Raw genomic sequence first — 112,765 nt, 5'->3', positions numbered from 1 at the left:
TGCACGCCGCGCCTGGGCCGACGCCCACGAGCACGCCGGCGGCCCCGGTGCGCATCAGATGCAGGCCGGTGGAGTACGAGGCGCAGCCGCCGAGGACGACCGGGATCGAGAGCTCGCGCACGAACTCCTTGAGGTTGAGCACATGACCCGAGGAGGAGACGTGCTCGGCCGAGATGACCGTGCCCTGGATGACCAGGATGTCCAGTCCCGCGTCCAGCACGAGATCCGTGTAGCGCTCGACGCGCTGCGGCGTCAGCGAGGCGGCGGCGACGACGCCGTGCGCCTTGATCTCCTGGATGCGCTGCGTGATCAGGTGCTCCTTGACGGGCTCCTGATAGATCTCCTGCATCTCGCGCGTGGCCTCGTCCTTCGGGAGGCCGGCGATGCGCTCGAGGATCTCGTCCGCGTCCTCGTACCGCGTCCAGATGCCCTCGAGATTGAGCACGGCGAGGCCGCCGAGCTTGCCGACGATGCCGGCCGTCTCCGGGGATACCACGCCGTCCATCGCCGAAGCCAGCAGCGGCAGCTCGAACCGGTACGGACCCAGCGTCCACGTGATGTCCACGTCATCGGGGTCGCGCGTGCGACGTGAAGGGACGATGGCCACATCATCGAAGCCGTAGGCGCGGCGCGCCTTCTTGCCTCGGCCGATCTCAATCTCCATGACGGAATCCTAGGGTTCGGTGCGGACGGGACGAGCGGGCAGAACCCACTACGTTAGCCGTCGCCCGGTTGCTTATGGATACCGCGTTCGCAGCAAACTGCGGGGGGTGGTTCCTACGTTTGTGGTGCCAGCGTGGGCCGCTCGACCTCGACGTCGGCCAGCAGGCGCTCGACGCGGTCAGGATCGACGAGCCCGGCGCCCAGATGCTGGGTGGACTCGGCGCCGCAGGCGACGCCGAACGCAAGCGAATCGGCGTGATCGCGGCCCTGATAGCGGGCGGCGACGAAGCCGGCCAGGAACGCGTCGCCCGAGCCGACGGTCGCGCGCGGCTCGATCGACCCGGCCCGCACGCGCACGCGGAACAGCACGGGCTCCGGGCGGTCGGGCGGCGTCATCTGGGCGAAGCAGCCGTCGGGCATCGTCATGACCGCGTCGCGGGCGCCGAGCTCGCACATCTCGCGCACGGCGATCATGCGGTCCTCGTCGTCGTTGAACTCGTGCCCGACGAGCTCCTCGGACTCGAGCACGTTGGGCGAGATCACGTCCGGCTCGGCGCGAACGGCGCGGCGCAGCGGCTCGCCGTCCGTGTCGACCACGGTCAGGACGTTGAGCCGGCGCAGCTCGCGGATCAGGTGCGCGTAGATGTCGGCGTCGACCTCGCGCGGGAGCGACCCCGCGAACACGCACACGCTCGCGCCCTTGGCGAGGTACAGCAGCTTGTCGATGAACAGCTCGGTCTCGCGCTCTGAGACCTTCGGGCCGCGCTCGTTGATCTCGGTCTGCTCGCCGTTGGTCGGGTCGATCACCGCGGTGTTGGTGCGCGACTCCTCGCCGATGCGGACGAAGTCCGACAGCACCGAGAGCTGCGTCAGCTGGTCCACGATCCGCGTGCCGGTCGCGCCGCCAGCGAGGCCGGTGGCGATCACGGGCGCGCCGAGCGTCTTGAGCACGCGCGCGACGTTGACGCCCTTGCCTCCCGGCATCGTCGTCTGCTCCACGGTGCGGTGGCGGCGGCCGAGCCGGAAGTTCGGGACCGACAGCGTCTTGTCGATGGCCGTGTTGAGCGTGACGGTGACGATCATGCGGCGCGCGCCTCTCGTTGGGGCCGCCGCGCCGACTGCAGCCGGCGCCGGCGGGCAACCAGGAACGTACCGACTATGGCGGCGAGCACGCCAACCAGCACCCAGGGGCGCCCCGCCCACGACTTGGTGCGCTGCGTGATGCCGGCGGCGGGCAGCGCGGACTGGGCGATCAGCGGCACCGTCGCGACGAGCTTCCCGCTCTGGCGCACCTCGACGCGCCCCAGCTGCTGGCCGCTGTGGATGGGCCCCGCCACCTCGGCCGGCGCGCTCACGCGCGTGGCGACGGCGGCGCGATGTCCGCGAAGGACGATCCGGCGGATCGTCCGCGCGGCCACGAGCTTGAGCTTCGCGCCTTGGCCGAAGCGGATCGGGACGCTGGCCATCGCGATGCCCTTGATCACCGGGCGGATCCGCTGGAAGCGCGGGAACGTCCACTTGTACAGCGCGGCCGTGTCGTCGTCGCGCGCGGATTCGCTCGGGGTGTCCAGCACGGCGCTGATCAGCTGGATGCCGTTGCGGCTCGCGGAGCCGACGAGCGCGTAGCCGGCCTGGTTGGTGTGACCGGTCTTGACGCCGTTGACGTACGGCAGCTTGAGCACCAGCGTGTTGCGGTTCGTGAACGTGCGCAGGTGGTTGCCGCTCTTGAGCGTCACCGACTTGGAGTTCACGACCTTCTTGAAGAAGGCGTTGGTGCGCAGGACGGTGGCGAGCGTCACGAGGTCGCGCGCCGACGAGTAGTTGCCGGCCGCGTCGAGGCCGATCGGGTTCTCGTAGTGCGTGTTGTGCAGCCCGAGCTGGCGCGCGCGCCGGTTCATCAGCCGCACGAACCCCTTCTCCGAGCCGCCGACGCCCTTGGCGAGCGCCGCCGCGGCGTCGTTGCCCGACTCGACCAGCAGCCCGCGCAGGAGGTCGGAGACCTTCATCCGCTCGCCGGGCTGGAGCCCGATCTGGGACTCGATCGGCGCCGGGCGGTAGTTGGAGGCGGTGAACGTGTCCGAGAGCTTGGCTCGCTCGAGCGTGAGCAGCGCGGTCATCAGCTTCGTCGTGGAGCCGACGAGCAGCCGCTTGTCGGGCTGCCGCGCGCAGGCGACGGTACCGGTCGAGACCTCGATCACGATCGCGCTCGGCGCGCCGACGGCGGCCGGGCAGTCGGGCGGCTTGACGGCGGCGGCGGCGCGGCCGGGCGCGGCGAGCACGAGCAGCAGCACGACCGCCGCGAGGACGGCCCTCCTCACTCGCTCAGCCTGATCCGCTGCCCGGGTGCGAGCGTCTGCGGGTCGAAGTTCTTGTTGAGCTTCTCCATCGTCGTGATGGAGACGCCGGTCTTGTCGGCGATCCCGGACGCCGTGTCGCCCGGCTTGACCGTGTACGTGCGGCGCGTGCGCGTCGAGGACTTCTTCTTCTTCGCGGAGGACTTCGACGGCGTGCCCGAGGCCCGCGCGGGCGCGTCGGAGCTGCTTCTGCCGGCGGGCGCTCGCGCGTCCTTGACGACCGTGTAGAGCGCGACGGCGAACACCAGCAGCGCGATCGGCGCCAGGAACCGCGCGGGGCTGCGACGGGCCATCGGTGCCGATCATAGCGGCGGGCATGACGGCTTCAGCCCAGGTCCCATGCCTGCTGGCGCAGGCGCTCGGCCTGCGCCCGGGCCGCCTCGGGAGGCGGGCCGCCGATCTGCTCGTGGGCATTGGCGATCGAGCGCGACGCGGTGACCAGGCCGCCCGCGCGCCCCGGGGCGAACGCCGGAGCCAGCGCGCCCACCTCGCCGCCCTGCGCTCCGATGCCGGGGAGCAGGAACGGGGTCCGCGGCATCAGCTCGCGCAGGCGCGCGAGATGCTCGGGCTCGGTCGCTCCGGTGACGGCGCCGACGTCGGCGAGCTCGCCGCCGCCCTTCCCGAGCTCGTGCACCAGGGTCGCCAACCGCTCCCACAGGCGCTCGCCGGTCTCGAGGCGTGCGTCCAGGAGGTCCGCCGCGCCCGGGTTGGACGTGCGCACGAGCACGTAGACGCCGGCGCTGCGGGCGCGGGCGGCCTTGACGAGCGGCTCGAGCGCGTCGCGGCCGAGCAGCGGATTGGCCGTGAAGGCGTCGGCCTCGAGGCCCGGGACGGAGCCGAACGGCGACGGCGTATCCCCCACGAGCGCCTGGCCGTAGGCGGCGGCGGTGACCGGGACGTCGCCGCGCTTGCCGTCGGCGAGGACCAGCAGGCCGTTCGCCCGCGCGTGGGCGCAGACGTGCTCGAGCGCGAGCCAGCCGGGCGCGCCGAGCCGCTCGAAGCACGCGAGCTGCGGCTTGACCGCGACGCAGGCGGGGCCCGCGGCGTCGATCAGCGCGAGGCAGTGCGCGAGCACCGCGGCGGCGGACTCGAGCCGCGCGATCACGCCCGGGGCGGCCGGGGCCGACCCGGCGGCGCCGCCGACGTCGCCTGCGGCGCCCTCGGCGTCCGACAGCGTCCACGCGAGCCGCGCCCGCGCCTCGCTCGTGCTCTCCACCGCGGCCGGCCACAAGCGCGCCGGGTCCGGGTCGATGCCGAGGACGATCTGGGAGTTGCGGTCCGCGACGGCGCGCACGAGGCGGTCGCCGAAGCCCGGGACCGACGGGCCGGCGCCGTTGCCGTTGCCGACGGTCATGGCCGCACCCTCTGGCGTCGCCCGGCGCTCGAGCCGTGCCGTCGCGCGGTCGGCGGGTGCTGATCGCCGCGTCCTCGCGCGCTCACTGAGCGCTGATCGCCGCGCGCTTGCGCGGTCTCTGGGCGCTGATCGCCCCACCCGTGTGCGGTCACTCGGCGCTGATCTCCGCGCCCTTGCGCGGACCCCGTGACGGCTCGCCGCGGCTCGGCGGCGGGGATGCGTGGACCAGGAGCGATGAGGCCGGCAACGTCGCCGGCCGTCACGCTGGAAGCCGAAGAGCCGGCGCCATCGCCGGCATCAACTCTTGGCGTCCTCGCACGGCCGGGCGCCGGCGAGGCTCCGCCGGCGCCCGACAAGAGCCTCTTCCCGCCTACTTGACGGCCTTCTTGAGGCCCGAGCCGGCCGTGAAGCGCGGCACCCGGCTGGCGGCGATGGTCATCGTCTCGCCGGTGCGCGGGTTGCGGCCCTCGCGGGCGCCGCGCTCGGCGACGTGGAACTTGCCGAAGCCGGTGAAGTTGACTTCCTCGCCCGACTGCAGGGCTCCCTCGATCGAGCCGAGGACGGCATCCACGGCTGCTCCGGCGTCCTTCTTGCTAAGACCGCTCGCTGAAGCGACCCGGTCGACGAATTCACTCTTCGTCACTGACACTGCGTCCTCCTGTGATCCCTCGGGGGATGGGTGGAAGGCCGAAGCTAACAGCGGCTTCGGACGCGCTTGGTGGTGCGCGCGGGGAAAATACCGCAATTTGCGAGGATTCGGCGGCAGGAATGTTGCCGACATTCCGCGCTGTGGCGCGAAAAAGTGACGAACGGGGTCCAAAAGGGCCGCGTTACAGCGCATTCAAGAGTGTCTCAGCGGCCGCGCTCGCGGCGGGCGTGGAGACGGGCTCCGGAGCGCCGTCGAGCGTCGCGTCCGGAACGCCGGCGCCGGACGGCGCGGAGCCGTCGCCGGGCTCGTCCGGGGCGGGCGCGAGGGCGGCGAGGACGCGGGCGAGGTCGTGCCGGACGACCCGTGGCAGCGCGAACGGACCCGTCACCGCGACGACGCCGTGCCGCTCGTCGCGCGCTCCGAACGCCCCGCCGCGGTCGCCGATCGAGCCGACGAGCGGTCCCTCGGCGAGCAGCGCGCGCGCCGGAGCGGCGAGCGGCTCTGGCCCGGCGAGCCGGTTTCCGGCCGCGTCGAGCACGATCGCGGCGCGGATGTCGGCCGACAGCTCGTGCAGATACGCGAGCGCGAGAGCAGGCGTGAGGGCGGCTGTCATCGGCGTCCGCGACAATACCCCGCCGGATGCAGCTCTCCCGAATCGCCTGGCTCGTCACCGTGGGCATCTGCCTGGTGGCCGCCCTGATCCTCCTGCTGTCCGGTTACGACGGCTACGCCGGCGTGTCCCTGGCCGTCGCGATCGCCGCTGCGATCAACCTGTTCTGAGCCTCGGTACGTCCTCGCGCGCGCGGTCGAGCGCGAGCCGGCTTCAGCGCGTCCGCGTCCGCGGGCCGCGCGGGAGCCCGCCTCGGCTCGTCCTCCCCCGCGGTCGAGCGGGAGCCGGCCTCGGCGTGTCCTCCCCCCGCGGTCGAGCGGGAGCCGGCCTCGGCGTGTCCTCCCCCGCGGTCGAGCGGGAGCCGGCCTCGGCTCGTCCTCCCCGTGGCTCGGGCAGGACTCGTGCTCGGGGACGCTGACGCGCGTGAGCATGGGCGCGTCGTGCGCGACTTCCGCCGCAGGAAGAACGTGGTCGTGCGCGCCGGCCAGTCATACCTTGCGCGCGCCGAAGCGCTGAGGCGGCGCCGCGAGAAGCCGCCGCACGAGACGACGCGGCGCACGGCGACCGTGGTGGTGGCGCCGCGGATGCCCGCGGACGCGCGGAAGGATCGGCGAACTGCGCTGGTAAGGGATGCGGATCCATCTGGCTCGGCGGCGTCACGGACACGCTCGATCACCGGCGCGGCCAGTTCGCGCACGAGCGATCATCGCCGCGCACGAGTCAAGGGGGTGCTCTACGAACCTTCGAACTATTCGAAGTTCGTCGCACACCCCCTCCCTCGCCCGCCCGGATCGATCACGCGGCCTCGCGAACCGCGCAGCCACCGTGACCCGCTCCTTACCAGCGCAGTTCGCCGGGCCCGAGAAGCACAGAGCTCGCCGGGGCGCATGCGCAGCGCTGCCGGTCGCCTGACCCCGGTAGTTGAGCGGGAGCCGGCCTCATCGTGTCCTCGCCCGCGGGTCGAGCGGGAGCTCCTCCCCGGGGCGCACGCGGTCGGCCGGCTCGAGGTGGATCAGCACGTCGGCGCCGTCGAGCCGCTCGCGGATCGCGTCCTGCAGCGCGTGCGCCGTGTGGTGCGCCTCTTCGAGCGTCGTGCCGTGGCGGAACTGCACGTGCAGGTCGACGTAGCGGCGCGCACCGGCACGGCGGGTGCGCAGCTGGTGGTAGCCGACGACGCCCTCGCCCGCGAACGCCTCGATCGACTCGCGGATCGCGTCGAGCTCCTCGTCGGGCAGTGCCTCGTCGACGAGCACGCGCAGGCTGCCGATCGTGAGCCGCATGCCCGTCACGACGATGCCGACGGAGATCACGAGCGCGACGACCGGGTCGAGCCAGTGGGCGCCGGTGACGCTGACGAGCGCCAGACCGACGAGCACGCCGATCGACGTGTAGGCGTCCGTACGCAGGTGGGCTGCATCGCCCTCCAGCGCGGCGCTCGACAGCTCGCGGCCCTTGCGGAACAGCCAGCTCGAGACCGCGACGTTGACGGCGGCGGCGAAGCCGACGACGACGATGCCGATGCCGAGGTGATCGAGCTGCGGCCCGCTGATCAGCGAGCGGATCGCGGCGAAGGCGATCACCGCGGAGCCCGCGAGGATCAGCATGCCTTCGGCCGCCGCGGCGGCGTTCTCGAACTTCTCGTGCCCGTAGCGGTGCTCCGCGTCCGCCGGCGCCTCGGCGCGGCGGACGGAGAAGAACGCGATCAGGCTGGCGAGCAGGTCGATCCCCGAGTGCAGCGCCTCGGTGAGGATGGCGACGGAGCCCGTCAGGACGCCCGCGACGACCTTGAGGGCGATCAGCACCGTGTTGGAGGCGATCGAGACTGCGGCCGCGCGGCTGCGTCCGCGCGGGTGATCGCCGTCGCGGCTCAACGCGGCGGTCATGCCGGACCGCCGAGTGTCCACGGGCGCCCGCGGCCGCCCAGGGGACGACCGCGTGTCAGCGCCGGAGCCATGCCAGCAGCGCGCGCGCCGCTTGGCCGCGGTGCGAGATCGCGTCCTTCTCTGCGTCCGTCAGCTCGGCCATCGTCCGTCCAGGCGCCTCGTCGGGGATGAACAGCGGGTCGTAGCCGAACCCGCCCTTCCCGCTGAGGGTGGCCGCGAGGGTACCCGTGCAGCGGCCCTCGAACATGTGCTCGGCACCGTCGGGCGTGACGTGGGCGATCACGCAGACGTACCGCAGCGCGGAGCCCGCCGGCGCCTCGGCGTGGAGCTTCTCGAGGTTCTCCTGGTCGGTCGCGCGCTCGCCGGCGTAGCGGGCGGTGCGCACCCCGGGACGCCAGCCGAGCGCCTCGGCCTCGATGCCGGAGTCGTCGGCGAACGCGGCGCGGCCGGTCGCGGCCGCGGCAGAGCGGGCCTTGATCAGCGCGTTCTCCGCATAGGTCTCCCCCGTCTCCTCAGGCGTGCCGGCCTCGTCCGGGAGCGGGTCCAGCGTCACGCCCGGCAGAAGCCTCTCGAACTCGCGGAGCTTGTGCGCGTTGCGGGTGGCGAGCATGAGCCGCACGGCAGGCTCAGCGCAGCGCGGCTTCCTGCGCGGCACGCAGACCGTCGATCCCGTGCTGGGCGAGCTGCAGCAGGTCGTCCAGATGCGCGCGCGACAGCGGCGTCCGCTCGGCCGTCGCCTGCACCTCGACGAGGCCGCCTTCGCCGGTCATGACCACGTTCGCGTCGACCTCCGCGCTCGAGTCCTCGGGGTAGTCGAGGTCCAGCAGCGGCACGCCGTCGACCACGCCGCAGCTGACCGCCGCCACGCTGCCGGTGAGCGGCGAGCGCTCGAGCTTGCCGTCCTCGAGCAGCCGCCGGCAGGCGAGCGCCAGCGCCACGTAGCCGCCGGTGATCGAGGCGCAGCGGGTGCCGCCGTCGGCTTCGAGCACGTCGCAGTCGACATAGACCGTCCGCTCGCCGAGCGCGTCGAGGTCGGCCACGCCGCGGAGCGAGCGTCCGATCAGGCGCTGGATCTCGACCGTGCGGCCGTCCGGCCGGCCCTTCGAGACGTCGCGCTGCTTGCGGTCGCCCGTGGACGCGGGCAGCATCCCGTACTCGGCGGTCATCCACCCGCGGCCCTGGCCGGCCATCCAGCGCGGCACGGACTCCTGCACCGAGGCGGTGCAGATGACGCGCGTGCCGCCGCAGGCGATCAGCGCCGAGCCGGTGGCGGTGCGCACGAAGCCGGGCTCGATGGTCACCGGCCGGAGCTCGTCAGGCGCCCGGCCGCCGGAGCGCGTGGGAGTGACGGTCACGCGCGCGTCCTCGCGAAGTCGCGGTGGAGGCGCCGGGCGGACGTCGCGCCGGGACGGCGGGACGTCGTGCCGAGGAGGGCGGACGTCGCGCGGGAGCGACGCTTCGCCACCGGCGCAGACTGTATGAGAGACAGGGCGACCACGCCGCCAGTCTGGCATGGCGGGTACGCGGAAGCCCGGCGGCCGCGGCGCTGTGCCGGCCGCACTCACTTCGCCTCCAAGCCCGTGATCGTGTCCTTGAGCTTCTTGACGACGGTCTCGGCGATCCCGCCGCCCTTGAGCGTGTCCCCGATCGCGATCACGCCCGCGAGGATCGCCGCGATCAGCAGCACGAGCCCCACGTACTCGACCGTCCCCTGCCCGCGCTGGGCCAGTGCCGCGGCGTGCGCGCGTCCCATCAGCTCGTACATCTCGTCTCCCGCTCGGTCCTCGTCCCGGCGGCCCCGGGACCCGGCGTCCCGCGGGCTTGCGGAACGGGATCGAGTCTCCGGGCGGACCCATGCGCGGATCTACGCGCAGCTGTGCCGGATCAGTGACAAATGTGCAAGGAAAGTGCGACGTGCAGCACTTTCACGGCGGGCATGCGATGGTCTTGTGCCCTGTGCGCGTCCTCGTCGTCACCAACATGTACCCCACGCCGGAGCGGCCCGCCCTCGGCCCGTTCGTGCGCGACCAGGTGGAGGCGCTGCGCCGGCGCCCAGGCCTCGACGTCGAGCTGTTCGCGTTCGGCCCTGGGCCGAAGGCGCTGCTGCGTGCGGCCGGGCGCCTGCGGCGCCGCTTCCGTGGGCAGCGATTCGACATCGTGCACGCGCACTTCGGCTTGACGGCGTGGCCGGCCCTGCTCGCCCGCCTGGGACCCGTGGCGGTCACCCTGCACGGCAACGACCTGCTGGTGCGGCGGTCCTACGCCGCCACGCGTGCCGCGTTGCCGTTCTGCGCGCTGACGGCGGGGGTCTCGCGCGAGTTCAGCGGCAACCTCCCGGGCGCCGGCACGAAGCGGCGCGTCGCGGTGCTGCCCGTCGGCATCGACCTGCAGCGCTTCCGCCCGATTCCACGCGCGCAGGCGCGCGCCCGGCTGGGGCTGGACCCCGGTGGCCGCTACCTCCTGTTCCCGCATGATCCGGCGCGCGCGTTGAAGCGCTACGACCGCGCGCTCGAGGTGGCGGGGGACGTGCCGCTGCTCACGCTCGGCGGCGTCGCGCCCGACGAGGTCCCGTACTGGATCAACGCGGCCAACGCCGTGCTGGTGCCGAGCGAGAAGGAGGCGTTCGGGCTGTCGGTGATCGAGGCGCTCGCGTGTGGCGTCCCGGCGCTCGGCACGCCGGTCGGGATCCATCCGGTGGTGCTCGAAGGCGTCGAGGGCGCGTATTGCGCGCCGTTCGACCGCGACGAATGGCGAGCGGCGCTGCGCCCGCACCTGGAGTCAGAAGACCCGCGCGTGGACGGGCGCGCTCGCGCCGCCCTGTTCTCCGCCGACGCTATGGCCGCGCGCGTCGTCGAGGCGTGGCGCGATCTGCTCGAAGTTCGAACCTCTGGGCGGGGACTTGCGTTGTGAGCGTCGTGGGAACGCGACCCGACCCTATACTCGACCGCTCAGGGGCCGAGAGAAGACCGCGGACCCTGCTTGACCTATGAGCGGCCTGATGCGACGCCTGTCCCGCCGACGCTCCGGGGGTCCCGAAGGCACCGAGCCGCCTACCGCGGCGGCCCAGGGGACCGACGGCGCGCCGAACCAGACCCCCGCAGAGGCGGAGGGCCATACCTCCCTGCTCGCCGACCCGGCGGCGCCGACGCGCGTCCTGCGGCCCGGCGATCCACAGACGGTTCAGGGCGGCGAAGATGCCCATTCGGGCGATCGCGAGCCTGGCCCCGCGCCAGGCGCGGCGTATGCCCCGGTGCAACCCGGCTCCGCGACGCCAGACCCGGGAGCGCCTCATGGCGCGGGGCGGCCGGGCGCGACGACGGGAGAGCCCGCCCCGGGCACGCCCTACGCCGGGCCGCAGCCGGCCTACGTGCCCTTCTCGACCGGCCAGGCGGTGCCCGGAGCGCCGTATTCGGTGCAGGGTCCGGCCGATCCCGAGCAGGGCCCGGTGGCCGATCTGCCGCCCGGACTTGATCCGGACGAGCTCGCCGCGGCTCCGCCCTCGAGCGCGCGCCGCGGCCGCCTGCGCAAGCGCGTCGCGTTCCTGCGCGCTGCTCGCGAGCTGCTGCTGCGCGATCTCGGCGGCTTCATCTACGAGTTGCACCGGACCGCCGGCGACGTCGAGCACGACGCGCACCGCCGTCTGCGCGCGGCCAAGCTCGACCGGCTGACGACGATCGACGCCGAGTTGCACGTGCTCGAGCAGCGGCTCGACGACGTGCGCCGCAACGTCGTCGTGCGCGAGCCCGGCGTCGGCGGCGAATGCCCCGAGTGCGGCGAACTGTTCGGCAGCGACGCGCACTACTGCTCGCACTGCGGCCTCCCGCTCACGGAGAGCGCCCGCCGAGCGCTCGCGCGCGCGGCATCCGCCGCGCCCGAGCCGGTCGTCGCGGCGCCGGAGCCCGTCGCCCCGACGCCGGTCGACCAGCAGACGCGGGAGATGCCGCCCGCGGCGCAGGGCACCGAGTTCGAGTGGCCGCAGCGGACGCCCGCGACGAGCGGGGAGGCGGCGACCGGCGATCAGGGCGAGCCGGCGGCCGGAGACGCGCCGCGAGGTGATGCCGAGACAGGCGGGGCCGCAGACGCGCCACGCGAAGATGCCGCGGCCGGTGGCGCCGCGGACGCGGCGCGCGAAGATGCCGCGGCCGGTGGGGCCGCCGACGCGCCGCGCGAAGATGCCACGGCCGGCGGGGCCGCGGACGCGCCGCGCGGAGATGCCACGCCCGGCGGGGCCGATGATGCGACGGGCGGGGACGCCGCGGGGTCGCGACGCGACGCCACGAGCGGCGGGGCCGGCGACCCGGCGCATGGCGACGCCGCGGCCGACGAGGCCGGAGACTCGCCGCGTGCCGACGCCGACGACGACGCGCCCGGGACTGCCCCGGCACCGGAGCCCGGCGGCGAAGGCACGGCCGGAGATGTGCCTGCGAGCGGCGGTGAGGCGCCGCGGGCGGCCGAGGAGCGGCCGAACGGCCGCGCGTCCGGCAGCACTGGCTACTTCTCGCGCGCGGAGCGTGGCGAATGAGCGCGATGCAGACCCCTCCCCCACCCGACGCGCCGGCGGCTGCCGAGGAGCGGCGCTGCCCGCGCTGCGGCAGCGCGATGGCCCGCGATCAGGAGTGGTGCCTGGCGTGCGGCGCGGCCGCGACGACGGAGATCGCCGAGCCCCGCGGCTGGCGCGTGCCGATCATGCTCACAGGGGCGCTCGCGCTGCTCGGCGTGATCGGGATCGTGCTGGCGATCGCCGCGCTGTCGGGCGGTGGCGAGAAGCTCGGGCAGGCCACGCCGACGCCGTCAGCCGCCGTGCCGCCGCCGGCGACGACGACCCCGTCCCCGACCGCCACGCCGACCGTCTCCCCGCTGCCGACCGAGACGACCACGCCGGACCCGAACGCGACCACCACGCCGGACCCGAACGCCACCACGACGCCGGATCCGAACGCCACCGCGACGCCTGACGACAGCGGCACCGGCACCGGCTCGTCGTTCGCCGACTGGCCCGGCGGCAGCGGCTGGACCGTGATCATCGAGTCCGCCACGTCGCGGTCCAAGGCCGAGAGCGTCGCGACCGCCGCGCAGGGCAAGGGCCACACCGTCGGCATCCTGCACTCCGACGACTACTCGTCGCTGAACCCCGGCTACTACGTCGTCTTCACGGAGAAGTACAGCTCCGAGAGCGCGGCCGAGGACGGCCAGAAGGCGATCAAGTCCGACTACCCCGACGCCTACGTGCGCCGGGTCAAGCCCTGACCGAGGCGCCCAGCCCCGGCCAGTAGGGCTCGAGCCGCTCCAGCGCACGCACCGCCAGCGGATGCAGCTCCGGCGGCGCCGCCGCGCGCGGCGTGCCGACGTCCACGAGCGCCGGCATCAGGGCCGCCATCGAGTGCGCCAGCGCGCCCAGGTCGTACCCGCCCTCGAGCACGAGACCCAGCGGCGCGCCCAGCCGGTCGGCCGCCCGCCGCAATGACGCGGCCATCGCCGCGAACCCCGCTTCACTCACCCGGCAGGACGCCAGCGGGTCGTCGCGGTGCGCGTCGAAGCCCGCCGAGATCAGCACGAGCTGCGGCTCCCACGCCGCCGCCAGGGCGCCCGCGACGTGCTCGACCAGCGAGGTGTAGGCGAGGTCGCCCGTCCCGCCGGGGACCGGCACGTTGACGGTGAAGCCCTCGCCCTCCCCCGACCCCACGTCGGACGCCGGGCCGGTGCCGGGATACAGCGGCCACTCGTGGATCGACATGAACAGCACGCCCGCGTCGGCGTGGAAGATGTCGTTCGTCCCGTTGCCGTGGTGGACGTCCCAGTCGACGATCATGACGCGCTCGAGCCCGTGGGCCGACCGAGCGTGCCGCGCCGCGGCGGCGACGTTGTTGAAGAAGCAGAACCCCATCGCGCGATCGGTCTCCGCGTGATGGCCCGGCGGCCGCAGCGCGCTCACGCCGAAGTCCGCGTCGCCGCCGAGCAGCGCGTCGACCAGCGCCACCGCGCCCCCCGCCGCCCGCAGCGCCGCCTCCCATGTCGCGGGCACCGCGAACGTATCGGCGTCGATCGCGCCGCCGCCGCTCGCGCACAGCTCCTCGATCGCGGTCACGTGGGTCTCGGGATGGACGCCGAGCAGCGCCTCCCGCGACGCCGCCGGCGCCTCGACGCGCGTGCACCCGAACCAGTCCGCCGCGCTCATCTCGGCCTCCAGCGCGCGGATCCGCGCCGGCCGCTCCGGATGCCCGGGGACGTCGTGCGCGAGCACTGCGTCGTGACGCAGCCAGATCGAGCGTCGAGTCTCCCCCATGCCCACACCGTACCCTTGACGACCGATGGCGGACATCATCGTGGTGGGCGCCGGCGCCGCGGGTCTGTTCGCCGCGTTGACCGCTGCAGAGAAGGGGGCGAGCGTCACGCTCGTCTCTGCGCGTCCGCTCGCCGAGACCGCCTCCTACTGGGCGCAGGGTGGGGCGGCGGCGGCGCTCGCGGTCGACGACTCGCCCGCGATCCACCTGCAGGACACGCTCGCGGCGGGCCGCGGGCTCACGCGTCCCTCGGCCGCCGAGGTGCTCACCGAGGAGGCCGCCGCGCGCGTCCGCGAGCTGCAGGCGCTCGGCGTGATCTTCGACGCCGACCGCCACGGCGAGCTCGCGCTCGGCCTCGAGGGCGGCCACTCCCGGCGCCGCATCATCCACGCCGGTGGGAGCGCGACCGGACGCCGGATCCTGCGCCAGCTCTCGGCGGACGTCGCCGCCGACCCGCGGATCGAGGTCCTCGAGGGACGGCGCGCCGCGGGCATCCTGCGCGACGGCGAGGGCCGCGCGGTCGGCCTCACGCTCGAGGGGGGCGGCACGCTGACCGCGCGCGCGACGATCCTCGCCACCGGCGGCGCGGCCGCGCTGTGGTCGCGCACGACCAATCCGCCGGGCTCGTTCGGCTCGGGGCTGCTGCTCGCCCGCCACGCCGGCGCCGCGCTCGCCGACCTCGAGTTCACCCAGTTCCACCCGACGGCGGTCGTCGGCATCCAGGGCCGCGAGGGCTTCTTGATCTCCGAGGCGGTCCGCGGCGAGGGCGCGACGCTGCACGGCCCCGACGGCGAGCGCTTCGTCGACGAGCTCTCCCCGCGCGACGCCGTCGCCCGCGCCATCTTCCGCCTCCTGCGGCAGACGGGCGCGCCGGCCGCGTACCTCGACATGAGGATGGTCGATCCGGGCCGCTTCCCGAACGTCGTCAGCGCGCTGCGCGAGGCGGGCCTGGATCCGATGACGCAGCGGGTGCCCGTGGCGCCCGCGTCGCACTACGTGATGGGCGGCATCGTCACGGACCTGGACGGCCGCGCCGACGGCGTCGAGGGCCTCTACGCCGTCGGCGAATGCGCCTGCACCGGCCTGCACGGCGCCAACCGCCTCGCGTCGAACTCGCTCTCGGAGTGCTTCGTCTTCGGCCGCCGCGCCGCGCTCGCCGGGCTCGACGAGCCGGAGCCGCCGTCCGTGACGGCCGTCCCGCCGCCCGAGACCGTCGCTCCACCGCCGACCCGCGACACCCGCAAGGCGGTCTGGCGGCTGGCCGGCCTCGAACGCAGTGCGGAGGGCCTGAACGAGTTGCGTGACGACCCGCACCCCCTCGCCCGGCTCGTGGCGGCGTCGGCCCTGGCCCGGGAGGAGACGCGCGGTGCGCATGCGCGCGCGGAGTTCCCGGAGACCGATCCTTCCCTCGATGGGCGCCACACCGTGTTTCCCGCGGGTTCGGAGACACCCGCGTTCGTGCCTTGGCTTTAGTCGACCTCCCTTCTTAACGCGAAGTCAACAAAGCCGACGTTTCGAGCATCGGCACACCCGGTGAACACACCTGCACCGGGCCACGGATGGGACTCGCCGCCGTACGGGCAGTCCCGGGGAGACACCGATGTACCACTTCAGTCGTTCCATCTATAGGGAGCTCGCGCCGGAGATCATCGAGGACCGCGCGGAGAGAGAGGGTCCTACCAACCACGAGCGCGTCCTCCGCTCCTGCGAGACCTGCGTAGAACGGCTCGCCACGGACTGGCACTACTTCGCCAAGCCGACGAAGACGCTGTTCAACGACATCCGGGTCTACTTCCCGATGTCGTCCCAGCTGCGCGTCTACAAGGTCGTCGATCGCTACATGACGTTCGCGCGCGACTACTTCGCCGCCAACCCGGCGACGGAGCAGCTCGAGTGTCGTGCAACCACTCGCCGCGGCACGCCGTGCCAGCGCACGCCGCTGCCGCACAACGGCTACTGCCCTTCGCACCAGCACCTGGCTGAGACCGAGGGCGTGCCGATCGCCGCCTGATCGCCCGCCCAGGAGTACGGTGCGCGCGTGCTCCTGGGCGTAGATGTCGGTGGGACGTTCACGGACGCCGTCCTCGCGGTCGGCGACCGGCTGTTCACCGCCAAGGCGCCGACGACGCCTGAGGACCAGTCCGAGGGCGTGCTCGCGGCGGTCGAGGCGGTGCTCGAGCGCGCGCGGGCCGAGGCGGGCGACGTGACGGAGTTCGCCCACGGCACGACCGCCGCGACCAACGCCCTGCTCGAGGGCGAAGGCGCGCGGACGGTGCTCGTGGCCACCAAGGGCTTCGAGGACGTCGTCGAGCTCGGCCGCCAGGCGCGCGCCGACCTCTACCGGCTGTGCGTCGCGCGGCCGGCGCCGCTCGTGCCCCCGGAGCTGCGCGTCGGCGCCGACGAGCGGATGACGCCCGACGGCCCCCTGCAAGCACTCGACGCCCGGAGGACCGCTGACGCGATCGCCGAGCTGGACCCCGAGTCGATCGCCGTATGCCTGCTGCACGCCTACCGGCATCCGGAGCACGAGCGCGCGCTCGGCCAGGCGCTCGCGGAGCGGCTGCCCGGCGTGCACGTCTCCTTGTCGCACCAGGTCGTCGGCACGTTCCGCGAGTACGAGCGCGCGGCGACGACCGAGCTCGACGCCGCGCTCTCCCCGCTGCTGGCGGCCTACCTGCGGCGGCTGACCGAGCGTGCCGAGGAGGCCGGGCTGCCGCACCCGAGCGTGATGCAGTCCTCCGGCGGCCTCGCGGCGCTCGAGGAGGCGGCCGACCACGCGGTGCTCACCGTGCTCTCCGGTCCCGCGGGCGGCGCGGCCGGCGCGGCGTGGGCGGCGACGGCGGCGGGTGAGCCCGACACGCTCTGCTTCGACATGGGCGGCACGAGCTGCGACGTCTGCGTCGTGCTCGGCGGCGAGGTGCGCGAGGCGTCGGGGCGCGAGGTCGGCGGCCGCCCGGTTGCGCTGCCGATGCTCGACATCCACACGGTCGGCGCGGGTGGGGGCTCGATCGCGTGGCGGGACGCCGGCGGAGCGCTCCGCGTCGGTCCGCGAAGCGCCGGCGCGCGCCCCGGCCCGGCCGCCTACGGCCACGGCGGCACCGAGCCGACGGTCACCGACGCCAACCTGATCCTCGGCCTGCTCGGTGACGAGGCGCCGCTGGCGGGCGGGATCGCGCTCGACCGCGAGGCGGCGTCGAAGGCGATCCGCGAGCTCGGCGACGCGCTGGGGCTCGGCGAGCGCGAGACCGCGGAGGGGATCGTCCGCGTCGCCAACGCCGAGATGGTGCGGGCGCTGCGGGTGATGACCGTCGAGCGCGGCGTCGACCCGCGCGAGCTCGCGCTGATGGCGTTCGGCGGCGCCGGGGGCCTGCACGCCGCGGCGATCGCGCGCGAGCTCGGGATCACGAAGATCCTCGCGCCGCGGGCCTCGGGCGTGCTTGCCGCGCTCGGCCTCGTCGTGTCCGAGCGCCGCCGCGACGCCCAGCGCAGCGTCCTGCTCGCCGGCGACGCGCTCACCACCGACGCGATCCGCGAGGAGGCGGAGAGGCTCGCCGGCACCGCCCGCGAGACGCTCGAGGATGCGGACATCCGGCTCGTCGCCGAGCTGCGCTACCGCGGCCAGGCGTTCGAGCTCTCGGTCGAGCTCGGGGACCTTGACGCGGACTCGCTCGAGCAGGCCTTCCACGACGCCCACGAGCAGGCATACGGCTATTCTGACCCTGAGGTGGAGGTTGAGCTCGTGACCTTGCGCGCGACCGCCACGGTGGCCGGCCCGGCGATCGACGCCGACGCGCGAGGCGAGGCGCGGCGCGGGAGACGGCGCGCGATCCTCGACGGCGAGGAGCACGAGGCGGAGGTCATCCGCGGCGAGCCCGCGCCCGGCGAGGAGATCACCGGTCCGGCGATCGTCGAGCTGCCCGAGGCGACGCTCGCGGTCCCGCCCGGCTGGCGCGGCGAGGTCCTCGGCAACGGCACGATCAGGATCGAATGGACCCCGTAACCCTTCGTGTCGCCTCCGGCGCGCTGCGCGCGACCTGCGAGGAGATGGGCGCGGTCCTGATCAAGGCCAGCCACTCGGCGAACATCAAGGAGCGCCGCGACGCGTCGTGCGCGCTCTTCGATCCCGACGGCCGGATGGTGATGCAGGCCGAGCACATCCCGGTGCACCTCGGCGCGATGCCGGCGGCGGTCGCCGCCGTCGCCCGCGAGCGGCACGAGCCCGGCGTCGCCTGGGTCCTCAACGACCCCTACGCCGGCGGCACACATCTCCCCGACATCACCGTGATCACGCCGGTGTTCGCGGGTGAGGAGCTGATCGGCTTCGCCGCCAACCGCGCCCACCATGCCGACGTCGGCGGGCCCACGCCAGGCTCGATGCCGGCCGACTCCAGGACGCTCGACGACGAAGGCGTCGTGATCGCGCCGCGGCGCCTCACCGCCGCGGCGATCGACGAGATCGTCGCCCGGATGCGCCAGCCCGAGCAGCGCCGCGCCGACCTGCGCGCCCAGCTCGCGGCCAACCGCACCGGCGCCGCGCGGCTCGCCGAGCTGCACGAGCGGATGCCGCTCAAGGAGGCGATGGACGCCACGATCGAGTACGCCGAGCGGCGCACCCGGGCGGCGCTGGAGGCGCTCGAGGACGGGACGTATCGCGCGCAGGACGTGCTCGAGGCGGTCGAGGGCGACCTCGCTGTCAAGCTGGCCGCGACGGTGGACGGCGACACGCTCCACCTCGACTTCACCGGCACCGACCCCCAGCACGACGGCAACCTCAACTGCCCGCTGGCCGTGACCGTCTCCGCCTGCTGGTTCGCCGTGCGCGTGCTGACCGACCCGGACATCCCGCCCAGCTCGGGCGCCATGGCACCCGTCACCGTGACCGCGCCGGAGGGCTGCCTGCTCAACGCGACCGCTCCCCACGCGGTGGTGGCCGGCAACGTCGAGACGTCCTCGCGCGTCGCCGACCTCGTCCTGCGCGCATTCGGCCGCGCGCTCGGCCAGGGCACGATGAACAACCTCACGCTCGGCAACGACCGCTTCACGTACTACGAGACGCTGGGCGGCGGGCAGGGCGCGTGCGCGGATGCCGACGGCCCGAGCGCCGTCCACGTGGCGATGTCGAACACGCTCAATACGCCGGTCGAGGCGCTCGAGCTCGAGTTCCCCCTGCGCGTGAGGACCTACGCGGTGCGCCGCGGCTCAGGCGGCGGCGGCCGCCACAAGGGCGGCGACGGCGTCATCCGCGAGCTCGAGGCGCTCGCCCCGATGGACTACTCGCTGCTCACCGAGCGCCGCCGCCACGCTCCGCCGGGCGCGGACGGCGGCGAGCCCGGCGCCAAGGGCCGCAACCTGGTGGACGGCCAACCGCTGCCGCCCAAGGCGCGCGGTAGCCTGGCGCCCGGTCAGACGTTGAGGATCGAGACGCCGGGAGGTGGTGGGCATGGCTGACCGTGCCGTCGGGTTCATCGGGCTGGGCATCATGGGGTCGCTGCAGGCGGCGAACCTTGCCAAGGCCGGGTATGAGCTGACCGTCTACAACCGCACGCGGGAGAAGGCCGACGCGTGGGCCGCCGAGCACGGCGGCACCGTGGTCGACTCGCCGCGCGAGGTCGCCGAGCGCTCGGACGTCGTGATCACGATGGTCGTCGACGGACCGCAGGTCGAGGCGATGGTCGACGCGGCGCTCGAAGGCGCGCGCGATCACACGCTGTTCATCGACATGTCGACGATCGCGCCCGGTACCGCACGCGGGCTCGCGGAGAAGCTGAGCGAGCGCGGCCACGCGTTCCTCGACGCGCCGGTCACCGGCTCCTCGCCCAAGGCGAAGGCCGGGACACTCGTGATCATGGTCGGCGGCGCCGGCGAGGACCTCGAGCGTGCGCGCCCGCTGTTGGAGGTGATGGGCGAGAAGATCGTCCACTGCGGCGAGGCCGGCCAGGGCCAGGCCGTGAAGGTCATCTCGAACACGATCACCGCGATCAACGCCGCGACGCTCGCGCAGGGCCTGACGGTCGCGCGCCAGGCCGGCGTGGACCTCGACGCACTGCTGGAGGCGATGGAGGGCGGCTCGGCCGACTCGACGATGCGCTCGCTCAAAGGCCGTCCGATGATCGAGCATGACTTCACGCCATTGTTCAAGCTTGCCCATATGCTCAAGGACATACGGCTCTGCCTTGCCGAAACGCGCACGGCAGGCAGCGCATTTCCGTTTGCTGGTCTTGCTCAGGAGCTCTACGGCGCCGGTATCGGGCGAGGACTCGGCGACGAGGACTTCTCAGCCGTGATCCGCGTCGTAGAGGGTCTCAACGGCGTTTAGATGGCGCGTTGGCGCTCCGTGCAGAAATTCGTGCATATCGCCAAGAACAGTGTTTTTTGCAGGGATATTTTGAGTTCTCGCGACTTTGTGCATAGTATGTGACGTCCCGCCGGGTGGTTTCCGGGTCGCAGTCTCGGGCAGGGTCGTTGCGGCAGGTCCCCCTTTGTGGGATTCCGCTGGTCTTTAACTCCATCTCCCCCCACCTCTATGCCGATCGCTTTCAAGGAATGGGCCGTCACCGTGCGCGCGCTTGCAGAGGGTGAGCAGCTGCTCACGCTCCGTAAAGGCGGTATTCGCGAGCCGAACAAGCACTTCGAGCTCGAGCACGACCGCTTCTTCCTTTACCCCACCTTCGATCACCAGCGCAACGACCTCGTGCGCGAGTCGCATCACCCCGAGCTGCGCCGTGCGCTCGAAGAGGGCGTCTGGCCCGACGGCGAGCCGCCCAGCCGCGCCCTGACGACGGACGGCGGCATCCCGCAGCCCGACCGCGTGCGCATCCGCGCGTGGGCCGAGGTGGCCGGCACGTGGACGATCACCGATCGCCGCGCCCTCGACGCGCTGTCGCCGTTCCACGTCTGGACGACCGACTACGCCGAGAAGCGGCTGGCGTGGAAGCGCCGGCACCCGCTCAACGTCCTGCTCCTCCGTACTTATCGCATCCCGCGCCCGGTCACCGTGCGAGTACGCGACGACTACGGCGGCTGCCGCTCGTGGCTGGAGATCACGCGCGACCTGCCGTTCGAGGGCACGCCGGTGCTGTCGGACGAGGAGTTCGACCGCGCGTCCGAGGAGATCGGCGCGATCGCCGACTCCAACGGCGTCGCCGCCTACGTGTAACGCCCGGCGTTTGGGGGTATCGGCGCGGGCGGTGCCCGCGCTCCGCGTCGCCGTGGCGTTCTCGCTGCTCACAGCGGCGCCCGCGTCTGCGCAGCTCCCGCCGCTGCCGATCCCCACGCCCGCGCCGACGGTCGCGCCCGGCAACTACCAGGCCGACGACGGCGGCGGCTTCCGCTCGATCCTGCCCTCCGGCACGCGCGGCCGCTACTCGCTGACCGAGCTGGCCGCGTTCCTCACCACCGGCGCGACGGTCCCGCACTGCTGCGACCAGCTGCCGACGTACGACGGCCTCAACCGCGCCGTCCCAGGCTTGACGGCGGCGGCCGTCCCCAGCTACTTCAAGGACGCGAGCTTCGGCGTCCCCGCCGGCCAGGCCGAGCGGACGTACTCGCCGCGCGCCGACGTCACGATCGTCCGCGACCGGGCGTTCGGCGTCCCGCACGTGTACGGCCGCACGCGCTCCGGCGCGATGTTCGGGCTCGGCTACGCCGGGGCCGAGGACCGGCTGTTCTTCATGGACGTGCTGCGCCACGCCGGCCGCGGCGAGCTGTCGAGCTTCGCGGGCGGAGCCAACCAGGCGCAGGACGCCGAGCAGTGGGCGGTCGCGCCCTACACCGAGGCCGACCTCGAGCGCCAGGCGCGCGACCTGCCGAGGTACCTCGGCGCCCAGGGCGCGCAGATCGTCGCCGACGTCGACCAGTACGTCGCCGGGATCAACCAGTACATCCTCGAGGCCAAGCTCGATCCGGCGAAGCTGCCGGGCGAGTACGCCGCGATCGGCCGCCCGCTCGGGCCCGACCCGTTCAAGCCCGCGGACCTGATCGCGACAGCCGCGATGGTCGGCGGCATCTTCGGCAAGGGCGGCGGCGGCGAGCTCGAGTTCTCGCGGCTGGCCGATGCGCTGGAGGCGCGCTTCGGGCGAATGCTCGGCGACCGCGTGTTCCGCGACTTCCGCTCGGCCGAGGACCCGGAGGCGCCGGTCACCGTACGCTCGGAGCGCTTCCCGTACCAGGTTCCGCCGCGCCGGCCGCGCGGGGTCGCACGGCCTGATCCCGGCTCGTTCAAGGCGTCTCAGCCGGCGACCGGCGGCTCGATCCTCGGGTTCCCGGCGCGCGCCTCGAACGCGCTGCTCGTCGCGGGCGCGCACTCCAAGAGCGGGCATCCGCTGATGGTCGCGGGCCCGCAGGTCGGCTACTTCAACCCGCAGATCCTGATGGAGGAGGACGTCCACGCGCCGGCGAGCGCGGACGGTCCGGGGATCGACGCGCAGGGCGCGTCGTTCGTCGGCATCAACCTCTACGTCCAGCTCGGCCGCGGGCGCGACTACGCGTGGAGCGCGACCTCGGCGGGCCAGGACATCATCGACACCTTCGCGGTGCCGCTGTGCGACGCGACCCACTACCGGTTCCGCGGCGCCTGCGAGCCGATCGAGGTGCTGGAGAAGACCAACGCGTGGGTCCCGACGGCGGCGGACCAGACGCCTCCGGGAACGCAGCGGTTGCGGGCGGAGCGGACCAAGCTCGGGATCGTCGCCGGGCGCGGGACCGTGCACGGCCGGCCGGTGCTCTTCACCAAGCTGCGCTCGACCTACTTCCACGAGGTCGACTCGGCCGCGGGCTTCATGGACTTCAACACGCCGGCGGCGGTGCGCGATCCGGCGAGCTTCCAGCGCGCGGCGGCAAAGATCGGCTACACGTTCAACTGGTTCTACGCCGACGACCGGCACATCGCGTACTTCAACTCAGGCGACAACCCCGTCCGCGCCGCGCGCGTCGACCACGACTTCCCGGTCAGCGCGACGTACGAGTGGCGCGACTGGGACCCCGGCACCTGGCGCGCGCGGTTCACCCCCGCGAGCGAGCACCCGCAGGTCGTCGACCAGGACTACCTGGTGAACTGGAACAACAAGCAGGCGCGCGGCTACCGCTCGGCGGACGAGAACGCCTACTCGTCGACCTACCGGTCGGTGCTGCTCGAGGATCGCGTGAAGGCGGGCATCGCCGGCGGTCGCAAGATGGACCTGGCGCAGCTGATCGGCGTGATGGAGCTGGCGGGGACCGAGGACCTGCGGGCCCACGCGGACCTGCCGCTCGCGCTGCGCGTGATCGGGTCCTCGCGCGAGCCGGCCGTCGCGAAGCTGCGCGCCTGGCTGCGCGACGGCGCGCTGCGCAAGGACGCCGACGGCGACGGCGTCTACGAGCACGCGGACGCGATCCGGATCATGGACGCGTGGTGGCCGCGCTGGCTACGCGCGCAGTTCGAGCCGGTGCTCGGCAGGACCGCGTTCGACACGCTGACGGCCACGATCGCGACCGACAACCCGCCCAACAACCACGGCCAGCACCTCGGGTCGGCGTTCCAGGGCTCCTGGTACGGGTTCGCGAGCAAGGACCTCCGGACCGTGCTCGGGGACAAGGTCCGCGGCAGGTACGCGCGCACCTACTGCGGGCGCGGCTCCTTGGCACGCTGCCGGCGCGCGCTCCTGAAGTCGCTGAAGGCGGCGGCGGCGGTGCCGGCGTCCGAGGTCTACGGCGGCGACAAGGTGTGCGCGGACGCCGGCAAGGCGGGCGACCAGTGGTGCTTCGACGCCGTCCGCCAGCGTCCCATCGGCGGCGCGACGCAGCCGCTGATCGCCTGGATCAACCGGCCGACGTTCCAGCAGGCCGTCGAGGTGCAGACGCACGTGGCGCGCTGAGCGCGGCGGCGACACAGGCGACGCCGGCCAGCAGGGTTCCGAGGCGGGCGCCGGGACCGGCGAGGACGGGTCCCGCGAGCGCGGCGCCGGCGGCGTAGACGCCGGTCCGCAGGCCCGCCGCGCTCGTGAAGACCTGCGCGCGCAGGTGCGGCGGCGACCAGCGTGAGCGGGCGGTCATCAGCGCCGCGATCGCGACGCCCTGCGGCGCGCCCGTGAGCGCGGCGGCGGCGAGCGCCGATGGGGGGCTCGGGGCGGCGGCGAGCAGAGCGAGGCCGAGGCCCTGGGCGAACGTGCCGGCGGCGACGAGGCCGAGCAGGCCGCGGCGCGCCTGCAGCGCGGGTGCGAGGGCTGCGCCGGCCAGTGCGCCCGCGGCGACCGCGGCGAGCAGCAGGCCGCCCGCCTCCTCCCCCGCCCCGAGCGCGGCCGCCAGCGCGGGCGCGCCGACGCCCATGAAGCCCCAGGGGAGCTGCGCGAGCATGGTGATCAGCGTCACGGCGCGCAGGTCGGGGGTGCGCAGGAGGTGCGACGCGCCCGCCCGCAGGACCGGCCACGGCGCCTCGGCCGCGCGCTCGCCGTCGACCGCGCGCGGCAGGCTCAGGACCGCGGCGAGGCCGGCGAGCGCCAGCGCGACCTGGAGCCCGACGGCGGCGTGCGCGCCGGCGGCCGCGGCGGCGCCTCCCGCAAGCGCCGGCCCGGCGACGTTGACGACGTTGTAGGTCATCGAGTCCAGCGCCGCCGCGCGCGGCAGGCGCTCCGGCGCGACGAGCGAGGCGACCATGCTGGAGAAGCCGCCGGTGACGAGCGGCTGGGTCAGGCCCGCCAGCGCGGCGCACGGCACCATCAGCGGCGCCGGGACGGCGAGCATGGCGGTGAGCGCCGCGGCGAGGAGCACCTGGTTGCCCGCGATCGCGTAGCGGCGGCGGCCGGCGACGTCCAGCCAGGCGCCGAGCAGCGGCGCGGTGACGAGCGTCGGCAGCAGCGCGGCGGAAGCGGTCAGACCCCCGAGCGAGGCGCTGCCCGTGCGGTCGAGGACGAGCAGGATGGGCGCCAGCCACATCGCGTCGGCGAGGCGGCAGGCTGCCGCGGCGAGGAGGTAGCGTCGCACGTAAGCGGCACGCTACCCGTTATCGCTTACAGGAAACGGGCGGACGGAGAACGCGCGCGTCAGCCGCTGCGGTGACGCCGGACGTTCATCCGCGTCGAGCAGGTGCGCGAGCAGTAGCGGCGGTCGCCGCGCGGGGAGGTGTCGGCGAAGACGCGCTGGCAGTCGTGCGCGGCGCAGAACCGGAGCCGGTCGAGCCCGCGCTCGGCGGCCAGCGCGGCGAGCTCGGTCGCGGCCGTGACCGCGATGCGGTCGGCCGGGGAGAGCTCCTCGGTGGGCGCGCGCAGCGACCAGCGCGTGGACGCGGAGGAACCGCCGGGGGTGGCCTCGCCGCCGGGGATGGCCTCGCCGCCGGGGGCGGAACCGCCGGCGGCGGTGGCCCAGCCGGCGGGCAGCAGCCGCAGCGTCGCCCCGCGCGCCAGCAGCGGGTTCAGGGCGGCCGCGAGCTCGCCCATGTCGCGCGCCTCGAACGCCGTGAGCAATCGCCCGCGAACCTCGCGCAGCTCCTCGACGGGCGCCGGCTCGAGCCCGTACGGCTCGAGCAGCGCCGCGACCGCGTCCGGCCCCGTGAGCTTCTCCGGGGGGTCGGCCGGACGCGGCCGGGTGTTCACGAGGTCGGCGGCGAGCGAGCTCACAGCGTCGTCGCGAGCCACTCCTGGGCCGCCGGCACGTGGGCCGGGTCGATGTGATGCGCCGCGCCGGACTCGTGATAGGAGACGTCGAGCCCCGCCAGCGTCTCGCGCGCCGTCCGCGCGAACGCGACGTCCATCACCGGGTCGTTGCGGCCGTGCGCGATGAACACGCGCGGGCGGCGGGTCAGCTCGGGGGTCCAGCCGTCGACCGTCGGGATGAAGCCCGAGAAGGCGAGGATCCCCGCCGGCGCCGGGCGGTCGCCGCCCAGGCCGAGCGAGTAGCTCATGACCGAGCCCATCGAGAAGCCGCCGAACACGGTCTGCGCGGGCGTGAGCCCGGTGCGCTCCCACAGCTCGTCGTGCAGCGCGCCCAGCGCGCGGTAGGCGGCCTGGAAGCTGTCATGGTCCGGGTAGCCGACGCGCGGCACGAGGTACCAGTGGTAGCCCGGCCAGCCCGGGATCTGCAGCGGCGCTCGGGGGGTGACCACGTGCAGCCGGCGCTCCGGGTCCAGCACGTCGCCCAGGCCGAGCAGGTCCTGCTCGTCGGCCCCGCGCCCGTGGTGCAGCACCAGCAGGCCCTCAGCCGTGCCGGCGGCCGGACGCTCCTGATAGACCAGCTCGCTCAATGTCCTCACGATAAGCCTCCCCCTACGCGACGCGCGCGGTGCGCGGGTTCTCGACGGGACGCAGCGTGGACTCCAGATGCTCGCGCAGGTGCTCGTGCTGCTTGGGCAGCTTCAGCCCCTCGCCGAGGTGCGCGGGGTCCTCGTCGACGGCGAAGCCCGGGCTCAGCGTGGCGATCTCGAACAGCACGCCGCGCGGCTCGCCGAAGTAGATCGACTGGAAGTAGTCGCGATCGCGGACGTCGCTCACGTAGCCGCCGGCGGAGGCGATCCGCTCCTGCCACGCGAGATGGTCCTCGTCGCGCGAGCCCCAAGCGATGTGGTGGACCGTGCCCGCGCCCTGCGCGCCGCGCGCGGCCGGCGCCGGGTCGTAGGCCCAGTTGAAGCGGCGTTCGGAGCCCTCGAGCACGTACTCGCCCGCACCCTGGTAGGTGAAGCCGAGCGTGTGGGTGAGGACGCGCTCCTCGACGTTGGCGTACACGCTGTAGGCGCGCGCACCCTCCAGGCCCGTGATCGCGTGCTCGGCCGGGATCTCCGGATGCGCGGCGGCCAGCGGCGGGTTGCCGAGCGAGCTGACCACCAGCTCCAGCTGCAGGCCGTCGGAGTCGGTGAAGCGCAGTGAGCCCTCGCCGCGGGTGCCGCCGACGCGCGCCTGCCAGAAGTCCAGCGCCGCCTCGCTCGCGACGCCGAGCTGCAGCGTGTGGATCATGCCGATGCCCGCGCGCCCGCGCGCCGCGCCGGGGAACTCGAACCAGGTCAGGATCGAGCCGGGGGCGCCGGTCTCGTCGCCGAAGTAGAGGTGGTACGCGTCGGGCTGATCGAAGTTCACCGTCTTCTTCACCAGCCGCAGGCCGAGGACGTCGCCGTAGAAGCGCGCGTTCTCCTGCGCGTCGCCCGTGATCATCGTGATGTGGTGGAGCCCGACCAGGTTCATGGTTTCGCCCTTCAAGTAGTTGTGCGTGCAACTATAGCGAGGCGTGCGTCATCCTCAAGGGGTGCCGTGGGTCGAGAGCGCGTCGGAGACGTTCGTGGCGCGCCATGACGAGCGCGACGCCGAGGACGCCGCGCGCGTGCTCGCCCAGCTCGAGCACGCGCGGGCGCGCTTGGAGGAGCGCTTCGAGGCGCGGCCGGGCGAGCTCGCCGTCGTCCTGCACCCTTCGGCCGCGCAGCTGGACGCGGCGCAGCCGTGGCTGCCGATCGCCCGCCGGCTGACCGCACCGGCGGCGCGGCGCTATGTCGTCGGCTGGGCGGGCGAGCGCGAGCTGCACGTGCTCGCCCCGCGACTGCTCGCGCACCGCGCGTCGAACGTCGAGGGCTCGCTGGAGATGCTGATGCTCACGCCGTCGGCGCTGCTCGCCCGCCGTTACGTGGCGGCCGGACACCCGCCGCTCCCGCCGCCGTTCCGGCCCGGCCGGATCGCGCGCTGGGGACGCTGGGCGTGGCTCGTGGAAGGCGCCGCGCAGTGGCTGTCGGGCCAGACGCGGCACGTGCACCCCGCGGTGGCGCGGCGGCTGCGCGAGGGCGGCGAGCCGGAGTTCCCGCCCAATCGCGCGGATGCGCTGCTGTTGGGCGGCACGGTGTTCGACCTGCTCGCGCGCGAAGAGGGCGAGCGCGCGTGCATCACGCTCGCGCGCGGTCCGCATCCGGACGGCCCCGTGCGCGCGCTGGAGATCGCGTTCCCGCGGGCGTTGCGGCACACCGAGCGCGCGTGGCGCTCGCACCTCGCGCGGCTGTAGACGCGCGCCGCCCTACAGCGTCGCGCCGGCGACCGGCGACGGCCGGCGCTGCGCGCCCTGCGCGAGCGCGGCGCCCACGACGAACGTCGCGATCACGAGGATCGAGACGAGCGCGAGCACGACGGCGAGGACGCGGACCCATGCGGGACGCGCCGCGGGCGGGCGCAACGGCATGCGCGCCGGCACGCCGAGGATCTCGCGCGCGGCGTCGGCCCCGGACGCCGCGACGACGATGTCGCGCGGCCCCGCGGCCAGGAAGTCGGGCACGTCGAAGCCGCCGGAGCGCCGCACCAGCGATGGGATCCCCTCCTCGAGCAGCAACCCCTGCAGCAGCTCGGCCTCCGCCTGGTGGCGCGCCGTCGCGACCCGCGTCAGCGGTCCTTCGGCATAGCCCGGCCGCACCTTGCGCGCCTTCTCGCGCAACTCGGTCTCCGGCGGGAGCACCGCGTCGTGGTGCACCAGGGGCACGCCGCAGGCATCGCAGAAGCGCTCGTCCGCCGCGTGATGCCTCCCGCACCCCGGGCAGACCAGGGTCATCCGTCGACCTGGAGCTCGACCTGCGTGACCTCGTCGCCGACGATCGACCACGTCCGGAGGTCCGGCTGCGCGTTCTTGACGCCCACGATCAAGTAGAGCGTGCCGGGGAACGCCGGCATGTCGGTGCCGCCGAGCTTGGCGAGGTTGATGTCGGTCTGCGACGGGACCGGGTCCGACCGCGTGTGCGAGTGATAGATGATGCCGAGGTCCTGCCCGGCGTCCTCGATCGTCTCCATGATCCGGTACTGCTCGGCCGGATCGATGATGTAGCGCAGCGGGCTCGCCGCGGCGTTGCGCGCGCGGTGCACCGCGACCGCCTCGCCGTTGCGCGAGGCGATCATTCCACAGCACTCGTTCGGCGCCTCCTCGCGCGCGTGGGCGACGACGTCGTCGAGGAGCTGTCGCGGGATGCGCAGAGCTACTTGGCCCTCGGGAGCGGGGTGGCGTCCTCTTCGTCCTCGCGGCGCTCGCCGCTGAGGGAGTCCTTGAACTCTCTCATGCCCTTCCCGAGGGATTTGCCGACCTCGGGCAGGCGCTTGGGCCCGATCACGATCAGCGCGATGACGAGGACGATGATGAGCTCGGTGGGACCGATGTTGTTGAACGGCATGGACGTTCCCCTTGTTGGCCGGTTACCGGAGGTTAGCCCTCAGCCTGTCCGGCCGCCAGGCGCAGGATGAGGCGGTGTTGTGAATGCGAGGCGAGGATCGTGGCCGCGGTCATCGCGATCTTGGCGTCCGGCAGGCCCGCGAGCGCCTTCCCGTACGCGCCGACGAGCTCGTCCTCGAACCTGACCGCGGCGGCCAGGACTCCCGCCCGGTCGCGCGCGCCGGCGAGCTCCGCGGCTGCGCCGGTGAGCTCCGGTCGCAGCGGCCGGGGAAGCCCGACCGCGGCGAGCTCGGTCGCGAGCGCGTCGGCGTGGTCGGCCTCGTGGCCGCGGATCTTCACGAGCTCCAGCGGCCCGCCGGAGCCGAGCGTCTCCATCGCGGCGCCGTAGGCGAGCTTGGCCTGCTGCTCGCGGCGGATCAGGTCCAGCAGGATGGCGCCCTCGGTCGGGGCGGCGCTCGCGGTCGCCGGCGCGGCGAGCAGCGCGGCGGCGCCGAGCAGCAGCTCGCGGCGCCTCATGACGGCTGCCCCGGGAACGCGCTCGCGAGCGGGTCGCGATCGAGCCGGCGCGCGAGCGAGGCGTGGCTCTCCGCCGCGTCCGCGATCAGCCCGGCGAGAAGCGCGCGGGAGGCGGGATCGCGCAGCCGGCCCACGGCCGCGACGTAGCCCGCCAGCGCGCGCCCTTCGGCGTCGTAGGCCGCCCGCGTGCCCGACGGACCGCTCGCGGCCTTCGCGACCGCCCCCGCCTGCTCCAGCTTCCTCGCGCGCGCACGCGCGCGGGTCACGCCGGCGGCGACGGAGAGCCGCGTCAGCCGGAGCTGCTCGTCGAGCACGTCCTGGCGGCTGACCGCCGGAGCTTCGGACGGCCCGCAGCCCGCCAGGAGCGCTCCCGCACCGGCGCCCAGCAGCGCTCGGCGGGTGCCTACCACCAAACCGTGGTGTCCAGGTTCTCCAGCTCGTCGACCGGCGTCGTGTAGAGGCCGGACGAGAGGTACTTCCAGCCGTCGTCGCACACGATGAAGACGACGTTGCCCTCGTCGAGCTCGTTCGCGATCCGGACGGCGATCGAGGCGATCGCGCCGGTCGAGACCCCGGCGAAGATGCCTTCCTCGTCGAGCAGCCGCTTCGTCCACACCACCGCGTCGCGGTTGGTGACGAAGATCTTCCGGTCCAGCAGCGAGAGGTCGATGATCGGCGGGATGAAGCCGTCCTCGAGGGAGCGCAACCCCTGCACGGGCTCGCCCTGCATCGGCTCGGCGGCCACGATCTTGACGCTGTCGCCGAGCTCCTCGCGCAGCCGGCGCCCGACGCCCATCAGCGTCCCGCCGGTGCCGAGGCCCGCGACGAACGCCGCGATCTCGTCGAGCTCCTCGAGGATCTCCGGCGCGGTGCCGTTGTAGTGCGCGGCGGGGTTCGCCTGGTTGCCGTACTGGTAGGGCATGTAGTACGACGCGTCGGCCTGCGCCATCTCCAGCGCCAGCGACACGGCGCCGTTGGACCCCTGGTCGCCGGGCGAGTAGACGATCTCGGCGCCGTACATCTTCAGCAGCTGGGTCCGCTCCGGCGTGACGTTGGCGGGCATCACGACCTTGAGCTTGTAGCCCTTGCGACTGCAGATCATCGCGAGCGAGATGCCGGTGTTGCCGGACGTCGGCTCGAGGATCGTCTGGCCCGGGCGGATCGCGCCCTTCTCCTCGGCGTCCTCGATCAGCGCGCGCGCGACGCGGTCCTTGACCGAGCCCGTGGGGTTCGCCGACTCCAGCTTGGCCCACAACCGCACGCCCGGCTTGGGCGAGAGGCGCTTGAGCTCGACCAGGGGCGTGTTGCCGATCGCCTGGACGATGTCGCCGTAGCGACCGCCGCAGGGACGGTTCTGCAGGTGCTGGACCATCGCTTTACGAAGTGTAGTGGGCGGTGCGCGTCCGCAGCGCCCAGCGCGTCGCCGGTGCGGCGGGCGCCGTGGCGGCCAGGAAGAGCGTGCCGAGGACGAGCCAGCCGGGCCGGCCCCAGCCGGCGACGAGCGTCGTCATCAGTGCGGGCGCGAGCATCTGCGCGGTGGCCTGGCCGGTGGCGAACATGCCCTGATATTGCCCCGGCGCGTCCGGCGGCATGAGCGGGATCGAGAGGCCCCACGACGCGGCGACGAACAGCAGCTCACCGGCCAGGTGGACGAGTCCCGCCGCGATCAGCAGGACCGCGGCGCCCACGCCGCCCATCCCGGCGGTGAGCGCGAACAGGATGCAGGAGCCGGCGAGCAGGGCGCCCGAGCGGACTGCGCCCCGGGCGGCGAGCAGCGGCGTCTTCAGGCCGCGCGTGGCGCGCACCTGAAATGCCGCCACGCCGACCGAGTTGATGACGACGATCGCCGCCGCGAGGGCCGGGCTCGCGCCGGTGTGGCGGGCGATCCAGAGCGGGACGCCGCTCGACAGCATCCCCCAGCACAGGCTGAGGACGCCGACCATCGCCGCGAGCGTGACGTACGGCGCGTCCTTGAGGACGGTGAGCGCGCGCGGCGGGAGCGGCGCGACGCGCGGGACGCTCGCCACGAGCGCCGCATAGGCCGCGAACGTGAGCGCGTTGAAGCCGACCAGCGCGGCGTAGCCGGCGTCGAGGCCGATCACCACGCCGCCGAGCGCCGCGCCCGCGGCCGCGCCGATGTGGTTGAAGACGCGCAGGCGCGCGAGGGCGTCCAGCCGCCGCTCGGGAGCGGTGAGCCCGACGACGAGCGCGGCCCGCACGCCGCCGGCGCCCTGCGAGGCCGCCGTCGTGACGCACGCCGCGGCCTGGAAGGCCGCGAATCCGTGCGCCAGGTAGAGGCACATGCCGGCGCCCTGGACGAGCAGCAGCACGATCAGCGTCTCGCGCGGGCCGAAGCGGTCGCCGTGGTGGCCGAGCGGCGTCGCGACGAGCATCCCGAGCGCGCCGGCGATCGCCATCCCGAGCCCGACCTGGGCCGGCGTCAGGTGCTTGGTGAGAAACAGCGCCCAGCTCGTGTACCAGGCGCCGTTGCCGAGGTTGCTGAGCAGGATGCCCCAATACAGACGCGTCATGACGATTCACGCTACCCTGAAGTGTGTGGACGCTACCCTGAAGTGTGTGGACGCACGCGTCGCGCTGTTGAAGGAGCTCGCCGATCCGGTGCGGTTGCGCGTGGTGGACCGGCTCGGGCACGGCGGCCCCGCGACCGTGAGCGAGCTGGCCGCCGCGCTGGACGCATCGATGCCGCTGCTGTCCAACCACCTCCGGCGGCTTCGCGAAGCAGGGCTGGTGACGGTCTCGCGCTCCGGCCGGAGCGTGATCTACGCGATCGCCGACGAGGGTCTGTTCGCGCTGCTGCCGTTGCTCGACCGCCTGACGGGCGTGGTGACGAAGGCGCCCGCACAGGCCGACGCGGCGGACGGCCGCACTTGCTACTCGCACCTCGCCGGCAGGCTCGGGGTCGCCCTCTACCGGGCGCTGCTCGAGCGGGGCGCGCTGCGCGACCGGCCGGACGGGATGGTCGAGCCGGGCGCCGAGCCCCTGCCGCTGGGGATCGAGGCGCCGCCCGAGCGCCGCCGCTTCGCGTTCGAGTGCTTCGACGCCACCCAGCACGCGCCGCACCTCGCGGGCGCGCTCGGCGACGAGCTCGCCGCGGCGCTGTTCGAGCGCGGGTGGATCGAGCGCGGCGAAGGCCGCGACGTGCGCGTGACAGCGAAGGGCGCGCGGGGGCTGCGGCGGACCTTCGGCGTCGCGCTCTAGCCCCGGCCGCCGCCGGCGTGCGCCACCATCGTCGCGTGCCGCCCGACCCGCTCGCCGCCCTCCGCGCCTCGCTCGCCGAGCAGCTCGCCGCCCTGCGCGGCGTCGCCGCGGAGGAGCTGCCGGCGCCGCTGCTCGACGTCGTCGTGCGCGACCACGGCGGCATCTACCTGATCCAGCCGGCCGACTGGGAGGCGCTGCGCCATGAGGAGGGCGGCGCCGGCCGAGGCGTCCCCTATTGGGCGCGGCCGTGGCCGGCCGGGCTCGCGCTGGCGGCCATGGAGCCGCCGCGCGGGCGGGTGCTGGAGCTCGGGTGCGGGCTCGGGGCGCCGAGCATCGCGGCGGCGAAGGCCGGCGCCGAGGTGCTGGCGACCGACGGCTCCAGCGACGCGGTCGCGTTCACCGCGCATGCGCTCGCGCTCAACGAGGCGGTCGCGACGGTCGCCGTCGCGGACTGGGCCGACCACGGCGCGACGCTCGTGGACGGCGGCCCATGGGACGTCGTGCTTGCGGCCGACGTCTTCTACACCGCCGCCAACGTGCAGACGGCGCTGCGGCTCCTCCCCCGCCTGCTCGAGCCCGGCGGCGAGCTGCGCATCGCCGACCCCGGCCGCGCCGGCGCGCGCGACTTCCTCGCCGCCGCCCGGCACACGTTCACCCTTGACTCCATCCCCGGCGAGGACGTGACGCTGCACACCCTGCGGCGCCGCTAGTCAGCGTGCCGGCGCAAGCCTCGCCGGCCGGAGGATGTCCGCGTGGCGCATGTGCCTGGGCTCGTTGCCTGCTGCTCATTCCACGCCTGGCGGCGGTCCGTCATGGGTCCAGACGAAGCGGCGGCTGTACCAGCGCCCGCCCGGCGCGACGGGCCTCCAGCCCTGCTCCTCGAGCGCGACCACGAGCTTGCGCACCGCCTTCGCGAGCTCCGGCCGCGGGATGTCGGCCGGGTCCTTCATGAGGTTCTTGAACTCGCATGAGGTCAGCACGACCGTCTTGCGGCGGGAGTCCGGCGGACTGGCCTGCGCCCGGAACTCCGAGCGCAGATACCCGGACCGCCACGTGATCTCGCAGCGCCACTTGTCCATGGAGGCCGCCGGCCACGGGGCACGCGGCGCCAACGGCGGCGGCGGGGGCGCAGGGAGCCGCGACCGGGCCGCGGGAGGCGTAGGCGCGGCCGGTCGCGGCCGGGTGGACGAAGGCGGAGGCGGCAAGGCCGCGCGACGCGGCTGCGCGGCGGGCGGCCCGGCCGGCGCGCCGTTGGCGGGCGGCGCGGCCAACGCGGTGGCGGTGGTGCGCTCCGCGGGGCGCACGCCGTTGGCCGCCCTCGAGGCTTGCATGCCGTGCGCGGGCCCCGCGGCCATGCCGGCCGGCGGGAGCTCGTCGCGCCGCGGCGCGAAGCGGCCGCTCGCCAGAGGAGCCGGTACCGGCGCCGCGTCCGGCGCCGGCTCCGGCGGTCCCCCATCAGTCTCGCGGCGGCGGCGCAGCATCCCCAACAGCAGGCCCGCGGAGAACGCGAGCACGGCCGCGCCGGCGATCAGCGGTGCCGAAGTCCCCCCGCCGTCGCCACGGCTCGCGCTCGGAGGCGAGGCCGTCCGCGACGCGGCCCGTGGCAACGCCGCTGTGTCATCGGACTTGTGCGGATATGCCTCCCACAGCTCCTTCGGCGCCGGCGTCGGCGCTGCCGCCAACACCGTCCCGATCAACAGCGCGGATGTTCGCGCGCCTCCAAGCAGGCCGCCATCCTACCGACAACCGGTGAGTCAGTACGCGTCAATCAGGAGTTACGCAAGCGCGTGTCAGGAAACGCTCCTGATCGCGGGATACAGGGCCCGATAGCGCGCCATCAGCTCCCGGTAGGGCTCGACCCATTCGGCGACCGGCTCGATCTCCCCGTGGGTCCGCACGCACGCGCCGACCGCCTCCTGCACATCGCTCCAGACCCCCCCCGCGACCCCGCCGAGCAGCGCCGCGCCGTACGCCGCGCCCTCCTCGACCGCGACCCGCTCGAGTGGCAGCTCGAGCACCGAGGCGACGATCTTCAGCCACAGCTCGCTGCGCGCCCCGCCGCCTGAAGCGCGTCCGAGCGAGCCGCCGCCGACGAGGTCGAACGAGTCCCGCAGCCCGCACGCCACGCCCTCGAGGACCGCGCGCACCAGCGCGCCGCGGTCGTGGCGCACCGACAGGCCGGTGAACGATCCGCGCGCGTCCGGGTCGGCGTGCGGCGTCCGCTCGCCGGTGAGGTACGGCAGGAACGTGAGCCCCTCGGCGCCGGGCTCCCAGCGCTCCGCTTCCGAGATCAACTCGCCGAACTCGCCGCCGGCGACGCCGCGCAGCCAAGCGAGCGACCCCGCCGCCGAGAGCATCACGCCCATCTGGTGCCACGTGTCCGGCACCGCGTGGCAGAACGCGTGCACGCGCGCCTGCGGATCGGCCTCATAGGACGGGAGCGCGGCGAACACCACGCCCGAGGTCCCGAGCACGACCGACAACGGTCCCGGCCGGTCCACGCCGACGCCGAGCGCGCCCGCCGCCTGATCGCCGGCGCCGGCCGCGACCGGGATCCCCGCCGCCGTCCGGCCGGACACGACGGGGGACTCGAGCACCTCCGGCAGCCACGCCTCGTCGAGCTCCAGCGCCGACAGCACGTCGGGGCTCCAGCGCCGGCCCGCGACGTCGAGCAGCAGCGTCCCCGACGCGTCGGCGACGTCGATCGCGCGCTCGCCCGTGAGCCGCAGCCGCACGTAGTCCTTCGGCAGCAGCACGTGCGCGATGCGCGCGTAGGCGTCCGGCTCGTGCTTGCGCAGCCACAGCAGCTTCGGAGCGGTGAAGCCGGTCAGCGCGCGGTTGCCGGTGAGCGAGATCAGCCGCTCGAGCCCCACCCGCGACTCGATCTCCTCGCACTCCGCCTGCGTGCGCTGGTCGTTCCACAGGATCGCCGGCCGGATCACCTCGTCGGAGGCGTCGAGCGTCACGAGCCCGTGCATCTGCCCGGAGAGACCGATGCCGGCGATCTCGTCGTCGGCGAGCCCGTCGAGCGCCTGCTCGGTCGCGCGCCACCAGTCCTCGGGGCTCTGTTCCGACCAGCCCGGCCTCGGCGTGGCGAGCGGATACCCGACCTCCCGCCGCGCCACCACCTCTCCATCCTCGGCGACTGCGATCGCCTTCACCGCCGACGTCCCGACATCGATCCCGACCACCACGCTCATGCCGGCGGACGATATCCGCCGGGGTTTGGCAGATGACCTGCCGTGGCATACATAACGTGGCGAGGTTGATAGGCGCGTTGGCGCCGTCACCGCTGTGCTCCCCCTCCACCGGCCCCCGCCGCATCGACATCCCGTGCTCTCCTCCGTCCTCCACGGGCGGCTGGGCTCCGCCGTGCTCCGGCGCCGCCAGGCGCTGCTGCTGGCCGGTGCCGTGCTGCTCACGCTGCCCCTCGTCCGCCTCGTGCCCGCCCTCGCCGGCGCCCGCTCGCCGATCTGGCCGCACGGCGTCGTGCGCGTGTACGACGAGAGCGGGATGTCGCAGACCGTCGCGACCGCCGCGGCGCGCTGGAACGGCTCCGGCGCGCAGGTCCGCCTCGAGCTCGTCCGCAGCGAGCGCAAGGCCGACGTGGTCGTGCGCGTCGACGACCGCGCGCTGCGCCACCTGTGCGGGCGCGACTGCCTGGGCTTCAGCACCTCGATCGGCCGCGCGGCGCACGGGCGCAACGCCGTCATCCTGCGCTCGAGCCTCGGCGGAAACCCGCGGCCGCTTTCCGTCTGGGTCGCGGCGCACGAGCTCGGGCACGTGCTCGGCCTGCACCATCGCAACGGGCACGACTGCTCCGTGATGTCGCCGCACGCGTTCGACACCCGCTGCGCACCTTCGCTGGCGGCGACGCAGCCGACCGCCGACGAGCTGGCGTGCGTGCCCGCGCCGGCGGACGTCGACGTCGCGGCCGGTCTGTACGGCGGCAGCGCCGCGTCGCGCGACCCGCGCTGCCGCTAGCGTTCGGACGGCGATGACCGCCACCCGCCTCGCCGCCTTCGGGACGACGATCTTCACCGAGATGTCCGCGCTCGCGCAGCGCACGGGCGCGATCAACCTCGGCCAGGGGTTCCCCGACTACGACGCGCCCGCCGAGGTGCTCGAGTCCGCGATCGCGGCGATGCGCACCGGCCACAACCAGTACGCGCCGCTGCCCGGCGTGCCGCCGCTGCGGCAGGCGATCGCCGAGCACCAGCGGCGCTTCTACGGGATCGAGCTCGATCCCGACACGCAGGTGCAGGTCACGATGGGCGCGACGGAGGCGCTGACCGCCGCGATCATCGGCATCTGCGAGCCGGGCGACGAGGTGCTCGCGTTCGATCCGTACTACGACTCCTACGCGCCCGCCGCCGCGATGGCCGGCGCGGCGTTCTCCACCGTGCCGCTGCATCCGCCGGATTGGCGCTTCGACCCGGACGAGCTGGCCGCCGCCGTGACGCCGCGCACGCGCATGCTGCTGCTCAACACGCCTCACAACCCGACCGGGCGGGTGTTCGGCCGCGCCGAGCTGGAGGCGGTCGCCGCCGTGTGCCGCGAGCGCGACCTGATCGCGGTCACCGACGAGGTCTACGAGCACCTCGTGTTCGACGGCGAGCACGTCCCGCTCGCGACGCTGCCTGGGATGGCCGAGCGCACGGTCACGATCTCCTCGATCGGCAAGACGTTCTCCGTCACCGGCTGGAAGACGGGCTGGGCGACCGGGCCGGCGGAGCTCGTCGCCGCGGTGCGCGCGGCCAAGCAGTTCCTGACCTTCGCCGGCGGGACGCCGTTCCAGTACGCGAGCGCGGCGGCACTGCGGCTGGGCGACGACTGGTACGCGGCGTTCTCGGCCGACCTCGCGCGCAAGCGCGACCACCTGTGCGCCGCGCTCGAGAAGGCGGGGCTGAACGTGCTCGTGCCGCAGGGCACCTACTTCGCGAACGTCGAGGTCGAGGGCGACGGCGCGGACTGGTGCCGCGCGCTCGTGCCGCGGGCCGGCGTCGTGGCGATCCCGACGTCGGTGTTCTCCACCGAGCCCGAGCGGCTGCGGCCGTACGTCCGCTTCGCGTTCTGCAAGCGGCTCGGCGTGATCGACGCGGCCGCGGCGAGGCTCACCGCAGCCGCCGCAGCACCCAGTGGCTGAGCGCGATGATCCGCTCGGCCGGGAAGCGGGCGGTGAGCACGAGCCGCGCCGCCTCGTCGGCGTAGGCCGACAGCAGGTGCGCCGCGAGCTCCGGATCCGGCAGCCCGGCTCCGGGCTCGAGCCCGTGCGCGAGCCGCGCGACGATCGCCTCGCGCCCGCGCGCGATCCGGTCGTGGAGGAGCCGCGGCGCGCCCTCCTGCGGCATCAGGACGAGCCGCCACGTGTCGGGGTCGGCCTGGACCGCCTCGAGATAGGCGCGCAGGGACTGCAGCAGGTCTGGCCGCGGGAGCACGGTCTCCAGCTGGGCGAGCGCCCGCCGCGACTCGCGATCCACGAGCGCCTCGAGCAGACCGGCGAGATCGTCGAAGTGCCCGTAGACGATCGGCCGCGTGATGCCCGCATCGCGGGCGACCGCCTCGATCGAGACCGCGTGGAACCCCGCGTCGAGCACCATCCGCTTGGTGACGTCGAGCAACTGCTCGCGCCGCTGCTCCGCGCTCATGCGCACCGAACTGATGTTACAGAGGCGTAGCTTACGGTAACGTAACCGGACATGGACACGACCGTCGCGATCATCGGCAGCGGGTTCTCCGGCATCGGGCTCGCGATCCGCCTGCGCCAGGAGGGCGTCGAGGACTTCGTGATCCTCGACCGCAACGAGGGCGTCGGCGGGACGTGGTGGGCGAACACGTATCCCGGCTGCGCCTGCGACGTCCCTTCGCACCTGTACTCGTTCTCGTTCGCGCCCAACCCCGACTGGTCGCGGACCTACTCGCGCCAGCCCGAGATCCGCGACTACCTCGCGCGCGTCGCGGACGAGTTCGGCGTGACGCCGCACCTGCGGCTCGGGTGCGAGGTCAAGGCGGCCGAATGGCGGGGCGATCGCTGGCGGCTCGAGACGTCGCAGGGCCCGGTGAGCGCGCACGTGCTGGTGAGCGGCGCGGGCCCGCTGGTCGAGCCGCGCATCCCCGACTTCCCCGGGCTCGCGCGCTTCGAGGGCCCGGCGTTCCACTCCGCCCGCTGGGACCACTCCGTCGACCTGCGCGGCAAGCGCGTCGCCGCGATCGGCACCGGCGCGTCGGCGATCCAGTTCGTGCCCTCGATCGCGCCGGACGTGGCGCAGCTGCATGTCTTCCAGCGCACGCCGCCGTGGGTGATGCCGCACTCCAGCCGGCCGATCACGCCGTGGGAGAAGCGCGTCTACCGCCGCTTCCCGGCGCTGCAGCGGCTCGTGCGCGGCGGGATCTACGCGGGCCGCGAGCTGCTCGTGCTCGGCTTCGTCAAGCACCCGCGCGCGATGCCGCTGCTCGAGCGCGTCTCGCGCCGGCACATGGAGCGCCACCTGCCGCCCGAGCTGCAGCGGAAGGCGCGGCCGGACTACACGATCGGCTGCAAGCGCATCCTGCCGTCCAACGGCTGGTATCCGGCGCTGGCCCGCGACAACGTCGAGCTCGTCACCGACGTGATCGCCGAGGTCCGCGAGCGCTCGATCGTCACGGCCGACGGCGCCGAGCGCGAGGTCGACGCGATCGTCTTCGGCACCGGGTTCCACGTCGTCGACATGCCGATCGGCAGGCTCGTGCGCGGGCGCGGCGGCAAGACGCTGGAGGAGGCGTGGAACGGCAGCCCGCGCGCGCACCTCGGCTGCACGGTCCCCGGCTTCCCCAACCTGTTCATCCTGCTCGGCCCCAACACCGGGCTCGGGCACAGCTCGATGGTCTACATGATCGAGTCGCAGCTCGCCTACGTGGTCGGCGCGCTGCGCGAGCTGCGCTCGCGCGGCGCGCGCACCGTGGAGGTGCGGCCGGAAGCCGCCGAGCGCTTCAACGCGGAGGTGCAGCGCCGGTTGCAGGGCACGGTCTGGAACACCGGCTGCCAGAGCTGGTACCTCGACGGCGAGGGGCGCAACCCGACGCTGTGGCCCGACTGGACGTGGCGCTTCCGGCAGCGGACGGCGCGCTTCGACCCGGCCGAGTACGTCGTCGCATGAGGGTCGTGATCACGGGCGCCGCGGTCAGCCTGCTGGGCGTGTGGCGCGTGACGGCGGCCGCGCTGCCGGCGCTGCTCGAGAGCCGCGGGCGCGTGGTCAACGTCGCGCGGATGCGCGCCGGATGAGGCTCTGGGCGCCGCGCGAGCACGAGGCCGGGCTGCGCGCGGCGCTCCCGCAGGACGTGGAGCTGGGGCGCTTCGCGGACGCCGAGGTCATGGTCCCGTCCTACGACACGCCCGAGGCGCTCGAGTTCATCGCCGGCGCGCCTTCGCTGCGCATGATCCAGACGCTCGAGGCGGGCGTCGACTGGCTGCAGGGCCGCGTGCCCGCGCACGTGACGCTGTGCAACGCGCGCGGCGTGCGCGACACGCCGGTGGCCGAGTGGGTGCTGGGGATGCTGCTCGCCCACGGCAAGGGCCTCTTCGAGGCCGCGGAGCGGCGCCGGTGGGAGTACTGGCAACCGCGCGAGCTGGCCGGGTCCACCGTCCTGATCGTCGGTCACGGCTCGATCGGCGCCGCGCTGGCCCGGCGGCTGCGCGCGCTCGACGCGAACGTGATCGGCGTGGCGCGCACGGCGCGCGACGGCCTGCACGCGGCCGCCGAGCTTCCCGCGCTGCTGCCCGAGGCCGACGCCGTGGTCCTGCTCGCCCCGCTCACGCCCGAGACCCGCGGCCTTGCCGGCCGCGAGTTCTTCGCGCGCATGCGCGCGGGCGCGCTGTTCGTCAACGCCGCCCGCGGCGCCATGGCCGACACGGACGCGCTGCTCGAGGCCGTTCCCCGGATCCGGGCGGCGCTGGACGTGACCGACCCCGAGCCGCTGCCCGAGGGCCACCCGCTGTGGACGGCGCCGGGCGTCGTCATCAGTCCGCACATGGCGGGGGACTCGCCCGAGTCCTTCGTGCGCGCCTATGAGCTGGTGGCCGCGCAGGTGGCGCGGCTGCGAGCCGGCGAGCCGCTGGTCAACGTCGTCACAGCGTGACCGCGCGCCCTTCGTCGGCTGCCCGGTAGAGCGCCGCGATCACCCGCGCCTGCGCGAGCGACTCCGCGCGGTCGAGCCGTGGCGGGCGTCCCTCGGAGACCGCCGCCTCGACCTCGAGCAGCTCCTGCCCGTAGGGGTCGACCGCCTCGACCTCGATGCGCTCCTCCCCCAGGTCGCGCTGCATGACGATCCCGGGCGTGACGCCATGCCATGGATCGGCGATCCAGAGCGTCGCGTCGTCGCCCACGACCTCGAGGCCGGAGCGCGGATAGACGTCCATGCCGCAGTCGAACGTCCCGGTCACGTCGCCCTCGAACCGCAGGACCGCGGCCAGCCGGCCGTCGACGCGCTCCCCCACGCGCTCGGCACTCACGCGTACGGGCTCGCCGGCGAGCAACCGCATCCCGGACACGCAGTAGCAACCGACGTCCATCAGCGCGCCGCCCTCGAGCGACTCGTCCCAGCGCACGTTCCCCGACCCCGGATCGAGGTTGAACCCGAAGCGCGCGTTGATGTGGCGCAACCGACCGATCCCTCCATCGCGCACGAGCTCGACCACGCGCGCGGTCTGCACGTGGAAGCGCCACATGAACGCCTCCATCAGCACACGCCCCGCGGCGTCGGCGGCGTCGAACGCCCGCTCCACCTGCTCGACGTCGCGCGACATCGGCTTCTCGCACAGGACGTGCTTGCCGGCCTCGAGCGCCTTGATCGACCACGGCACGTGAAGCGAGTTGGGCAGCGGGTTGTAGATCGCGTCGACCTCGCCGTCGGCGAGCAGCGCCTCATAGGACGCGTGCACGCGCGGGATGCCGTGCTCGTCCGCGAACGCGCGCCCGCGGGCCTCGTCGCGCGATCCGACGGCGGCGATCTCGACGCCCGCGACGCGCGCGCCGGCGATCAGCTTGCGGCCGATGTTGGCCGTCGAAAGGATTCCCCAGCGCATGTGCCTCTTCCGTCCCCCCGGTACTACGCTCGTTGTGTAGGCAATCAGCGGACCCTGTCGGATCGCGCCGTCCGGCCCGGCCCGCCGAATGATGAAAGGAGCGCAGCCTTGCGCATGCACTTCATCTCGCGGCTGGCCCTCCTGCTCCTCGCGGGCTTCCTCGTCATCGCCAGTCGGGTGTGGACCGGCGCCACGATCGAGTGGCTGTTCATCGCCGCCGGCATCGTGATGATCTTCGTCGCCGCGATCGACGCCGAGGCCGAGGGCAGCGCCCAGCGCACGCTCGACGCCGCATTGGCCGCGCTTGCAACGCTCGGCCTCGTGGTCCACGAGAACAGCACCGAGCGCATCGTGCACGAGCTGAGCGTCACCAGGTCGGAGCGCCGCGCCGCGCCGGCGCCCATGCCGTTCCCGCGCTAGCGGGGGAGAGAGAGACGGCCCCGCCCGGCCCCGCGCAGGCGGGGCGGGCGGGGCCGATGTTCATGCTCGTCCTGAGCTGGCCCGCCCGCGGGTGGCGAGCGAGTCGACCGTCACGGCGAGCAGCAGCACGCCGGCGGTGACGACGAACTTGGTCCCCGACGACAGGCCGAGCAGGCCGAGGCCGTTGTCGATCGAGCCGATCACGAGCGCGCCGAGGATGGCGCTCTTCATGTGCCCGCGGCCGCCGAACAGCGACGTGCCGCCGATGACCGCCGCGGCGATCGAGTACAGCAGGATCGAGCCGCCGCCCGAGTTGGTGTCCACCGACCGCAGGCGCGAGGCGAGCACGAGGCCGCCGACGGCCGCCATCAGCGAGCACAGCGCGAAGCAGGCGATCTTGATCCGGTCGACGTTGATGCCGGCGCGGCGCGCCGCCTCGGCGTTGCCGCCGACGGCGTAGATGTGGCGGCCGAACTTCGTCCGCTGCAGCACGAAGGTCCAGAAGACGAACAGCGCGGCCACGATCACGCCGACCCACGGCACGCCCCGGTCCTGGTTGGCGACGGCCACCACGATCGCCAGCACGACGAGCAGGAACGCGACGCGGATGATGATCAGCAGCATCGGCTCCGTCGGCAGGTTCGCCTTCGCCCTGGTGCGGATCTTCATCGCGTGCAGGCCCGCATAGAGCGCCGTGACCGCGATCACGAGGATCCAGGCCAGCCCGTCCGACATGAAGTTGTTCGCCAGACCGACCAGGAAGTCGTTCTGGAGGATGACGGTGCCGCGGCTGCCGATCAGCAGCAGCACCACGCCGTTCCAGCCCAGCAGGCCGGCCAGCGTCACGACGAACGACGGAATCCCGATCTTGCTGATGATCAGGCCGTGCAGCGTGCCGATCGCGAGACCGGCCAGCAGCGCGAGGATCACCGCCACGAACGTCGGCGGGACGCTCTTGTCGGGGTTCAGCAGCAGCGCGACGAGCACGCCCGCGACGCCGGACACGTAGCCGACCGAGAGGTCGATCTCGCCGAGCAGCAGGATGAACACGATGCCCATCGCCACCAGCGCGTACGCCGCCGACTGGACGATCAGGTTGACGAAGTTGCCGGCGGTGAGGAAGTTCGAGTTCGCGGTCTGGAAGACGATCGCGATGATGACCAGGCCGAGGATGATCGGCAGCGAGCCGAGGTCGCCCGCCTTGACACCCGTCCACCAGCGGGACGCGTAGGCGCCGAGGGTGTCCTTGGTCGGCGCGTCGGGCGGGATGACCGGCTGGTCGGCGACGGCGCTCATGCCACCGCCTCCGCCTGACCGGGAACTTCAGAAAGGGCGCCGGCGGTGATCGCCTCGACGACCTTCTGCTGCGTCGTCTCGGTGCGCTTCATCTCGCCGACGTTCTGGCCGAGGCGCAGCACGGTGATGTTGTCCGCGACCTCGAAGATGTCGTGCAGGTTGTGCGAGATGAGGATCACCGCGAGGCCCTGCTCGCCGAGCCGCTTCACGAGCTCGAGCACCTGCCGCGTCTGGGCGACGCCGAGCGCGGCGGTCGGCTCGTCGAGGATCACCACGCGCGAGTTCCACATCACGGCCTTGGCGACCGCGACCGACTGGCGCTGGCCGCCGGAGAGCCCCGCGACCGTCTGGCGGACGCTGCGGATGGTCGTCACGGAGAGGCTCTTGAGCGTCTCGGCCGCGCGCGCCTCCATCTTGGTCTCGTCGAGGCGCAGCAGGCCCTGCGTCTCCTCGCGGCCGAGGAACATGTTCTGGACCACGTCGAGGTTGTCCGCCAGCGCGAGGTCCTGATAGACGATCTCGATGCCGAGCGCGGCGGCGTCCTTGGGCCCGTGGATGTGCACGGGCTTGCCATCGAAGAGGATCTGCCCAGAGTCGATCGGGTAGATCCCGGCGATGCACTTGATCAGCGTCGACTTCCCGGCGCCGTTGTCTCCGACGAGGGCCATGACCTCGCCGGCGGATACATGGAAGTCCACCTGGTAGAGGGCTTGGACCGCGCCGAAGCTCTTCGACACGCCCCTCAGCTCCAGGACCGGGGTTCCCGTCGTCACGTCAGTTCTTCCTCCTCTACGCGGAACGGGGGCCCGCCGCCAACGATCCTGGCGGGCCCCCGCATCCTACGCAATGGTTCCGATGTCTCCTACTGGACGCCGTTGGCGGCGCACGCTTCGGCGACCTTGCCGGCGCAGATGTCCTCGGCCTTCGGGAAGTCGACCTCCTTGAGGTAGTCCTTCACCGTGTCCTTGGTGACGCCGACCGGGGTCAGCAGCACGGACGGGACGTCCTTCTTCTGGTTGTTCGTCTTGTCGGCCGGCGCGGGGGGCGTCTGGCCCTTCGCCAGCGCGATCGCGAGCTTGGCGGCCGCGTCCGCCTCCCCCGCGATCGGCTTGTAGACGGTCATGCACTGATCGCCGGTGAGCACGTTCTGGACGCCCTGCAGCGTCGCGTCCTGGCCGGTGACCGGGATCTGCTTGAGCTTGCGCGCCTTCAGCGCCGACACGGCCGCGTTGCCGAGGCCGTCGTTGGCGGCGAGGACGCCGTCGATCTTGTTGCCCTGCTTCTGCAGCATCTGCTCGAAGATGGTCAGTGCCTTCTGGTTGTCCCAGTCCGGCACGTCCTGCTCGGCGACCTTCTTGTAGGTGCCGGAGTCGATCTTCGGGTCCAGCACGGAGTGGGCGCCCTGCTTGAACAGCGTGGCGTTGTTGTCCGTCGGGGAGCCGTTGAGGAAGACGATGTTCTTCCCGCCCGACTTCTGCATGCAGGAGTCAAGGCCCTGACCCTGCAGCTCGCCCACCTTCACGTTGTTGAAGGAGACGTAGTAGTCGGCGCTGCCGCCGAGCGTCAGGCGGTCGTAGTCGATGACCTTCACGCCGCGCGACTCCGCGTTGGCCTCGATCGCCGCGCCCGAGCCCGAGTCGAGGTTGACCAGCAGCAGCACCTTGGCGCCGTTGGTGATCATCTGCTCGGCCTGCTGCTGCTGCGTGGACTTGTCGCCCTCGGCGTTCTGGATGTCCGCCTCGACGCCCGCGTCGCCGAAGGCCTTCTTCAGGAACGGACGATCGACGGTCTCCCAGCGGACGGACGACTTGGAGTCGGGAAGCAGCACGCCGACCTTGCCGGCCTTCGCTTCCGTCTTCGAGCCGCCGGAGCTACTACTGCTCGAGCTCGAGCTCGAGTTGTTGTCGCTGCCACATGCCGCGACGAAGAGCGCGGCTGCGGCAGCGAACAGAGGGATGAGCCGTGCGGCTCGGTTCATAGGGTCCTCCTCCTCCAGGTGGACGCTTTGGGACAGGGACGGGGTGTCCAGGCAAAGGCTCGGACGACCGCTGATGGATTCGACAGCAAGACGGGGACTTTGTCAAGAACCTGGACGAACTTCGGGGAAATCGCTGAGCGTTGCTTCTGGTTCCGAACGAAGACTAGGACGCGACCAACCGCGTGGGGAACGTCCGGTCGGCCTCCGAGACGACGAGCGCGAGGGCGCCGAGCACCTGCGCGCGGTCGCCCAGGACGCCGCCCACGACGTCGGCCCGGCGGGCCGCCTCGGGCAGCGCCGCGCGGCCGACCGACTCGCGCATGCCGTCGAGCAGCAGGTCGCCGGCGCCGGCCAGGTCGCCGCCCACCACCAGCAACTCGGGATTGAGCACGTTCAAGAGCGTCGCCACGACCTGCCCCAGCGCGCGGCCCGCGTCGTGGATCACGCGCCGGCAGCCGAGGTCTCCGCCGCGGGCGGCCTCGAGCATCGCGTCGACGGTCAGCTCGTCGCCGTGCGAGCGGCGCAGCAGGTCCACCAGGGCGCCGGTCGCCGCGACCGTCTCCAGGCAGCCGCGGTTGCCGCAGCGGCAGACGATGCCGTCGGGGTCCACGAGCACGTGGCCGAGCTCTCCCGCGAGCCCCGAGCTGCCACGGTACAGACGGCCGTTGAGGATCAGGCCCGCACCGATACCAGACGAGACCTTCAGGTAGATGAGGTCGCCGGCGTCCTGTCCGGCGCCGAACGCGGCCTCGGCGAGCGCGCCGAGGTTCGCGTCGTTGTCGACCATCACCGGGATGTCGAGCCGCCGGCGCATCTCCGACGCCGCCATCATGCCGATCCAGCCGGGGAGTATCGCGCTCGACCCCACGGTGCCCGCGCTCTGCTCGATCGGCCCCGGGAGCCCCATGCCCGCCCCGATCACCTGGGTGCGCTGCACACCGGCGTCCGACAGCGCGTCCGCGACCATCTCGGCCGCGAGCTCGAGTCCCTGCTGGGCGTCGTGGTCGGTGTCGAGCGGGAGCTTGCGCTCGGCGAGGATCGTGCTCGCAAGGTCCGACACGGCGACGCGCAGGTGCGAGTGGCCGAAGTCGATCCCGACCGCGGCGCCCGCCGACGCGTCGAAGGAGAGCAGGATCGGCGGCCTGCCGCCCTGGGCACCGTGCGCGGAGCCGGGCTCCGGGCGCTCGACGACGAGCCCGTCCGCCTGGAGGTCGGCGACCAGGCTCGAGACCGTCGAGCGCGACAGCCCGGTGCGGCGCGCGATCTCGGCGCGCGAGATCTGGCCTTCATCGCGGAGCGCGTGGATGACGCGCAGACGATTAAGCCTCCTCAGCGACTCGAGTGAACCGGCACGACCCTGGGGCATGGACGCGGGGCATTGGACCTGATGTCGAGCGGTTTGTCAATTCTTCGAACGAACTGGGGGTGCGGAGTCGGACCGTTCGGCGGGCGTCAGGGACCGGCCGAGACGGGCGCGACGACGTCGTTGGCGGCCGCCGGGGCCTTTCGAGTACGCGCCTGCGGGCGGCGGCGGCGCCGACTCATCACAGCCCGCCGGGCCCCCGCGGAGCCTCGGGGGGAAGCCAGTCCGCCCGCCTGCGATCGCGACGGGCCGTGCCCGCGGGCGGCGATTCAGAGCTGGGCGGAGATTCGGGGGGCGGAGACGTCTCCGGCGGCTGCGGTCGCGCGAACCCGCCCCCGTACGTCGCGGACTCGCCGGGCGGCAGGGCGGGCTCCGCGTCCTGCCACCACCGCCGCTCCTCGGCCGGAGGCGGCGCGTCGGGCGGGACCCACCCGGGCGGCGGCGTACCGAGACCGTCGGCAAGCCGCTGCAGGTCGAAGCCCTCCTTGCGCACGCGCTGGTCGAAGTAGAGCAGCGTCAGGATCGCCGCCGTGTACGGCGTCGCGATCATCGCGCTGACCGTCCCGCCGACGACCGCCGCGATCGCATCGGCGACCACGCTGTCGCTCGCCACGGCGCTCGCGATCCCCTCGGGCACCAACTGCACGATCCCCGCGACGATGCTCGCGAGCAGGTACCCGACGAGCAGCGCTCCGAACGTCGGCCACCAGCGCCCGCGCACGAGCGCGAACGAGCGCCGGATCGCCGTGAACGCGCCGACGCGCTCGAACAGCAGCGCCGGCACGGCCAGCGACCACGAGACGAACAGCCAGATCGACGGGAGGACGAGCGCGAAGAACGCGAGCACGAGGCCGGCGCCCATCACGATCGAGAGCCAGATCAGCGCCGGCAGCCGGCGCGCGCCGAAGCGCAGCGACCGGCCCGCCTCAGGTCGTGCGCCGAGCCACGCGTCCGAGACCGCCTTGAAGCACGCGGCCGTCGCGAGCAACGTGCCCAGCCCCGTGGCGATCGCGATGCCGATGAACGCGGCCGCCTCCGCCCAGTTGAGCTGGTCGCCGCTGCTCGGCGCCGCTCCCGACCGGAACGTGTCGAGCGAGCTCGAGTCGATCGAGGCCATCACCAGCACCGCGAGGATCTGCACCGGCAGGGCGATGCCGGCCACGCAGAGCATCAGCGGCTTCCAGTGGCGCACATAGAGCTTGATCCCCGCGTCGAGGATCTCGCCTACGCCGAGCGGCCGCAGCGTCGGAGTCGTCGCCACGGCCGCGACGGTACCGGTCAGGCCCCGCCTATGCGCTGCCGCCGGCCATGGCCGGCAGGATCACGAGCGTGTCGGATTCCGCCACCGACGTGTCGAGGCCGTCGAGCACGCGCACGTCCTCGTCGTTGAGGTATACGTTCACGTAGCGGTTGAGCGACCCGTCGGCGCCGAACAGCTGCTCCTGGGTCGCGGGATGCTGCTCGGCGAGCGCGCGCAGGACCGCACCGACGTCACCGCCGCCGGCCTGCACCTCCTTCTCGCCGCCGACCGAGGGGCGCAGCACGGGTGGGATCTTGATCGTCGCCATTGCGGTCGGGAACCCTAGCGCTAGCCGGCCGCGGCGCAGAACGCCTCGTAGTCGGGGAACACGCCCATCTCCTCGTCGGAGATCTCGGACGGGTCCTTCGAGCAGACCGGGCACTGCGGATCGCGGCGCACCTTCAGCTCCGTGAACGTCGCGCCGAGCGCCTCGTACAGGAGCAGGCGCCCGATCAGCGGCTCGCCCGCGCCCACGATCAGCTTGACGACCTCGGTCGCCTGCAGCAGGCCCATCGTCCCGGGCAGCACGCCGAGCACGCCGTTGGCGCCGCAGGACGGGGCCAGCTCGGCGGGCGGCGGCACCGGGTAGAGGCAGCGGTAGCAGGGGCCGTCGTGCGGCTTGAAGACCGAGAGCTGGCCGTCGAACCCGAGGATCGAGGCGCTCACGACCGGGATGCCCAGCCGCACCGTCGCGTCGTTGAGCAGGTAGCGCGTCGGGAAGTTGTCGACGCCGTCGACGATCACGTCGTAGCCGTCGATGATCTCCATGATGTTGGAGGCGTCCAGGCGCGTCTGGTACTTGACGACGTCGACGTCCGGGTTGATCGCCTTGACGGAGATCTCGGCGGAGTCGACCTTCGGCGTCCCGATCCGGTCGGTCGTGTGGATCACCTGGCGCTGCAGGTTGGAGAGGTCCACGTCGTCGTCGTCGACGATCCCCAGCGTGCCGACGCCGGCCGCGGCGAGGTAGAGCGCCGTCGGCGAGCCGAGCCCGCCGGCGCCGAGCAGCAGCACCTTGGCGTTGAGCAGCTTCGTCTGGCCCTCGAGCCCGATCTCCGGCACGAGCAGGTGGCGCGAGTAGCGCTCGCGCTGCTCCTTGCTGAGCGATACCGGCACCTCGACGTCGTAGCCCCGGTCCTTCCACAGCGTGATGCCGCCGTTCATGGACGCGACGTTCTCGTAGCCGAGCAGCTCCTTGAGCGTGTTCGCGGCGAGCGCGGAGCGCTGGCCGGAGGCGCAGTAGATCACGACGCGCTGGTCGCGATCGCTCCCGATCACGCCCTCGACGCGTGACTCCAAGTAGCCGCGTGGAACGTGCTTGGCGCCGGGGATATGACCGGCGTCCCACTCCTCGCTCTCGCGCACGTCGAGGAGCACGGCCTCGCCGTTGAGGGCCTTGACCTCGGAGGGGTCCAGCTCGTCGATCTGGCTTCTGATGCGGCGGATGACCTCCGCCCCGGACGGGCTCATGCGATCAGTGTCCTTCGGAAAGCGGATCGGGTTTCCAATACTTCAGGAAGGATAGCGCCGTCCAGGTTGGGGTCTCGGCCGGGGTCAAACAGGCGTCCGCTTCTGCCGATGAACGTCGCGGAATGCGCACGCGCACGCTCCTCACGCAGGTCCTCGCGGTCAATACGGCGCTCGTCGCCGGCACGGCGATCGTCGCCGCGCTGATCGCCCGCGGGCGCTTCCAGGACGTGTTCGAGCTCCAGCGCATGCTGCTGCTCGGCCTCGCGATCGCGAGCGCCGTGCTGCTGAACTCCCTGCTCCTGCGCCGCCGCCTGCGCCCGCTCGAGCGCCTCCTGCACACGATGGAGCGCGTCGACCTCAGCCGCCCCGGCCAGCGCGCCGCCGCCCCCGCCGGCGCCGCCACCGAGGTCGAGCGCCTGACCGCCGACTTCAACCGCATGATGGCCCGCCTGGAGGAGGAGCGGCGCGAGTCCGGCCGCGCCGTCATCCGCGCCCAGGAGGAGGAGCGCGCGCGCATCGCGCAGGACCTCCACGACGAGGTCAACCAGGCGCTCACCGCGATCCTGCTGCGCCTGCAGGCCGCCGCGCTCGACGTCCCGCCCGGGCTGCGGTCCGAGCTCAAGGAGATCCAGACGCTCGCGACCCAGGCGATGGAGGAGCTGCTGATGCTCGCCCGCCAGCTGCGGCCGACCGCGCTCGACGACCACGGCCTCGTCCCCGCGCTCGCGAGCCAGGTCGCCGACTTCGGCGAGCGCACCGGAATCCGCTCGACCTTCCACCGCCACGGCGCGCCGCCCGAGCTGTCCGACGAGGAGCAGCTCGTGCTCTACCGCGTCACGCAGGAGAGCCTGAGCAACGTCGTGCAGCACTCGGGGGCGAGCACCGTGCGCGTCGAGCTCTCGAGCGTCGGCCGCACCGTGCTGCGCGTCCGCGACGACGGCTGCGGCTTCAAGGTCTCCGGCAGCAACGGGAGATCGCGCCTCGGCGTCTCCGGCATGCGCGAGCGCGCGCTGCTGGTCGGCGGCCGCCTGAACGTCTTCAGCGCCCCTGGAGAGGGGACGACCATCGAACTCACCATGGGAGCTACATGAGGATCCTGATCGCCGACGACCACGGCATCGTGCGCGGCGGAATGAAGCTGCTGATCGAGCGGCAACCCGACATGGAGGTCGTGGCGGAGGCCGGCGACGGCGTCGAGGCCTTCGAGCAGGCGCTCCAGACGCGTCCGGACCTGTGCGTCATGGACGTCTCGATGCCGCGCATGACCGGCCTGCAGGCGGCGCGCCAGATCCGCGCGCACCTGCCCGACACGCAGGTGCTCGCGCTGTCGATGCACGACGACGAGCGCTACGTCTTCGACGCCTTGAAGGCGGGCGCATCCGGCTACGTGCTCAAGCGCGAGGTCGACCAGGCGCTGCTGAACGCGATCCGCGCCGTGCACCGCGGCGAGACGTTCCTCACCAACGCGGTCGAGCGCACGGTCGTGCGCGAGTGGATGCGCGACGACGCGTCCGGCCCCGACGAGCCCCTTTCCCCGCGCGAGCAGGAGGTGCTGAAGCTGATCGCCGAGGCGCACACCAACAAGCAGATCGCCGAGACGCTGCACCTGGCCGAGAAGACCGTCGAGTCGCACCGCGCGAACCTGCTGCGCAAGCTCGGCATGCGCGACCGCGTGGAGCTTGTGCGATACGCCATCCGGCGCGGGCTGACGGAGGCCTAGCATTGACCAGGTGCCCGCGCGCCTGCGACTCGCGATCACCGCGCTGACCGTGTGCGCGATCGCCGCGGTGATCGGGGCGTCGCTCGGGATGAGCGGTGGCGGCGACGGCGTCGACGTCACCAACGGCTGGGCCGGCGCGATCCGGCCCCCCGGCCTCTCCGTGCCGCAGTTCAGCCTGCGCGACCAGGACGGCGAGACGGTCAGCTCGGCTTCGCTGAGCGGGAAGCCGACCGTGTACGCGTTCGTCTACTCGACGTGCCGCGACACGTGTCCGGCGCAGGTGCAGACGATCCGCCAGGCGATCGACGACACGCACGCCGACGTCAACGTCGTCGGCGTGTCCGTCGACCCCAAGACCGACACCCCCAAGCTCGCCAAGACCTTCCTGCTTGCGCAGAGCATGACCGGGCGGATGCACTTCCTGCTCGGCACCCGCGCCGAGCTGCAGCCGGTCTGGAAGGCGTTCGGCATCCAGCCGCAGAGCAACGCGCTCGAGCATTCAGCCCATGTCGTCCTGGCCGATGACAAGGGCATGCAGCGCATCGGCTTTCCCTTCGATCACCTGACGCCGGAAGGGCTCGGCCACGACGTGGCGAAGCTCGCCGACCGGTGAGCTTCGACGACCTGCAGTTCTCGGGCGAGTGGCGCCCCTACCAGCGCGCCGCGCTGGCCGCGTTCGAGCGCGACCTCAAGCACGGGAGCACGAGCACCCACATCGTCGCGCCGCCCGGCTCGGGCAAGACGCTGCTCGGCGTCGAGCTGATCCGCCGCGTCGGCAAGCGGGCGCTCGTGCTGGCGCCCAACCAGGCGATCCAGCAGCAGTGGCCGCGCGCGGTCTCGCAGTTCACCAGGACGCGGCGCGACGCCGCCGACATCGCCGGCGCCGAGGTCACCAAGCGGATCGCCTGCCTCTCCTACCAGGCGCTCTGCCAGCTCGAGGACCCGGAGATCCTGCTCGGCCGGCTCGCGCAGTCGCGCTGGGCCGACCAGCGCGCGGCCGCCACCGGCATGACGCCGCAGGAGGCGCTGCTCGAAGGCGAGGCCTTCGAGGGCGCCGCCGCCGACCGCCGCGCGCGCGAGCTCAAGCGCATCTCCGCGGCGCTCAAGCGCGAGGTGGCGCGCGGCGAGCACGCCGGCGTGGAGCTGCGCGAGCTGCTCTCGGAGACCGCGCGCGGGCGGGTGAGCACGCTCGCGAGCCTCGGCGTCGGCGTCGTGCTGCTCGACGAGTGCCACCACCTCGCCTCGCTGTGGGGCTACGTCGTGCGCGCCGTGCTCGACGAGCTGCCCGACGGCGTGCACGTGATCGGGCTCACCGCGACGCCGCCCGTGAGCCTGTCCGAGGACGACCGCGAGCTCTACGACTCGCTGCTCGGCCCCGTCGACTTCACCGTCCCCACGCCCGCGGTCGTGCGCGACGGGCACCTCGCGCCGTTCCAGGAGCTCGCCTGGCTGACCGAGCCGCTGCCCGCCGAGCGCGCGTGGCTGGCCGAGCACGACCAGCGCTTCCGCGAGCTGATCACGGCGCTGCACGAGGACGCCGAGAGTGACGTCGCGTTCCCGGCGTGGGTGCTCCAGCGCCTGCGCGACCGCAAGCGCGCCGCCGGCGACGAGGCCGAGGTGCCCTGGGAGGCGTTCCAGCGCGACCACCCGGCGCTCGCGCGCGCCGGCGTGCGGTTCCTGGCGAGCGCCGGTCTGGGGCTGCCGGCCGGCGCGCCTCGGGGCGAGTCCTACCGGCGGGCGCCCGATCTCGAGGACTGGCTCGTGCTGCTCGAGGACTACGCGCTGCGGTGCCTGGCGCCCAACGGCGCGCGGCACGCCGGCGCCCGCTACGAGGCGGTGGCGGCGGCGCTGCGCGAGCTCGGCTTCCAGCTGACGCGCCAGGGGATCCGGCGCGGCGCGTCGGAGGTCGACCGGCTGATGACCGGCTCGCAGGCCAAGGCGCTCGGGCTCGTCGAGGTCCTCTCCGCCGAGGCGGACGCCCGCGGCGACGCGCTGCGCGCGCTCGTGCTCACCGACGCCGAACTGGCATCGCAGCGGCCCGACGACGCGCTGACCGGCGTTCTCGATCCCGCCGCGGGCAGCGCGCGCCATGCGCTGCTCGCAATCGCCGCCGACCCGCGCAGCGCGGCCATGCGCCCGCTGCTGGTGTCCGGCCGCGGGCTTCGCTGCGCGCCGGCCGACGCCGAGGTGCTGTTGGAGGCGCTGAAGGCCGACGCCGAGGATCGCTTCACGCTGCCGGAGTGGGAGGCCGAGACCGACGGGCTGCTCGTCTCGCTGCGCTCCTCCGGCGCCGAATGGGTCCCGCGCGCGTGGGTGGAGCTCGCGACGCGGCTGCTCGCCGAGGGCACCACGTCGGTGCTCGTCGGCACGCGCGCGATGCTCGGCGAGGGGTGGGACTGCCCGCCGCTGAACGTGCTCGTGGACCTCTCGGTCGCGACCACCGGCGTGTCGGTGCAGCAGATGCGCGGCCGCTCGCTGCGGCTCGATCCTGACGACGGCGAGAAGGTCGCCTCCAACTGGGACGTGGTCTGCATCGCGCCCGACCTCGTGCGCGGGAGCGCCGACTACGAGCGCTTCGTGCGCAAGCACCTGCATCTCTTCGCGCCGGCCGAGGACGGCGAGATCGAGGCCGGCCCCTCGCACGTGCACCCGGAGCTGGGGCCGTTCGCGCCGCCGGCGGTGGAGCGCTTCGCCGCGCTCAATCGCGAGCAGGTGGCGCGCGCCGCCGACCGCGCCGGCGCGCGCGAGCGCTGGAAGGTCGGCACGCCCTACCGCGGGGTCGAGCTCTCCAGCCTGCTGCTCCGGCGCGCCGGGACGAGGGCCGGCGAGGCGGCGGACGGGCACACCGCGCCGTCCCTGCCGCTCTCCCAGCGCGTGCCGCTGGCCGCCGGCCTCGGCGGGGCGCTGGCGTTCGGCGTCGCCGGCGTCGCGGCCGCCCCGGCGCTGCTGGCCGGCCTCGTGCTGGCTCCCGCCGGGCTCGGCTGGGCCGGCTTGCGGCTCGGCCGTACGAAGCGGCGCATCCCGCTCGTGCTCCCGCTCGACGCGGCGGCGCGGGCGGTCGCCGGCGCCTACCGTGACCTCGGCGAGCTGACGCCCGAGGCCGCCGGCTCGCTGCGCATCGAGCCGCGCGCCGCCGGCTTCCTGCGCTGCGAGCTGACGGCCGCGGCGCCGGACGAGGCGCGGCGCTTCGCCGCCGCCCTGGAGGAGCTGGTGGGGGTCTCAGACGCCCCGCGCTACCTGATCGGGCGGCCGCTGGCCGATCCCTCCGTGGGCGGCGCCGCGCTGCTCGGACGGGTGCTCGCGCGCAAGCCGCCGTTCGACGAGCGCCTGCACCCGGTCCCCGCGGATCTCGCGCGCGACAAGGAGCGCGCCGAGGCCTTCGCGCGCGCCTGGCGCAAGCAGGTCGGGCCGGGCAGGCTGGTCTTCACGCAGCGCTCGGAGGAAGGGCGCGAGGCCCGCGCGGAGGCGGCCGCCGAGGACGGCGGCTACGAGACGCTGCTGCGCGACGTGTGGGTGTGACACAGCGCGTCCTGGGCCGCGTCCTCGCGGTCCTGGGCGGCGCGGTACACGGCGTAGGCCGAGCGGTCCCCGGGCTTGGCGCACCAGTCGGCGAACGCGTGCAGGGCCTCGTCGCCCGCGTCCCGCCAGGCCTCGATCTCCAGCGGCCGGCGGGGCTCCCGCCGCAGCACCATCTCGAGTGTGTCGGGCACGTCGTCGAGAAGGGTCTTGAGCTCGTGGCTGCTCATCGTGGCCGGAGGGTTTCCCGATCCCCCGGCTCCAACACCTCTTCGAGTGTGCCGATTCGGACCTACGGCTTCTTCCGGCGCTCGCGCAGCTTTCCCCAGCCAACCGCCCCCAGCATCACCAGGACGGGCGCGAGGTAGAGCAGCTGCGGGAGCCAGTGGCCCGCGTGGGCGAAGACGATCACGTGTTCAGCGCGGCCGAGAGGAGCCAGAGTCCGAGACAGGTGAACGCCACCATCAGCATCAGCATCACGACCTGGGAGCGGGTCGCGGCGCTCGCCGAACCGTAGCGCTCGAGCGCCCGGTCGTGGGCCAGGATCAGCGCGGCGACGTGGCCGATGACGAGCGCGCCGACCTGCACGTACCAGATGCCGGTCGCGGTGATCACGCTGTAGTCGATCGAGCGGCCGGCGCCGCCGAACAGGTCGCTGCCGCGGCCGAGCGGGTCGTTGATCAGCCGCCACAGGTCCTGGCCGTTGTAGGCGAGCAGCGAGAAGTAGTGCGCCACCAGATAGCCCGCCGCGATCGGGACGAGCGTGTGGGCGAAGGCGCGTGCGCTGGCGAGGCTGCCGGTGCCGAGCATGCCGAGCGTCCAGATCACCGAGACGATCGCGATCGCCGCGGCGAGGCCGATGATGAACCCCAGCTCGAGCGAGGTGGAGAGCGGCAGGCCGATCGAGTGGAACGCGTCCTGGAGGTCGATCGCGAGGTTGTTGAACAGCGCGCCCTCCTTCGCGCCGTCGAACGCGGTCGAGCCGACCGAGACCAGCAGCACGCCGGCCGCACCGATCACCGGCGCCAGCCTGGCGGTCCCGGTGCCGGGCACGCGCAGCACGAGCCGCCCGTCCTCGCGGCGCCCGAGCGGGGCGAGCGAGCCGATCAGCCCGAACAGCACGCCGAAGCCGTCGGCGTAGCGCACCCACGGCTCGACGCCGTAGATGCTCATCCCGACGAGCATCGCGGCGAAGTAGGCGAGCATCAGGATCCCGAGCGTCCCCGGCTCGGTCGCGGACGCCCAGCACAGCTCGCAGACCGCGAAGCCGAAGATCACGGCGGCGGCGGGCCAGCGACCGGCGCGCGCGGGATACGGCAGCGCCTCGGGCGGCTCGCCGAAGCGCGCGCCGACCCAGCCGACGGCGCGGCCGACCGCCCGCCAGGGGCTGATCGCGCGCCACACGTCGCCGAACAGCAGCGACGCGAACGGGACGGCGACCCAGAAGCCGACGTAGACGGCCGTCGGCGCGAGGTTCTCGCTCTGCGCGTCGGTCCCCGCCAGGCCCGCGTACGCGGTCAGGGCGAAGAGGAAGACGCCGAGGCCGCCGAGGAAGACCTCCAGGACGCGCGGGAGCGCGAAGAGCGCGCGCCCGCGCAGGCGCCGGAGCCTCGGTTGCGACCAGCCCGCGGCCAGCGCGGCGAACGAGACCACGAGCACCGCCGCGGCGGCGGCCGCGAACAGCGACACGGGGATGGGGAGGTCGGCGCGCCCGACGATCCCATGCGCAAAGAGGATCACCGGCGCGAGTCTAGGAGCGGCGAAGGCCCCGCCGACGCGGGGGTGGGCGGGGCCTTCTCCTGAATCGCTACTTGCAGGCGACGGTCGCCGACGCGGTCGACGTCGCGCTCGCCGGCGCGTTCGGATTCGGCACGAACCCGATGGTGTTCTTGAAGGTCAGCTTCTTGGACGACGGGCAGCCGGTGAGCTTGGCGACGCTCTTGCCGCTCTTGACCCACAGGTTGGCCGTGAGGTCGACCAGGCCGTTGAACACGCCCTTCGGGTACTGCTGGGCGGGGGTCTCGGGGATCTTCACCGTCAGGCCGTGGCCCGAGATCGTGCCGACCGCGAGGCCGGTGATGTCGCCGCCCTGGAGCTTGAGGTAGAAGCCGATCGTCTTCGAGCCGGTGGCGAACGGGGTCACCTCGAAGGCGACCTGCGGCGGGGCCGCGGCGTTGACGTTCGCCAGGGCGTGCGCGATCGCCTTCGGGCCGACCTGCGAGCCGCTCGGGCACGCGGACGGGCCGTCGGCCTGGAGCTTGCCGGCCGAGCACTTCTTGAAGTCCTTGGTCGACAGCGTCAGCTGGCTCGGACCGGTGATCTTCAGGGAGGCCGCCGTCTGCTTGGTGAGCGTGTTGGTCACCGTGAGCTTGAGCGTGCTCGCCTTCGGCTTGGACTTCGAGCCCGCCTTGTTGGGCGACAACGAGACCTTCACGGTCGACGTCGACGTCTGGGCTTGAGCGATGCCGGCGGCACCGAGGGCGAGCGCCGCGGCACCCGCGGCGATGTACGACTTGCGCAAGGACAACTCCTCCGAGATGACGTTCAGGTCCCTGGACAGGGCCGCGACACGGTCTCCGACCGCGCGCCACGTCAACAACACGTCAACAGCCCAAAGGTTTCGCTTCTACCATCGCGGCTTCATGCGTGCAGACACGCCGAGCATCTCCGCGCCGCCCTTCCCGCGCGACGTCCCGTGGGTCAACGTCTCCATGCTGCGGATGGACCAGCAGCGCGGCAAGGTCGTCCTGGTCGAGTTCTGGGACTTCTGCCGGGTCAACTCCCTCCGCACGCTGCCGTACCTGCGCGCGTGGCACTCGCGCTACGAGGACGACGGCCTGCGCGTGATCGGCGTCCACACCGGCGCGTTCCCGCCGTCGCGCGACGACGCGCTCGTGCGCGACGCCGTCGCGCGGCTGGAGATCCCCTGGGCGGTGGCGATCGACACGCAGCTGCAGATCTGGGACCTGTACGGCAACGAGGGATGGCCGGCGCGGTACCTCTGGGACCCGGACTTGTCGCTGCACTCGCTGCATTACGGCGAAGGCGCGTACGCGGAGACCGAGCGCGAGATCCAGGCGCTGCTCGGCGTCAGCGGCGACGTGGTCGCGCCGGTGCGCCCGGAGGACGAGCCGGACGCGCTGCTGGTCGCGCAGACCGCGGATCAGCCGGGCGCGTACTCGGGCCCGTACGAGGCCGGGGCGGTGTGGGCGGTCGTCTCGGGCGCGGGGACGCTGGTCGCGAACGGGCGCGAGATCGAGGTGCGCGAGCCCGGCTGCGTCGCGCTGGTGGAGCACGAGCGCAGCGTCTCGGGCGAGCTGGAGCTGGCCGCCGGCGAGGGCGTCACGGTGCACGCCACGTGCTTCACCCCCGGCCTGGCGTGAGTCACGGCCGCAGGTCCTCATGGCGCCGCTCGGCGAGCAGTCGCAGCAGCCGCGGCGGCCCGGTGTCCTCGACCAGGACGGCGGAGCCCGGCCAGTAGGGCGAGGCGCCGGCCGCGCCCTTGAGGAAATGCGGCTGGTAGACCCACGAGCCGGTGTTCCAGATCCTCGCGCCGCCGCCGGCCCGCCATTCGGACGCGTCGTCGCCCGGGAACGGGCCGGCGCGATGCGAGTGGCCCCAGATCACATGCGCGGCGCGCACGTCAAGGCGCCGCACCACCTCGCGGATGCCGCGCAGGTACCCGCGCCGCAGCGCCGCCGGTGAGAGGTCGCGGTCCAGCGGCCCGAGGCCGAGGGCGTTCAACCCCGCGACCGCCGCCACGTAGCCGGTTCCGAGCGCGGCCATGCGCAGCGGGTGGCGGTGGCGCTCGGCGGACGTCAGCGCCGTCCAGGTCCGCGCCGAGGCGCCCGCCCCCGCGCTGATGCGCGCGTGGTCGGCGCGCTGGGTCAGCGCGTGCATCCAGGCGTACAGCGGCGAGAGCGCGGCCTCGTAGTCGTCCGGCGTGGCGCCCGACTCGGGCAGCGAGACCACCCAGCGCGCCATCGCCCCCGCGAAGACGCGCTCGAACGTCGGGACCGTCGCGTGCAGGTCGCTGTAGTGGCCGTGGATGGCGTAGACGTCGTCGCGCAGCCAGACGCCGGGGTAGGCCAGCTCCAGCCGCGCCGGCCGCGCCGCCTCGGCGAGCCGCTCCGCCAAGGGCGCCGGCGGCGCGAAGCGCTGCTCGAGCCCGAGGAAGCCGGCCGGCTCGACCGTGAGCCGGGACTCGATCCAGCCGGCCACGAGCCCGTGATCGTGGTTGCCGCCCACCACGAGGATCTCGCCGTCGGGGCCGAGCGCGTGGCCCGCCTCCTGGAACAGCGGCGCCGCGACGGCGGCCGCGTCGCGGTGCGGCGCCTCGCGCAGCTCGAGCCCGTCGCCGAGCACGACCAGCCGGTCGACCCCATCGAGCGCCTCGATCAGCGGCGCGCGCAGCTTGCGCCGCCGCAACAGGTCCGTTCCCGCCGCCTTCCCGAGGTGCAGGTCCGAGATGACGAGGGTCCGCACGCGGCGCACGCTAGCGTGCGCCACCGTGCCGGATGCCGAAGGACCGCTCGCAGGGCTGCTCGTCGCCGACTTCTCGCGCGTTCTCGCCGGGCCGCTCGCCGCGATGCTGCTCGGCGACCTCGGCGCGGACGTGATCAAGGTCGAGCGGCCGGACGGCGGCGACGACACGCGCGCCTGGGGCCCGCCGTGGCGCGACGAGGTCAGCACCTACTACCTCGCGCTCAACCGCAACAAGCGCTCGGTCGCGCTGGACCTGACCGACGAGGGCGACCGCCGGCTCGCCCGCACGCTCGCCACGCGCGCCGACGTCCTGGTGGAGTCCTTCCGCCCCGGCCTGATGGCGTCCTGGGGCCTCGACGGCGACACGCTCCGGAAGGCCAACCCGGGCCTCGTCTCGTGCTCGGTGACCGCATTCGGCACCGCCCCGGAGGCCAAGGGGCTGCCCGGCTACGACTTCCTGCTGCAGGCGATGGGCGGGCTGATGGCGGTCACCGGCGAGCCCGACCGCCCGCCGCTGAAGGCCGGCACCGCCGTCGTCGACCTCGTCTGCGGGCTGCTCGCCGCCAACGGCATCCAGGCGGCCCTGGTCGAGCGCGCGCGGACCGCCCGCGGCCGCCACGTCGAGGTCTCGCTGATGGACAGCGCGCTGACCACGCTGCTCAACCAGGCGACCGCGTGGGTCGCCGGCGGCGTGCGCCCGCAGCGGGGCGGCAACCGCCATCCGAGCATCGTCCCCTACGAGCTCTACGAGGCCGCCGACCGCCCGATCGTGATCGCCGCCGCCAACGACCGCCTCTTCGCCCGCGTGTGCGAGGCGGTCGGCCTGCCCGAGCTGGCTGCCGACCCCCGCTTCGCGAGCAACGAGGCGCGCGTCGCCAACGTCGACGCGCTCGCCGAGGCGCTCAACGCCGTCCTGCGCGAGCGCCCCGCCGAGCACTGGATCGAGACGCTCCAGGCGGCGAGCGTCCCCGCCGGCTTCGTCAACGAGGTCGACGAGGCGTTCGCGCTGGCCGAGCGCCTCGGGATGGAGCCGACCGAGGAGCACGGCGGCCTGCCGCTGATCCGCCCGCCGCTGCGGCTCGACGGCGAGCGCCCGCCGATCCGTCGCGCGCCCCCCGCGCTCGACGAGCACGGCGACGACCTGCGCGCCTGGCTCGCTCGCGGCGCTTGACGCCGGCGGTCGCGCGCGGCGGCCTACGCCTCGGCGGCGGTGAGCGCCTGGCGGATCTGCTTCGGGAGCATGAAGCGGACGTCCTCGCGCATGACCTCGAACTCCGAGACGTCCTGCACGCCGCGCAGGCGGAAGAAGGCGACCAGGCGGCCGACGAGCTCCTCAGGGGCCGACGCGCCCGAGGAGATGCCGACGACGCGCACGCCCTCGAGCCACTCGTCCTGGACCTGCTCCTCGTTGTCGATCAGGTAGGCCGCGGCGCCGGCGTCGCGGGCGACGTCGACCAGGCGGTTGGAGTTCGACGAGTTGCGCGAGCCGATCACGAGCACGAGGTCGCACTCGGCGGCCATCTGCTTGACCGCCGACTGGCGGTTGGTGGTCGCGTAGCAGATGTCGTCGGTGCGCGGGCCGACGATGCTCGGGAAGCGGGCGCGCAGGCGCGCGATGATCGTGCGCGTCTCATCGACCGACAGCGTCGTCTGCGAGATGTAGGCCAGCTTGGACGGGTCCTCCACCTCGAGCGCGTCGACGTCCTCCTCGGACTCGACGAGCACGATGTGCTCGGGCGCCTCGCCCATCGTGCCCTCGACCTCCTCGTGGCCGGCGTGGCCGATCAGGACGATCGTGTAGCCCTCGGACGCGAACTTCAGCGCCTCGCGGTGCACCTTGGTGACCAGCGGGCACGTGGCGTCGATCGTGCGCAGGTTGCGCTGCCGCGCCTCGGCGTGGACGGCTGGCGAGACGCCGTGGGCGGAGAAGACGGTGATCGCGCCCTCGGGGATCGCATCGTCGAGCTCCTCGACGAAGACCGCGCCGCGATCGCGCAGCTGCGCCACGACGTGCTTGTTGTGGACGATCTCCTTGCGGACGTAGACCGGCGCGCCGTAGAGCTCGAGCGCGCGCTCGACGGTCTGGACCGCCCGGTCGACGCCGGCGCAGTACCCGCGCGGCGCGGCCAGCAGGAGCTTCTCGGGAGCCATCGACTCCGAGTGTAGGAGACCGGGTAGGTACGCGCGATGGCCTCGGAGAGCCACAAGACCGTCTACGTCGCGCTGGCCGCCAACGCCGGCATCGGCATCGCCAAGCTCGCGGGCGGCCTGATCAGCGGGTCCAGCGCGATGCTCGCGGAGGCCGCGCACTCGGTCGCCGACACCACCAACCAGCTGCTGCTCCTGGCGTCCCTGAACCGGGCCGACCGCGAGCCCGACAGCTCGCACCCGTTCGGCTACGGCAAGGAGCGCTTCTTCTGGTCCTTCCTCGCGGCCGTGTTCATCTTCGTCTCCGGAGCGGTGTTCTCGGTCTACGAGGGCGTGCACCGGATCGTCGCGGGCGGCTCGGAGGAGGGCGGGGCCGGGATCGCCTTCGCGGTGCTGGCGCTGGCGCTCGTGCTCGAGGGCTCCTCGCTGATCCGCGCCGCGCGCCAGACGCGCGGCGAGGCCCAGGCCAAGCAGCGCAGCTTCGGGCATCACATCCGCGTGAGCCGGGACCCGACCACCAAGACCGTCGTGTTCGAGGACAGCGCCGCGGTCGCCGGCGTCGTGCTCGCGGCGGCTGGGCTCGGGCTCGCGCAGATCACCGGCGACGTCGTCTACGACGGCATGGCGTCTATCGCGATCGGCGTCCTGCTCGCGATCGTCGCCTTCACCCTCGGGCGCGACACCCGGCGGCTGCTGATCGGCGAGGGGGCGCTGCCGGAGGAGCGCGAGGCGCTCGCGCGCGTGTTCGATGAGGATCCGCGGGTCGACTCGCTCGAGGAGCTGCTGACGATGGTCATGGGCCCCGGCTCCCTGCTCGTGGCGGCGCGCTTCGACGTCGCCGACGGCCTCGACTCCGGCGAGGTCGAGGCGCTCGCCGAGGAGCTCGACGACAAGCTGCACGAGGCGGTGGCCGAGGTCGGCGAGGTGTTCCTCGATCCGACCCCGCGTAGAGTCCGCCGATGATCCTGGACGCAGACCTGCTCGCGCGCGCGAGCGAGCATGCGGTGGCCTTCCTCGAGGGGCTGCCGGAGCGACACGCGGGCGCCGTCGCCGACCCCGAGGCCCTGCGGATCGCGCTGAGCGCCGAAGGCGTGGACGCCGCGACGGTGATCGACGACCTCGTCGCGGCGGTGGAGCCGGGGTTGGTCGCGTCTCCCGGTCCGCGCTACTTCGGCTTCGTGACCGGCGGCGTACTGCCCGCGGCGCTCGCGGCCGACTGGCTGACCGCGGCGTGGGACCAGAACGCCGGCCTGTATGCGACGTCCCCGGCCGCCGCCGTGGCCGAGGAGGTCGCCGCGGGCTGGCTGCTCGACGTGCTGGGGCTGCCCGCCGGCGCGGGCGTCGGGATGGTCACCGGCGCGCAGATGGCGAACTTCACCTGCCTCGCCGTCGCGCGCGACGAGGTGCTGCGGCGCGCCGGCTGGGACGTCGCGCGCGACGGGCTCAACGGGGCGCCGCGGATCGACGTCGTGGTCGGCGAGGAGGCGCACACGACGATCTTCCGCGCGTTGCGGATGCTCGGCCTCGGGGAGCCGCGGCGGGTTCCGGTCGACGGGCAGGGCGCGATCGACGCTCGCCCGCTGGCACGCGTCGACGGCCCGGCGATCGTGTGCGCGCAGGCGGGCAACGTGAACTCCGGCGCGTTCGACCCGTTCGGCGCGATCGCCGACGCGTGCGGGGAGAACGTGTGGCTGCACGTCGACGGCGCCTTCGGCCTGTGGGCGGCGGCGAGCCCGGCGCGTCGCGGGCTCGTACGCGACGCCGAGCGCGCCGACTCGTGGGCGGTCGACGCGCACAAGTGGCTCAACGTCCCGTACGACAGCGGCCTGGCGATCGTCGCCGACCGCGAGGCGCACGCGCGCACGTTCGCGCTCACCGCCGCGTATCTGATCGCATCCGGGCGGCGCGAGCCCGCCTCCCTGGTGCCGGAGTCGTCGCGCCGCGCGCGCGGCTTCGCGGTCTACGCCGCGCTGCGCGCGCTCGGCCGGGACGGGCTCGGCGAGCTCGTCGACCGCTGCTGCGAGCACGCGGCGCACATGGCCGCGCTGCTCGCGCACGGCGGCCTGGAGATCCGCAACGAGGTCGTGCTCAACCAGGTCGTCGTCGACCTGCCCGAGGACCGGATCGCGGCGATCCAGGACGAAGGGACGCTGTGGGCGAGCGGGACGGTCTGGCGCGGGCGGCCGTCGCTGCGGATCTCGGTCTCGGGCTGGCCGACGACGAGCGAGGACATCGAGCGCGCCGCGGAGGCGATCCTCGCGGCGTAGGGCGCCGCGCTCGGGGCGCGCACTTCGCGGGGGCCGCTGGGCGATCATCGCGCGCGCGGCATCGCGGAGGACGCGGCGAGCGAGTCGCGGCGGCGGCGAGTCTCTCGGGCCCGGAGGCCGACGAAGACGCTCGATCACCGACGCGATCGTCCAGGCCGCGAGACCGAGCCGCGCGCGTACCTCACCGCGCGTGGCGGGATCGGCGAACTGCGCTGGTAAGGAGTGCGGGTCGATCCGGCTCCTCGGCCCGACGGACACGCTCGATCACCGACGCGCCCGCTTCCGCGCACGTCCGACCATCATCGACCACGAGCCTCGGGGGTGCCACCCCCTCGCCACGCCCGCCCGAGCCGACCACGCGGCCTCGCGAACCGCCCAGGCACGCTGACCCATCCGCTTACCAGCGCAGTTCGCCGACCCCGACAAGCCGCCGCGCGGAGACCCCGGGCGGCGCACAGCCCGCGGCGCCGAGAAGCCGCGGCGCGGAGAACCGCGGCGGCGCAGCCCGCGGCGCCGAGAAGCCGCGGCGCGGAGACCCCCGGGCGGCGCACAGCACGGCGCCGCCGGCGCCTCGCCGGACGCGCACGCCCGAAGCGAGACCGCTCACTGGTGATTCTCACGAAATGATCACAGGCGCGGACGCGCAATCAGGAAGAAGTCCGTGCTTATGCTCCCCACTCCAGTGCGGCGCCTCGTCGCCGCCTTACTCGTCGCGGGCGCGGCCCTCCCCCCGGCCGCGCACGCCGCGGACACGCTCACGCTGTCCGACAGGACCGAGCGCATCGGCCCCGACATCACGCTGCGCCACTTCGTCGAGCTCCAGCAGATCGGCTGGACCGACGCGCAGGTGCTGACCGTCGACCTCCAGGGCGACGGCGTGAAGGCCGACCTGCTGACGGCGGGCAAGGTCGCCGCCGGCGGCCCGCTGTCGGCGTCCGCAAAGGCGGCGGGCGCCGTCGCCGGGGTCAACGGCGACTTCTTCGACATCAACAACTCCAATGCCGCGATCGGCCCTGAGATCGGCGCAGGGCAGATCATCAAGTCCGGCGCCGGCTCGGCCCAGGTCGCCGGCGTCACGCCCGACGGCCTCGGCCGGCTCGCGAACCTGACGCTCGACGCCACCGCGGACCTGCCGAGCGGGACGAAGGCCGTGAAGGGCCTGAACGACCCGACCAGTCCGGGAGCGGGGACGATCGTCGCCTACACGCCCGCGTGGGGCATCTACAGCCGCCGGCGCGGGCTCGACACCGCGACCGACGTCGCCGAGGCGATCGTGGTCGGCGGCAAGGTCGCGTCGGTCGGCCAGCCCGGCTCCGGGCAGCTCCCGGACGACGCGTTCGCGCTCGACGGCCGCGAGGCCGGCGCCGCCGCGCTGCGCGCGCTGCAGCCGGGCGATCCGGTCGCGCTGCACTACGCGCTCAAGAGCGACATCGCCGACCAGCTCGCGTTCGCCGTCGGCGGGCGCCAGATCCTGGTCAAGAACGGCGTCCCGCAGCCCGAGTCGGTCGTGGGCAGCGACGGCAACGCGCCGCGCACGGCGATCGGCTTCAAGGACGGCGGCAGGACGATGCTGCTGGCGATCGCCGACGGGCGCCAGTCGCTCGTGCCCGGCCCGACGCGCGCGCAGATGGGCGACCTGATGGCGGCGCTCGGCGCCGACACCGCGCTCAACCTCGACGGCGGCGGCTCCACGACGCTCGTCGCACGCCCGCTCGGCGGGCTCGGCGCGACCGTGCGCAACGTGCCGTCCGACGGCAGCGAGCGTGCCGACCCGAACGGCGTCGGGCTCTTCCTGCGCCCCGGCGACGGCACGCTGCACCGCCTCGTCGTGAGCGCCCAGGACCGCGTCTTCGGAGGCCTGCACCGCGCGCTCGGCGCCAAGGGCCTCGATGACCGCGACGCGCCGGTCGCAGCGGGCGCGGTGACGTGGAGCGCGTCGGCGGGCACGATCGACGGCGCGGCGCTGGAGGCGCCGGAGTCCGGCACCGTGACGGTGACCGCGCGCAACGGCGCCGCCACCGGGACGGCCGACGTGCGCGTGCTCGGCGCCCCGCGCGCGCTCGAGCCCTCGGCCGCGCGGCTCTCATTCGCCGAAACCAGCTCCCCCGCGTCGATCCTGCGCCTCAACGGCCGCGACGACGACGGCTACACCGCCCCGATCGACCCGTCGGACATCGTGCTCGACTACGACCACGCGGTCCTCTCGATCCTGCCGGCGGCCGACGGTGGCCTGCGCATCGTCCCGACCGCCAACGGCGCGACGATCGTCACGCTGCGCGCCGCCGGGCTCACCGCACGCGTGCCCGTCACCGTCGGCTTCCAGACGAAGCTCGTCAGCGGCTTCGACGACGGCAGCCCGTGGAGCTTCCGCAACGACCGCTCCCCCACCGGCGCGATCTCGATCGTCGACGGCGGCCACACCGGCAAGGCGATGAAGGTCGACTACGACTTCACGGCGTCGACCGCCACCCGCAGCGCCGGCGCGGTCCTCAAGCAGCAGATCATGCTGCCCGGCCAGCCGCTGCGCGCCAGCGTGTGGGTCAAGGGCGACGGCCAGGGCCAGTGGGTCACGATCTCGCTGCGCGACGCGGCCAACAGGACGATCGACCTGCGCCCGGGCTATGCGACCGGCGCCGGCTGGCAGAAGTTCTCCGCCGATCTGCCCACGAGCGGCGTCCAGTACCCGGTGCGCGTGGACAACGTGCGCCTGATCGAGACGTCGGCGACGAAGCTGTACAAGGGCTCGTTCCTGCTCGACGACCTCGAGGTCGACGTCCCGAGTGAGATCGAGGCGCCTGCGCCTGACCCGCTGCTCGCCGACCGGCTGATCAGCCCCGACGGCAAGCTCTCCGGCGCCTGGAGCTTCGCCGCCCTGTCCGACGTGCAGTTCACCGCCGCGCAGCCCGAGCTGACCAAGGTCGCGATCGCGGCGCTCAAGCGGATCCGCACCACCCGTCCGGACTTCGTCGTGCTCAACGGCGACATCGTCGACACCGGCTACCCGCAGGACATCGCGCTGGCCAGGACGACGCTCGAGACCGGCGGCTGCGATCTCGTCAAGGCGGGCGAGCAGCCCGATCCCGGTCCGGGTCAGGTCCCGTGCTACTACGTGCCGGGCAACCACGAGTCCTACGGCACCGGCAACCTGGACGCGTGGAAGGCGCAGTTCGGTACGCCGTATCGCACCTTCGACCACGCCGGCGTGCGCTTCGTACTGCTCAACAGCACGCGCGGGACGCTGCGCGGCTCCGACTGGGACCAGCTCCCGCTGCTCCAGGACGCGCTGGACACGGCGGCGACCGACCCGGCGGTGAAGGACGTCGTCGTGTTCGCGCATCACCCGACGCACGACCCCGATCCCACCGAGGCCAGCCAGCTCGGCGACCGCAACGAGGCGGCGCTGCTCGAGCGCCTGCTGACCCGCTTCACCGAGACCAGCGGCAAGGGCGCGGCGATGGCCGGCTCGCACGCGCAGATCGTCGACGTGCGGCGCGTCGACGGCGTCCCGTACATGGTCCTCCCGTCCTCGGGCAAGTCGCCCTACGGCACGCCGGATCGCGGCGGCTTCACCGGCTGGGTGCGCTTCGGCGTCGACCCGGGCGCGAGCGACGCGTGGCTGCGCGCCGACGTGCGCGCGTTCGCGCAGAGCGCCACGATCGACGCGCCCGACACGCTGGTGACCGGAGCGACAGGCGCGATCTCCGGCTCGATCGTGCAGCCGAGCGGCGTCCAGCCCGGCACGCGCGTCGTGCCGCTGCGCTACCCGATGTCGGTCCACTGGGGCGGCTCGGACAACCTCGCGATCGGCACGGACGCGGACACGACCGGCAAGGTCGCCGTGCTCGACCCGGTCGCCGGGACGATCACCGGCCTGCGCTCCGGCCAGGTCACCGTCACGGTCGCCAACGAGTCGATGCGCGACGGCGACGACCTCGCGCCGGTCACGGCCTCCAAGACGATCGTCGTCGGCGTGCCGGGGACGGCCGGGGGCACCGTGCCGCCGACGCTCGCGCTGAGGCTCGGCGGCGCGGCGAGCTTCGGCGCGTTCACGCCGGGGATCGACAAGCAGTACAGCGCCTCGACGACGGCGACGGTGACGTCCACGGCCGCCGACGCGGCGCTCAGCGCGTCGGGCGCCACGCTCGCCAACGGCGCGTTCAAGCTCGCCGAGCCGGTCGCGGTCGACCTCGGCAGGGCCGCGTGGACCGGCCCGGTCTCCAACGACACGTTCGGGATCGGGTTCCGCCAGCACGTCGGCGCCGACGACCCGCTGCGGACCGGCGCCTACTCGGCAACGCTGACGTTCACGCTGTCGACGACAGCTCCCTGAGCAGCTCCAGCACGGCCTCGCCGCTCGTGTCCAGCGACTGCTCGGACACGGCGGTGAGGTCGTCGCAGGTCTTGTGCCAGCAGGCGAACACGAAGTCGATCAGGTCGATCGACGGCACGCCGCGGCGGATGAACGGCGTGTGGTCGTCCTCGACCGTGCCCTGATCGAGGGCCGGGAACGCGTCCCCCGAGCCCACCTTCTGGGCGGCCGCGCGCAGCTTCGCCCACAGGCCCGGGTCCGAGCTCGCGTCGCGCGGGATCCCGAGATCCTTGTCGGCCACGAAGTCGAGCAGGATCATCGCCTGCAGCTGCTTGGCATGCTTGCGGGCGTACGGCTTGGAGCCGCGCAGTCCCGTGCCGTAGAAGTCGGCGTCGTCGGTCGCCTCCTCGCCGTCGAAGGCGACGAAGCGGATCGGCGGCGCGCCCGCGGGCCGTTTCATCCGCCGCAGGTCGGCGGCCACCTGGAGCATCTGCGCCGTGCCGCCCGCGCCGTCGTTGGCGCCGACGAAGCCGGGGATGTCCTTGGTGTCGTAGTGCGCGCCGACGAGGATCGCCTTGCCCTTGCCGGGGATCTCGCCCACGACGTTGCGCAGGCCGCCGGGCAGCTTCTCGTAGCGCCCGCGGGGCAGCCGCGCGCGGATGTAGGCGGCGAGCCTGCGCGACTCGGACGAGCCGGCCGGGCGCGGGCCGAGCTCGACCTGGTACTCGAGCATCGCCCACGCGCGCGCGCCGTCGAAGCGGTTGCCGCGGTCGGGGGCGACGAGGCTCGCGGTCGCCGTGGAGGATGCCGCGAGCGCGGGCTCCTGCGGGTCGGACCGGCCCGGCTTGAGCACCACCACGACCGCGGCGATCGCGATGCCGGCCGCGAGGATCGTCGCCGGCGTGCGCCTAGTCGTTGGAGGTCACCGCCTCCAGCAGCTCCGCGAACTGCCGGCGTGCCGCCTCGCGGCGCGTCGGGACGTGCTCGCTCGGGACCTCGTGCGGCTCGTAGCCGCGCAGCACCTGCCGCGCGACGGACTGGCGGTGGACCTCGTCGGCGCCGTCGTACAGCCGGGCGGCCCGCGCGTAGCGGTACATCTGCTCCAGCGGCAGGTCGGTCGAGTAGCCGAGCGCGCCGTGGATCTGCAGCGCGCGGTCGACGACGTCGAACAGCACGCCGGCGCCGTAGAACTTGATCAGCGAGATCTCGGTGCGCGCGGCCGCCGCGCCCTCGGTGTCCATCTTCCACGCCGCGTGCAGCGTCATCAGCCGCGCCGCCTGCATCTGCGCGAGCGAGTCCGCGATCCAGTTCTGCACGGTCTGCTTGTCGCCCAGGTTGGAGCCGAACGCGTAGCGCGAGACGGCGCGCTCGCACAGCATGTCGAACGCGCGCCGCGAGACGCCGAGCCAGCGCATGCAGTGATGGATGCGCCCGGGGCCGAGCCGCTGCTGGGCGATCAGGAAGCCGGCGCCGCGCGCGCCGAGCAGCGCGTCGCCCGGGACGCGCACGTCCTCGTAGTAGATCTCCGAGTGGCCGCCGTAGCGGCCGAAGTGCTCCTGCGGGTGCTCCATCGTCGGGATGTCGCGGACGATCCGCACGCCGGGCGTGTCGGCCGCGAGCACGAACATCGACGCGCGCTGGTGCGGCTTGGCCTCGGGGTCGGTGACCGCCATCACGATCAGGAAGTCGGCCACGGAGCCGTTGGTGGAGAACCACTTGTGACCGTTGATCACCCAGTCGTCGCCGTCCTGCACCGCGCGCGTCTGCAGCAGCGTGGGATCGGACCCGGCGGTCTCCGGCTCGGTCATCGAGAAGGCGCTGCGCAGATCCCCGGCGAGCAGCGGGTAGAGGTAGCGCTCCTTCTGATCGGGCGAGCCGGCCAGCGCCAGCACCTCGGAGTTGCCCGAGTCCGGCGCGGCGTTGCCGAACACCGCGGGCGCGAACGGCGAGCTGCCGAGGATCTCGTGCATCAGCCCGAGCTTGACCTGGCCGAAGCCCTGGCCGCCGAGATCAGGCGGCAGGTGCGCCGCCCACAGCCCGCGCGCCTTGACCTGCTCCTGCAGAGGCGCGATCGCGCGGCGGAACCCGGCGTCCCCGAGCTCGTCGAAGACCGTCTCGATCGGCCAGACCTGCTCGCGCACGAACGTGCGCATCCACTCCAGCTGCGCCTCGAACTCGGGTTCGGTTGAGAAGTCCCACGCCATGGCACGGATGATCGCAGCCGGCGCCCCGAATACCGGGTCTGGACCCCAGTCAAGCCGCGCCCGTCCCGAGCCGATGCGTAGAGCACCATGACCTCTCGCGCGCTCGCTCTTCTCGCGGCCTTCGCCAGCCCGCTGTTCATGGCCGCGGCGATCGCCGGCTGGCTCAGCGGTACCTGGCCGGCCACCCCCCTGACGCTCGCGCTCTCCGCCTTCGCGGTGATCGGCGGCCCGCTGCTCGGGATCCTGCACATCGCGACGTCGCGCGAGCACGAAGAGGAGCCGATGCTCGCGTTCGTCCACGTCGCAGGCCGCAACCGCCGGATCCCGCTCGACGCCGTCTCCGAGACGCCGCGCCTGGCCGCCGCGCGCCGCTTCCAGAACTGGCGCGACCGCCCCAACGACGTGCTGTCGCGCCGCGAGCACGAGGAGCATCTGCGCCGCCTTCAGGTCCGCGCGCGGGAGATCCGGCGGAGTGGGCGCGCGGCCGGTCGCGCAAGCTGACGTTCTAGCCTTCACGCGCGATGAGCGCGCTGGTGGTCGCCGCCGGTGCCGGCGTTGCCGCCGGCGCCCTGATGCAGTCGGCGACCGGCTTCGGGTTCTCGCTGGTCGCAGCGCCGCTGCTGTTCGCGGCGATCGAGCCCGAGCACGCGGTCGGGCTGTTGATCGTGCTCGGGACCGAGGTCAACGTGCTGACGCTCGCGTCTGAGCGGCGCCGGCCGCAACCGCTGTGGCGGCGCTGCGCGCTGATGCTCGCGTGGGCGGCGCCCGGCGCGCTGGCCGGCGTCGTCGTGCTGCGCACGCTGTCGCCGCTCGCGCTGCAGCTCGCGGTGACGGCGGGCGTGCTCGGCACGCTGCTGACGCGGCACGTCGCCGGCCGGCACTTGCGAGTCCCGGCGTGGACGGCGGGATTGGCGGCGGGCGCGCTGACGACGTCGACCACGACGTCGGGCCCGCCGCTGCTGCTGCATCTGCTGGGCCGCGGCGCCGAGCCGGAGCGCGTGCGCGACAGCTTGACGACGTGCTTCCTCGGGCTCAGCGCACTCGGCGCGGCGGCGCTGCTCGCCACCGGGACGCCGGCGTCGCCGGACCTCGTGCTCGTCGCCGCGCTGCTTCCCGCCGCGGCGATCGGGCATCTCGCGGGCCGGCGCGTGTTCGCGCGTCTCGCCGGCGGAGGGCGCTACGAGCCGGTGCTGAATGCCACTCTTGTGTTAGCGGTGCTCGTGGGGCTGGTGAGCGTCCTCGTCTGACTGGGTACGCTTGCCGCCGCACCGACCGGCGAGAGGAGACGACCATGGCGCAGACGCACGGAGACCGGCTCTCGGCCATCGACGCGTCGTTCCTCGCCCAGGAGCGCGCGAACAGCCACATGCATGTCGGCGCCGTGCTGATCTTCGACGGTCCGTCGCCGGACTACGACCAGTTCTTGACGCATATCCGCTCGCGCCTGCATCTGGTCCCGCGCTATCGCCAGAAGCTCGCGTTCCCGCCGCTCGAGACCGGGCGGCCGGTGTGGGTCGACGACCCGACGTTCAATCTCTCCTACCACGTCCGGCACACGGCACTTCCGCACCCCGGCTCTGAGGAGCAGCTGCGCGCGCTCGCCGCGCGGATTCACTCGCAGCGGCTCGATCGGGCGAAGCCGCTGTGGGAGACGTGGCTCGTCCAAGGGCTCGAGGGCGGGCGCTTCGCGCTGATCTCAAAGAGCCATCACGCGCTTGTCGACGGCATCTCGGGCGTGGACATGATGACGGTGCTGTTCGACCCGTCGCCCGAGACGCTGCGCCCGCAGCACCCCGGCGAGCCGTGGGTCGCGCGGCCGGAGCCGAGCCCGGTGGCGCTGGCCGCGCGGGGCGTGCGCGGGCTCGCGCGGCTGCCGTTCGACCTCGCGGGGCGGGCGCTGTCGGCCTCGGCGCATCCCGGGCGCGCGCTGGACGACGCGCGCGAGGCGCTCGAGGGCATCGGCGAGGTCGCCTGGGCGGCGCTGAACCCTGCGCCGTCGACGCCGCTCAACGTGCCGATCGGCCCGCACCGCCGGCTCGCGTTCGTGCGCAACGAGCTGGCCGACTTCAAGCTCGTCAAGAACACGTTCGGCGGCACCGTCAACGACGTGATGCTGACCGTCGTCGCCGGCGGGCTGCGGCGCTGGCTGCGCTCGCGGGGCGTGCGAACCGAAGGGCTCGAGCTGCGCGCGCTCGTCCCGGTCTCGATCCGAGCGAAGGACGAGCATCACCAGCTCGGCAACCGCATCGTCGCGATGCGCGCGCCGCTGCCCGTCTACGTCGAGGATCCGGTCGCGCGGCTGCGCGTCGTGCGCGCGGCGATGGAGGGGCTCAAGGAGTCCAAGCAGGCGGTCGGCGCCGAGACGATCACGGCACTCGAGGCGCTCGCGCCGCCGACGATCCTCGCGCAGGCGTCGCGGCTGCAGTTCTCGACGCGGCTGTTCAATCTGCTCGTCACCAACGTGCCCGGTCCGCAGTTGCCGCTCTACGTGCTCGGCCGCGAGCTGCGCGACCTGTTCCCGATCGCGTTCCTGCCGGAGAACCAATCGCTCGCCGTGGCGATCATCTCCTACAACGGGGGCATCGACTTCGGGCTGCTCGGCGACTACGACGCGATGCCCGACATCGCGGAGTTCGCAGAAGCGCTCGACGTCTCGCTCACCGAGCTCGTCGACGCGGCGCGCGCCGAAGCGGCGCCGAAGCGCCGCCGGGCGAACGTCAAGGCGATCTCGTGAGGCGATGCCCGAGCGCGACGTCCACAGCCTGCACGGCACCCGCGGCGACGTCCTGACCGCGATCTCCGACGGCATGGTCGCGCTGCTGAAGGAGTACTACGGCCGCGGGCCGACGCAGGCCAAGACGTACTACCAGGACGACCTCGTCGTCTGCCTGCTGCGCGGCGGGTTCACGCGCGTGGAGCAGACGCTGCTGGACGGCGGCCGCGGCGATGCCGTCATCCAGCAGCGGATGGAGTTCCAGGACGTCATGCGCGAGCGCTTCGAGGCCGTCGTCGAGCACGCGACCGGCCGGCGCGTGATCGGCTTCATGAGCGGCAACCAGCAGTCGCCCGACATGATCTGCGAGGTGTTCGTGCTCGCCCCGAGCGACCTCGTCGACGATCACGAGGTCCCGGCCGGCCGCGGATAGCGGCGCTCCTGCCGCTCGCGCGAGATGCGCTGGACGTCCCAGGCGAGCCCCGTCGCCTGGAGCGCGCCGATGACGAGCGCCGACGGGTCGATCTCCCACCGGCGCATGCCGTGCGCGGCGGACGTCGGGAACGCGTGGTGGTTGTTGTGCCACGCCTCGCCCATCGAAGGCAGGGCGAGCCACGCGAGGTTGCGCGACTCGTCGGTCGTCGCGAAGCGGCGCCGTCCGAAGGTGTGGCAGAGCGAGTTGATCGAGAACGTGACGTGATGGAGCACGAGCATCCGCACCGCTCCGCCCCACAGCAGCGCGGTGAGCGCCTCGACGAGCGACCCGCCGGTCACGTAGCCCAGGCCGAACGGCAGCGCGAGGCCGGCGACCACCCAGACCAGGAAGGTCCGGTCGACGAAGCGGATGGCGCGATCGGCCAGGAGGTCCGGGGCGTAGCGCGAGCGCTTGCCGCGCTGGTCGTGCACGAACAGCCACCCCAGGTGGGCGTGGAGCAGTCCGCGCAGCGTGCCGCGCCAGCCGGCGCCGTGACCGACGTGCGGGCTGTGCGGATCGCCTTCGCGATCGCTGAAGGCGTGGTGCTTGCGGTGGTCGGCGACCCACGAGATCACGGGCCCCTCGACCGCCGCCGAGCCGAGCACCGCCAGGATCACCCGCACCGCGCGCGTCGTCTTGAAGCTGCGGTGCGTGAAGTGCCGGTGGTACCCGACGGTCACGCCGAGCGCCGTCGCGACGTAGAGCGCGAGGAAGAGCACGAGGTCGACGGGGCGCAGCGCGCGGCCCCACACCTGCCATCCGGCGACGCCGAGCGCCAGGAACGGGATCACGACCGCTCCACCGGTGACGATCCGATCGACGGTCTCGTGTGCGACCGGCTCAATATCGTCCCGGGTGGGCGCGACGGCGGTCACTGGTTCGAGGCCGGGCATCCGGCACCTCCGAGAAGGGGATCAGCTGGGGCTCGGAAGTCAGTCGGCGCTACCGGGGATCCGGCGTCGCCGCTCGATGCCCTCCACAGGCCACTTTAGACCTCGGTCAGTAGCCGAGGGCGAACTTCGCGTCCTCGGACATCTTCTCCGGACTCCACGGCGGTGTGAACACCATGCTCGCGTTGACCGTCTCGACGCCGGGGAGCTCGCCGACGAACTCCTGGATCTGCTCGGTCACCTGAGGACCGATCGGGCACGCGGGGGTCGTCAGCGTGAACGTGACGTTGACCGTCCCGCCGTCGATCTCGAGCCCGTAGATCAGGCCGAGCTCGACGAAGTCGAGCCCGAGCTCCGGGTCGATGACGTTTGAGAGCGCCTCGTAGACGTCGTCTTCGTCGATCATCGGAAAGAGTGTAGGAATATCCGCGCGAACTGGACTGTACGCACCGGCGGGTACGTTGTAAGTTCCCCGGATCGTCAGCTTCGACGCACAGCTCGCGATCCTCCGCATCGAGGGGGATGAGGACCGGACAACAAGCGGCCGGCGCCGCCGTCCCTTGTCGGCCGCGCTCAACGCGACGCGCGATGTGATCGTCGACCTGTCCGGACTGCGCTTCGCCGACTCGTCGCTGATGATCGATCTCGCATGCCTCGCGCAGCGGCTGCGCGCGCAGGGGCAGACGCTCTTGCTCGCGCATCCGCAGCCGAACATCCGCTTCCTGATCGAGACGGTCGGGCTGCACCGGCTGCCCGCCGTACGGATCGACAGCGGGCCTCTGCCGGCGCTGGCCTAGTAGCGCGCGCTGTCCGCGCGCCGACCCGGCGATCACACGCGGTTGAGGATGCCCGCGTAACGTAGGCGCACAAGATGCCCCTGCTCCTCATCGTCCTGTTCATCGTCGTGCCGATCGCCGAGCTGGCCGTGATCATCCAGGTCGGACAGTTGATCGGCGTCTGGTGGACGATCGCGCTGCTGCTGGCGGACTCGATCCTCGGCTCCATGCTGATGCGCTCGCAGGGGCGCCTCGCGTGGCGGCGGTTCAACGCAGCGATCGCGGAAGGCCGGGCGCCGACGCGCGAGGCGCTCGACGGCGTGCTGGTGATCTTCGGCGGCGCGCTGCTGCTCACGCCCGGCTTCATCACCGACGTGTTCGGGCTGCTGTTCCTGATCCCGCCGACGCGCGTGCTCGTGCGCGGGCTGGTGGTGCGCCGCGCGACGCTGCGCGTCATGGCGGCGAGCCCGCCCCGCTCGCGCCGCGATCGCGCGGACGACGTGGACGGCACCGCGGTCGACGTCGAGCCCGACCAGCTCGACCGCCCGCGATGAGCTCGGCCGAGAAGGCGGAGGCGGCGCACGCGCTGCGCAAGCCTGGCGACACCGACGCTGTCACATTCGCGTGGGCCGACCCGGACGCCGGGCTCTACGGCCTCGCGCGCGTGGCGACGGGTCTGGGTGCGGACTCGGTCGAGCAGCCGAGCGCGCTGGCGATCGCGTTCGCGGGACGTGAGCCCCTGGGTGCCGTGGCGATGGCCGGCGACGACGCGGCGGAGGCCGTCTCGGCGACGGTCGAGGAGCCGCTGCGGCGCTGGACGCTGCGCAGCGACGGCGAGCCGGCGTTCGCGCTCGAGTTCGCCGCGACGACGCCGTCGGCGGAGCTGGGCGGCCGCGAGAAGGTCGCCAAGGCCGGCGGGCTCGAGGGCTACGAGCAGCTGTGCCGCGTGACCGGCACCGTGCGCGTCGGCGGCCGCTCGCGCGCGGTCGACGGGCTCGGGCAGCGCGGCCACACGTGGGGCAATCCGGACTGGGACCGGATTGCGCTCACGCGCTCGGTCGGCGCGTGGCTGCACGACGGGACGGGCGTCGTCATCAACGCCGTCCGGCCCGCGGGCATGACCGCGCACGCCGACGAGGCGATGTGGGCGGCGGCGCTCGACGGCGAGCGCGCGCGGGGGGTCGACGACGCGCGCCTGTCGACGACGATGGACGAGGAAGGCCGCCAGATCCGCGCCGGTCTCGAGCTGTGGCTCGAGAAGTCCGACGACTACCCGTTCCGCGGCACCGGCGAGGTCGTCGCCGGATCGACGCTGGAGCTCGGTGCGCTGCGGCTCGACGTCGCGTTCTTCCGCTGGCACGTCGAGGGCCACACGGCCGTGGGCCGTTACGACGTCATCCGCCGCGCCGCGTGAGCGGAGCCCGCGACACGCCGCTGCGCGCGGTGGTGACGGACTTCGGCGGCGTCCTCACGACCCCGCTGCTCGACGCGTTCGCCCGCGCGAACGCGGAGCTCGGCATCTCGGTCGAGGCGCTCGGCGCCGCGATGCGGCTGTCCGCCGAGCGTGCCGGCGAGCCGCCGCTGTTCAAGCTCGAGCGCGGGCAGATCTCCGAGCCCGAGTTCATCGGCGATCTCGCCGCGAGCCTCGGCGAGGTGCTCGGCCGCTCCGTCGATCTCGACGGCTACGGCGCGCGGCTGATGGGCTCGCTCGAGCGCAACGAGCCGCTGCTCGCGTACTACCGGCGGCTGCACGCGCGCGGCATCCGCTTCGCGATCCTCACGAACAACGTGCGCGAGTGGCAGCCGATCTGGCGCGCCAAGCTCGCCGCCGACGACATCTTCGAGCTGATCGTCGACTCGGGCTTCGAGGGCGTGCGCAAGCCCGAGCCCGAGATCTACGCGCTCACGCTCGAGCGGCTCGGGCTTCCGGGCGGGGCCTGCGCGTTCGTCGACGACCTCGAGGTCAACCTGCCGCCCGCGCGCGAGGCGGGGATGCACGCGATCCACTACCGCGACCCCGAGCAGGCGATCGCGGAGCTCGACGCGCTGTTCTAGGCGCCCGCGGGCTCGGGCACAGATGCGGGCCGGCCCAGGACGCGCTAGAAGCCCTCGCCGGCGGTCAGCTCGAGCACAAGCCGCCCGCGGGCTAGTTGTCGCTGCCCAGGCGATCCCAGCAGTAGAGCTCGAGGCACTCGGCCGCGAGCTCGGTCGCACGCTCGCGCGAGAGCCAGGGAAGCACGCTCTCCAGCGCCTGCTCCTCCGCCACGCCGGCCGCGAACGCGTCTTCGCCGCGCAGGCCCGCGGCGATCCGCAGCGCCTCGCGCCGGTTGTCCCCGAGGCCCTGGAAGGCGCCCATCAGGAACTCCTTGTTGGCGACCGGCATCCCGACCTCCATCGACGCGTGCCAGGCGGCGAGCATCGAGAGATCGTGCTCATCCAGGTCGGCGACGGCCTTGGCGTAGTGGGAGGCGAGCTCGCCCTCCGGGATCTCGTCGACCCAGGCACGCACCAGTTCGCCGAGCAACTGCCGGCGCGCCTCGCGACCGACGGATTCGGCGATCACGCGGATGGCGTCTTGGGGTTCGATGAAGCAGAGTGGCATCCGTCCTCGTCCTCGGAATGGGGGGATGACGACGCCGCTCACGGTACGCGGTGTGTCGGACGGCACAATGGCGAGGTGCCCGGACGCTACGAGTCGTGGTTCCTGAGCGCGCGCGACGCCGAGCCGGGACGGCCCCCGAGGGCCCTCTGGATCCGGCACACGCGTCACCGCCCGGCAGGCGCGGCGAGGGACTCGGCAGCGCTCTGGTGCACGCTGTTCGACGCCGACGGCGCCCAGGCGGTCAAGCAGTCGTTCTCCGGGCCGCCGCCGGGCGCCGCCGGGCCGGGCGGCTTCCACGGCGAGGCCCGCGCGCGCGGGCGGATGGCGTCGTGGGAGCTGACGCTCTCCAGCGGGGAGCCGCCGCTGCGCCATCTCCGGCCGTCCGCGCTCTACCGCCTTCCGCTCCCGCGCACGAAGGTGGAGGCGCCGGTGCCCGACTGCATAGCGAGCGGCCGCGTCGTGCTCGACGCACGCGTGCAGGAGGTCGTCGGGTGGCGCGCGACGGCGGGACACAACTGGGGCGCCGAGCACGCCGACCGCTGGGTCTGGCTGCACGCGGCCGGCTTCGAGGACGAGCCCGAGGCCTGGCTCGAGCTCACGCTCGCACGCGTTCGCGCCGCGGGGAGGACGACGCCCTGGATCGCCAACGGCGCGCTCTCGCTCGGCGGCGCGCGGCTGCGGCTCGGCGGACTCGCCCACATCCCCGGCGTGCGCGTCGTCGCCGGCCCCGGGAGGCTCGAGGCGATCGTGCCCGGCGAGCGTGCCGACATCCGCGTCGCCGTCCACGCAGACACGGACCAGATCGCCGGCTTCCGCTACGCCGGCGTCGGCCCGGACCCGGTCGCCGGCGAGCGAGAGGTCCTGCACGCCGGGCTCGCCGAGGTGCACCTCAACGTGCGGCGGGCGGGGCGGCCGACGATGGAGCTGGCGACGGCCGCGGGCGGGGCGTACGAGCTGGGGAGCCGGATGTTCACGGGCGCCGTGGCGCTGCAGCCGTATCCGGACCCGTGAGGGCGCCGGATGTGGGATGCGGGTCGTGGCGCGGCGGCGCTTCGTCGCGCGGGCCGCGAGCCGGCGCGCATTCGCGTGTCGCCGTGCCGGGACCGGCGAACGGCGGGCAGTAAGGGAAGGGCGCGGATCGGGGTCTCGGGACGCGCGGCGGCGCCGCGCGCCGGCGCCGCGCGCCGGCGGGGTCGCCGGCGGGGGTCGCCGCGCGTCGTCGCGGCGGGACGCGGGCCGCGGGTCACTCCGGCGGCGTCCCCGTGTCGCCGCGGCGGGACGCGGGTCGTGGCGCTTCGTCGCGCGGGCCGCGAGCCGGCGCGCGTTCGCGTGTCGCCGTGCCGGGGCCGGCGAACGGCGGGCAGTAAGGGAGGGGCGCGGATCGGGTCTCGGGACGCGAGGCGGCGCCGCGCGCCGGCGCGGGTCGCCGCGCCCGGCTCCCCGCATCGCCGCGGCGGGGCGCGAGGGCGGAACGATCATCGTGGGCGAGGGGGTGCCGTGCGCGATCGTGGGCGCTCGTGGTTGATTGCGGCGGTTCGGTGGCTCGTGTGATCGCGGCCGCGCAGCCCGCCCCTGGCGTCAGAGCTTGATCTTCACGCGCCGGCTCGTCTTCACGGCCTTGCCGCTCCCGTAGTGCGCGGATACCGAGAGCGTGACGGTGACAGACCTGAGCTTGTGCCGGCGAAGCGCCCGCCGCGCCTTCGCGGAGAGCGTGACCGTGACCGATCGCCGGCCCGCGGCGAGCGAGGCGGACCTCGACCCGAGCGTTCTGAATCCCAGCCGGCGGCCCGTCCTGGAGTCCGCCGTCAGCGACGCGTCGACCTTGCACGCGGCTTCGCACGTGACCGTGAACACGGCCGCGCCCTTCTTCCCGCTCGACGGCAGCGCGAAGGCCGGCTTCGCCACCAGCGGCGTTCCGCCTGCCGGCGGCGGCGACGGCGTCGCCGTGGGGGCCGGCGTCGGTCCGGGCGACGGGGCGGGGGTCGGCGTCGGCGTCGGCGTGGGCGTCGGGTCGACGGCGAGCGGCTGCTCCGGCGGCGGCGAGGAGTAGACGCCGAACTCCGACAGGTCGCGGAACTCCGTCGCCGCATCGTCGGCGCCGAAGGATGAGAGCAGGCGCAGGCGTACGCAGCGCGCTCCCGCCGCGCCCGCGTCCGGCGCGAACTCGTTCAGCTTTCCCCACGCGTCGCTCGTGAACGTCTGGTCGCTCGCGGGGACCATGGTCGAGCAGTCGGCCTGCGTCGAGGTCTCGACCGTCGCGTGCTTCGTCGAATCGGCCGGTTCGTCGCCGCAGGTGTACTTCGGGTCGATCCCGAACGTCTCCACGTCGACCGCCTGCGGCAGCTTGATCACGGCCTCGACCGGGTCGGCGTGGTTGCCGCCGGTCGACGGGTAGGCCGGGTTGTCGGACGACCAGCCGGTCGCCAGCGCCTGGTCGATCGCCTTGTCCGGCCCGCACCCGTAGCTCGTGTACTCGTCGTGGATGCTGTCGACGGAGGCGCCCCCGCTCGCCGACGCCCAGTTGCGGCGCAGCACGGCGTCGCGCGCCGTCGTCTGTCCGGCGAGCACGCGCACGGGCCGAACGACCGTGTCGTAGCCGCCGTGGACGAACTCGAGCCGCGGGTAGGACGCCTCCGGCACGCCGGAGATCGTGTAGCGGCCGTCGCCGCCGGTCGTCGCGCCGAGCGCGTCCGGCCCGCTCGCCAGCCCGGAGACGCCGACCTTGACGCCGCTCAGCGGCGCGCCCGTCTCCGTGCTCGTGACCCTGCCCGAGATCGTGCCGCGCGGCGCGTCGGCCGCCGGCGGCGCCGTCCAATCGGCGGTGGGCGACGTGTCGTCGCCGTCGACCGCGCCGGCGAAGTAGCCCATGCCGCGCGCGCGGAACAGGTTCCACAGCGTGGTGCGGTTGGCGCCGCCCGTGGCGGCGGCGTCGGCCTCCAGGATCGCGTTGCGCGCATCGAGGAACGAAGGCTCGGGCGGCGACAGCCGCATCCCGTCGGTGATCAGCTGCTCGGCGCGCTCCGAGCCGACCGCCGTCCGCAGGTCCCACAGCGTCTCGAGCCAGATCTCCCCGTCGGCGTGCACCTCGGGCCGCCCCAGGACCTTGCCGAAGTCGCCGTAGGTGTAGCCACCCTTCGGGCACGCGGGGCTCGGGGCGCCGACGGGGCAATCCGCGGGCTGCGTGCGCAGCGTGTGGGGGGTGCTGTCGGTGTACTCCCCCACGTCGATCTCCCCCGGCGCGGAGGTATCGGTCGCGATGTGTTCGTCGACGAGGTAGTCCATCGCGTACCAATCGCTCCACGCCTCGCCCATCGCACCCGCCTGCGCCGAGTTGAGCGCGGCCGACCCGCCCGCGTCGGTCACCAGCCGGCCCGAGAGCCCATGCGTGTACTCGTGATAGACGATCGCCGCGTCGTCGCCGCCGTTGACCTGCCGGTAGCCGGCGCCATTGCGGAACAGGTACATCTGCATGCGCGGCGAGGACCCATCGGGCGGCGTCGCCATGTTGGCGTTGTCGAGGTGAGCAAGGTCGAGGCTGTTCGCGCCGTCGTCGGTGTTGATCTCGAGCTTGTCGTCTCCCTCGAAGCTGCCCCACTGCGGCGTGAAGCCGATCGGCGCGGCCGCCAGGTGATCATGGAACCTGTTCGCGTAGTAGAAGGCCTGGACCGCGTTCTGCTCGCGGTTGGTCTGCCACGGCACCGTCGTCGAGTTCCACGAGCACAGGTGCAGCGCGTCGCAGCCGAGCGCCGGCGACGTCACCGGCGTGAACGGATACTCGCCCGGCACGACCTCCTCGGCCGGCTCCGCGACGTCGTCGTGGTCGACGTCGGAGTACGCGTGCGCGTTCGGCCCGGTCAGCGTCGAGGCCGAGGTCAGCCACAGCGCCATGTCGACGCGCTGCTGCGTGCCGAACGGTCCCTCCCGTCCGGGATAGCGCTCCCAGACCAGGCCCGCGCTATCCGACTTGACGATGTTCACCCGCCGCAGCACGGCGCCGGTGCGCGCGTCGACCACGGCGTCGTAGACGGCGTCCGGCGCCGCCTTGTACATGACGCGCCACGCCAGCCGCGGGCCGGCGGCGCGCTGGAACAGCTCCAGCGACGCGCGCGTACCGTCGCGGAACCTCGTCGCGCGAGTCACGCCCGCCGGCCCGCTCGCGCGCGGCAGCGACCGGTAGGCGCCGACGTCGGCCTGGATGGCGCGGACCGCCTCGCCCCCGTCGAGTCCTGGAGCGACCGAGCCCACGGAGAGGTCGTGCGCGGGCGAGCCGAGCACGTTGATCACGCGCCCGTCGCGCGCGACGTTGACCCGCAGCTCGCTGCCGGAGCTCGGGATGCCGCCGAAGGACTGGCGCCGGCGCACCTGCGTGATGCCGCTCGGCGTGGTCGCGGTCTCGGCCGGTCCGAGCGTGTCGAGGTCGGAATCCGTCAGTCCCAGCGCCGGCAGGTGGGAGCGCACGTAGCCGTCCGCGATCGCGACCGGGTCCGCCGAGGACGGACCGGTGAGCGCGCCGTCCAGCCGGCCGAGGGCGCGCGGCGTGCCCGTCGCCGCGTCGACGTCGAGCACCGCCTGCGGACCGAGGCGGCGCGCGAGCGCCGCGCGGTCGGCCTTCATCGTGCTCGTCAGCGTGCGCCCGCCGCCGCGGTACGACTTGTCCTGGCCGCGCGCGGTCGCGGGCACGCCGAGGGCCAGCAACGCCAGCCCTGCCAGCGCGCGCCTATGTCCCTTGACCAGTGGGATGCGGCGAGGCTACTCGACGCCGCACCGCGCGAGCCACGAGATCAGCGCTGATTTCACTCCACGTGCTTGGCGACTTCGTCATACGCCGCCCGCCGGACGCCGTGGGCGACCAGGCCGGCGTCGAAGCGCGGCGTGACGGCGCCGAACCACGTGTAGACGTAGATGCGCTTGATCTTCTTGTCCTTGGCGGCCGTGCTGAACAGGTACTTGGTCGCCTTGACCTGGCACGAGGACGCCGACTTGCAGCCCTTGTAGGTCTTCTTGGACCAGAACGAGCCGAACTTGTACAGGCCCCCGGTCTCGGTCAGCCAGTACTGCGAGCAGCCGAGCGCCTTCTCGAGCGCCTTCGTCCCGGTCGTGCGGAAGCGATTGACGTCGGAGTAGTTGTGGATGCCGCAGACCGTCCGCTTGGTCTTGAGCGCCTTGCGGAACTCCTTGATGTACTTCGCCGTCGCCGTGAACGTCGGCCTGGAGGCGGACGGGTTGTCCGCCTGGTCGAGCATGTCGGCGACCACGAGCGTGCAGCGCGGGCACGCGCTCTTGACGATGTCGGTGAACTTCGCCGCGGCCTTCGGGTTGCGCGACGTCGGCTGCGTGAAGTGATTGGCCTCGTTCCACGGCGCGATCACGTTCACGCTCGGGAAGCGCGCGAGGAACGCCTTGATCGCCGACTGGTACTGGGAGGCCGTCGGCAGCTTGCAGACCTTCGTCTTCTGATAGCGCTTCTGGTTGCAGCGCGAGGCGTCGCCGCGCGAGTGCTCGAACGCGACGAGCGGCTCGACGCCCGTCGCCTGCGCGGCTTGCAGGTACTGGGTCACGCGCGTGAGGTCGAACCCGCCCACCTTGACGACGTCCCACGCGACGACGATGCGCGCGTGCTTGGCGCCGAGCGACGTGAACAGGGGATCGGAGAACACCGTCGGCTGGTTCTCGGAGATGCCGACGATCGCAGCGGCGGAGGCCTTCGCGGGGATGGCGAGCGCGAGCAGGCACGCGCACAACAGGACCAGGCGGGAACGCATGCCGCGGCAGGCTAGCGGCCGGTCCGGCGAAGCCCGCGCCGCCGTTCACGCCGCAGGTCGAACAGATAGTCGTCGTAGTCGACCTGCATCGTGTGGCGCTTGGACGCGACGTAGCGGCGCCGCATGGCGGCCCGCTCGCGCTCGATGCCGGCCAGCATCTCAGCGCGCGGCGGGAGTGCGTAGCGCCCCGTCAGGTGGTCGCACACCCACTCCGACTGCGCCTCGGCGATCGGCATCGTCGCGCCCAGCGGCTGCAGCAGCGCGATGAAGTACAGGCGGTCGACGTCCGGGTGGAAGACGCGCCGGAACAGCGGCAGGTCGTTGTCCGGCGCGGATACGAAGCCGGGGTCGAAGAACGGGAAGGTGACCCGGTAGCCGGTGCAGTAGACGACGATGTCGGCCTGCTCCTCGCTGCCGTCAGCGAACGCGACGGTCCGCTCGGTCAGCCGCGCGATGTTCGGCTTGGGCGTGATCTCGCCGTGCGCGATGCGCGAGAGGACGTCGTCGGAGACCGTGGGGTGCGCCTCGAGGATCGCGTGGTCGGGCTTGGGCAGCCCGTAGCGCTCCATGTCGCCGACCGACGCGCGCAGGAGTCCCGCCGCGACCTTCTGACGCAGCTTGAACGGGACCTTCGGCGTTGTCGCGATCTGGTCGAGCGGGCGCCCGAAGACGTACTTCGGCAGCACGTACGCGCCGCGCCGCGCGGCGAGGAACACGCGCGCCGCCGAGAACGACGCCTCGACGGCGATGTCCATCGCCGAGTTGCCCATGCCGAGCACCACGACGCGCTTGTCGCGGAAGAAGGCCCCGTCCTCGCCGGTGTAGTGGTGCGAGTGCATCTGCACGCCGGCGAACTCGTCGGTGCCCGCGAACGCCGGCTCGGGCCAGCGCGGGTCCCAGTGGTGGCCGTTGGCGACCAGCAGCGCGTCGTAACGCCGCTCCTCGCCCGTGTCCAGCTGCACGCGCCAGCCGCCGCGCTCGGGCGCGGCGTGCTCCACGGCCGTCCGGAACGTGATCTTCGACCGGAGCCCGAAGTGATCGACGTAGGCGTCGAAGTACGCCGCGATGTGCGTGTGATGCGGGAAGCGCGGATACGACTCCGGCATCGGGAAGTCCGAGTACGCCATCCGCTCGCGCGAGGTGTTGATGTGCAGCGAGCGGTAGGCCGAGGACATCCCGTTGGCGTTCTTGAAGACCCAGTTGCCGCCGACGCGGTCGGACTTCTCGAAGCAGTCGAACGGGATGCCGCGCTGGTGCAGCGCCTTGGCGGCGGCGATGCCGGAGGAGCCGGCGCCGATCACGCATGCCTTCACGGGCGCGACGTTACCCTTGCGCGCCTATGGACGAGCCGGAGGTCAGGGCGGCGGGCGGCGTGGTGCGTCGCGAAGGCCGCATCGCGGTCGTGCACCGCCCGCGCTACGACGACTGGTCGCTGCCCAAGGGCAAGCTCGACCCGGGCGAGACGTGGGCGGAGGCCGCCCTGCGCGAGGTCCGCGAGGAGACCGGCCTCGAATGCGAGCTCGGCGAGGAGCTGTCCTCGACGTCCTACCACGACCGCAAGGGCCGCTCCAAGCTCGTCCGCTACTGGCTGATGGACGTCGTCGGCGGCGAGTTCGAGCCCAACGACGAGGTCGACGAGCTGCGCTGGCTCACGCCCGCCGAGGCGGCGGCGCTGCTCACCTATCCCCGAGACGCAGAACTGGCACAGGAGGCTGTATGAACCGCGATCGCTTCCCCGCGCTGCACGACGGCTGGGCCCGCCTCGACGGCCCCGCCGGCAGCCAGGTCGTCGACAGCGCGATCGAGGCGATGGCGGGCTGGATGCGCTCCAGCGGCTCCGCCAACCACGGCGGCGTCTTCAAGGCGGCGCACGAGACCGACGAGCTGGTCGAGGGCACCCGCGCCGCGTGTGCGGCGCTGCTCGGCGGCGAGCCCGCGGGCATCGCGTTCGGCCCCAGCTTCACGGCGCTGACGATGCGCTTCGCGGCCACCGTCGCGCGCGAGCTCAAGCCGGGCGACGAGATCGTCTGCACGCGGCTGGACCACGACTCCAACGTGCGCCCGTGGGTGATCGCCGCCGAGCGCGCCGGCGTCAAGGTGCGCTTCGCCGAGCCCGAGCCCGACACGCTGGAGCTGCCGGCCTCGGCGGTCGAGGCGGTGCTGAGCGAGCGCACCCGCTGGGTCGCGGTGACCGCCGCGTCGAACGCGATCGGCACCGTCCCGGACCTCCCCGGGATCGTCGCCGCCGCCCACCGCGTCGGCGCCCGCGTCTATGTCGACGCGGTCCACGCGACGCCGCACCGCCGGCACGACGTCGCGGCGCTGGACATCGACGTGCTGGGCTGCTCGGCCTACAAGTGGTTCGGCCCGCACATCGGCGTGCTGTGCGCGCGGCCGGAGATCCTCTCCGAGTACCGCCCGGACAAGCTCAACCCGTCGCCCGACGAGGCGCCCGACCGCTGGGAGCTCGGTACGCTGCCGTTCGAGGCGCTGGCGGGCGTGCGCGCGGCGGCCGGGTACATGCTCGAGCTCGACCTCGAGGCCGTGCGCGCGCACGAGGACGCGCTCCTCGCCGCCGCGCTCGACGGCCTCGGCTCGATGGACCACGTGACCCTCTATGGCGCCGCTGCCGACCGCGCGCCGACGCTGATGTTCAACGTCGCCGGCCGCAGCTCGGCCGAGACGGCGCGCGCGCTCGCCGAGCGCGAGATCGCGGTCTGGGACGGCAACTACTACGCCTGGGAGCTCGAGCGCCACCTGGGGCTCGCTCCGCACGGCGCCGTGCGGGCGGGCTTCCTGCACTACAACGATGCCGCGGACGCCGAGCGCCTGCTGGCGGCGGTGGCCGAGCTCGGATAGGGGTACGTTCATGGGGTGAGCGCGCAGGCCGCTCCACCCCAATCAGCGCGCGTGGGCGTGGTCTTCACCGGCCTCGTGCTGGTGATGCTGCTCGCGGCGCTGGACGGGACGATCGTCGCGACGGCGCTGCCGACGATCGTCGGCGAGCTCGGCGGGCTCGAGCACATCTCGTGGATCACGAGCGCCTATCTGCTGGCGCAGACCGCGGTGACGCCGCTGTACGGCAAGCTCGGCGACCTGTACGGGCGCAAGCGCGTGCTGCAGATCGCGATCGTGGTGTTCCTCGCCGGGTCGGCGCTCTGCGGGCTGGCCCAGAGCATGACGGCGCTGATCGCGTTCCGCGCGGTCCAGGGGCTCGGCGCGGGCGGTCTGATCGTGCTCACGCAGGCCACCGTCGGCGACATCGTCCCGCCGCGCGAGCGCGGCAAGTACCAGGGGATCTTCGGCGGCGTCTTCGGTCTCGCCAGCGTCGCCGGGCCGCTGCTCGGCGGCCTGATCGTCGAGCACACTTCGTGGCGCTGGGTCTTCTACGTCAACCTGCCGATCGGGCTCGTCGCGCTGGTCGTGCTGGCGATCACGCTGCCCGCCGCGGCAGCGCGCGCGAAGCCGGCGATCGACTATCTCGGCGCCGGCCTGCTGGCGGCGGGGCTGGCGGGGATCGTGCTCGTCACGAGCCTCGGCGGGACGACGTGGGCGTGGGGCTCCGCCGACGTCGTCCTCACGGCGGCGATCGGCGTCGGCTGCCTGCTCGCGTTCACGTTCGTCGAGACGCGCGCGTCCGAGCCGGTGCTGCCGCCGGCGCTCTGGCGCGAGCGCGTGTTCGCGGTCGCGGGCGCGCTGTCGCTGATTGTCGGCTTCGCGCTCTTCGGCGCCGTGACGTTCCTGCCGCTGTACTTCCAGACCGTCGACGCGGCGTCGCCGACCGGCTCGGGGCTGCGGCTGCTGCCCATGATGCTCGGGGTGCTCGTGACCTCGATCGGCTCGGGCCAGGCGATCTCGCGGCTCGGGCGCTACAAGATGTTCCCGATCGGGGGCACGGCGGTGATGGCGATCGGGCTGGTGCTGCTCTCGCGGCTCGGCGTCGGGACGAGCACGCTGGAGGCGTCGCTGTACCTGCTCGTGCTCGGACTGGGCCTCGGGATGGTCATGCAGGTGCTGATCCTCGCCGTCCAGAACGCGGTCCCCTACGCGGTGCTCGGCGCGGCGACGTCAGGCGTGACGCTGATGCGCGGGATCGGCGGCTCGCTCGGCACCGCCGTGTTCGGGTCGATCTTCACCAACCGCCTGACGGCCCGGCTGACCGGCGGCGATCTGCCCCCGGCGCTGCGGCAGATCGTCTCCGGCGGCGGGCGGCTGACCGGCGCGCAGGTCGAGCAGCTTCCGGCGCCGGCGCGGCTCGCGTACGAGCAGGCCTATGTACACGCGCTGACGCCGGTGTTCCTGGTCGCGGCGTGCGTCGCGGCGCTCGGCTTCCTGCTGGCCTGGCTGCTGCCCGAGAAGCCGCTGAGGGCGACGGCGGCGACGAGCACGGGGCTCGACGACAGCCTCGCCGCGCCGAAGGCCCCCGATTCGCTGGCGGAGATCGAGAAGGCGCTGTCGATGGCGACGACGCTCGAGCAGCGGCGACGCTTCCGTGCCGGGGTCGCGGATCGCGCGCGGCTCGACGTCAGCCCCGGCGGCGTCTGGGCGCTCGTGCAGCTGAACCGCCGCGGCGTCGACGGCGCGCGGGCGGAGGCCCGCCGGCTCGGCGTGAGCGAGGAGCGCATACGCCAGGTCGACGGCGAGCTGCGCGCCGACGGGCTCGTGGACGACGGCGGGATCACCGCGCGCGGGACGGCCTACGCCGACCAGCTCTTCAGCGCGCGGCGCGAGGCGCTCTCGGAGCTGCTGGACGACCGGGACGCCGAGCGGCGGCCGGAGGTGTCGCGGCTGCTCCAGGCGCTGTCGCGGGAGCTGGTCGGCGAGCGGCCCTGAGCGGGTCGCGCCCCGAGAGCATCAATGACTCGCCGGCGGCGTGCCCGGATCGGTCAGCCCGCCTCCGCGGCGCCTGCGGATGAGGTAGACGATGATCACGGAGACGACGAAGCCGGCGAACCAGCCCGCGCCGTACTTGCCGCCGGTCGCCAGGTAGACGATCAGGGTCGCGATCACGGAGCCGGCGATGCCGACGAGCATCGTCTGGAACAGGGTCAGCGGGTCCTTGCCGGGGAGTGCGAGCCGCGCCAGCGCGCCGGTGAAGAGGCCGACGATCGCCGCGACGATCAGCGAGACGATGAGCATGTGCGGTACTTCCCCGATGACTTCACGGTGCGCCCGTCCTTCGTCTTGACGCGGACCTCAAGCGTATACCGCCCGGAGGGGAGCCGTGTCACCTCGATCGCCTTCGCCAGCGCCTTCGCCTTGGTCACCTTGAGCTTGCGCCGCCGGTTCACGTAGACCTCGACCGCGGTGATCGTGCCGCCCTTGGCGATCCTCACGCGCACCGAGGTCGAGCGGCTCGCCTTGCACCGCTTGCTCGACGGCAGCGCGACGGAGACCTTCGGCTTCGCCGCGGGCATCGGCGCCGGCGCCGCCGGCAGCGCCGCGGTCGTGAACGTGCGGTCCTCTCCGGCGCCGGTCCCGTAGCCGTTGGCCGCGGCGACGCGGTAGTGGTACGTCGTGGCGGGCGTGAGGCCGGTCAGCATCAGCTGCACGTCGCGCGGGAGCGTGCCCGCGCCCGCCGCGCCGCCGTCGACGGAAGTGGTGTAGCCGGCCGTACCGAGGTCGACGCGGAACGACGCCGCGTCGCCGCGCGCATCGACGCTGCCGCCGATGGCGGCGCCCCCGGACGAGATCGCGGTCGCCTCGCCGGTCAGGACCGCGGGCGCCGCGGGGACCCACTCGTACGCGCCCATGTCCGGCCCGAGGCCGAGCGAGCGCGCGTTGCCAGCGAGGTCGTACTCGGTTCCACCGGTGCCGGCGTCGATCGTCGGCGAGCCGGCCGCCGGGCGGTTTCCGAGCAGCACGACGGTGGCGGCGCTGACGTTGCCGAGGCCGAGCAGCGACGTCGCGGAGTGATCGGCGCTCAGCACCGCGTCGCGTCCCTCGACGTCGCCGGCGAGGATGCTGCCGCTGATCGTCGCCACCGTCGTCCTGCCCCAGGTGTACGCGCTCACCGCGGGGCCGGCGGAGATCGCGGTCACGTTGCGCAGGACGATATGGCCATCGGCGGCGTCGAGCGGCGACGTCCACTCGTCGAGCGCGATCGCGGTCGCACCCGCCGCGGTACACGACGTGTCGCTGACGGTCGTGTCGCCGTCGAACTCGCAGACGGTGTCGGTCCCCTCGTCATGCGTCGCGTCGACGCGCTCGACCGACGACCCGACGACGGTGAGCGCCACGTCGCCGTGTCCCCGGATCGTCACGTCGCGCAGCGAGGAGCCGGGCGCGAGCAGCTTCAGCGCGGCGTTGATCAGCGGGCGCGCGCCGCGGATGCCCTCAACCGCGACGCGCTGATCGAACGCGACCTCGCCGGTCGTGTAGGTGCCGCCGGCGACCTGCACGACATCGCCGTCGACGACCCTGTGCGGCGCCACGCCGAGCGCGCACGGCTCGTCGTGCGTGCAGTCGGTGTCGCCCCCGTCCGGGCTGACGTAGCGCGTCGTCGCGTGAGCGCTCCCCGCGCCGGCGAGCATCAGCACGGCCGTCGCGGCCGCGACCCTCCAGTACCGCATCCCAACCCCTCCGTTCGGACCCCGCCCAAGCCTACCGGCCAGGCGGGGATCCTCACGCGTTACTGGCCGTCCGCGGGGGATCGGCGCCGAGGTCGGAGGAGCCGAAGCGCTCCGACGTGCCGGCCGACTCCTCGTCGCGCGGGTCGCGTGCGACGACGTGGCGCAGGTAGCGGTCCGTGACGCGCGCGCACTGGCGCCCCTCGTTGATCGCCCAGACGATCAGCGACTGGCCGCGGCGCGCGTCGCCGGCCGCGAACACGCCCTCGACCGACGTCGAGTACGCGCCCGCCTTGACGTTCCCGCGCTGGTCCTTGTCGACGCCGAGGCCCTCGAGCAGCGGCTGCTCCGGATGCAGGAAGCCCATCGCGAGCAGCACCAGGTCGACGGGGCGCGTCTCCTCGGTGCCGGGGATCGCGTCGAACGGCGGCTTGCCGGAGTTCTGGACCCAGTGCACCTGCTCGACCTTGCCGCCGCCATTTGACGAGAGTCGAGTCGTGGAGATCGCGAAGTCGCGCTCGCCGCCCTCCTTGAGCGCGTACGACGTCCGCAGCTTCACGGGCCAGCGCGGCCACGGCGTGAGGTCGTCCGGGCGGCGCGCGGGCGGCTCGCCGAGCAGCTCGATCTGCGTGACCGACGCGGCGCCCTCGCGGTGCGCGTGGCCCACGCAGTCGGCGCCGGTGTCGCCCCCGCCGATCACCAGCACGTGCTTGCCGGCCGCGCTGATCGGGTGCTCGGGCGGGGTGCCCTCGAGGACGCGCGCACGGTCGTAGAGGTAGTCCATCGCGTAGTGCACGCCGTCAAGCTCGCGGCCGGGCACGGGCAGGTCGCGCGGGACGCGCGAGCCGGTGGCGATGACCACGGCGTCGTGCTGCTCGCGCAGCTCCTGCGCCGAGATGTCGACGCCCACGTCGACGCCGTACCTGAACTCGACGCCCTCGGCGCGTAGCTGGTCCAGCCGCCGCTCGACGACCCACTTCTCGATCTTGAAGTGCGGCACGCCGAAGCGCACCAGCCCGCCGCCGGCCTCGTCGCGCTCGTACACCGTGACCGCGTGGCCCGCGCGGCGCAGCTGCTGCGCCGCGGCCAGGCCCGCGGGACCGGAGCCGACGACGGCGACGGTCATCCCGGTCTCGACCTCGGGGGGCTTCGGCACGACCCAGCCCTCGTCCCACGCGCGATTGATGATCGAGACCTCGATCTGCTTGATCGCGACCGCGTCGCCCTCGCGGATCTCCAGCACGCACGCCGCCTCGCACGGGGCGGGGCACAGCTTGCCGGTGAACTCGGGGAAGTTGTTCGTCGCGTGCAGCTGGTCGATCGCCTCGCGCCAGCGGTCGCGGTAGACGAGGTCGTTCCAGTCCGGGATCAGGTTGCCCAGCGGGCAGCCGTTGTGGCAGAACGGGACGCCGCACTCCATGCAGCGCGCACCCTGCTCGCGCAGGCCCTCGACGGGCAGCGTGCCCACGAACTCCTTGAAGTCGCGCGTGCGGGCGCGCGGGTCGCGCTCGGGCTGCTCGACGCGCGTGATCTCGAGGAAGCCGCCGACCTTGCCCATCAGGACTTGACCTCCTCGGCGGCCTGGGACACGAAGCCCTCGCCGCCGGTCGAGATCGCCGCTTCCGCCTCGGCCAGCTCGCGCAGCGCGCGCTTGTAGTCGTGCGGCATGACCTTCTTGAAGCGCGGCAGGTACTCGGCCCACTCGCGCAGGACGCGCGCGGCGACCGGCGACTGGGTGCGCAGGTGGTGCTCCTCGATCAGCTCGTACAGCTCGATCGCCTCGGACTCCGAGATCGCCTCGAACCCGACCAGGCCCATGTTGCAGCGCGACTCGAACGTTCCGTCCTCGTCGAGGACGTACGCGATGCCGCCGCTCATGCCGGCCGCGAAGTTGCGGCCGGTGCGGCCGAGGATCACGGCGCGGCCGCCGGTCATGTACTCGCAGCCATGGTCGCCGACGCCCTCGACGACGGCGCTCGCGCCGGAGTTGCGGACCGCGAAGCGCTCGCCGGCGAGCCCGCGGAAGAACGCGCGGCCCGCGGTCGCCCCGTAGAGCACCGTGTTGCCGATCACGACGTTCTCCTCGGCCTTGTACGCCGCCTCGTCCGGTGGGCGGACGGAGAGCACGCCGCCGGAGAGGCCCTTGCCGGTGTAGTCGTTAGCGTCGCCGATCAGCGTCAGCTCGACGCCGGGCGCGAGCCAGGCGCCGAACGACTGGCCGGCCGAGCCGCGCAGCGTGTAGCGGATCGTCTCCGGCGGCAGACCGGTGGCGCCGTGCACCTGCGTGACGGCGCTCGAGAGCAGCCCGCCGACGGTGCGGTTGACGTTGCGGATGGGGAAGTCGCCGGTGACCGGCATGCGGTGGTCGATCGCGTCGCGGGCGTGCTCGATCAGCTGCCAGTCGAGCGCCTGCGGCAGCGGCGAGTCCTGCGGGCGCACGCGCCGGCGCGGCGCCTCGTCGTCCACGTCCGGCGCGGTGAGCACGTGTGTGACGTCGATGCCCTTCGCCTTCCAGTGCTCGATCGCCTGGTCGGCCTCGAGCAGGTCGACGCGGCCGACGAGATCCTCGTAGCGCCGGATCCCCAGGCGGCGCATGATCTCGCGCACGTCCTCGGCGACGTAGTAGAAGAAGTTGACGACGTGCTCGGGCATGCCCTTGAAGCGCTTGCGCAGCTCCGGATCCTGCGTGGCGATGCCGACCGGGCACGTGTTCAGATGGCAGGCGCGCATCATGATGCAGCCGGTCGCGATCAGCGGGGCGGTGCTGAACCCGCACTCGTCGGCGCCGAGCAGGGCGGCGATCGCGACGTCGCGACCCGTCTTGAGCTGCCCGTCGGTCTGCACCCAGATGCGCGAGCGCAGGTCGTTGAGCACGAGCGTCTGCTGGGTCTCGGCGAGGCCGATCTCCCACGGCACGCCCGCCGCCTGGATCGAGCTCAGCGGCGACGCGCCGGTGCCGCCGTCGTGGCCGGCGATCAGCACGTGGTCGGCGTTCGCCTTCGCCACGCCCGCCGCGACCGTCCCCACGCCGACCTCGGACACCAGCTTCACGCTGATCCGCGCGCGGGGGTTCGCGCAGCGCAGGTCGTAGATCAGCTGCTTGAGGTCCTCGATCGAGTAGATGTCGTGGTGCGGCGGCGGCGAGATCAGGCCCACGCCCGGCGTCGTGAACCGGATCGAGCCGATGTAGCGGTCGACCTTGTGACCGGGCAGCTGGCCGCCCTCGCCGGGCTTGGCGCCCTGGGCCATCTTGATCTGCAGCTCGTCGGCGTTGACGAGGTAGTTGATGTTCACGCCGAAGCGGCCGGAGGCGACCTGCTTGATCGCCGAGCGGCGCAGATCGCCGTTCGGGTCGGGCGTGTAGCGGACCGGGTCCTCCCCGCCCTCGCCGGTGTTCGACTTGCCGCCGATCCGGTTCATCGCGATCGCCAGCGTCTCGTGCGCCTCGCGCGAGAGCGAGCCGAGCGACATCGCGCCGGTCGCGAAGCGCTTGACGACGTCGCTCACCGGCTCGATCTCCTCGAGCGGCAGCCACTGGTCCTCGGGCAGCTCGCGGAACCTCAGCAGCCCGCGGATCGTCGCGCGCCGCGCCGCATCCTCGTCGATGAGCTTGGAGTACTCGTCGTACGTCGGGCGCCCGCCGTGACGGACCGCGTGCTGGAGCAGCGCGATCGTCTCAGGGTTCCACATGTGGTGCTCGCCCTCGCGGCGCCACGCGTAGACGCCGCCGACCGGCAGGAGCTCGTCGGTGAGCACGCCGAAGCCGCGTGCGTGGCGCTCGAGCGTCTCGACGGCGAGGACGTCGGCGCCGATGCCGCCGATGCGGCTCGCGGTGCCCGTGAAGTAGCGGTCGATCAGCTCCGGCGCGAGGCCGACGGCCTCGAAGATCTGCGCCCCGTTGTAGGACTGGATCGTCGAGATGCCCATCTTGGAGATCGTCTTGAGCAGGCCCTTGGCGATGCCCTTGACGACGTTCCACTGCGCGGTCTCGAAGTCCTCGACACCCGGGACGCGGCCCTCTCCGACGAGCTGCTCGAGCGTCTCGAACATCAGGTACGGGTTGATCGCGCTGGCGCCGTAGCTGATCAGCGTCGCGAAGTGGTGCACCTCGCGCGGCTCGCCGGACTCGAGCACGAGCCCGGTCTGCAGGCGCGTGCCCTCGCGCACGAGATGGTGGTGCACCCCCGCGGTCGCCAGCAGCGCGGGGATGGCGACGCGCTCGGCGCAGGCCGCGCGGTCGGACAGGATGAGGATGTTGACGCCGGCGGCGAGCGCGTCGTCGGCCTCCGCGCAGACGCGCTCGAGCGCCGGGATCATCCCCGCCGGGCCGTCCGCGAGCGGCCACGTGATGTCCAGCGTGCGCGAGGAGAAGATCGACGAGTCGACGTGCCGCAGCTTCTGCAGCTCGCGGTTGAAGAGGATCGGCGTGCGCATCGAGAGCTGGTGCGCGTGCGCGGGCGACTCGTCGAGCAGGTTGCCCTCCGAGCCGACGCCGGTGCCGTAGCTCATCACGACCGCTTCGCGGATCGGGTCGATCGGCGGGTTGGTGACCTGAGCGAAGAGCTGCTTGAAGTAGTTGTAGAGCGGCGGCTGGCGGTCCGACAGGACGGCGAGGGCGGCGTCGTTGCCCATCGAGCCGATCGGCTCCTCGGCGTTGGCCGCGGTCGGCGCGAGCAGGACGCGCAGGTCCTCCTGCGTGAAGCCGAACGCGAGCTGGCGCTGGTGCAGCGGATCCACCGGCGCGTCGAGCTCGGGCGCCTCGGGGAGGTCGGCGAGGTGGACGATGCCGTCCTCGAACCACTGCCCGTACGGCCGGGCGCCCGCCACCTCGCGCTTGACCTCGCCGTCGTCGACGATCCGGCCGCGCTCGAGGTCGACGAGGAAGAGCTTGCCGGGCTGCAGCCGGCCCTTGCGCTTGACCTGGTCGGCGGGCACGTCCATCACGCCGGTCTCCGAGCCGAGCACGACCCACCCGTCGGTGGTCTCCAGCCAGCGCCCGGGACGCAGGCCGTTGCGGTCCAGCGTCGCCCCGATCACGCGGCCGTCGGTGAACGCGACCGCGGCGGGGCCGTCCCACGGCTCCATCAGGCACGAGTGGAAGGCGTAGAAGCCCTTGAGGTCCTCGGGGATGTCGTCCCGGTCCTCGTAGGCCTCCGGGATCATCATCATCACCGCGTGCGGGAGGCTGCGGCCGGCCAGCACGAGCAGCTCGAGCACGTTGTCGAACGTCGCGGAGTCGCTGCCGCCGGGGCGCACGACCGGCAGGACCTTCTGCAGGTCCTCGCCGAAGAGCTCGCTCGCGAGCTGCGACTCGCGCGCCCGCATCCAGTTGATGTTCCCGCGCACGGTGTTGATCTCGCCGTTGTGGGCGATCATCCGGTACGGGTGCGCGAGCTCCCAACTCGGGAAGGTGTTGGTGCTGAACCGCGAGTGGACCAGCGCCATCGCCGTCTTGGTCCGCGGGTCCTGCAGGTCGGGGTAGTAGCCCAGCAGCTGCGGGCTGGTGAGCATGCCCTTGTAGACGATCGTGCGGCTGGAGAACGACGGGATCACCAGCTCCGGGCCGGCGGCGATCTCGGCCACGCGGCGGATCACGTAGAGCTTGCGCTCGAAGGCGTCCTGGTCGGCGGCCAGCTCGTCCGACGCCGCGACCACCAGCTGCTTGACGTACGGCGCGTAGAGGTTGGCGGTGATGCCGACGTAGTCCTTGTCGACCGGCACGTCGCGCCAGCCGACGACGCGCTGGCCCTCGGCCTCGACGGCGTCGGTGAGCAGCCGCTCGAGCTCGGCGCGGCGCTCGTGCTCGCGCGGGAGGAAGCAGACGCAGACGCCGTAGGCGCCCGGCGGCGGGAGGTCCTCGCTCAGGACCCCGCGCAGGAACTCGTCGGGAAGCTGCAGCAGCATCCCCGCGCCGTCGCCCGTGTTGGGATCGGCGCCGGCCGCCCCCCGGTGCTCGAGGTTCTCGAGCGCGACGATCGCGCGCCGCACCGTCTCATGGCTGGGCAGCCCGTCGAGCTTGGCGACCATCGCGACGCCACAGGCGTCGTGCTCGTAGGACGGGTCGTAGAGGCCGATCCGGCCGCTTGGGCGTGCAGGCATAGGCAAGCGAGAGGGGAAGGATTGGGAATTTCGCCCTCCGGTCACCGGTGTGCGCCAACGGTCGGGCGCATACCGGCGCCTCGTCGCCGGCGACCTCCGTGCGAAGTTACGGAGATCGGGAGGGAAGCAAAACGGTAGCAATGGGCCGGGCGGAGCCCAAATCGCCGACCGTCGAGGTCGTTCGCCGAACGCAGCGGTCAGGGGGTCGAAGCCGCCTCCTCACGCAACGATGTTGCGTCGTAGAGGTTGGCGATGCCGTGCGCGAGCTCCGGCCAGGCGAACCGCTCGGTGACGTCCGCGCGGGCCGCGGCGCCGCGCCGCAGGCGCTCCGTGGGCCGGTTGACGACCTCGACGAGCGCGTTGGCGAGCCCCGTGACGTCGTCGGGCTCGACCAGCCAGCCGGTCTCGCCGTGGGTGACGATCTCGGCCGGGCCGTAGGCGTCGACGGCGATCGCGGGCAGGCCGCACGCCATCCCCTCCACGAGCGACTGGCCGAACTGCTCGCGCACGGACGGCAGCACGATCGCGGCGGACGCGCAGAAGATGTCCGGCAGCTCGTGGTGCTCGCGCCATCCGGTCAGGTGGACGTCGGCGACGCCGAGCCGGCGGATCGCCGCCAGCGGGTGCTCGCCCTCGAACTCGTCCGGGAAGCCGCCGGCGAGCACGAGCGGGGCCCGGCAGATGAATCCCGTGCGGGCGCGCGCGTATGCCTCGATCAGCAGCGGGACGCGCTTGACCTCCGTGAAGCGGCCGACGTAGAGCAGCACCGGATCGTCCCCCGGCGCCGGGCCCGGCACGTTGCGCCGCCAGACGTCGGCGCGGTCGACGGCGCGCGGGTAGAAGAGCTCGGGATCGAAGCCGTTGGGCACGATCGCGAAGCGCTCCGGCTCGATCCCCAGCAGGCGCTCGGCGCGCTCGATCTGGCTGTGGGTGGGGAGGATCAGGCGCTCGCACGCGGCGGCCCAGCCGCGCATCCGTGCGGCCCACGCCTCGCCGTACGGCCAGCGGCGCGGGTCGCGCTCGATCGCCTCGAGCATCAGCAGCTCGGTCCCGTGCAGGTGGCCGAGCACCGGCACGCCCGGCGCCGCGCGTCCGGCGGCCTCGTTGAGGGGCGTGAGATGGTGCAGGTGCAGGATGTCGGCATCCGCGGCGCCCGCGGACTGGAGCGCGCGCGCCCAGCCGGCCGCCAGCTCCTCGGCCTCGGCGTCGCAGAGCGACGCGAAGATGCGGCCCGGGTGGTCCTCGTAGGAGATGTCGGCCATCTCGACCGGGCGGACGTCGAGGCCGGCGTAGAAGCGCGCGGCGTCGCCGTGCGGGCGGCGCGAGCCGGAGAGCACGGTGACGTCCCAGCCGGCGGCCGGGAGCGCCATCGCGAGGTTGCGCGCGACGTGCGCGGAGCCGCCGCGCGGGAAGAAGAACAGGCCCATAAGGGCCCGCGGCCGGTGGGGGTCGATCGTTGCCAGGATGTGAACATACCCGTCGCGGGTGTCTCATCATTCAATGCCGTGAGCGGTCATGATCACCACCACGGGCCGGGGCACTCGCACGCGCCCGCGGACGCGAGCGCGCGCCGGCTGGCGATCGCGCTGGGGCTGCTGCTGGGGCTGATGGCCGTCGAGGTGGCGGCCGGCATCGTCGCCTCCTCGCTGGCGCTGCTCTCCGACGCCGCGCACATGCTCACCGACGCGGGCGCGCTCGCGCTGGCGCTGGTCGCGATCCGGCTCTCCCGGCGGCCGGCCAAGGGCGCGATGACCTACGGCCTGCGGCGCTCGGAGATCCTCTCGGCCCAGTTCAACGGCGCGACCCTGCTCGTGCTCGGGCTGCTGATCGTGGTCGAGGGGGTGCGGCGGCTGGTCGAGCCGCCCTCGGTGCAGGGCGGCCTCGTGCTGGTCGTCGCCCTGGCGGGGGTCGTCGTCAACCTCGCCGCCACCGCCGTCCTGCATGGTGCGGACCGGACGTCGCTGAACGTCGAGGGCGCGTTCCAGCACGTGCTGACCGACCTCGTCGCCTTCATCGCGACCGCGGTCGCGGGCCTGGTCATCCTCGTCACCGGCTTCGACCGCGCCGACGGCATCGCCTCGCTGTTCGTCGCGGCGGTCATGCTGCGCGCCGCCTGGTCGCTGCTGCGCGACTCCGGGCGGATCTTCCTCGAGGCGGCGCCGCGCGGGGTCGACGTGGACGCGATCGGCAACGCGATGGTCGCCGAGCCGGGCGTGACCGAGGTCCACGACCTGCACGTCTGGGAGGTCACCTCGGGCTTCGTCGCGCTCTCCGCCCACGTGCGCGTCGGCCAGGACAACGACTGCCACGCCGCCCGCCGCTCGCTCGAGCGGCTGCTCCACGACCGCTACGACATCGAGCACACGACCCTCCAGGTCGACCACGAGGGCGGCGACCTGCTCCAGATCGACGTCGGGAACCAGACCGGATAGCGCCCTTCGTGGCGGTCAGGGCGCGCGGCGGGGGCGCAGGCGTGCGGCGTGCCGCGGTCTTCGCGTGGCCCGCACTTCCGGGGCCACGAACTGCGCTGGTAAAGGGCGCGGGTCACTTTGCCCGCGTGGCTCGCGAGGGCCGGGATGATCGTTTTTCGGCGATGCCGTTTGGGGTGTGCCCTACGACCCTTCGAATAGTTCGAAGGTTCGTGAGGCACCCCGGAATCCGTGCGCGCGGATGGGCGTTCGTGCGCGATCGCGCCTCCGGCGATGATCGCTCGTGATCGCAAGTCCGGCAGGCGAGACAATCCTGCATCCCCTCACCCGCGCAGTCCCCGATCCCCGGAGTGGCCGCGGGTCTCGGCGCGCCTGCCCGCGGGCGCCGGGATGATCGCCTGGGGCGCGCCACTGGCCGCGCCACTGCGCGATCGCGCCGCCCCGCCGCAGCGGGCCTCCGTGATAGCTTCATTGGCCGGATGGTCCGGCCAATCGAGGCAGCCGGTTTCGGCACGTTCGCGCGGGATGCGCTTCCCGATCAGATCGCCGCGCGCGTGATCGGGTTGATCACCGAGCGCCGGCTCAAGCCCGGCGACCGGCTGCCGCCGGAGCGCGAGCTGGCGCAGTCGATGGGCGTGTCGCGCTCCTCCCTGCGCGAGGCGCTGCGGGCGCTCTCGCTGCTCGGCGTGACCGAGATGCGCCAGGGCGACGGCACGTACCTGACGGCGCTCGACCCCGATGCGCTGATGCGCCCGTTCGGCCTCGTCCTGAAGCTCTCCGACGGTCAGCTGAAGGCGCTCTTCGAGGCGCGCCGGGTGATCGAGCCGGGCCTCGCCGCGCTGGCCGCCGAGCGGGTCGACGGGGAGACGCTCGCGGCGCTGCACCGCTGCGTCGGCGACTCCGCCGCGGCGCTCGGCGACGACGAGGCGTTCATGCGCGCCGACCTCCAGCTCCACGGCCTGATCGCCCAGGCCGCGTCGAACTCGATCCTCTCGCGCGTGATCGAGTCGATCGGCGGGATGGGCGTCGCCAGCCGCCGCCGGACCAACAGCCTTCCCGGCGTGCAGGAGCAGACGGTCGACGACCACCGGGCGATCGTCGCCGCGCTCGAGGCGCGCGACCCCCCGGCCGCCGCCGCCGCGATGCTGCATCACCTGGAGAACGTGGAGCGCCGGAGTCCCGCCGGCGAGTCGTAAGGGTCCGAACGAGGAGGAGAGAGACGTGTCGTTGGCCGTGCACACGCCGGATTCCGTACCGGGGGTCCTCGCCGCGCTGAGCGAGGGCGGCCTGGTGATCGCGGGCGGCACCCACGTCATGCCGCGGTTGAACACCGAGCCGAGCGACGTGGAGTCGCTCGTCAGCCTGCGCCGCGCCGGGCTGGCAGGCGTCGCGATCGTCGACGGGATCGCGCGCGTCGGCGCGGCGACCACGCTCGCGCAGCTCGGCCGCGAGCCCGAGCTCGGGTTCCTGCGCGGCGCGCTCGAGGCGATCGCCTCCCCCACGATCCGCAACATGGCGACGGTCGGCGGCAACCTGTTCGTCGGGCAGCCCTACGGCGACCTCGCGGTCTGCCTGCTCGCGCTCGACGCCGAGGTCCACGTCGCCGGCGAGAACGAGCGCACGATCGAGGTCGGCGAGCCGATCGCGCCCGGCGAGCTGGTCACGGCCGTCACCTTCGAGCTTCCCGGCGCGGCCAACTGGCGCTTCACCAAGGCGATGCGGCGACGGTTGAACTCCGCGTCGATCGTCACCGTCGCCGCCGTCGTCAAGCCCGGCGACGTGCGCATCGCGCTCGGCGGCGTCGCGCCGCGCCCCGTCCGCGCCCGCGCCGCCGAGGCGCTTTTGACCGGCAAGCCGCTCGACCGCGAGCACGTCGAGGCCGCCGCCAAGGCGGCGGTCCAGGACGCCGAGCCCTTCACCGACGCGTACGCGAGCGCCTGGTACCGCGAGCGCGTCCTGCCCGTCCACGTCCGCCGGGCGCTGCTCGGAGAGGAGGCCTGAGCGATGCGATCGCGCGTCATCGAGCTGAACGTCAACGAGGAGCCGCAAGAGTTCCTGGTCCCGCCGGGCACGACCCTGCTCGGCGCCCTGCGCGACCACCTCGGCCTGACCGCCGCCAAGCGCGGCTGCGCCCAGGGCACGTGCGGGACCTGCACCTGCCTGCTCGACGGCGAGGCGGTGATGAGCTGCCTCGTGCCGGTCGAGACCGTCCAGGGCGCCGAGGTCAAGACGCTCGAAGGCGTCACGCGGCCCGACGGCTCGCTCGACGAGATCCAGGCCGCGTTCGTGGAGAACTTCGCCACCCAGTGCGGCTTCTGCACCTCGGGCATGATCATGGCCGCCGAGGCGCTGCTCGCCACCAACCCCGACCCGAGCCGCGAGGACGCGGTCCGCGCGATCTCCGGCAACGTCTGCCGCTGCACCGGCTACGAGAGCATCGTCACCGCGATCCTCGACGCCGCCAGGCGCCGCGCGGCCGTGGTGGCGTCATGAGGATCGACACCTCCTACTTCGAGGCCGAGCGCGACAACCACCTCAACGTGGTCGGCCGGACCGTCCCGCGCGCCGACGCGCTCGGCCACGTGACCGGCCGCACCGAGTTCTTCGAGGACACGCCGGTCACCGGCCTGCTGCACCTGAAGATGCACCGCTCGGACCGCCACCACGCGCTGATCAAGGGCATCGGCACCTCGGCGGCGCTCCAGGTCCCGGGCGTCGTGAAGGTGCTCACGCACGCCGACGTCCCGAACAACTGGTACACGATCCTGCGCCTGATCGGGGTCGAGCCCAACGACGAGCCCGTCCTTCCCGAAGACCGCGTGCTGTTCAAGGGCGAGCAGATCGCGGCCGTCGTGGCGACCAGCGAGGAGGCGGCCCGCAAGGGCGCCGCCGCGATCACGGCCGACTACGAGGACCTCCCCGCCGTGCTCGACGTCGAGGAGGCGCTCGAGCCCGGCACGATCGCGATCAAGCCGCACGGCACCAACCACTTCGTCTACGAGGGCCACCACTGCCGGCGGATCCGCTTCGGCGACGTCGAGGCCGCCTTCGCGCAGGCCGACCACGTCTTCGAGTGGCGCTACGAGTCGGCGCCGATCGAGCACGCGCCCACCGAGACGACGGGCTGCATCGTCGTCCCCCAGGGCGACGGGCGGCTGAAGATCCACTCCGACACGCAGGCGTGCTTCTTCACGCTCGACAACGCGGCGCTGATCCTCGGCACCCCGTTCAACCAGCTGCGCGTGATCGGCGGCACCGTCGGCGGCGGCTTCGGCGGCAAGGTCGACGTGATCGTCGAGCCGATCGCCTGCATCGCGGCGATGCAGACCAACAAGCCGGTCAAGTACGTCTACGACCGCTACGAGGAGATGCAGGTCTCGTCCCCGCGCGCGGCAGAGCGCATCTACATCAAGGACGGCGTGATGGACGACGGACGGATCGTCGCGCGCCAGGTCCGCCTGTACGTCGACGCCGGCGCCTACTCGCGGCACAGCCCGTACGGGACGACCAAGGCGGCGGCGCATCTGCCCGGGCCGTACAACATCCCGAACGTGCACGCCGACGCCCACTGTGTCTACACGAACCGCACGCCGTCGAGCGCGATGCGCGGCTTCGGCGTGACGATCGCCGACTTCGCGCTGGAGTCGCAGATGGACCGGATCGCGCGGGCGCTCGACATCGACCCGCTCGAGCTGCGGCTCAAGAACGCCTACCGGGACGGCGACATGAAGGCGCACCGCAAGGTCGCCGAAGGCACGGCGCTGATCGAGGTGATCCAGCGCGCGGCCGAGCTGGCCGGGCACGAGCTGGGAGCCGAGTACCGCACGCTGACGTCGACGACGCCGAGGGAGAGCTGACATGGCCAAGCGGCGCGGACGCGGGTTCGCCTCCGTCAACTACCCGACCGGCATGAACCTGGGCGGCGACCCCTCCCAGGCGCTGATCCACTCGACGACGACCGGCACCTTCGTCATCACGCTCTCCAGCGTCGACCTCGGCCAGGGCATCAAGACGGTCGCGATGCAGTGCGCCGCCGAGGCGCTCGGGCTCCCGATCGAGAACGTGATGGTCGAGACCGCCGACACCGACACCGGCCCGCACTGCATGGGCACGTTCGCCAGCCGCGGGACCCACCGCGTCGGCAACGCGGTCGTGATGGCCGCGCTCGAGGCGCGCGAGGTGATGCTGCAGGTCGCCGCCGACGAGCTGGAGGTCGACGCCGAGGACCTCGAGACCGACGGCACCGGCTTCATCAAGCTCAAGGGCTCCGATGAGAAGAAGATCCACATCACGGATCTCGCGCTCGCCGCGCACTTCAAGCAGGGGCGCACGATCTCGGGCCGCGGCATCTTCCTCAAAGAGAAGAACGACCCGGTGCCCGAGACGGGCGAGATGGACCCGGACTCCTGCCAGGCGCACGCGTGCACGGTCGCCGAGGTGGAGGTCGACGACGAGACCGGCGTCGTCGAGGTGCTGCGGATGTACAACGTCTACGAGGTCGGCCGCGCGATCAACCCCGCGATGGCGACCCAGCAGATCGAGGGCGGCGCGTGGATGGGCATCTCGCACGCGCTGTTCGAGACGACCGAGCCCTACTACCCGGCGCGCGACCATGGCCCGAAGGACTTCAGCGAGTACCTGATGCCCGGGCCGGCCGACACGCCGCCGATGGAGAGCGTGATCATCGAGCGGCCCGCGTCCAACGGCCCGTACGGCGCGAAGGGCATCGGCGAGATGACCGCCAACGCCCCGATCCCGGCGATCGCCAACGCGATCTACGACGCGTGCGGCGTGCGGCTGGAGCAGATGCCGTTCACCCCCGAGCGCGTGCTGCGCGGACTGGACTCCCTGGCCTCGTGACGGATCCGGTCGCGGAGCTCGGAGAGCAGTTCGCGCGCGAGCGGTACTTCGCCGACGAGGGGCTGCTCACCGCGGTCCATCTGGCGCTCGTCCTCGGCCGGCCCTTAGCGCTGGAGGGAGAGCCCGGCGTCGGCAAGACCGAGGTCGCGAAGGTGCTCGCGCGCGTGCTGGGGCGCGAGCTGGTGCGGCTGCAGTGCTACGAGGGGCTCGACGCCGCGCAGGCGCTGTACGAGTGGGACTACCCGCGCCAGCTGCTGCACGTGCGGGCGGCGGAGGCGGAGGGCCGCGCGGTCGGCGCGCTCTACGACGAGTCGTTCCTGCTCGAGCGGCCGCTGCTGCGCGCCGTCCGGGCCGCGGCCGGCGTCGTGCTCCTGATCGACGAGATCGATCGCGCCGACAGCGAGTTCGAGGCGTTCCTGCTCGAGTTCCTGAGCGACTTCCAGATCACGATCCCGGAGCTGGGGACGGTGGGCGCGGCCGTGCCGCCGGTGGTGGTCATGACGTCCAACCGGACGCGCGAGCTGCACGACGCGCTCAAGCGCCGCTGCCTGTACCACTGGATCCCGTTCCCGGACCGCGATCGCGAGCGGCGGATCGTACGGGCGCGCGCGCCCGGGCTGGACGAGGCGGCGGCGTCCGCGCTGGTGGACGCCGTGACCGGCGCACGCGGGCTGCGGCTGCTCAAGCGGCCGGGGATCGCGGAGTCGATCGAGTGGGCGCAGGGCGCGCACGTGCTCGCGGAGGAGGGCGCGGCGTGGCCCGACGCGCTGCGCCGCGCGCTCGGGCTGCTGCTGAAAGAGCAGGACGACGTGGAGACGGCGCTGGCCAACGCCGAGCTGCTGGGGCTCACGTGAGCGGCACGGCGGAGCGCGCGGCCGCCGCGCACCTGCACGGATTCGTGGACGCGCTCTGCCATGCGGGCCTGCCCGTCGATCCCGCGCGGCGGATGACCTTCCTGCGCGCGGTCGCGGACGCGACGCCGCGCGACATCACGCGGCTGTTCTGGACCGCTCGCGTCACGCTCGTCTCGCGCGTGCAGGACCTCGCCGCGTTCGACGCCGTCTTCGACGCGTGGTTCCGCGGCGGCGAGCCGCCGGTCGCCGCCGTCGCACCCGAGGACAACTCCCAGACCGCGGCGCCCGAGCCGTCCGCCGAGGGCGAGCTGGAGGCGATGCGGTTCTCCGAGGGGAGCGGACGCGACGCGTCGCACATCGACCTCCGCCGCCGGCCGGCCTTCCGGCGCACGGCCTCCGACGAGCGCCGGATGCTGCACGCGCTCCGCCGCGCGCTCGAGTCGGTGCTGCCGACCATCGACTCCCGCCGCAGGAAGGCGTCCAAGCGCGGACAGCTCGACCTCCGCCGCACGCTGCGCCGCGCCACCGCCGGCGAGGTCGGTTCGCTCGCGTATCGCCGGCGGCCGCCGCGCGCGCGGCCGGTCCTGCTCCTGATCGACGTCTCCGGCTCGCTGAAGGCCCACTCGCCCGACATGCTGCGGTTCGCCCACGCCGTGCTCGCCACGGCGCCGCGCGGCGAGGCGTTCACGTTCGGCACGCACCTCACGCGCGTGACGAAGCAGTTGCGCCACCGCGACGTCGACCAGGCGCTCGCGCGGCTCTCCGAGCGGGTTCTGGACGCCGACGGCGGCACCCGCATCGGCGCCGCGCTCACCCAGCTGCTCGGCGACGGCCGCAGCCTCGCCCGCGCCCGCGGCGCCGTGATCGTCGTTCTGTCGGACGGCCTCGAGCGCGGCGACCCGACGGAGATGGCACAGGCCGTGCGGCGCCTCTCCCGGCTCGGCCACCGCCTGATCTGGTGGACGCCGCTGGGGCGCGATCCCGCGTACCGGCCGGTCACCCGCGCGATGGCGGCGATCCTGCCCGAACTGGATCACCTGGCCGGCGCGTACGACCTCCAGACCCTGCACCAGGAGGTGCTCACGATCCCCGCGATCTGTGCCCGGCCGCGACGGACCGTGATGCCGCGATGATCGTCGACGCCCACCACCACATCTGGCGCCGGGCGGACGTCGCGTGGCTCAACGGTCCGATGCTGCCGCGCATCTTCGGCCCGTACGAGCCGATCCGGCGCGACTACCTCGCGCGGGAGTACGCCGCGCAGGCGACGCAGGCCGGCATCGGCCACTCCGTCTACGTGCAGGCCAACTGGCCGCTCGAGCGCTCGCTCGACGAGGTCCGCTGGGTCCAGTCCCAGCACGACGAGACCGGCTGGCCGCACGCGATCGTCGGCTCCGCCGACCTGTTCAGCCCGGACGCGGTCCGCACGCTCGAGGCCCAGGCCGAGGCGAGCCCGCTGATGCGCGGCACGCGCCTGCAGCTGCACTGGCACGAGAACGAGCAGTACCGCTACGCGTCCGGCCCCGACCGCATGCACGACCCGGTCTTCCGCGGGAACGTCGCGCGCCTCGCGGACCTCGGCTGGGTCTTCGAGCTGCAGGTCTTCGCGCCCCAGTTCGCCGACGCGGCCGAGCTCGTCGCCGACCACCCCGACGTGACGTTCGTGCTCATCCACGCCGGAATGCCGGAGGGCGACCTCGACGCGTGGCGGGAGGCGCTCGCGACCCACCTGGCGCCGCTGGACAACCTCGCGCTCAAGCTCAGCGGCCAGGGAACGTTCGTCCACCGCGTCGATCCCGAGCTGATCGGGCTCGTCGCGCGCACCAGCCTCGAGTTGTTCGGCCCCGACCGCTGCATGTTCGGCTCCAACTTCCCGATCGAGAGCCTCTGGACGGACCTCGGCACGCTCGTCGACGCATGGCGCGCGGTCCTGCCGGAGCAGGCGCTCTCCCACACCGCACGCCGCATCTACCGACTAGGAGCACCCTGATGGCCTACACCGTGTCCGTGACGTGGATCGCCAAGCAAGGCGAGGAGGAGGCGGTCGAGGCCGCCTTGAAGGCGCTCGTCGAGCCCTCGCGCGCCGAGCCGGGCGTCCTCGTCTACATCCCCCACCGCGATCCCGAGGACCCGCGGAAGTTCTACATCTTCGAGCAGTACGCGGACGAGGCCGCCTACACGGCGCACACCGAGACCGAGCACTTCAAGACCCTCGGCTTCGGCGACGCCATCCCGCGCCTGGAGGACCGCAAGCGCGAGTTCTACGAGCCGCTGGTGTAGCTGCCTAGCGCGGGACGAAGAGCAGGGCGGTCGACACCGGCCGGCCGCCCGGCTCGGGCTCGTCATACGCCTTGCGGGGGCGGTTGCGCAGCCGCCCGCCGGAGACGAGCGAGGTCGAGCCGCCGCCGTCGAGGTTGAGCGCCGTGTCGGAGCCGAGCGCGGCCATCAGCGCCGCCAGCTCCTCGAGCGTCAGGCCGGCGTCGTGCCGCGAGCGCCCGTCGCACGCGACCGCGAAGTAGCGCTCGCCGGAGAGCCCGAGCGCGGCGCGCGGGTGGCGGCCCGCGGTGATGTCGGAGTCGAACTGACGGCTGCCGGCCGAGAAGCCCTCGGCGTCGCGCTCGCGCCGGAACACCGGCACGCCGCCGCGGACGAGCAGCGGGCCGGCCTGCAGGAGATCGCCGCGCGGCGCCTCGGGCAGCGCGTCGCGCCCGGCGATGCGCGCCGTCCCGCCCTGCACGTGCACGCAGGCGCGCACCCCGGCCCACGGCGCGTCGAACGGCACGTGCCGGCGCGCCACGCCGCGCGTGCGCACCTCGCCCAGCGGCAGGCCCTCGGGCCGCACGAAGAAGCCGCCGACGAGCGCCTCCTCCACCCCGCGCTGCTCGCACCAGGGCTCCAGTCGCGCCTGGCCGCGGAGCACGGCGACGCGAATCTCGGTGCGCGCCGCGTCATGCGCGGCGATGTGCACGGTGGTCTTCGACCCGTCGAGCAGCTCCAGCCGGATGCGCCGGGCCCGCCCCGCCGGCGGGGGGCGGAGCAACTCGCGTCTTGCGAACGCCATCACCCCGAGGATGGTCCGGGGTGCGGCGGCGGATGTGAACAGACCGTTGGCATAGGTCACCCCGACAGGCGGTTGGCCACGCGCGCGACAGCGCGAGCCCGCCTGCCGTCAATCGCGCGGGACGCTGGTTACGTACCGGACCGGCACGTGGGGCTATGGTGAGCCGCCAAGGAGCCGCCCGGCAGGGGGCCGCCGGCTCATGTCGCACGCATAAGGGAGGTTCTATGCGCAGAAGCATGCGCGCGCCCGTACTCGCCGGCGCGCTGGCGGCGGCCGCGTTCGCGGTCGCCCAGTCGGCGACCGCCGACTCAGCTACGCAGCGCGACTACGTGGTCGTCTACAAGCAGGGCGCCGCGGCGCGGGACGCGCACGCCGCGATCGAGGCCGCGGGCGGCCGGATCGTGAGCGAGAACGCCGACATCGGCGTCGCCACCGTGCGCTCGACGGACGCCGGCTTCGAGCAGCGCGCCGCGCAGCAGGGCGCCCTCGAGGGCGCCGCGCCGGAGCAGCCGATCGGCCAGGCGCCGGCGGACGCGGTCGCCAAGCGCGAGGCGGTCGAGCGTCCCGGCGGCTGGCGCGCCGGCAAGGGGCCGAAGGCGCCCAAGCTCCAGACGTCCGGGAAGCTCACGCCCGATCCGCTCGCGGGCCTGCAGTGGGACATGCAGGCGATCGGCGCGACCGCCGACGGCTCCTACAAGCGCCAGCAGGGCTCGCACGACGTGCACGTCGGGATCATGGACACGGGCGTCGACGCCTCCCATCCGGACATCAAGCCGAACTTCGACAGCGCGCTGTCGCGCAACTTCACCGTCGACGACCCGATCGTCGACGGGACGTGCGCCTCTGACCCCGACGGCAGCTGCACCGACCCGGCGAATGTGGACGAGAACGGCCACGGCACGCACGTCGCCGGCATCATCGGCGCCGCGCTCAACGGCATCGGCACCGCGGGCGTCGCACCCGGCGTCGACCTCGTGAACCTGCGCGCCGGCCAGGACTCGGGCTACTTCTTCGTCGGCCCGACGCTCGACGCCCTCACGTACGCGGGCGACAACGGGATCGACGTCGTGAACATGTCGTTCTACATCGACCCATGGCTCTACAACTGCCAGGCGAACCCGACCGACTCGCCGGCCGAGCAGCGCGAGCAGCGGCTGATCGTCTCCGCCACGCAGCGCGCGCTCGACTACGCGCGCGGACACGGCGTGACGCTGATCTCGGCCTCGGGCAACGAGGACACCGACCTCGGCAACCCCGGCAGCGACGACTCGAGCCCGGACTACCCGGACCAGGTCGCCTCGCCGCACCACCGCGAGATCGACAACGGCACGTGCCTCTCGATGCCGACCGAGGCCAACGGCGTGATCGCCGTCAACGCGACGGCTCCGAACGGCCGCAAGGCGTACTACTCCAACTACGGCCTCGAGCAGTCCGACGTCTCGGCGCCGGGCGGCGACGCGCACCAGACCGGCACGCCGACGACGATCACCGACACGGTCCTGGCGCCGTACCCGGAGTCGCTCGCGCGCGCGAACGGCCAGCTCAACCCCGACGGCAGCCCGAAGGTCACCAGCGTCGTGCGCGACTGCGAGAACGGCGCGTGCGCGTACTACCAGTACCTCCAAGGGACGTCGATGGCGAGCCCGCACGCGGTCGGCGTCGCGGCGCTGGCGGTGGCGCAGTACGGCAACCGCGACCGCGCGCACGGCGGCCTCACGCTCGACCCCGCCGACGTCGAGGCGCGCCTGCGCAGCACGGCGACCGACACGCCGTGCCCGGCGCAGAACCCGTTCGTCTATCCGGGCCTGCCTGACCACTACACGGCGACGTGCGAGGGCACGGCCGCGCACAACGGGTTCTACGGCGACGGCGTCGTGAACGCGGCGCGCATCATCGCCGGACGCTGAACGCGATCTCGCGGCGAGGGGTGACCGACCACTCGCCGCGCGTCCACCGCACCACGGTCCCGTCCGCGAGGCGGGCCGTGGCGCGGCCGGTCGGCGGCTCGCCCCACAGCGTCGCCTCCAGCGGGCGCTCGCGCTCCGGCACGTCGCCCAGGCCCGCGGCGACGTGCGCGGCCGGATACGTGACGATCAGCGCGCCGCGGCGGACCCACACCGGCGTGCGCTCCAGCGGCGCAACGGCGAGCACCGTGCCGCCACCCGCGAACTGGGCGCCGGTCCATATGTCGATCCAGTCGCCGCGCGGCAGGTCGACCTCGACCTCGCGCGCGCCCGCCTCGAGCACCGGCGCGACCCACAGCGACGGACCGTAGCCGTAGGCGTCGGCGATCGCCCAGCCGCGCGCGTCGCGAGGGTCGGTGAGGAACAGCGGGCGCACGACCGGCAGCCCGCTGCGCGCCGCCGTCGCGGCCGCGGCGCGCACGTACGGGACGAGCCGCTCGTGCAGGACGATGTGCTCGCGGTAGACGCGCAGCGTCTCGGCGTCGTAGGTCCACGGCTCCTGCTGGAAGCGCGCGTGCGCCTGCATCAGCGGCGTGAAGCAGCCGAACTGGACCCACCGCAGCAGCAGCTCCTTCGGGCAGCGCGCCATCAGCCGCTCGCCGAGGTAACCGCCGATGTCGTGCGACCAGTTCGAGATGCCCGACGCGGCGGCGGTCAGCGTGGCCGCGACCAGCGTGCGAAGCGACCAGAAGTCCGACGGCTGGTCGCCGCCCCATGTCACGCCGATCGACTGGTGGCCGGTCCAGCCGGGGCGCGCGAACAGGACGCCCTCTCCGGGGTGGACCTCGTCCAGCGCCCGCTGCATCGAGCGCCGGTAGCGCAGCCCGTGGCCCCACGCGTAGTCGGCGCCGGTGCGGCCGTCGGAGAAGCGGACGTGATCGGGGAGGTACCAGCCCTCGCCGTCGTCGGCCTTGATTCCCGCGACGCCGAGCTCGAGCACGCGCTTGGCCTGCTCGCGCCACCACGCCTCGGCCGCGTCGGACGTGAAGTCGACCGGCGAGCCGGTGCCCATCCACCAGCGCGTCACGAACGGGTCCTCGCCGTCCTTGACGAAATGCGGCCGGCCCTGCTCGTAGTTCGAGGCCGGCTCGGCGTGCAGCCGCGCCGACTCCTTGTCGGGCGGGCGCTGGCCGTCGTTGGACTCGACGTTGACCCACGGCGTCACCCACACGACGGTCCGCACGCCGGCGTCGCGCATGCGCCGGATCAGCCCCGGCGCGTCGGGGAACTGGTGCGGGTTGAACTCCCACGTGTTGTATTGCGTCTCCCAGGGCGAGTCGAGCACGATCGCGTCGAGCGGGAGCCGGTGCGCCTCGTAGCCCTCGAAGTCCTCCTCGACGTCGCGCTGGTGCTCGTAGACGTCGCGGCTCTTCCAGTGCCCGTAGGCCCACTCCGGGAGGATCGCGGCGAACCCGGTCTCGCGCAGGAAGCCGCGCAGCCGCGAGGCCGGCGTCGACTGGCAGAAGAGGTGCACGCGCAGCGGGCCGGCCGCTCGGCGCGTGGAGAGCTGCAGCTCGTCGCCGAGCTCGAAGCGCGCGCCGTGGCCATCGGTCTCGACCCATGCCGCCCAGCCGCGCGAGCTCAGCAGCCACGGCACCGGCGCGTAGTCGCCCTGTGGGATGCCGCCGAGCTCGAGCATGTCGGGCGGGCAGTCGGGACCGGTGTAGCGGCGGTCGGCGCCGAGCTGGAGCGAACGCCCGGACTGGTCGACGTGCAGCCCGTGGCGCGCGCCGAGCCCGCTGAAGCGCTGCTCGGGATGCCCCGGCGCGACGAGCGCCACGCGGTGGAAGTGCTCCGGGACGGTGACGGTGACGACCGCCCGCTCGCTCTCGGCGACCTCGGCGGTCAGCGTGCCGCGGCTGCCGTCGGCGAACACGAGCTCGGCGTCCTCGAGCGCGACGGCCTCGACGGGATCGCTCAGCTCCTCCATCGCGAGCAGCCCTTCGGTCAGCGTCACGAGCTGGTCGTCGGCGGCGCCGCTCCACGCCCGGATCGAGGCCGGGCCGAACACGCGGCGCCCGTCATGGCGCACGACGAGCGAGAACGGCGCAGGGGTGATCTCCACGGTTACGCGCACCGCATGAGCTTCGACACCGACGTCTGCGGGCGCACGTTCGTTCACAACTCCGTCACCACCTGTTGTCGGCATCGTCACAAACCCGCTCGTTTGCAGCCCGATTCTGTGCCCATGAGCCGCGTGGATCTGCACTGCCACTCCACCGCATCGGAAGTCTCCAAGCTGGGCGTCCAGCGGGCGCTCGGACTGCCGGAGTGCGCGACCCCGCCCGAGGAGGTCTATGACCTCGCGAAGCGCCGCGGCATGGACTTCGTGACGATCGCCGACCACGACACGATCGACGGTGTCCTGGAGATCGCCGACCGCCCGGATGTCTTCGTCTCGGAGGAGCTGACCGCCGGCTTCCGCGGCGAGCCCCAGGCCGTGCACGTCCTCTGCTACGGCATCACGCCGGACGACCACGAGTGGCTGCAGGCGCACGCGGGCGACGTCGAGGTCGTCGCCGCGTACCTCCACGAGCACGAGATCACGTGCGCGCTGGCGCACCCGTTCTACGCCGTCGAGGCGCCGCTGCAACCGCGCCACCGGCGCCGGCTCGCGCAGCTGTTCGAGATCTGGGAGGTGCGCAACGGGTCGCGCGCCCGCGAGCTCAACCACCCGGCTGCGATCTATGTCGACACGCACGGCGGCATCGGCGTCGGCGGCAGCGACGACCACGCGGGCGTGGACATCGGCCGCACGTGGTCGATGACGCCGTCATGTGAGACGCCTGCGCAGTTCCTCGCGCACGTCCGCGCGGGCCGCGTGAGCGCGCACGGCGAGCAGGGCTCGGCGGCCAAGTGGGCGCACGCGGCGATGGCGCTGGCGGTGCGGGCGCTCGGCCGCGGCGACTCCGACGCGCGGCCCGATCCGGACGCCGTCCTGCGGATGGTCGAGCGCGTGATGACCGAAGGCGACGCGCGCACGGGCTCGATCGGCTCCGACCTCGGCCCCGAGGACGCCCGCGCGCTGCTGCGCGCGTGGCTGGATGCCGTCGACCTGCGGATGAGCGAGCGCGACCTGCTGACGCTGCTGCAGTCCGACGGCTTCTCGCACGCCGACCTCGAGCGCCGCGCCCGCCGCTGCCACGAGCGCCGGCTCCAGCGCGCCGTCGGGGATGCGCTGGGGGCGCCGTCGTTCGACTCGCTCGGCGCCGCGGCCTCGGACCTGTTCACCGCGTGCTTCGCCGCGATCCCGTACGCGCCGGCGGCCGCCTTCCTCGGCCGCGAGAAGAGCAAGCTCGCGACGCGCGAGAACGAGCCGATCCGCGTCGCGCTCGTCGCCGACGGCATCGGCGGGATGCACGGCGTCACGCACACGCTGGACGAGATCCGCGAACGCGGCGTGCCCGGCTTCGAGGTCGAGGTGATCGGCACCGACGCCAACGTCGACCGCCGCCTGAGCGCGGTCGCCGAGGTCGACATCCCGTTCTATCCCGGCCTACGCGTGGGCGTGCCCTCGCTGCCGGCCGTCGTCGAGGCGCTGGCCGAGGGCCGCTT

General features: G+C 73.2%; 107 protein-coding genes (2 of these 107 running past the window's edge). 53 read left to right on the top strand and 54 right to left on the bottom strand.

Translation table 11 applies throughout. From position 1 onward, the window contains the following. From H958_RS37580 to H958_RS0115275, 7 genes are all read right to left on the bottom strand, one after another. A protein-coding gene (locus tag H958_RS37580; protein WP_037410166.1) for a GuaB3 family IMP dehydrogenase-related protein crosses the window boundary here: on the bottom strand, positions 1–664 show its 5' portion. The gene continues 527 nt to the left of window position 1, outside the view; the window shows 664 of its 1,191 coding nt (coding positions 1–664); its start codon is at positions 662–664; its stop codon lies beyond the left edge, outside the window. A 113-nt stretch (positions 665–777) separates the two neighbouring features. Next, positions 778–1,746, bottom strand: a complete 969-nt coding sequence (locus H958_RS0115300; RefSeq protein ID WP_028059313.1) for a 1-phosphofructokinase family hexose kinase — start codon at positions 1,744–1,746, stop codon at positions 778–780. Then, positions 1,743–2,981 carry a D-alanyl-D-alanine carboxypeptidase family protein gene (locus tag H958_RS0115295; protein ID WP_028059312.1) on the bottom strand — a complete coding sequence of 413 codons (1,239 nt, stop codon included), beginning with the start codon at positions 2,979–2,981 and terminating at the stop codon, positions 1,743–1,745. Before H958_RS0115295 ends, H958_RS0115300 begins: the two co-directional genes overlap by 4 nt. Further along, the gene (locus H958_RS0115290; RefSeq protein WP_028059311.1) at positions 2,978–3,310 is read right to left on the bottom strand and encodes a LysM peptidoglycan-binding domain-containing protein; all 333 of its coding nucleotides are present in this window, start codon (positions 3,308–3,310) and stop codon (positions 2,978–2,980) included. The genes H958_RS0115295 and H958_RS0115290 overlap by 4 nt, the downstream gene beginning before the upstream one ends. A gap of 32 nt (positions 3,311–3,342) precedes the next feature. Then, a complete protein-coding gene (pyrF, locus tag H958_RS37575; protein ID WP_051324292.1) occupies positions 3,343–4,371 on the bottom strand; it encodes an orotidine-5'-phosphate decarboxylase in 1,029 nt (342 codons plus the stop codon). A 370-nt stretch (positions 4,372–4,741) separates the two neighbouring features. Next, positions 4,742–5,014 (bottom strand): HU family DNA-binding protein, encoded by a 273-nt coding sequence (locus H958_RS0115280; RefSeq protein ID WP_028059310.1) that lies wholly within the window; start codon positions 5,012–5,014, stop codon positions 4,742–4,744. A 187-nt stretch (positions 5,015–5,201) separates the two neighbouring features. Next, the gene (locus tag H958_RS0115275) at positions 5,202–5,633 is read right to left on the bottom strand and encodes a hypothetical protein (RefSeq protein ID WP_028059309.1); all 432 of its coding nucleotides are present in this window, start codon (positions 5,631–5,633) and stop codon (positions 5,202–5,204) included. Positions 5,634–5,659: 26 nt separating this feature from the next. Here H958_RS0115275 and H958_RS47560 point away from each other — a divergent pair, with 26 nt between their 5' ends. Beyond that, the gene (locus tag H958_RS47560) at positions 5,660–5,800 is read left to right on the top strand and encodes a hypothetical protein (RefSeq protein WP_196807359.1); all 141 of its coding nucleotides are present in this window, start codon (positions 5,660–5,662) and stop codon (positions 5,798–5,800) included. A 768-nt stretch (positions 5,801–6,568) separates the two neighbouring features. Here the strand turns inward: H958_RS47560 and H958_RS37570 are convergent. The 4 genes from H958_RS37570 to H958_RS37565 form a co-directional block, all read right to left on the bottom strand. Continuing rightward, complete coding sequence (locus H958_RS37570; protein ID WP_051324291.1) at positions 6,569–7,513, bottom strand: cation diffusion facilitator family transporter; 945 nt, start codon at positions 7,511–7,513, stop codon at positions 6,569–6,571. Between the two features lie 55 nt (positions 7,514–7,568). Next, positions 7,569–8,123, bottom strand: a complete 555-nt coding sequence (gene rdgB, locus H958_RS0115260; protein WP_051324309.1) for an RdgB/HAM1 family non-canonical purine NTP pyrophosphatase — start codon at positions 8,121–8,123, stop codon at positions 7,569–7,571. A gap of 16 nt (positions 8,124–8,139) precedes the next feature. Next, the gene (gene rph / locus H958_RS0115255; RefSeq protein ID WP_028059307.1) at positions 8,140–8,868 is read right to left on the bottom strand and encodes a ribonuclease PH; all 729 of its coding nucleotides are present in this window, start codon (positions 8,866–8,868) and stop codon (positions 8,140–8,142) included. 206 nt (positions 8,869–9,074) lie between these two features. Further along, positions 9,075–9,278: a hypothetical protein gene (locus H958_RS37565; RefSeq protein ID WP_037410164.1), complete on the bottom strand. Its 204-nt coding sequence runs from the start codon at positions 9,276–9,278 to the stop codon at positions 9,075–9,077. Positions 9,279–9,469: 191 nt separating this feature from the next. Here H958_RS37565 and H958_RS0115240 point away from each other — a divergent pair, with 191 nt between their 5' ends. The 3 genes from H958_RS0115240 (at position 9,470) to H958_RS0115230 (ending at position 12,760) form a co-directional block, all read left to right on the top strand. Beyond that, positions 9,470–10,423, top strand: coding sequence for a glycosyltransferase (locus H958_RS0115240; RefSeq protein ID WP_028059306.1), 954 nt, complete (start codon positions 9,470–9,472; stop codon positions 10,421–10,423). 88 nt (positions 10,424–10,511) lie between these two features. Then, complete coding sequence (locus tag H958_RS0115235) at positions 10,512–12,035, top strand: zinc ribbon domain-containing protein (RefSeq protein ID WP_156028002.1); 1,524 nt, start codon at positions 10,512–10,514, stop codon at positions 12,033–12,035. 5 nt (positions 12,036–12,040) lie between these two features. Then, the gene (locus tag H958_RS0115230) at positions 12,041–12,760 is read left to right on the top strand and encodes an SPOR domain-containing protein (RefSeq protein ID WP_196807358.1); all 720 of its coding nucleotides are present in this window, start codon (positions 12,041–12,043) and stop codon (positions 12,758–12,760) included. Here the strand turns inward: H958_RS0115230 and H958_RS37560 are convergent. After that, positions 12,750–13,796, bottom strand: a complete 1,047-nt coding sequence (locus H958_RS37560; RefSeq protein WP_051324290.1) for a histone deacetylase family protein — start codon at positions 13,794–13,796, stop codon at positions 12,750–12,752. The genes H958_RS0115230 and H958_RS37560 overlap by 11 nt on opposite strands. A gap of 25 nt (positions 13,797–13,821) precedes the next feature. Here H958_RS37560 and H958_RS37555 point away from each other — a divergent pair, with 25 nt between their 5' ends. The 7 genes from H958_RS37555 to H958_RS37550 all read left to right on the top strand — a co-directional run bounded on the left by H958_RS37555 (position 13,822) and on the right by H958_RS37550 (position 23,645). After that, positions 13,822–15,267 (top strand): L-aspartate oxidase, encoded by a 1,446-nt coding sequence (locus H958_RS37555; RefSeq protein ID WP_051324289.1) that lies wholly within the window; start codon positions 13,822–13,824, stop codon positions 15,265–15,267. Between the two features lie 127 nt (positions 15,268–15,394). Next, positions 15,395–15,805 carry a hypothetical protein gene (locus H958_RS0115215; RefSeq protein WP_028059303.1) on the top strand — a complete coding sequence of 137 codons (411 nt, stop codon included), beginning with the start codon at positions 15,395–15,397 and terminating at the stop codon, positions 15,803–15,805. A 27-nt stretch (positions 15,806–15,832) separates the two neighbouring features. Then, positions 15,833–17,794, top strand: a complete 1,962-nt coding sequence (locus H958_RS0115210; protein WP_028059302.1) for a hydantoinase/oxoprolinase family protein — start codon at positions 15,833–15,835, stop codon at positions 17,792–17,794. Then, on the top strand, positions 17,782–19,242 hold the full coding sequence (locus H958_RS0115205; protein ID WP_028059301.1) for a hydantoinase B/oxoprolinase family protein: 1,461 nt from the start codon (positions 17,782–17,784) through the stop codon (positions 19,240–19,242). The genes H958_RS0115210 and H958_RS0115205 overlap by 13 nt, the downstream gene beginning before the upstream one ends. Next, entirely contained in the window at positions 19,235–20,110 is an 876-nt protein-coding gene (locus tag H958_RS0115200; protein WP_028059300.1) for an NAD(P)-dependent oxidoreductase, read from the top strand. Before H958_RS0115205 ends, H958_RS0115200 begins: the two co-directional genes overlap by 8 nt. A 207-nt stretch (positions 20,111–20,317) precedes the next feature. Then, positions 20,318–20,950 (top strand): DUF1802 family protein, encoded by a 633-nt coding sequence (locus H958_RS0115195; protein ID WP_028059299.1) that lies wholly within the window; start codon positions 20,318–20,320, stop codon positions 20,948–20,950. A gap of 31 nt (positions 20,951–20,981) precedes the next feature. Then, complete coding sequence (locus tag H958_RS37550; protein ID WP_051324288.1) at positions 20,982–23,645, top strand: penicillin acylase family protein; 2,664 nt, start codon at positions 20,982–20,984, stop codon at positions 23,643–23,645. Here H958_RS37550 and H958_RS37545 read toward each other — a convergent pair. Genes H958_RS37545 through H958_RS37535 form a run of 4 tightly spaced genes read right to left on the bottom strand, consistent with a single transcriptional unit; the run spans position 23,590 to position 26,936 of the window. Next, on the bottom strand, positions 23,590–24,750 hold the full coding sequence (locus H958_RS37545) for an MFS transporter (RefSeq protein ID WP_051324287.1): 1,161 nt from the start codon (positions 24,748–24,750) through the stop codon (positions 23,590–23,592). The genes H958_RS37550 and H958_RS37545 overlap by 56 nt on opposite strands. Positions 24,751–24,809: 59 nt before the next feature. Then, entirely contained in the window at positions 24,810–25,382 is a 573-nt protein-coding gene (locus H958_RS43410) for a CGNR zinc finger domain-containing protein (RefSeq protein WP_156028001.1), read from the bottom strand. Continuing rightward, positions 25,379–26,014, bottom strand: coding sequence for an alpha/beta hydrolase (locus H958_RS0115175; protein WP_037410162.1), 636 nt, complete (start codon positions 26,012–26,014; stop codon positions 25,379–25,381). The genes H958_RS43410 and H958_RS0115175 overlap by 4 nt, the downstream gene beginning before the upstream one ends. A gap of 13 nt (positions 26,015–26,027) precedes the next feature. After that, entirely contained in the window at positions 26,028–26,936 is a 909-nt protein-coding gene (locus tag H958_RS37535) for a VOC family protein (protein ID WP_037410161.1), read from the bottom strand. Between the two features lie 61 nt (positions 26,937–26,997). On the opposite strand from H958_RS37535, the gene H958_RS0115165 reads away from it, so the two are divergent. Further along, positions 26,998–27,738: a hypothetical protein gene (locus H958_RS0115165; RefSeq protein WP_028059296.1), complete on the top strand. Its 741-nt coding sequence runs from the start codon at positions 26,998–27,000 to the stop codon at positions 27,736–27,738. A 12-nt stretch (positions 27,739–27,750) separates the two neighbouring features. Here H958_RS0115165 and H958_RS0115160 read toward each other — a convergent pair whose 3' ends face one another. From H958_RS0115160 to H958_RS0115130, 7 genes are all read right to left on the bottom strand, one after another. Further along, positions 27,751–28,206 carry a putative signal transducing protein gene (locus H958_RS0115160; protein ID WP_196807357.1) on the bottom strand — a complete coding sequence of 152 codons (456 nt, stop codon included), beginning with the start codon at positions 28,204–28,206 and terminating at the stop codon, positions 27,751–27,753. Between the two features lie 65 nt (positions 28,207–28,271). Next, positions 28,272–28,685, bottom strand: a complete 414-nt coding sequence (locus tag H958_RS37530; RefSeq protein WP_231379260.1) for a Mov34/MPN/PAD-1 family protein — start codon at positions 28,683–28,685, stop codon at positions 28,272–28,274. An 8-nt stretch (positions 28,686–28,693) separates the two neighbouring features. Next, entirely contained in the window at positions 28,694–28,885 is a 192-nt protein-coding gene (locus H958_RS37525) for a Sec-independent protein translocase subunit TatA/TatB (protein WP_037410159.1), read from the bottom strand. 32 nt (positions 28,886–28,917) lie between these two features. Continuing rightward, a complete protein-coding gene (locus H958_RS0115145) occupies positions 28,918–29,400 on the bottom strand; it encodes a ferritin-like domain-containing protein (protein ID WP_028059294.1) in 483 nt (160 codons plus the stop codon). Beyond that, on the bottom strand, positions 29,397–29,810 hold the full coding sequence (locus H958_RS0115140; protein WP_028059293.1) for a hypothetical protein: 414 nt from the start codon (positions 29,808–29,810) through the stop codon (positions 29,397–29,399). The genes H958_RS0115145 and H958_RS0115140 overlap by 4 nt, the downstream gene beginning before the upstream one ends. Beyond that, positions 29,804–30,772, bottom strand: a complete 969-nt coding sequence (locus H958_RS0115135; RefSeq protein WP_051324285.1) for a PLP-dependent cysteine synthase family protein — start codon at positions 30,770–30,772, stop codon at positions 29,804–29,806. Before H958_RS0115135 ends, H958_RS0115140 begins: the two co-directional genes overlap by 7 nt. A gap of 4 nt (positions 30,773–30,776) precedes the next feature. Next, the gene (locus tag H958_RS0115130; protein ID WP_028059291.1) at positions 30,777–31,931 is read right to left on the bottom strand and encodes an MFS transporter; all 1,155 of its coding nucleotides are present in this window, start codon (positions 31,929–31,931) and stop codon (positions 30,777–30,779) included. A gap of 46 nt (positions 31,932–31,977) precedes the next feature. Between H958_RS0115130 and H958_RS0115125 the strand changes: the two genes are divergently transcribed. Both H958_RS0115125 and H958_RS43405 read left to right on the top strand, forming a co-directional pair. Beyond that, positions 31,978–32,619, top strand: a complete 642-nt coding sequence (locus H958_RS0115125) for an ArsR/SmtB family transcription factor (protein ID WP_051324284.1) — start codon at positions 31,978–31,980, stop codon at positions 32,617–32,619. Positions 32,620–32,654: 35 nt separating this feature from the next. Next, a complete protein-coding gene (locus H958_RS43405) occupies positions 32,655–33,329 on the top strand; it encodes a class I SAM-dependent methyltransferase (protein ID WP_051324283.1) in 675 nt (224 codons plus the stop codon). A 75-nt stretch (positions 33,330–33,404) separates the two neighbouring features. On the opposite strand, the gene H958_RS46315 is transcribed toward H958_RS43405, so the two are convergent. Together H958_RS46315 and xylB are read right to left on the bottom strand one after the other, a co-directional pair. Next, positions 33,405–33,698 (bottom strand): hypothetical protein, encoded by a 294-nt coding sequence (locus tag H958_RS46315; RefSeq protein WP_156028000.1) that lies wholly within the window; start codon positions 33,696–33,698, stop codon positions 33,405–33,407. Positions 33,699–34,409: 711 nt separating this feature from the next. Next, positions 34,410–35,819 carry a xylulokinase gene (gene xylB, locus H958_RS0115110; protein ID WP_028059288.1) on the bottom strand — a complete coding sequence of 470 codons (1,410 nt, stop codon included), beginning with the start codon at positions 35,817–35,819 and terminating at the stop codon, positions 34,410–34,412. A gap of 133 nt (positions 35,820–35,952) precedes the next feature. On the opposite strand from xylB, the gene H958_RS0115105 reads away from it, so the two are divergent. Beyond that, on the top strand, positions 35,953–36,603 hold the full coding sequence (locus H958_RS0115105; protein ID WP_028059287.1) for a zinc-dependent metalloprotease family protein: 651 nt from the start codon (positions 35,953–35,955) through the stop codon (positions 36,601–36,603). A 13-nt stretch (positions 36,604–36,616) separates the two neighbouring features. After that, a complete protein-coding gene (locus H958_RS0115100) occupies positions 36,617–37,765 on the top strand; it encodes a pyridoxal phosphate-dependent aminotransferase (RefSeq protein ID WP_028059286.1) in 1,149 nt (382 codons plus the stop codon). Here H958_RS0115100 and H958_RS0115095 read toward each other — a convergent pair. Further along, positions 37,734–38,267, bottom strand: coding sequence for a TetR/AcrR family transcriptional regulator (locus H958_RS0115095; RefSeq protein ID WP_028059285.1), 534 nt, complete (start codon positions 38,265–38,267; stop codon positions 37,734–37,736). The two genes, H958_RS0115100 and H958_RS0115095, sit on opposite strands and share 32 nt — an antisense overlap. Positions 38,268–38,318: 51 nt before the next feature. Between H958_RS0115095 and H958_RS0115090 the strand changes: the two genes are divergently transcribed. Genes H958_RS0115090 through H958_RS0115080 form a run of 3 tightly spaced genes read left to right on the top strand, consistent with a single transcriptional unit; the run spans position 38,319 to position 40,734 of the window. After that, positions 38,319–39,755, top strand: coding sequence for a flavin-containing monooxygenase (locus H958_RS0115090; RefSeq protein ID WP_028059284.1), 1,437 nt, complete (start codon positions 38,319–38,321; stop codon positions 39,753–39,755). Continuing rightward, entirely contained in the window at positions 39,752–39,880 is a 129-nt protein-coding gene (locus H958_RS48715) for a hypothetical protein (RefSeq protein WP_255325424.1), read from the top strand. Before H958_RS0115090 ends, H958_RS48715 begins: the two co-directional genes overlap by 4 nt. Beyond that, on the top strand, positions 39,877–40,734 hold the full coding sequence (locus H958_RS0115080; protein WP_028059283.1) for an NAD(P)-dependent oxidoreductase: 858 nt from the start codon (positions 39,877–39,879) through the stop codon (positions 40,732–40,734). Before H958_RS48715 ends, H958_RS0115080 begins: the two co-directional genes overlap by 4 nt. On the opposite strand, the gene H958_RS0115075 is transcribed toward H958_RS0115080, so the two are convergent. Beyond that, positions 40,724–41,680: a Gfo/Idh/MocA family protein gene (locus tag H958_RS0115075; RefSeq protein ID WP_028059282.1), complete on the bottom strand. Its 957-nt coding sequence runs from the start codon at positions 41,678–41,680 to the stop codon at positions 40,724–40,726. The genes H958_RS0115080 and H958_RS0115075 overlap by 11 nt on opposite strands. A 108-nt stretch (positions 41,681–41,788) precedes the next feature. Here H958_RS0115075 and H958_RS0115070 point away from each other — a divergent pair, with 108 nt between their 5' ends. Then, positions 41,789–42,100 carry a hypothetical protein gene (locus H958_RS0115070; protein WP_156027999.1) on the top strand — a complete coding sequence of 104 codons (312 nt, stop codon included), beginning with the start codon at positions 41,789–41,791 and terminating at the stop codon, positions 42,098–42,100. 60 nt (positions 42,101–42,160) lie between these two features. Here H958_RS0115070 and H958_RS0115065 read toward each other — a convergent pair whose 3' ends face one another. The 7 genes from H958_RS0115065 to moeB all read right to left on the bottom strand — a co-directional run bounded on the left by H958_RS0115065 (position 42,161) and on the right by moeB (position 49,507). Then, a complete protein-coding gene (locus H958_RS0115065) occupies positions 42,161–43,396 on the bottom strand; it encodes a sugar ABC transporter permease (RefSeq protein WP_051324282.1) in 1,236 nt (411 codons plus the stop codon). Beyond that, positions 43,393–44,169: an ATP-binding cassette domain-containing protein gene (locus H958_RS0115060; protein WP_037410158.1), complete on the bottom strand. Its 777-nt coding sequence runs from the start codon at positions 44,167–44,169 to the stop codon at positions 43,393–43,395. Before H958_RS0115060 ends, H958_RS0115065 begins: the two co-directional genes overlap by 4 nt. Positions 44,170–44,258: 89 nt before the next feature. After that, a complete protein-coding gene (locus H958_RS0115055; protein WP_028059278.1) occupies positions 44,259–45,374 on the bottom strand; it encodes a sugar ABC transporter substrate-binding protein in 1,116 nt (371 codons plus the stop codon). A gap of 163 nt (positions 45,375–45,537) precedes the next feature. Beyond that, positions 45,538–46,740: an ROK family transcriptional regulator gene (locus H958_RS0115050; protein ID WP_028059277.1), complete on the bottom strand. Its 1,203-nt coding sequence runs from the start codon at positions 46,738–46,740 to the stop codon at positions 45,538–45,540. A 178-nt stretch (positions 46,741–46,918) separates the two neighbouring features. Then, complete coding sequence (locus H958_RS0115045; protein WP_028059276.1) at positions 46,919–47,998, bottom strand: hypothetical protein; 1,080 nt, start codon at positions 47,996–47,998, stop codon at positions 46,919–46,921. Between the two features lie 28 nt (positions 47,999–48,026). Beyond that, positions 48,027–48,305: a ubiquitin-like small modifier protein 1 gene (locus H958_RS0115040; RefSeq protein ID WP_028059275.1), complete on the bottom strand. Its 279-nt coding sequence runs from the start codon at positions 48,303–48,305 to the stop codon at positions 48,027–48,029. Positions 48,306–48,325: 20 nt separating this feature from the next. After that, positions 48,326–49,507, bottom strand: a complete 1,182-nt coding sequence (gene moeB / locus H958_RS0115035; RefSeq protein ID WP_028059274.1) for a molybdopterin-synthase adenylyltransferase MoeB — start codon at positions 49,505–49,507, stop codon at positions 48,326–48,328. A 122-nt stretch (positions 49,508–49,629) separates the two neighbouring features. On the opposite strand from moeB, the gene H958_RS0115030 reads away from it, so the two are divergent. The 4 genes from H958_RS0115030 to H958_RS47555 are packed head-to-tail and all read left to right on the top strand — an operon-like array spanning position 49,630 to position 54,746. Then, on the top strand, positions 49,630–50,598 hold the full coding sequence (locus H958_RS0115030) for a sensor histidine kinase (protein ID WP_028059273.1): 969 nt from the start codon (positions 49,630–49,632) through the stop codon (positions 50,596–50,598). Further along, complete coding sequence (locus H958_RS0115025) at positions 50,595–51,227, top strand: response regulator (RefSeq protein WP_028059272.1); 633 nt, start codon at positions 50,595–50,597, stop codon at positions 51,225–51,227. The genes H958_RS0115030 and H958_RS0115025 overlap by 4 nt, the downstream gene beginning before the upstream one ends. A 10-nt stretch (positions 51,228–51,237) precedes the next feature. After that, complete coding sequence (locus H958_RS0115020) at positions 51,238–51,840, top strand: SCO family protein (RefSeq protein ID WP_028059271.1); 603 nt, start codon at positions 51,238–51,240, stop codon at positions 51,838–51,840. Continuing rightward, on the top strand, positions 51,837–54,746 hold the full coding sequence (locus H958_RS47555; RefSeq protein WP_037410156.1) for a DEAD/DEAH box helicase family protein: 2,910 nt from the start codon (positions 51,837–51,839) through the stop codon (positions 54,744–54,746). The genes H958_RS0115020 and H958_RS47555 overlap by 4 nt, the downstream gene beginning before the upstream one ends. Here H958_RS47555 and H958_RS0115010 read toward each other — a convergent pair. The 3 genes from H958_RS0115010 to H958_RS0114995 form a co-directional block, all read right to left on the bottom strand. Beyond that, entirely contained in the window at positions 54,713–54,973 is a 261-nt protein-coding gene (locus tag H958_RS0115010; protein ID WP_028059270.1) for a hypothetical protein, read from the bottom strand. The two genes, H958_RS47555 and H958_RS0115010, sit on opposite strands and share 34 nt — an antisense overlap. Positions 54,974–55,151: 178 nt before the next feature. Next, complete coding sequence (locus tag H958_RS0115000) at positions 55,152–56,483, bottom strand: hypothetical protein (RefSeq protein ID WP_028059269.1); 1,332 nt, start codon at positions 56,481–56,483, stop codon at positions 55,152–55,154. Between the two features lie 67 nt (positions 56,484–56,550). After that, on the bottom strand, positions 56,551–57,264 hold the full coding sequence (locus tag H958_RS0114995; RefSeq protein WP_156027998.1) for a hypothetical protein: 714 nt from the start codon (positions 57,262–57,264) through the stop codon (positions 56,551–56,553). A 121-nt stretch (positions 57,265–57,385) separates the two neighbouring features. Here H958_RS0114995 and H958_RS37510 point away from each other — a divergent pair, with 121 nt between their 5' ends. Continuing rightward, positions 57,386–58,126, top strand: a complete 741-nt coding sequence (locus H958_RS37510; protein WP_037410155.1) for a thioredoxin domain-containing protein — start codon at positions 57,386–57,388, stop codon at positions 58,124–58,126. A 1-nt stretch (position 58,127) separates the two neighbouring features. Here H958_RS37510 and H958_RS0114985 read toward each other — a convergent pair whose 3' ends face one another. Then, positions 58,128–59,228, bottom strand: a complete 1,101-nt coding sequence (locus tag H958_RS0114985) for a metallophosphoesterase family protein (protein ID WP_156027997.1) — start codon at positions 59,226–59,228, stop codon at positions 58,128–58,130. 25 nt (positions 59,229–59,253) lie between these two features. Between H958_RS0114985 and H958_RS0114980 the strand changes: the two genes are divergently transcribed. Next, positions 59,254–60,399, top strand: coding sequence for a CaiB/BaiF CoA transferase family protein (locus H958_RS0114980; protein WP_028059266.1), 1,146 nt, complete (start codon positions 59,254–59,256; stop codon positions 60,397–60,399). Between the two features lie 23 nt (positions 60,400–60,422). Here H958_RS0114980 and H958_RS0114975 read toward each other — a convergent pair whose 3' ends face one another. Then, entirely contained in the window at positions 60,423–61,379 is a 957-nt protein-coding gene (locus H958_RS0114975) for a 4-hydroxy-3-methylbut-2-enyl diphosphate reductase (protein ID WP_037410154.1), read from the bottom strand. 36 nt (positions 61,380–61,415) lie between these two features. On the opposite strand from H958_RS0114975, the gene H958_RS37505 reads away from it, so the two are divergent. The 3 genes from H958_RS37505 to H958_RS37500 all read left to right on the top strand — a co-directional run bounded on the left by H958_RS37505 (position 61,416) and on the right by H958_RS37500 (position 67,973). Next, entirely contained in the window at positions 61,416–62,339 is a 924-nt protein-coding gene (locus tag H958_RS37505) for a cation diffusion facilitator family transporter (protein ID WP_051324280.1), read from the top strand. After that, complete coding sequence (locus H958_RS0114965) at positions 62,336–63,643, top strand: pyridoxal phosphate-dependent decarboxylase family protein (RefSeq protein ID WP_051324279.1); 1,308 nt, start codon at positions 62,336–62,338, stop codon at positions 63,641–63,643. The genes H958_RS37505 and H958_RS0114965 overlap by 4 nt, the downstream gene beginning before the upstream one ends. Positions 63,644–64,325: 682 nt before the next feature. Then, a complete protein-coding gene (locus H958_RS37500) occupies positions 64,326–67,973 on the top strand; it encodes a phosphodiester glycosidase family protein (protein WP_051324278.1) in 3,648 nt (1,215 codons plus the stop codon). Here H958_RS37500 and H958_RS0114955 read toward each other — a convergent pair. Both H958_RS0114955 and H958_RS0114950 read right to left on the bottom strand, forming a co-directional pair. Continuing rightward, a complete protein-coding gene (locus H958_RS0114955) occupies positions 67,948–68,811 on the bottom strand; it encodes a M28 family metallopeptidase (protein WP_028059263.1) in 864 nt (287 codons plus the stop codon). The two genes, H958_RS37500 and H958_RS0114955, sit on opposite strands and share 26 nt — an antisense overlap. Before the next feature lie 49 nt (positions 68,812–68,860). Further along, positions 68,861–70,156, bottom strand: a complete 1,296-nt coding sequence (locus H958_RS0114950) for an acyl-CoA dehydrogenase family protein (RefSeq protein ID WP_028059262.1) — start codon at positions 70,154–70,156, stop codon at positions 68,861–68,863. Between the two features lie 87 nt (positions 70,157–70,243). On the opposite strand from H958_RS0114950, the gene H958_RS0114945 reads away from it, so the two are divergent. The 4 genes from H958_RS0114945 to H958_RS43400 are packed head-to-tail and all read left to right on the top strand — an operon-like array spanning position 70,244 to position 73,302. Next, positions 70,244–70,657, top strand: a complete 414-nt coding sequence (locus tag H958_RS0114945) for a hypothetical protein (RefSeq protein WP_028059261.1) — start codon at positions 70,244–70,246, stop codon at positions 70,655–70,657. A 20-nt stretch (positions 70,658–70,677) separates the two neighbouring features. Then, complete coding sequence (locus tag H958_RS0114940) at positions 70,678–71,403, top strand: sulfite exporter TauE/SafE family protein (protein ID WP_028059260.1); 726 nt, start codon at positions 70,678–70,680, stop codon at positions 71,401–71,403. A gap of 44 nt (positions 71,404–71,447) precedes the next feature. After that, positions 71,448–72,890 (top strand): WS/DGAT/MGAT family O-acyltransferase, encoded by a 1,443-nt coding sequence (locus H958_RS37495; protein WP_051324277.1) that lies wholly within the window; start codon positions 71,448–71,450, stop codon positions 72,888–72,890. Between the two features lie 4 nt (positions 72,891–72,894). After that, on the top strand, positions 72,895–73,302 hold the full coding sequence (locus H958_RS43400; protein ID WP_051324276.1) for a DUF2294 domain-containing protein: 408 nt from the start codon (positions 72,895–72,897) through the stop codon (positions 73,300–73,302). Here H958_RS43400 and H958_RS37485 read toward each other — a convergent pair. Both H958_RS37485 and H958_RS0114920 read right to left on the bottom strand, forming a co-directional pair. Further along, complete coding sequence (locus tag H958_RS37485) at positions 73,275–74,237, bottom strand: acyl-CoA desaturase (RefSeq protein ID WP_081685903.1); 963 nt, start codon at positions 74,235–74,237, stop codon at positions 73,275–73,277. The two genes, H958_RS43400 and H958_RS37485, sit on opposite strands and share 28 nt — an antisense overlap. 106 nt (positions 74,238–74,343) lie before the next feature. Beyond that, complete coding sequence (locus H958_RS0114920; protein WP_156027996.1) at positions 74,344–74,640, bottom strand: metal-sulfur cluster assembly factor; 297 nt, start codon at positions 74,638–74,640, stop codon at positions 74,344–74,346. 70 nt (positions 74,641–74,710) lie between these two features. Here H958_RS0114920 and H958_RS37480 point away from each other — a divergent pair, with 70 nt between their 5' ends. The 4 genes from H958_RS37480 to H958_RS0114900 all read left to right on the top strand — a co-directional run bounded on the left by H958_RS37480 (position 74,711) and on the right by H958_RS0114900 (position 77,065). Next, positions 74,711–75,031 carry an STAS domain-containing protein gene (locus tag H958_RS37480; RefSeq protein ID WP_081685902.1) on the top strand — a complete coding sequence of 107 codons (321 nt, stop codon included), beginning with the start codon at positions 74,711–74,713 and terminating at the stop codon, positions 75,029–75,031. Positions 75,032–75,105: 74 nt separating this feature from the next. Beyond that, positions 75,106–75,564, top strand: coding sequence for an FxsA family protein (locus tag H958_RS0114910; protein ID WP_028059258.1), 459 nt, complete (start codon positions 75,106–75,108; stop codon positions 75,562–75,564). Further along, positions 75,561–76,424: a DUF7065 domain-containing protein gene (locus tag H958_RS0114905; RefSeq protein WP_028059257.1), complete on the top strand. Its 864-nt coding sequence runs from the start codon at positions 75,561–75,563 to the stop codon at positions 76,422–76,424. Before H958_RS0114910 ends, H958_RS0114905 begins: the two co-directional genes overlap by 4 nt. Next, positions 76,421–77,065: an HAD family hydrolase gene (locus tag H958_RS0114900; RefSeq protein WP_028059256.1), complete on the top strand. Its 645-nt coding sequence runs from the start codon at positions 76,421–76,423 to the stop codon at positions 77,063–77,065. The genes H958_RS0114905 and H958_RS0114900 overlap by 4 nt, the downstream gene beginning before the upstream one ends. 91 nt (positions 77,066–77,156) lie before the next feature. On the opposite strand, the gene H958_RS0114895 is transcribed toward H958_RS0114900, so the two are convergent. After that, positions 77,157–77,573: a hypothetical protein gene (locus tag H958_RS0114895; protein WP_231379252.1), complete on the bottom strand. Its 417-nt coding sequence runs from the start codon at positions 77,571–77,573 to the stop codon at positions 77,157–77,159. A 114-nt stretch (positions 77,574–77,687) separates the two neighbouring features. Between H958_RS0114895 and H958_RS0114890 the strand changes: the two genes are divergently transcribed. After that, positions 77,688–78,623 carry a hypothetical protein gene (locus tag H958_RS0114890; protein WP_028059254.1) on the top strand — a complete coding sequence of 312 codons (936 nt, stop codon included), beginning with the start codon at positions 77,688–77,690 and terminating at the stop codon, positions 78,621–78,623. Between the two features lie 567 nt (positions 78,624–79,190). Here H958_RS0114890 and H958_RS37475 read toward each other — a convergent pair. From H958_RS37475 to H958_RS37470, 3 genes are all read right to left on the bottom strand, one after another. Continuing rightward, positions 79,191–82,292 carry a M36 family metallopeptidase gene (locus H958_RS37475; protein ID WP_156027995.1) on the bottom strand — a complete coding sequence of 1,034 codons (3,102 nt, stop codon included), beginning with the start codon at positions 82,290–82,292 and terminating at the stop codon, positions 79,191–79,193. A gap of 113 nt (positions 82,293–82,405) precedes the next feature. Beyond that, the gene (locus H958_RS0114880; protein WP_028059253.1) at positions 82,406–83,374 is read right to left on the bottom strand and encodes a hypothetical protein; all 969 of its coding nucleotides are present in this window, start codon (positions 83,372–83,374) and stop codon (positions 82,406–82,408) included. An 11-nt stretch (positions 83,375–83,385) separates the two neighbouring features. Beyond that, entirely contained in the window at positions 83,386–84,687 is a 1,302-nt protein-coding gene (locus tag H958_RS37470; RefSeq protein ID WP_051324274.1) for a flavin-containing monooxygenase, read from the bottom strand. A 26-nt stretch (positions 84,688–84,713) separates the two neighbouring features. On the opposite strand from H958_RS37470, the gene H958_RS0114870 reads away from it, so the two are divergent. From H958_RS0114870 to H958_RS0114860, 3 genes are read left to right on the top strand one after another with little or no spacing between them, the layout of a single operon-like run. Beyond that, on the top strand, positions 84,714–85,094 hold the full coding sequence (locus tag H958_RS0114870; RefSeq protein ID WP_028059252.1) for an NUDIX hydrolase: 381 nt from the start codon (positions 84,714–84,716) through the stop codon (positions 85,092–85,094). Further along, a complete protein-coding gene (locus tag H958_RS0114865) occupies positions 85,091–86,233 on the top strand; it encodes a cysteine desulfurase-like protein (protein WP_028059251.1) in 1,143 nt (380 codons plus the stop codon). The genes H958_RS0114870 and H958_RS0114865 overlap by 4 nt, the downstream gene beginning before the upstream one ends. 15 nt (positions 86,234–86,248) lie before the next feature. Beyond that, positions 86,249–88,207: an MDR family MFS transporter gene (locus tag H958_RS0114860; protein WP_028059250.1), complete on the top strand. Its 1,959-nt coding sequence runs from the start codon at positions 86,249–86,251 to the stop codon at positions 88,205–88,207. Positions 88,208–88,228: 21 nt separating this feature from the next. Here H958_RS0114860 and H958_RS37465 read toward each other — a convergent pair whose 3' ends face one another. From H958_RS37465 to H958_RS37450, 5 genes are all read right to left on the bottom strand, one after another. Further along, a complete protein-coding gene (locus tag H958_RS37465; protein ID WP_051324272.1) occupies positions 88,229–88,513 on the bottom strand; it encodes a GlsB/YeaQ/YmgE family stress response membrane protein in 285 nt (94 codons plus the stop codon). After that, positions 88,495–89,946 carry a fibronectin type III domain-containing protein gene (locus H958_RS0114850; protein ID WP_028059249.1) on the bottom strand — a complete coding sequence of 484 codons (1,452 nt, stop codon included), beginning with the start codon at positions 89,944–89,946 and terminating at the stop codon, positions 88,495–88,497. The genes H958_RS37465 and H958_RS0114850 overlap by 19 nt, the downstream gene beginning before the upstream one ends. Before the next feature lie 52 nt (positions 89,947–89,998). Beyond that, positions 89,999–91,501: a glutamate synthase subunit beta gene (locus H958_RS37460; protein WP_081685899.1), complete on the bottom strand. Its 1,503-nt coding sequence runs from the start codon at positions 91,499–91,501 to the stop codon at positions 89,999–90,001. Further along, positions 91,501–96,042 (bottom strand): glutamate synthase large subunit, encoded by a 4,542-nt coding sequence (gene gltB, locus H958_RS37455; RefSeq protein ID WP_037410149.1) that lies wholly within the window; start codon positions 96,040–96,042, stop codon positions 91,501–91,503. Before gltB ends, H958_RS37460 begins: the two co-directional genes overlap by 1 nt. A 197-nt stretch (positions 96,043–96,239) precedes the next feature. After that, entirely contained in the window at positions 96,240–97,469 is a 1,230-nt protein-coding gene (locus tag H958_RS37450) for a glycosyltransferase family 4 protein (protein ID WP_037410148.1), read from the bottom strand. A 78-nt stretch (positions 97,470–97,547) separates the two neighbouring features. Between H958_RS37450 and H958_RS37445 the strand changes: the two genes are divergently transcribed. The 10 genes from H958_RS37445 to H958_RS0114785 all read left to right on the top strand — a co-directional run bounded on the left by H958_RS37445 (position 97,548) and on the right by H958_RS0114785 (position 106,465). Beyond that, on the top strand, positions 97,548–98,474 hold the full coding sequence (locus H958_RS37445; protein WP_051324271.1) for a cation diffusion facilitator family transporter: 927 nt from the start codon (positions 97,548–97,550) through the stop codon (positions 98,472–98,474). A 476-nt stretch (positions 98,475–98,950) separates the two neighbouring features. Further along, positions 98,951–99,667 carry a FadR/GntR family transcriptional regulator gene (locus tag H958_RS0114825; RefSeq protein WP_051324270.1) on the top strand — a complete coding sequence of 239 codons (717 nt, stop codon included), beginning with the start codon at positions 98,951–98,953 and terminating at the stop codon, positions 99,665–99,667. Between the two features lie 25 nt (positions 99,668–99,692). Beyond that, positions 99,693–100,472, top strand: a complete 780-nt coding sequence (locus tag H958_RS0114820; RefSeq protein ID WP_028059247.1) for an FAD binding domain-containing protein — start codon at positions 99,693–99,695, stop codon at positions 100,470–100,472. 3 nt (positions 100,473–100,475) lie between these two features. Beyond that, on the top strand, positions 100,476–100,964 hold the full coding sequence (locus tag H958_RS0114815; protein ID WP_028059246.1) for a (2Fe-2S)-binding protein: 489 nt from the start codon (positions 100,476–100,478) through the stop codon (positions 100,962–100,964). Further along, positions 100,961–102,328 carry a xanthine dehydrogenase family protein molybdopterin-binding subunit gene (locus H958_RS48710; protein ID WP_028059245.1) on the top strand — a complete coding sequence of 456 codons (1,368 nt, stop codon included), beginning with the start codon at positions 100,961–100,963 and terminating at the stop codon, positions 102,326–102,328. The genes H958_RS0114815 and H958_RS48710 overlap by 4 nt, the downstream gene beginning before the upstream one ends. A gap of 1 nt (position 102,329) precedes the next feature. After that, positions 102,330–103,331, top strand: coding sequence for a xanthine dehydrogenase family protein molybdopterin-binding subunit (locus tag H958_RS48705; protein ID WP_028059244.1), 1,002 nt, complete (start codon positions 102,330–102,332; stop codon positions 103,329–103,331). Continuing rightward, positions 103,328–104,185, top strand: coding sequence for an AAA family ATPase (locus tag H958_RS0114800; protein WP_028059243.1), 858 nt, complete (start codon positions 103,328–103,330; stop codon positions 104,183–104,185). Before H958_RS48705 ends, H958_RS0114800 begins: the two co-directional genes overlap by 4 nt. Further along, positions 104,182–105,318, top strand: a complete 1,137-nt coding sequence (locus H958_RS37440; protein ID WP_051324267.1) for a vWA domain-containing protein — start codon at positions 104,182–104,184, stop codon at positions 105,316–105,318. The genes H958_RS0114800 and H958_RS37440 overlap by 4 nt, the downstream gene beginning before the upstream one ends. Next, positions 105,315–106,175 (top strand): amidohydrolase family protein, encoded by an 861-nt coding sequence (locus tag H958_RS0114790; RefSeq protein ID WP_028059242.1) that lies wholly within the window; start codon positions 105,315–105,317, stop codon positions 106,173–106,175. The genes H958_RS37440 and H958_RS0114790 overlap by 4 nt, the downstream gene beginning before the upstream one ends. After that, positions 106,175–106,465 (top strand): putative quinol monooxygenase, encoded by a 291-nt coding sequence (locus H958_RS0114785; protein ID WP_028059241.1) that lies wholly within the window; start codon positions 106,175–106,177, stop codon positions 106,463–106,465. Before H958_RS0114790 ends, H958_RS0114785 begins: the two co-directional genes overlap by 1 nt. Before the next feature lie 4 nt (positions 106,466–106,469). On the opposite strand, the gene H958_RS37435 is transcribed toward H958_RS0114785, so the two are convergent. Continuing rightward, the gene (locus tag H958_RS37435; RefSeq protein WP_156027994.1) at positions 106,470–107,246 is read right to left on the bottom strand and encodes a phosphodiester glycosidase family protein; all 777 of its coding nucleotides are present in this window, start codon (positions 107,244–107,246) and stop codon (positions 106,470–106,472) included. 236 nt (positions 107,247–107,482) lie between these two features. On the opposite strand from H958_RS37435, the gene H958_RS0114775 reads away from it, so the two are divergent. Then, a complete protein-coding gene (locus H958_RS0114775) occupies positions 107,483–109,153 on the top strand; it encodes a S8 family peptidase (protein ID WP_196807356.1) in 1,671 nt (556 codons plus the stop codon). Here H958_RS0114775 and H958_RS0114770 read toward each other — a convergent pair. Continuing rightward, complete coding sequence (locus tag H958_RS0114770; protein WP_196807355.1) at positions 109,137–111,287, bottom strand: glycoside hydrolase family 31 protein; 2,151 nt, start codon at positions 111,285–111,287, stop codon at positions 109,137–109,139. The two genes, H958_RS0114775 and H958_RS0114770, sit on opposite strands and share 17 nt — an antisense overlap. Before the next feature lie 111 nt (positions 111,288–111,398). Here H958_RS0114770 and H958_RS0114765 point away from each other — a divergent pair, with 111 nt between their 5' ends. Next, on the top strand, positions 111,399–112,765 hold the 5' portion of the coding sequence (locus H958_RS0114765) for a glycosyltransferase (RefSeq protein ID WP_028059238.1). It continues 874 nt past the right edge of the window; the window shows 1,367 of its 2,241 coding nt (coding positions 1–1,367); it begins with the start codon at positions 111,399–111,401; the stop codon falls past the right edge of the window.

Source organism: Candidatus Solirubrobacter pratensis (genome assembly GCF_000425945.1).
Taxonomy (GTDB): domain Bacteria; phylum Actinomycetota; class Thermoleophilia; order Solirubrobacterales; family Solirubrobacteraceae; genus Solirubrobacter; species Solirubrobacter pratensis.
This window is presented reverse-complemented; position numbering and strand designations above follow the sequence as displayed.

What these genes read in the sequence shown, in the direction of transcription:
- H958_RS43400 (WP_051324276.1), top strand. Translation starts at nt 72,895, where the DNA reads ATGCCCGAGCGCGACGTCCACAGCCTGCACGGCACCCGCGGCGACGTC.
- H958_RS37495 (WP_051324277.1), top strand. Translation starts at nt 71,448, where the DNA reads ATGGCGCAGACGCACGGAGACCGGCTCTCGGCCATCGACGCGTCGTTC.
- moeB (WP_028059274.1), bottom strand. Translation starts at nt 49,507, where the DNA reads ATGAGCCCGTCCGGGGCGGAGGTCATCCGCCGCATCAGAAGCCAGATC.
- H958_RS0115080 (WP_028059283.1), top strand. Translation starts at nt 39,877, where the DNA reads ATGAGGCTCTGGGCGCCGCGCGAGCACGAGGCCGGGCTGCGCGCGGCG.
- H958_RS0115050 (WP_028059277.1), bottom strand. Translation starts at nt 46,740, where the DNA reads ATGCCCCAGGGTCGTGCCGGTTCACTCGAGTCGCTGAGGAGGCTTAAT.
- H958_RS48710 (WP_028059245.1), top strand. Translation starts at nt 100,961, where the DNA reads ATGAGGATCGACACCTCCTACTTCGAGGCCGAGCGCGACAACCACCTC.
- H958_RS37465 (WP_051324272.1), bottom strand. Translation starts at nt 88,513, where the DNA reads ATGCTCATCGTCTCGCTGATCGTCGCGGCGATCGTCGGCCTCTTCACC.
- H958_RS0114870 (WP_028059252.1), top strand. Translation starts at nt 84,714, where the DNA reads ATGGACGAGCCGGAGGTCAGGGCGGCGGGCGGCGTGGTGCGTCGCGAA.
- H958_RS0114940 (WP_028059260.1), top strand. Translation starts at nt 70,678, where the DNA reads ATGAGCGCGCTGGTGGTCGCCGCCGGTGCCGGCGTTGCCGCCGGCGCC.
- H958_RS0114825 (WP_051324270.1), top strand. Translation starts at nt 98,951, where the DNA reads ATGGTCCGGCCAATCGAGGCAGCCGGTTTCGGCACGTTCGCGCGGGAT.
- H958_RS0114785 (WP_028059241.1), top strand. Translation starts at nt 106,175, where the DNA reads ATGGCCTACACCGTGTCCGTGACGTGGATCGCCAAGCAAGGCGAGGAG.
- H958_RS0114950 (WP_028059262.1), bottom strand. Translation starts at nt 70,156, where the DNA reads ATGGCGTGGGACTTCTCAACCGAACCCGAGTTCGAGGCGCAGCTGGAG.
- H958_RS0114865 (WP_028059251.1), top strand. Translation starts at nt 85,091, where the DNA reads ATGAACCGCGATCGCTTCCCCGCGCTGCACGACGGCTGGGCCCGCCTC.
- H958_RS0115040 (WP_028059275.1), bottom strand. Translation starts at nt 48,305, where the DNA reads ATGGCGACGATCAAGATCCCACCCGTGCTGCGCCCCTCGGTCGGCGGC.
- pyrF (WP_051324292.1), bottom strand. Translation starts at nt 4,371, where the DNA reads ATGACCGTCGGCAACGGCAACGGCGCCGGCCCGTCGGTCCCGGGCTTC.
- H958_RS0115130 (WP_028059291.1), bottom strand. Translation starts at nt 31,931, where the DNA reads ATGACGCGTCTGTATTGGGGCATCCTGCTCAGCAACCTCGGCAACGGC.
- H958_RS0115145 (WP_028059294.1), bottom strand. Translation starts at nt 29,400, where the DNA reads ATGAGGCGCCGCGAGCTGCTGCTCGGCGCCGCCGCGCTGCTCGCCGCG.
- H958_RS0115075 (WP_028059282.1), bottom strand. Translation starts at nt 41,680, where the DNA reads ATGCGCTGGGGAATCCTTTCGACGGCCAACATCGGCCGCAAGCTGATC.
- H958_RS0115095 (WP_028059285.1), bottom strand. Translation starts at nt 38,267, where the DNA reads ATGAGCGCGGAGCAGCGGCGCGAGCAGTTGCTCGACGTCACCAAGCGG.
- H958_RS0114910 (WP_028059258.1), top strand. Translation starts at nt 75,106, where the DNA reads ATGCCCCTGCTCCTCATCGTCCTGTTCATCGTCGTGCCGATCGCCGAG.
- H958_RS0114945 (WP_028059261.1), top strand. Translation starts at nt 70,244, where the DNA reads ATGACCTCTCGCGCGCTCGCTCTTCTCGCGGCCTTCGCCAGCCCGCTG.
- H958_RS0114790 (WP_028059242.1), top strand. Translation starts at nt 105,315, where the DNA reads ATGATCGTCGACGCCCACCACCACATCTGGCGCCGGGCGGACGTCGCG.
- H958_RS37555 (WP_051324289.1), top strand. Translation starts at nt 13,822, where the DNA reads ATGGCGGACATCATCGTGGTGGGCGCCGGCGCCGCGGGTCTGTTCGCC.
- H958_RS0115235 (WP_156028002.1), top strand. Translation starts at nt 10,512, where the DNA reads ATGCGACGCCTGTCCCGCCGACGCTCCGGGGGTCCCGAAGGCACCGAG.
- H958_RS37460 (WP_081685899.1), bottom strand. Translation starts at nt 91,501, where the DNA reads ATGGGCAAGGTCGGCGGCTTCCTCGAGATCACGCGCGTCGAGCAGCCC.
- H958_RS37505 (WP_051324280.1), top strand. Translation starts at nt 61,416, where the DNA reads ATGGCCTCGGAGAGCCACAAGACCGTCTACGTCGCGCTGGCCGCCAAC.
- H958_RS0114880 (WP_028059253.1), bottom strand. Translation starts at nt 83,374, where the DNA reads ATGCGTTCCCGCCTGGTCCTGTTGTGCGCGTGCCTGCTCGCGCTCGCC.
- H958_RS0115055 (WP_028059278.1), bottom strand. Translation starts at nt 45,374, where the DNA reads ATGAACCGAGCCGCACGGCTCATCCCTCTGTTCGCTGCCGCAGCCGCG.
- H958_RS0115290 (WP_028059311.1), bottom strand. Translation starts at nt 3,310, where the DNA reads ATGGCCCGTCGCAGCCCCGCGCGGTTCCTGGCGCCGATCGCGCTGCTG.
- H958_RS0115025 (WP_028059272.1), top strand. Translation starts at nt 50,595, where the DNA reads ATGAGGATCCTGATCGCCGACGACCACGGCATCGTGCGCGGCGGAATG.
- H958_RS0115300 (WP_028059313.1), bottom strand. Translation starts at nt 1,746, where the DNA reads ATGATCGTCACCGTCACGCTCAACACGGCCATCGACAAGACGCTGTCG.
- H958_RS0115010 (WP_028059270.1), bottom strand. Translation starts at nt 54,973, where the DNA reads ATGAGCAGCCACGAGCTCAAGACCCTTCTCGACGACGTGCCCGACACA.
- H958_RS37565 (WP_037410164.1), bottom strand. Translation starts at nt 9,278, where the DNA reads ATGTACGAGCTGATGGGACGCGCGCACGCCGCGGCACTGGCCCAGCGC.
- H958_RS48715 (WP_255325424.1), top strand. Translation starts at nt 39,752, where the DNA reads ATGAGGGTCGTGATCACGGGCGCCGCGGTCAGCCTGCTGGGCGTGTGG.
- H958_RS37525 (WP_037410159.1), bottom strand. Translation starts at nt 28,885, where the DNA reads ATGCCGTTCAACAACATCGGTCCCACCGAGCTCATCATCGTCCTCGTC.
- H958_RS0114850 (WP_028059249.1), bottom strand. Translation starts at nt 89,946, where the DNA reads ATGCGGTACTGGAGGGTCGCGGCCGCGACGGCCGTGCTGATGCTCGCC.
- H958_RS0115275 (WP_028059309.1), bottom strand. Translation starts at nt 5,633, where the DNA reads ATGACAGCCGCCCTCACGCCTGCTCTCGCGCTCGCGTATCTGCACGAG.
- H958_RS0115100 (WP_028059286.1), top strand. Translation starts at nt 36,617, where the DNA reads ATGACCGCCACCCGCCTCGCCGCCTTCGGGACGACGATCTTCACCGAG.
- H958_RS0114975 (WP_037410154.1), bottom strand. Translation starts at nt 61,379, where the DNA reads ATGGCTCCCGAGAAGCTCCTGCTGGCCGCGCCGCGCGGGTACTGCGCC.
- H958_RS0114815 (WP_028059246.1), top strand. Translation starts at nt 100,476, where the DNA reads ATGCGATCGCGCGTCATCGAGCTGAACGTCAACGAGGAGCCGCAAGAG.
- H958_RS48705 (WP_028059244.1), top strand. Translation starts at nt 102,330, where the DNA reads ATGGCCAAGCGGCGCGGACGCGGGTTCGCCTCCGTCAACTACCCGACC.
- H958_RS0115195 (WP_028059299.1), top strand. Translation starts at nt 20,318, where the DNA reads ATGCCGATCGCTTTCAAGGAATGGGCCGTCACCGTGCGCGCGCTTGCA.
- H958_RS0115215 (WP_028059303.1), top strand. Translation starts at nt 15,395, where the DNA reads ATGTACCACTTCAGTCGTTCCATCTATAGGGAGCTCGCGCCGGAGATC.
- H958_RS0115205 (WP_028059301.1), top strand. Translation starts at nt 17,782, where the DNA reads ATGGACCCCGTAACCCTTCGTGTCGCCTCCGGCGCGCTGCGCGCGACC.
- H958_RS37435 (WP_156027994.1), bottom strand. Translation starts at nt 107,246, where the DNA reads ATGGCGTTCGCAAGACGCGAGTTGCTCCGCCCCCCGCCGGCGGGGCGG.
- H958_RS46315 (WP_156028000.1), bottom strand. Translation starts at nt 33,698, where the DNA reads ATGGACAAGTGGCGCTGCGAGATCACGTGGCGGTCCGGGTATCTGCGC.
- H958_RS0114920 (WP_156027996.1), bottom strand. Translation starts at nt 74,640, where the DNA reads ATGATCGACGAAGACGACGTCTACGAGGCGCTCTCAAACGTCATCGAC.
- H958_RS37560 (WP_051324290.1), bottom strand. Translation starts at nt 13,796, where the DNA reads ATGGGGGAGACTCGACGCTCGATCTGGCTGCGTCACGACGCAGTGCTC.
- H958_RS0114905 (WP_028059257.1), top strand. Translation starts at nt 75,561, where the DNA reads ATGAGCTCGGCCGAGAAGGCGGAGGCGGCGCACGCGCTGCGCAAGCCT.
- H958_RS0114775 (WP_196807356.1), top strand. Translation starts at nt 107,483, where the DNA reads ATGCGCGCGCCCGTACTCGCCGGCGCGCTGGCGGCGGCCGCGTTCGCG.
- H958_RS0115200 (WP_028059300.1), top strand. Translation starts at nt 19,235, where the DNA reads ATGGCTGACCGTGCCGTCGGGTTCATCGGGCTGGGCATCATGGGGTCG.
- H958_RS37510 (WP_037410155.1), top strand. Translation starts at nt 57,386, where the DNA reads ATGCGTGCAGACACGCCGAGCATCTCCGCGCCGCCCTTCCCGCGCGAC.
- H958_RS47560 (WP_196807359.1), top strand. Translation starts at nt 5,660, where the DNA reads ATGCAGCTCTCCCGAATCGCCTGGCTCGTCACCGTGGGCATCTGCCTG.
- H958_RS37450 (WP_037410148.1), bottom strand. Translation starts at nt 97,469, where the DNA reads ATGGGCCTGTTCTTCTTCCCGCGCGGCGGCTCCGCGCACGTCGCGCGC.
- H958_RS37535 (WP_037410161.1), bottom strand. Translation starts at nt 26,936, where the DNA reads ATGAACCTGGTCGGGCTCCACCACATCACGATGATCACGGGCGACGCG.
- xylB (WP_028059288.1), bottom strand. Translation starts at nt 35,819, where the DNA reads ATGAGCGTGGTGGTCGGGATCGATGTCGGGACGTCGGCGGTGAAGGCG.
- gltB (WP_037410149.1), bottom strand. Translation starts at nt 96,042, where the DNA reads ATGCCTGCACGCCCAAGCGGCCGGATCGGCCTCTACGACCCGTCCTAC.
- H958_RS0115065 (WP_051324282.1), bottom strand. Translation starts at nt 43,396, where the DNA reads ATGAGCGCCGTCGCCGACCAGCCGGTCATCCCGCCCGACGCGCCGACC.
- H958_RS37570 (WP_051324291.1), bottom strand. Translation starts at nt 7,513, where the DNA reads ATGACCGCCGCGTTGAGCCGCGACGGCGATCACCCGCGCGGACGCAGC.
- rdgB (WP_051324309.1), bottom strand. Translation starts at nt 8,123, where the DNA reads ATGCTCGCCACCCGCAACGCGCACAAGCTCCGCGAGTTCGAGAGGCTT.
- H958_RS0115230 (WP_196807358.1), top strand. Translation starts at nt 12,041, where the DNA reads ATGCAGACCCCTCCCCCACCCGACGCGCCGGCGGCTGCCGAGGAGCGG.
- H958_RS0115030 (WP_028059273.1), top strand. Translation starts at nt 49,630, where the DNA reads ATGCGCACGCGCACGCTCCTCACGCAGGTCCTCGCGGTCAATACGGCG.
- H958_RS0114965 (WP_051324279.1), top strand. Translation starts at nt 62,336, where the DNA reads ATGATCCTGGACGCAGACCTGCTCGCGCGCGCGAGCGAGCATGCGGTG.
- H958_RS0115135 (WP_051324285.1), bottom strand. Translation starts at nt 30,772, where the DNA reads ATGGTCCAGCACCTGCAGAACCGTCCCTGCGGCGGTCGCTACGGCGAC.
- H958_RS0115090 (WP_028059284.1), top strand. Translation starts at nt 38,319, where the DNA reads ATGGACACGACCGTCGCGATCATCGGCAGCGGGTTCTCCGGCATCGGG.
- H958_RS37485 (WP_081685903.1), bottom strand. Translation starts at nt 74,237, where the DNA reads ATGCCCGGCCTCGAACCAGTGACCGCCGTCGCGCCCACCCGGGACGAT.